This window comes from Nocardia sp. NPDC019395, from assembly GCF_040632335.1.
GTDB lineage: Bacteria > Actinomycetota > Actinomycetes > Mycobacteriales > Mycobacteriaceae > Nocardia.
Genome location: NZ_JBEYBT010000012.1, coordinates 1 through 114,723, shown reverse-complemented (window position 1 = coordinate 114,723; position 114,723 = coordinate 1). Strand labels below are relative to the sequence as shown.

The 114,723-nt window shown below is 66.6% G+C and carries 99 protein-coding genes and 8 tRNA genes; 50 read left to right on the top strand and 57 right to left on the bottom strand.

Annotated features, from left to right (window positions below):
- Positions 1 to 12 precede the first annotated feature (12 nt).
- The 5 genes from ABZ827_RS23415 to ABZ827_RS23395 all read right to left on the bottom strand — a co-directional run bounded on the left by ABZ827_RS23415 (position 13) and on the right by ABZ827_RS23395 (position 4,540).
- Positions 13 to 900 (bottom strand): endonuclease/exonuclease/phosphatase family protein, encoded by an 888-nt coding sequence (locus tag ABZ827_RS23415; RefSeq protein ID WP_357240279.1) that lies wholly within the window; start codon positions 898 to 900, stop codon positions 13 to 15.
- 510 nt (positions 901 to 1,410) lie between these two features.
- Entirely contained in the window at positions 1,411 to 1,980 is a 570-nt protein-coding gene (locus ABZ827_RS23410) for a DUF6036 family nucleotidyltransferase (protein ID WP_357240276.1), read from the bottom strand.
- Entirely contained in the window at positions 1,977 to 2,321 is a 345-nt protein-coding gene (locus ABZ827_RS23405) for a hypothetical protein (RefSeq protein WP_357240273.1), read from the bottom strand. Before ABZ827_RS23405 ends, ABZ827_RS23410 begins: the two co-directional genes overlap by 4 nt.
- Positions 2,322 to 2,573: 252 nt before the next feature.
- Positions 2,574 to 3,842 (bottom strand): amidohydrolase family protein, encoded by a 1,269-nt coding sequence (locus ABZ827_RS23400; protein ID WP_357240271.1) that lies wholly within the window; start codon positions 3,840 to 3,842, stop codon positions 2,574 to 2,576.
- A gap of 56 nt (positions 3,843 to 3,898) precedes the next feature.
- Positions 3,899 to 4,540, bottom strand: a complete 642-nt coding sequence (locus tag ABZ827_RS23395) for a GntR family transcriptional regulator (RefSeq protein ID WP_357240268.1) — start codon at positions 4,538 to 4,540, stop codon at positions 3,899 to 3,901.
- Positions 4,541 to 4,830: 290 nt separating this feature from the next.
- On the opposite strand from ABZ827_RS23395, the gene ABZ827_RS23390 reads away from it, so the two are divergent.
- The 6 genes from ABZ827_RS23390 to ABZ827_RS23365 all read left to right on the top strand — a co-directional run bounded on the left by ABZ827_RS23390 (position 4,831) and on the right by ABZ827_RS23365 (position 11,568).
- On the top strand, positions 4,831 to 5,574 hold the full coding sequence (locus ABZ827_RS23390; RefSeq protein ID WP_357240265.1) for a sulfite exporter TauE/SafE family protein: 744 nt from the start codon (positions 4,831 to 4,833) through the stop codon (positions 5,572 to 5,574).
- Positions 5,575 to 5,595: 21 nt separating this feature from the next.
- On the top strand, positions 5,596 to 6,792 hold the full coding sequence (locus tag ABZ827_RS23385) for an amidohydrolase (protein ID WP_357240262.1): 1,197 nt from the start codon (positions 5,596 to 5,598) through the stop codon (positions 6,790 to 6,792).
- Between the two features lie 68 nt (positions 6,793 to 6,860).
- On the top strand, positions 6,861 to 7,667 hold the full coding sequence (locus tag ABZ827_RS23380; RefSeq protein WP_357240259.1) for an ABC transporter ATP-binding protein: 807 nt from the start codon (positions 6,861 to 6,863) through the stop codon (positions 7,665 to 7,667).
- Entirely contained in the window at positions 7,664 to 8,527 is an 864-nt protein-coding gene (locus tag ABZ827_RS23375; RefSeq protein ID WP_357240256.1) for an ABC transporter permease subunit, read from the top strand. Before ABZ827_RS23380 ends, ABZ827_RS23375 begins: the two co-directional genes overlap by 4 nt.
- Positions 8,528 to 8,605: 78 nt before the next feature.
- Positions 8,606 to 9,742 carry an ABC transporter substrate-binding protein gene (locus ABZ827_RS23370; protein ID WP_357240253.1) on the top strand — a complete coding sequence of 379 codons (1,137 nt, stop codon included), beginning with the start codon at positions 8,606 to 8,608 and terminating at the stop codon, positions 9,740 to 9,742.
- A gap of 281 nt (positions 9,743 to 10,023) precedes the next feature.
- Positions 10,024 to 11,568 carry an acyl-CoA synthetase gene (locus tag ABZ827_RS23365; protein WP_357240391.1) on the top strand — a complete coding sequence of 515 codons (1,545 nt, stop codon included), beginning with the start codon at positions 10,024 to 10,026 and terminating at the stop codon, positions 11,566 to 11,568.
- Here the strand turns inward: ABZ827_RS23365 and ABZ827_RS23360 are convergent.
- A complete protein-coding gene (locus ABZ827_RS23360) occupies positions 11,547 to 12,206 on the bottom strand; it encodes an MFS transporter (RefSeq protein ID WP_357240250.1) in 660 nt (219 codons plus the stop codon). The genes ABZ827_RS23365 and ABZ827_RS23360 overlap by 22 nt on opposite strands.
- 321 nt (positions 12,207 to 12,527) lie before the next feature.
- Here ABZ827_RS23360 and ABZ827_RS23355 point away from each other — a divergent pair, with 321 nt between their 5' ends.
- Positions 12,528 to 13,961: an ATP-binding protein gene (locus ABZ827_RS23355; protein ID WP_357240247.1), complete on the top strand. Its 1,434-nt coding sequence runs from the start codon at positions 12,528 to 12,530 to the stop codon at positions 13,959 to 13,961.
- A gap of 233 nt (positions 13,962 to 14,194) precedes the next feature.
- Here ABZ827_RS23355 and ABZ827_RS23350 read toward each other — a convergent pair whose 3' ends face one another.
- From ABZ827_RS23350 to ABZ827_RS23330, 5 genes are read right to left on the bottom strand one after another with little or no spacing between them, the layout of a single operon-like run.
- Positions 14,195 to 14,851 (bottom strand): alpha/beta hydrolase, encoded by a 657-nt coding sequence (locus ABZ827_RS23350; RefSeq protein ID WP_357240245.1) that lies wholly within the window; start codon positions 14,849 to 14,851, stop codon positions 14,195 to 14,197.
- Positions 14,848 to 15,549, bottom strand: a complete 702-nt coding sequence (locus ABZ827_RS23345) for an isochorismatase family cysteine hydrolase (RefSeq protein WP_357240243.1) — start codon at positions 15,547 to 15,549, stop codon at positions 14,848 to 14,850. The genes ABZ827_RS23350 and ABZ827_RS23345 overlap by 4 nt, the downstream gene beginning before the upstream one ends.
- Entirely contained in the window at positions 15,546 to 16,859 is a 1,314-nt protein-coding gene (locus ABZ827_RS23340) for a cytosine permease (protein WP_357240240.1), read from the bottom strand. Before ABZ827_RS23340 ends, ABZ827_RS23345 begins: the two co-directional genes overlap by 4 nt.
- Entirely contained in the window at positions 16,856 to 17,911 is a 1,056-nt protein-coding gene (locus ABZ827_RS23335) for a ring-opening amidohydrolase (RefSeq protein ID WP_357240238.1), read from the bottom strand. Before ABZ827_RS23335 ends, ABZ827_RS23340 begins: the two co-directional genes overlap by 4 nt.
- The gene (locus tag ABZ827_RS23330) at positions 17,908 to 19,221 is read right to left on the bottom strand and encodes a nucleobase:cation symporter-2 family protein (protein WP_357240235.1); all 1,314 of its coding nucleotides are present in this window, start codon (positions 19,219 to 19,221) and stop codon (positions 17,908 to 17,910) included. The genes ABZ827_RS23335 and ABZ827_RS23330 overlap by 4 nt, the downstream gene beginning before the upstream one ends.
- 408 nt (positions 19,222 to 19,629) lie before the next feature.
- Here ABZ827_RS23330 and ABZ827_RS23325 point away from each other — a divergent pair, with 408 nt between their 5' ends.
- Together ABZ827_RS23325 and ABZ827_RS23320 are read left to right on the top strand one after the other, a co-directional pair.
- Entirely contained in the window at positions 19,630 to 19,956 is a 327-nt protein-coding gene (locus ABZ827_RS23325; RefSeq protein ID WP_357240232.1) for a helix-turn-helix domain-containing protein, read from the top strand.
- Positions 19,949 to 21,271 carry a type II toxin-antitoxin system HipA family toxin gene (locus ABZ827_RS23320; protein WP_357240229.1) on the top strand — a complete coding sequence of 441 codons (1,323 nt, stop codon included), beginning with the start codon at positions 19,949 to 19,951 and terminating at the stop codon, positions 21,269 to 21,271. The genes ABZ827_RS23325 and ABZ827_RS23320 overlap by 8 nt, the downstream gene beginning before the upstream one ends.
- A 30-nt stretch (positions 21,272 to 21,301) precedes the next feature.
- Here the strand turns inward: ABZ827_RS23320 and ABZ827_RS23315 are convergent, their stop codons facing one another.
- Positions 21,302 to 21,967 (bottom strand): GntR family transcriptional regulator, encoded by a 666-nt coding sequence (locus ABZ827_RS23315; RefSeq protein ID WP_357240226.1) that lies wholly within the window; start codon positions 21,965 to 21,967, stop codon positions 21,302 to 21,304.
- Between the two features lie 571 nt (positions 21,968 to 22,538).
- Here ABZ827_RS23315 and ABZ827_RS23310 point away from each other — a divergent pair.
- Positions 22,539 to 23,747, top strand: a complete 1,209-nt coding sequence (locus ABZ827_RS23310; RefSeq protein ID WP_357240223.1) for an alpha/beta fold hydrolase — start codon at positions 22,539 to 22,541, stop codon at positions 23,745 to 23,747.
- A gap of 254 nt (positions 23,748 to 24,001) precedes the next feature.
- Here the strand turns inward: ABZ827_RS23310 and ABZ827_RS23305 are convergent, their stop codons facing one another.
- Complete coding sequence (locus ABZ827_RS23305; protein ID WP_357240220.1) at positions 24,002 to 25,147, bottom strand: LLM class flavin-dependent oxidoreductase; 1,146 nt, start codon at positions 25,145 to 25,147, stop codon at positions 24,002 to 24,004.
- Positions 25,148 to 25,377: 230 nt separating this feature from the next.
- Here ABZ827_RS23305 and ABZ827_RS23300 point away from each other — a divergent pair, with 230 nt between their 5' ends.
- Positions 25,378 to 26,595: an acyl-CoA dehydrogenase family protein gene (locus ABZ827_RS23300; protein WP_357240217.1), complete on the top strand. Its 1,218-nt coding sequence runs from the start codon at positions 25,378 to 25,380 to the stop codon at positions 26,593 to 26,595.
- The gene (locus ABZ827_RS23295) at positions 26,592 to 28,022 is read left to right on the top strand and encodes an LLM class flavin-dependent oxidoreductase (RefSeq protein ID WP_357240214.1); all 1,431 of its coding nucleotides are present in this window, start codon (positions 26,592 to 26,594) and stop codon (positions 28,020 to 28,022) included. Before ABZ827_RS23300 ends, ABZ827_RS23295 begins: the two co-directional genes overlap by 4 nt.
- Positions 28,023 to 28,029: 7 nt before the next feature.
- Here ABZ827_RS23295 and ABZ827_RS23290 read toward each other — a convergent pair whose 3' ends face one another.
- Positions 28,030 to 28,521 (bottom strand): GAF domain-containing protein, encoded by a 492-nt coding sequence (locus tag ABZ827_RS23290; RefSeq protein WP_357240211.1) that lies wholly within the window; start codon positions 28,519 to 28,521, stop codon positions 28,030 to 28,032.
- A 149-nt stretch (positions 28,522 to 28,670) separates the two neighbouring features.
- On the opposite strand from ABZ827_RS23290, the gene ABZ827_RS23285 reads away from it, so the two are divergent.
- From ABZ827_RS23285 to ABZ827_RS23275, 3 genes are all read left to right on the top strand, one after another.
- Positions 28,671 to 30,044 carry a styrene monooxygenase/indole monooxygenase family protein gene (locus ABZ827_RS23285; protein WP_357240208.1) on the top strand — a complete coding sequence of 458 codons (1,374 nt, stop codon included), beginning with the start codon at positions 28,671 to 28,673 and terminating at the stop codon, positions 30,042 to 30,044.
- 284 nt (positions 30,045 to 30,328) lie between these two features.
- Positions 30,329 to 31,447, top strand: coding sequence for a dimethylsulfone monooxygenase SfnG (gene sfnG / locus ABZ827_RS23280; RefSeq protein ID WP_357240205.1), 1,119 nt, complete (start codon positions 30,329 to 30,331; stop codon positions 31,445 to 31,447).
- Positions 31,444 to 32,658, top strand: a complete 1,215-nt coding sequence (locus ABZ827_RS23275) for an SfnB family sulfur acquisition oxidoreductase (RefSeq protein WP_357240202.1) — start codon at positions 31,444 to 31,446, stop codon at positions 32,656 to 32,658. The genes sfnG and ABZ827_RS23275 overlap by 4 nt, the downstream gene beginning before the upstream one ends.
- 102 nt (positions 32,659 to 32,760) lie before the next feature.
- On the opposite strand, the gene ABZ827_RS23270 is transcribed toward ABZ827_RS23275, so the two are convergent.
- The gene (locus ABZ827_RS23270) at positions 32,761 to 33,456 is read right to left on the bottom strand and encodes a lysophospholipid acyltransferase family protein (protein ID WP_357240199.1); all 696 of its coding nucleotides are present in this window, start codon (positions 33,454 to 33,456) and stop codon (positions 32,761 to 32,763) included.
- Positions 33,457 to 33,493: 37 nt separating this feature from the next.
- Between ABZ827_RS23270 and ABZ827_RS23265 the strand changes: the two genes are divergently transcribed.
- Complete coding sequence (locus ABZ827_RS23265) at positions 33,494 to 34,072, top strand: TetR/AcrR family transcriptional regulator (RefSeq protein ID WP_357240196.1); 579 nt, start codon at positions 33,494 to 33,496, stop codon at positions 34,070 to 34,072.
- Between the two features lie 26 nt (positions 34,073 to 34,098).
- Here ABZ827_RS23265 and ABZ827_RS23260 read toward each other — a convergent pair.
- The 7 genes from ABZ827_RS23260 to ABZ827_RS23230 all read right to left on the bottom strand — a co-directional run bounded on the left by ABZ827_RS23260 (position 34,099) and on the right by ABZ827_RS23230 (position 36,602).
- A tRNA-Leu gene (locus tag ABZ827_RS23260) sits at positions 34,099 to 34,172 on the bottom strand.
- A 1-nt stretch (position 34,173) separates the two neighbouring features.
- Positions 34,174 to 34,247, bottom strand: a tRNA-Leu gene (locus tag ABZ827_RS23255).
- A gap of 88 nt (positions 34,248 to 34,335) precedes the next feature.
- Positions 34,336 to 34,409 (bottom strand) — tRNA-Met (locus tag ABZ827_RS23250).
- Positions 34,410 to 34,464: 55 nt separating this feature from the next.
- Positions 34,465 to 34,534: transfer RNA gene (locus ABZ827_RS23245), tRNA-Trp, on the bottom strand.
- Between the two features lie 117 nt (positions 34,535 to 34,651).
- Positions 34,652 to 35,194, bottom strand: coding sequence for a hypothetical protein (locus tag ABZ827_RS23240; RefSeq protein WP_357240193.1), 543 nt, complete (start codon positions 35,192 to 35,194; stop codon positions 34,652 to 34,654).
- A 323-nt stretch (positions 35,195 to 35,517) separates the two neighbouring features.
- A complete protein-coding gene (locus ABZ827_RS23235) occupies positions 35,518 to 35,724 on the bottom strand; it encodes a DUF397 domain-containing protein (RefSeq protein WP_357240190.1) in 207 nt (68 codons plus the stop codon).
- Entirely contained in the window at positions 35,721 to 36,602 is an 882-nt protein-coding gene (locus ABZ827_RS23230; protein WP_357240187.1) for a helix-turn-helix transcriptional regulator, read from the bottom strand. The genes ABZ827_RS23235 and ABZ827_RS23230 overlap by 4 nt, the downstream gene beginning before the upstream one ends.
- A 429-nt stretch (positions 36,603 to 37,031) precedes the next feature.
- Here ABZ827_RS23230 and ABZ827_RS23225 point away from each other — a divergent pair, with 429 nt between their 5' ends.
- Positions 37,032 to 37,268, top strand: a complete 237-nt coding sequence (locus ABZ827_RS23225) for a hypothetical protein (RefSeq protein WP_357240184.1) — start codon at positions 37,032 to 37,034, stop codon at positions 37,266 to 37,268.
- Positions 37,265 to 37,600 carry a hypothetical protein gene (locus ABZ827_RS23220; protein WP_357240181.1) on the top strand — a complete coding sequence of 112 codons (336 nt, stop codon included), beginning with the start codon at positions 37,265 to 37,267 and terminating at the stop codon, positions 37,598 to 37,600. The genes ABZ827_RS23225 and ABZ827_RS23220 overlap by 4 nt, the downstream gene beginning before the upstream one ends.
- Positions 37,601 to 37,610: 10 nt before the next feature.
- On the opposite strand, the gene ABZ827_RS23215 is transcribed toward ABZ827_RS23220, so the two are convergent.
- Genes ABZ827_RS23215 through pcaH form a run of 6 tightly spaced genes read right to left on the bottom strand, consistent with a single transcriptional unit; the run spans position 37,611 to position 43,635 of the window.
- The gene (locus tag ABZ827_RS23215; RefSeq protein WP_357240178.1) at positions 37,611 to 38,819 is read right to left on the bottom strand and encodes an acetyl-CoA C-acetyltransferase; all 1,209 of its coding nucleotides are present in this window, start codon (positions 38,817 to 38,819) and stop codon (positions 37,611 to 37,613) included.
- A 26-nt stretch (positions 38,820 to 38,845) separates the two neighbouring features.
- Complete coding sequence (locus tag ABZ827_RS23210) at positions 38,846 to 39,625, bottom strand: IclR family transcriptional regulator (RefSeq protein ID WP_357240175.1); 780 nt, start codon at positions 39,623 to 39,625, stop codon at positions 38,846 to 38,848.
- On the bottom strand, positions 39,622 to 40,872 hold the full coding sequence (gene pcaD, locus ABZ827_RS23205; RefSeq protein ID WP_357240173.1) for a 3-oxoadipate enol-lactonase: 1,251 nt from the start codon (positions 40,870 to 40,872) through the stop codon (positions 39,622 to 39,624). Before pcaD ends, ABZ827_RS23210 begins: the two co-directional genes overlap by 4 nt.
- Positions 40,873 to 40,920: 48 nt before the next feature.
- Positions 40,921 to 42,285 (bottom strand): 3-carboxy-cis,cis-muconate cycloisomerase, encoded by a 1,365-nt coding sequence (gene pcaB / locus ABZ827_RS23200; protein WP_357240170.1) that lies wholly within the window; start codon positions 42,283 to 42,285, stop codon positions 40,921 to 40,923.
- 8 nt (positions 42,286 to 42,293) lie between these two features.
- A complete protein-coding gene (gene pcaG / locus ABZ827_RS23195) occupies positions 42,294 to 42,920 on the bottom strand; it encodes a protocatechuate 3,4-dioxygenase subunit alpha (protein ID WP_357240167.1) in 627 nt (208 codons plus the stop codon).
- Positions 42,913 to 43,635 (bottom strand): protocatechuate 3,4-dioxygenase subunit beta, encoded by a 723-nt coding sequence (gene pcaH / locus ABZ827_RS23190; RefSeq protein WP_357240164.1) that lies wholly within the window; start codon positions 43,633 to 43,635, stop codon positions 42,913 to 42,915. The genes pcaG and pcaH overlap by 8 nt, the downstream gene beginning before the upstream one ends.
- A 150-nt stretch (positions 43,636 to 43,785) precedes the next feature.
- Between pcaH and ABZ827_RS23185 the strand changes: the two genes are divergently transcribed.
- A complete protein-coding gene (locus tag ABZ827_RS23185; protein WP_357240388.1) occupies positions 43,786 to 44,532 on the top strand; it encodes a CoA transferase subunit A in 747 nt (248 codons plus the stop codon).
- Positions 44,529 to 45,185: a CoA transferase subunit B gene (locus ABZ827_RS23180; protein ID WP_357240161.1), complete on the top strand. Its 657-nt coding sequence runs from the start codon at positions 44,529 to 44,531 to the stop codon at positions 45,183 to 45,185. Before ABZ827_RS23185 ends, ABZ827_RS23180 begins: the two co-directional genes overlap by 4 nt.
- A gap of 30 nt (positions 45,186 to 45,215) precedes the next feature.
- On the opposite strand, the gene ABZ827_RS23175 is transcribed toward ABZ827_RS23180, so the two are convergent.
- Positions 45,216 to 46,124 (bottom strand): LysR family transcriptional regulator, encoded by a 909-nt coding sequence (locus ABZ827_RS23175; protein ID WP_357240158.1) that lies wholly within the window; start codon positions 46,122 to 46,124, stop codon positions 45,216 to 45,218.
- A 124-nt stretch (positions 46,125 to 46,248) separates the two neighbouring features.
- On the opposite strand from ABZ827_RS23175, the gene ABZ827_RS23170 reads away from it, so the two are divergent.
- Together ABZ827_RS23170 and ABZ827_RS23165 are read left to right on the top strand one after the other, a co-directional pair.
- Positions 46,249 to 47,481 (top strand): aromatic acid/H+ symport family MFS transporter, encoded by a 1,233-nt coding sequence (locus ABZ827_RS23170; protein WP_357240155.1) that lies wholly within the window; start codon positions 46,249 to 46,251, stop codon positions 47,479 to 47,481.
- Complete coding sequence (locus ABZ827_RS23165; protein WP_357240152.1) at positions 47,478 to 48,659, top strand: 4-hydroxybenzoate 3-monooxygenase; 1,182 nt, start codon at positions 47,478 to 47,480, stop codon at positions 48,657 to 48,659. Before ABZ827_RS23170 ends, ABZ827_RS23165 begins: the two co-directional genes overlap by 4 nt.
- 149 nt (positions 48,660 to 48,808) lie before the next feature.
- Here ABZ827_RS23165 and ABZ827_RS23160 read toward each other — a convergent pair whose 3' ends face one another.
- A complete protein-coding gene (locus ABZ827_RS23160; protein WP_357240149.1) occupies positions 48,809 to 49,399 on the bottom strand; it encodes a type 1 glutamine amidotransferase domain-containing protein in 591 nt (196 codons plus the stop codon).
- Positions 49,400 to 49,671: 272 nt separating this feature from the next.
- On the opposite strand from ABZ827_RS23160, the gene ABZ827_RS23155 reads away from it, so the two are divergent.
- Positions 49,672 to 50,151: a DNA starvation/stationary phase protection protein gene (locus tag ABZ827_RS23155; protein ID WP_357240146.1), complete on the top strand. Its 480-nt coding sequence runs from the start codon at positions 49,672 to 49,674 to the stop codon at positions 50,149 to 50,151.
- 81 nt (positions 50,152 to 50,232) lie between these two features.
- Positions 50,233 to 51,066 (top strand): virginiamycin B lyase, encoded by an 834-nt coding sequence (locus tag ABZ827_RS23150; RefSeq protein ID WP_357240143.1) that lies wholly within the window; start codon positions 50,233 to 50,235, stop codon positions 51,064 to 51,066.
- A 69-nt stretch (positions 51,067 to 51,135) separates the two neighbouring features.
- Here the strand turns inward: ABZ827_RS23150 and abc-f are convergent, their stop codons facing one another.
- The 4 genes from abc-f to ABZ827_RS23130 all read right to left on the bottom strand — a co-directional run bounded on the left by abc-f (position 51,136) and on the right by ABZ827_RS23130 (position 54,555).
- Positions 51,136 to 52,776 carry a ribosomal protection-like ABC-F family protein gene (gene abc-f, locus ABZ827_RS23145; RefSeq protein WP_357240140.1) on the bottom strand — a complete coding sequence of 547 codons (1,641 nt, stop codon included), beginning with the start codon at positions 52,774 to 52,776 and terminating at the stop codon, positions 51,136 to 51,138.
- Positions 52,777 to 53,003: 227 nt separating this feature from the next.
- The gene (locus tag ABZ827_RS23140) at positions 53,004 to 53,426 is read right to left on the bottom strand and encodes a hypothetical protein (RefSeq protein WP_357240137.1); all 423 of its coding nucleotides are present in this window, start codon (positions 53,424 to 53,426) and stop codon (positions 53,004 to 53,006) included.
- A gap of 199 nt (positions 53,427 to 53,625) precedes the next feature.
- Positions 53,626 to 53,790, bottom strand: coding sequence for a hypothetical protein (locus ABZ827_RS23135; protein WP_357240134.1), 165 nt, complete (start codon positions 53,788 to 53,790; stop codon positions 53,626 to 53,628).
- A gap of 189 nt (positions 53,791 to 53,979) precedes the next feature.
- On the bottom strand, positions 53,980 to 54,555 hold the full coding sequence (locus ABZ827_RS23130) for a dihydrofolate reductase family protein (RefSeq protein WP_357240131.1): 576 nt from the start codon (positions 54,553 to 54,555) through the stop codon (positions 53,980 to 53,982).
- Between the two features lie 306 nt (positions 54,556 to 54,861).
- Here ABZ827_RS23130 and ABZ827_RS23125 point away from each other — a divergent pair, with 306 nt between their 5' ends.
- Both ABZ827_RS23125 and ABZ827_RS23120 read left to right on the top strand, forming a co-directional pair.
- A complete protein-coding gene (locus tag ABZ827_RS23125) occupies positions 54,862 to 55,029 on the top strand; it encodes a gallidermin/nisin family lantibiotic (RefSeq protein WP_357240128.1) in 168 nt (55 codons plus the stop codon).
- 111 nt (positions 55,030 to 55,140) lie between these two features.
- Entirely contained in the window at positions 55,141 to 56,274 is a 1,134-nt protein-coding gene (locus tag ABZ827_RS23120) for a histidine kinase (protein ID WP_357240125.1), read from the top strand.
- A gap of 7 nt (positions 56,275 to 56,281) precedes the next feature.
- Here the strand turns inward: ABZ827_RS23120 and ABZ827_RS23115 are convergent, their stop codons facing one another.
- The 9 genes from ABZ827_RS23115 to ABZ827_RS23075 all read right to left on the bottom strand — a co-directional run bounded on the left by ABZ827_RS23115 (position 56,282) and on the right by ABZ827_RS23075 (position 66,531).
- Positions 56,282 to 57,727 (bottom strand): hypothetical protein, encoded by a 1,446-nt coding sequence (locus tag ABZ827_RS23115; RefSeq protein ID WP_357240123.1) that lies wholly within the window; start codon positions 57,725 to 57,727, stop codon positions 56,282 to 56,284.
- Complete coding sequence (locus tag ABZ827_RS23110) at positions 57,724 to 58,422, bottom strand: ATP-binding cassette domain-containing protein (RefSeq protein ID WP_357240120.1); 699 nt, start codon at positions 58,420 to 58,422, stop codon at positions 57,724 to 57,726. Before ABZ827_RS23110 ends, ABZ827_RS23115 begins: the two co-directional genes overlap by 4 nt.
- Positions 58,423 to 58,527: 105 nt before the next feature.
- Entirely contained in the window at positions 58,528 to 59,211 is a 684-nt protein-coding gene (locus ABZ827_RS23105; RefSeq protein WP_357240117.1) for a response regulator transcription factor, read from the bottom strand.
- A gap of 73 nt (positions 59,212 to 59,284) precedes the next feature.
- A complete protein-coding gene (locus ABZ827_RS23100; protein WP_357240115.1) occupies positions 59,285 to 60,106 on the bottom strand; it encodes an ABC transporter permease in 822 nt (273 codons plus the stop codon).
- A 13-nt stretch (positions 60,107 to 60,119) separates the two neighbouring features.
- Entirely contained in the window at positions 60,120 to 61,013 is an 894-nt protein-coding gene (locus tag ABZ827_RS23095; RefSeq protein WP_357240113.1) for an ABC transporter ATP-binding protein, read from the bottom strand.
- Positions 61,010 to 62,347, bottom strand: a complete 1,338-nt coding sequence (locus ABZ827_RS23090; protein WP_357240110.1) for a lanthionine synthetase LanC family protein — start codon at positions 62,345 to 62,347, stop codon at positions 61,010 to 61,012. The genes ABZ827_RS23095 and ABZ827_RS23090 overlap by 4 nt, the downstream gene beginning before the upstream one ends.
- Positions 62,316 to 65,279 carry a lantibiotic dehydratase gene (locus ABZ827_RS23085; RefSeq protein ID WP_357240107.1) on the bottom strand — a complete coding sequence of 988 codons (2,964 nt, stop codon included), beginning with the start codon at positions 65,277 to 65,279 and terminating at the stop codon, positions 62,316 to 62,318. The genes ABZ827_RS23090 and ABZ827_RS23085 overlap by 32 nt, the downstream gene beginning before the upstream one ends.
- On the bottom strand, positions 65,260 to 66,219 hold the full coding sequence (locus tag ABZ827_RS23080; RefSeq protein WP_357240104.1) for an LLM class flavin-dependent oxidoreductase: 960 nt from the start codon (positions 66,217 to 66,219) through the stop codon (positions 65,260 to 65,262). The genes ABZ827_RS23085 and ABZ827_RS23080 overlap by 20 nt, the downstream gene beginning before the upstream one ends.
- A 21-nt stretch (positions 66,220 to 66,240) precedes the next feature.
- Entirely contained in the window at positions 66,241 to 66,531 is a 291-nt protein-coding gene (locus ABZ827_RS23075; RefSeq protein WP_357240101.1) for a hypothetical protein, read from the bottom strand.
- A 795-nt stretch (positions 66,532 to 67,326) separates the two neighbouring features.
- On the opposite strand from ABZ827_RS23075, the gene ABZ827_RS23070 reads away from it, so the two are divergent.
- Positions 67,327 to 67,569, top strand: a complete 243-nt coding sequence (locus tag ABZ827_RS23070) for a DUF6480 family protein (RefSeq protein ID WP_357240099.1) — start codon at positions 67,327 to 67,329, stop codon at positions 67,567 to 67,569.
- A 303-nt stretch (positions 67,570 to 67,872) separates the two neighbouring features.
- Entirely contained in the window at positions 67,873 to 69,405 is a 1,533-nt protein-coding gene (locus ABZ827_RS23065; protein WP_357240096.1) for an FAD-dependent oxidoreductase, read from the top strand.
- Positions 69,406 to 69,650: 245 nt separating this feature from the next.
- Here ABZ827_RS23065 and ABZ827_RS23060 read toward each other — a convergent pair.
- Positions 69,651 to 69,732, bottom strand: a tRNA-Leu gene (locus ABZ827_RS23060).
- 431 nt (positions 69,733 to 70,163) lie between these two features.
- On the opposite strand from ABZ827_RS23060, the gene ABZ827_RS23055 reads away from it, so the two are divergent.
- Together ABZ827_RS23055 and ABZ827_RS23050 are read left to right on the top strand one after the other, a co-directional pair.
- A complete protein-coding gene (locus ABZ827_RS23055) occupies positions 70,164 to 79,466 on the top strand; it encodes a fatty acid synthase subunit beta domain-containing protein (RefSeq protein WP_357240385.1) in 9,303 nt (3,100 codons plus the stop codon).
- Between the two features lie 11 nt (positions 79,467 to 79,477).
- Positions 79,478 to 79,915 (top strand): holo-ACP synthase, encoded by a 438-nt coding sequence (locus ABZ827_RS23050; RefSeq protein ID WP_357240093.1) that lies wholly within the window; start codon positions 79,478 to 79,480, stop codon positions 79,913 to 79,915.
- Positions 79,916 to 80,041: 126 nt separating this feature from the next.
- Here ABZ827_RS23050 and ABZ827_RS23045 read toward each other — a convergent pair whose 3' ends face one another.
- The 3 genes from ABZ827_RS23045 to ABZ827_RS23035 all read right to left on the bottom strand — a co-directional run bounded on the left by ABZ827_RS23045 (position 80,042) and on the right by ABZ827_RS23035 (position 82,639).
- Positions 80,042 to 80,662 (bottom strand): TetR/AcrR family transcriptional regulator, encoded by a 621-nt coding sequence (locus tag ABZ827_RS23045; protein ID WP_051164436.1) that lies wholly within the window; start codon positions 80,660 to 80,662, stop codon positions 80,042 to 80,044.
- Positions 80,663 to 80,883: 221 nt separating this feature from the next.
- Positions 80,884 to 81,615, bottom strand: a complete 732-nt coding sequence (locus tag ABZ827_RS23040; RefSeq protein ID WP_357240381.1) for an ABC transporter permease — start codon at positions 81,613 to 81,615, stop codon at positions 80,884 to 80,886.
- Between the two features lie 73 nt (positions 81,616 to 81,688).
- Positions 81,689 to 82,639: an ATP-binding cassette domain-containing protein gene (locus ABZ827_RS23035; protein ID WP_357240090.1), complete on the bottom strand. Its 951-nt coding sequence runs from the start codon at positions 82,637 to 82,639 to the stop codon at positions 81,689 to 81,691.
- 199 nt (positions 82,640 to 82,838) lie between these two features.
- On the opposite strand from ABZ827_RS23035, the gene ABZ827_RS23030 reads away from it, so the two are divergent.
- Positions 82,839 to 83,657, top strand: coding sequence for a TetR/AcrR family transcriptional regulator (locus tag ABZ827_RS23030; RefSeq protein ID WP_357240087.1), 819 nt, complete (start codon positions 82,839 to 82,841; stop codon positions 83,655 to 83,657).
- 99 nt (positions 83,658 to 83,756) lie between these two features.
- Here the strand turns inward: ABZ827_RS23030 and bcp are convergent, their stop codons facing one another.
- Complete coding sequence (gene bcp, locus ABZ827_RS23025) at positions 83,757 to 84,230, bottom strand: thioredoxin-dependent thiol peroxidase (RefSeq protein WP_357240084.1); 474 nt, start codon at positions 84,228 to 84,230, stop codon at positions 83,757 to 83,759.
- Between the two features lie 247 nt (positions 84,231 to 84,477).
- Between bcp and ABZ827_RS23020 the strand changes: the two genes are divergently transcribed.
- Entirely contained in the window at positions 84,478 to 84,699 is a 222-nt protein-coding gene (locus ABZ827_RS23020) for a DUF3618 domain-containing protein (protein WP_357240081.1), read from the top strand.
- 141 nt (positions 84,700 to 84,840) lie between these two features.
- Here the strand turns inward: ABZ827_RS23020 and ABZ827_RS23015 are convergent, their stop codons facing one another.
- On the bottom strand, positions 84,841 to 85,149 hold the full coding sequence (locus ABZ827_RS23015) for an excalibur calcium-binding domain-containing protein (protein ID WP_357240079.1): 309 nt from the start codon (positions 85,147 to 85,149) through the stop codon (positions 84,841 to 84,843).
- A 319-nt stretch (positions 85,150 to 85,468) separates the two neighbouring features.
- On the opposite strand from ABZ827_RS23015, the gene ABZ827_RS23010 reads away from it, so the two are divergent.
- The gene (locus tag ABZ827_RS23010; protein WP_357240076.1) at positions 85,469 to 87,592 is read left to right on the top strand and encodes an acyltransferase family protein; all 2,124 of its coding nucleotides are present in this window, start codon (positions 85,469 to 85,471) and stop codon (positions 87,590 to 87,592) included.
- Positions 87,593 to 87,626: 34 nt separating this feature from the next.
- On the opposite strand, the gene ABZ827_RS23005 is transcribed toward ABZ827_RS23010, so the two are convergent.
- Both ABZ827_RS23005 and ABZ827_RS23000 read right to left on the bottom strand, forming a co-directional pair.
- Positions 87,627 to 87,938, bottom strand: a complete 312-nt coding sequence (locus ABZ827_RS23005; protein WP_357240073.1) for a hypothetical protein — start codon at positions 87,936 to 87,938, stop codon at positions 87,627 to 87,629.
- Between the two features lie 723 nt (positions 87,939 to 88,661).
- On the bottom strand, positions 88,662 to 89,297 hold the full coding sequence (locus ABZ827_RS23000; protein WP_357240070.1) for a transglycosylase SLT domain-containing protein: 636 nt from the start codon (positions 89,295 to 89,297) through the stop codon (positions 88,662 to 88,664).
- A gap of 702 nt (positions 89,298 to 89,999) precedes the next feature.
- Here ABZ827_RS23000 and ABZ827_RS22995 point away from each other — a divergent pair.
- The 4 genes from ABZ827_RS22995 (at position 90,000) to ABZ827_RS22980 (ending at position 94,818) form a co-directional block, all read left to right on the top strand.
- Positions 90,000 to 92,039, top strand: a complete 2,040-nt coding sequence (locus ABZ827_RS22995; RefSeq protein WP_357240068.1) for an NADPH-dependent 2,4-dienoyl-CoA reductase — start codon at positions 90,000 to 90,002, stop codon at positions 92,037 to 92,039.
- 108 nt (positions 92,040 to 92,147) lie between these two features.
- Positions 92,148 to 92,981: an ABC-2 family transporter protein gene (locus tag ABZ827_RS22990; RefSeq protein WP_357240065.1), complete on the top strand. Its 834-nt coding sequence runs from the start codon at positions 92,148 to 92,150 to the stop codon at positions 92,979 to 92,981.
- A complete protein-coding gene (locus ABZ827_RS22985) occupies positions 92,974 to 93,822 on the top strand; it encodes an ABC-2 family transporter protein (RefSeq protein WP_357240063.1) in 849 nt (282 codons plus the stop codon). The genes ABZ827_RS22990 and ABZ827_RS22985 overlap by 8 nt, the downstream gene beginning before the upstream one ends.
- Before the next feature lie 15 nt (positions 93,823 to 93,837).
- Positions 93,838 to 94,818, top strand: coding sequence for an ATP-binding cassette domain-containing protein (locus ABZ827_RS22980; RefSeq protein WP_357240060.1), 981 nt, complete (start codon positions 93,838 to 93,840; stop codon positions 94,816 to 94,818).
- Between the two features lie 59 nt (positions 94,819 to 94,877).
- On the opposite strand, the gene ABZ827_RS22975 is transcribed toward ABZ827_RS22980, so the two are convergent.
- Entirely contained in the window at positions 94,878 to 96,035 is a 1,158-nt protein-coding gene (locus tag ABZ827_RS22975) for an Ig-like domain-containing protein (protein WP_357240057.1), read from the bottom strand.
- Between the two features lie 357 nt (positions 96,036 to 96,392).
- Here ABZ827_RS22975 and ABZ827_RS22970 point away from each other — a divergent pair.
- A tRNA-Lys gene (locus ABZ827_RS22970) sits at positions 96,393 to 96,468 on the top strand.
- Between the two features lie 381 nt (positions 96,469 to 96,849).
- Positions 96,850 to 98,187, top strand: a complete 1,338-nt coding sequence (locus ABZ827_RS22965) for an MFS transporter (protein ID WP_357240055.1) — start codon at positions 96,850 to 96,852, stop codon at positions 98,185 to 98,187.
- A gap of 6 nt (positions 98,188 to 98,193) precedes the next feature.
- Here the strand turns inward: ABZ827_RS22965 and ABZ827_RS22960 are convergent, their stop codons facing one another.
- A complete protein-coding gene (locus ABZ827_RS22960; protein ID WP_357240052.1) occupies positions 98,194 to 98,802 on the bottom strand; it encodes a TetR family transcriptional regulator in 609 nt (202 codons plus the stop codon).
- A 177-nt stretch (positions 98,803 to 98,979) separates the two neighbouring features.
- Between ABZ827_RS22960 and ABZ827_RS22955 the strand changes: the two genes are divergently transcribed.
- The 6 genes from ABZ827_RS22955 (at position 98,980) to ABZ827_RS22930 (ending at position 104,132) form a co-directional block, all read left to right on the top strand.
- A complete protein-coding gene (locus tag ABZ827_RS22955) occupies positions 98,980 to 100,035 on the top strand; it encodes an FAD-binding oxidoreductase (protein ID WP_357240049.1) in 1,056 nt (351 codons plus the stop codon).
- A gap of 77 nt (positions 100,036 to 100,112) precedes the next feature.
- Positions 100,113 to 101,297 (top strand): acyl-CoA desaturase, encoded by a 1,185-nt coding sequence (locus tag ABZ827_RS22950; protein ID WP_357240046.1) that lies wholly within the window; start codon positions 100,113 to 100,115, stop codon positions 101,295 to 101,297.
- Entirely contained in the window at positions 101,297 to 101,641 is a 345-nt protein-coding gene (locus ABZ827_RS22945) for a hypothetical protein (RefSeq protein ID WP_357240378.1), read from the top strand. Before ABZ827_RS22950 ends, ABZ827_RS22945 begins: the two co-directional genes overlap by 1 nt.
- Before the next feature lie 69 nt (positions 101,642 to 101,710).
- Entirely contained in the window at positions 101,711 to 102,031 is a 321-nt protein-coding gene (locus ABZ827_RS22940) for a hypothetical protein (protein WP_357240044.1), read from the top strand.
- A gap of 190 nt (positions 102,032 to 102,221) precedes the next feature.
- A complete protein-coding gene (locus ABZ827_RS22935) occupies positions 102,222 to 103,268 on the top strand; it encodes a mechanosensitive ion channel domain-containing protein (protein WP_357240041.1) in 1,047 nt (348 codons plus the stop codon).
- 162 nt (positions 103,269 to 103,430) lie between these two features.
- Positions 103,431 to 104,132: a DUF4389 domain-containing protein gene (locus tag ABZ827_RS22930; protein WP_357240038.1), complete on the top strand. Its 702-nt coding sequence runs from the start codon at positions 103,431 to 103,433 to the stop codon at positions 104,130 to 104,132.
- Between the two features lie 55 nt (positions 104,133 to 104,187).
- Here the strand turns inward: ABZ827_RS22930 and ABZ827_RS22925 are convergent.
- The 4 genes from ABZ827_RS22925 to ABZ827_RS22910 all read right to left on the bottom strand — a co-directional run bounded on the left by ABZ827_RS22925 (position 104,188) and on the right by ABZ827_RS22910 (position 106,193).
- Positions 104,188 to 104,260, bottom strand: a tRNA-His gene (locus tag ABZ827_RS22925).
- 55 nt (positions 104,261 to 104,315) lie between these two features.
- Complete coding sequence (gene orn, locus ABZ827_RS22920; protein ID WP_357240036.1) at positions 104,316 to 104,990, bottom strand: oligoribonuclease; 675 nt, start codon at positions 104,988 to 104,990, stop codon at positions 104,316 to 104,318.
- A gap of 85 nt (positions 104,991 to 105,075) precedes the next feature.
- Positions 105,076 to 105,879 carry a mycolate reductase gene (cmrA, locus tag ABZ827_RS22915; protein ID WP_357240033.1) on the bottom strand — a complete coding sequence of 268 codons (804 nt, stop codon included), beginning with the start codon at positions 105,877 to 105,879 and terminating at the stop codon, positions 105,076 to 105,078.
- A 240-nt stretch (positions 105,880 to 106,119) separates the two neighbouring features.
- Positions 106,120 to 106,193, bottom strand: a tRNA-Arg gene (locus tag ABZ827_RS22910).
- Positions 106,194 to 106,328: 135 nt separating this feature from the next.
- Between ABZ827_RS22910 and ABZ827_RS22905 the strand changes: the two genes are divergently transcribed.
- From ABZ827_RS22905 to ABZ827_RS22885, 5 genes are all read left to right on the top strand, one after another.
- The gene (locus ABZ827_RS22905; protein WP_357240030.1) at positions 106,329 to 108,362 is read left to right on the top strand and encodes a cytochrome c oxidase assembly protein; all 2,034 of its coding nucleotides are present in this window, start codon (positions 106,329 to 106,331) and stop codon (positions 108,360 to 108,362) included.
- A gap of 4 nt (positions 108,363 to 108,366) precedes the next feature.
- A complete protein-coding gene (locus ABZ827_RS22900; protein WP_357240027.1) occupies positions 108,367 to 109,335 on the top strand; it encodes a threonine/serine dehydratase in 969 nt (322 codons plus the stop codon).
- 224 nt (positions 109,336 to 109,559) lie between these two features.
- Positions 109,560 to 110,060 (top strand): single-stranded DNA-binding protein, encoded by a 501-nt coding sequence (gene ssb, locus ABZ827_RS22895; RefSeq protein ID WP_357240024.1) that lies wholly within the window; start codon positions 109,560 to 109,562, stop codon positions 110,058 to 110,060.
- Between the two features lie 35 nt (positions 110,061 to 110,095).
- Positions 110,096 to 111,772 carry an energy-dependent translational throttle protein EttA gene (gene ettA / locus ABZ827_RS22890; protein ID WP_357240021.1) on the top strand — a complete coding sequence of 559 codons (1,677 nt, stop codon included), beginning with the start codon at positions 110,096 to 110,098 and terminating at the stop codon, positions 111,770 to 111,772.
- Between the two features lie 93 nt (positions 111,773 to 111,865).
- The coding region (locus ABZ827_RS22885) for an NAD-glutamate dehydrogenase domain-containing protein (RefSeq protein WP_357240018.1) at positions 111,866 to 114,723 on the top strand (2,858 nt) is incomplete at its 3' end.

Sequence of the window (114,723 nt, the reverse complement as noted above, 5' to 3'; positions counted from 1 at the left end):
CTGCCTGGTCTGTCAGCCCCAGACCCCAGGAGTGCGGGCAGGAACGGTCAGTTCGGCGACTACGCCGTAGTGGTCGCTCGCTTGAACCCCACCTTGCGGCTGGACACCGATCAGGTCGACGGACCGCACCTCCAGTGTGGGTCCGAAACTCCTGCCTCGCACCATCACGTAGTCGATGCGTCGGCCAGCGGCGGAGAACATGTCACCGGAGGCGACCAGCGGGTTCTCGGGGGTGAAGGTATGTCCGGGATCGGCGGGTCGCAGCATTGCCCACGCGTCGTGATAACTGACGCTCACGCCTACGAGTGACTGGCGGCCGGTCCAGAACCGTATGCTCGACGAGTCCGGGGTGGCGTCGAAGTCGCCGACCACGACAACGTGCTCATCGCGGTCGTCGAGGACTTCTTCTATGAACCGGGCCGACTCGACCGCCTGCAACTCACGTTCATGTTCGTAGTCGAACTGGAAGACCGGTTTGTGGTGGACGACGTGCAGTGCTCCCAATGGTTGCGGAGCGCGGACCTCGGCGACGACAACTGCCGACCACGGGAACACCGCCGCGCGATCGGTGACTCCCAGGCTGTGCTCGTGAACTTTGCCGAGCGGCCAGCGGCTGGCCAGCGCCAATCCGACGCCATCCGGTGTTGTCCGAGAGTGCCATGCGACGTGCCACCCCGGGCCGAGTAGATCGGCAATGCCCTGCTCTCGATCTTCACCGGCGTCGACCTCTTGCAGAGCGATAATGTCGGGGTCAGTGGCCCGTAGTTGTTCTGCCACGACCTTTTTCCGGTGCGGCCAATCAGCGAGCAGCGGCGACAGGATATTGAAGGTTGCCACACGCACCGAACCCAGAGATACCTCGGGGCTGGTGTTCGTATTCGGATTGATCACGATGGACATAGTCCCAAGTGGATACGGTCCAGGGGTGACCCGGAATTCACCGGAAAGTCGGGTCATATGCGGCACCAGGGCTGAACTGGGGTATCTGCGGCGACTTGTGGTCCCCGGACTCGGATGGCTGGCGGTGGATCGGCCGTCGCGCGCCGTGGACGGGCAACATCGCGCCGGACGATTCGGGGCATGGTCCGCTTCCGGACCGGGAACTGGGGATGCTGGTGGACAGCCCGGATGATGCTGTGCTGCCGTTGCGGCGGGTGAGCGTTGAGGACTATCCACCGGATTCTTGAAGGCAGTAGATCCGGCTACGGATCGAGCGGGACCTGTAGCCCGGCGACCAGCCCAATCTCACGTGACTTACGCCGGGATTGCCGGGAGTAACTCGGTTCGGGTCGTCCGCGCGACGACGCGGCCCGATTTGATCATGGCGGCACTGAGCGCAGAGATCCAGCAGATCGGTCAGATCGCGGCGCGGGCATCAGGCCCAACGGGATAGGTAACCTCGTGCCCGGTCTATACGAGACTCAGGTCTACGGCCTGGCCCTCCGCGGCGGCAGCTTCGTTGGACGGCCACTCGATGGGCTCACCGGCCAGTCGTTTCAAGATGTCGGACGCTGCCACTACGCCTGCGTCGAGCAGGGCGGCGATGAAGGTGTGGTCCTTTTCCCTGCCGGCGATGATCTTCGCGATACAGAGGTCGACTGGATCGAGGCAGTATCCGATGTGGCCGTATTCGGCCAAAGGAGTAAAGCGGACCAGGCGGCCCTCCCATCCGCGAGGAAGGGCGACCGTGTCCCGGTGAATAGCTTCGACGTAGAAGCCGAAGGAGTCGTGGAAGGTGGAGTTTTCGCCGAGATCAGCATTGATCTGCAGGAGTTTCATATTCAACTCCGGCTCAGGGAGGTTCCGTTGGACCGCGTTGCCAGGGGTGATGTCGACCTCTATCGACAGCGTCGCTTCTTGCGGAAGTTCCGACTCTGGATGTGAGCCCAGGAGTGATTGGGATCCGAAAACCACAACGTAGGGTTCATTGAGCAGAGAGCACGCCGCGCGGATCGCGTGTGCGAGTTCTTCTTGATTCACGCCGGCTGAAGAGTGTTCGAGACCCCATGAAGCTCATGCAGAATCTCGAGCCGTTCCTCATCGCTGAGCAGGGCATTCAACGGGGAGAGCGTGAGCATCTGCACCGAGTACTCGTCCTCCGACCCGTGCAGCAGGCGAATCGATTCGACATCTCGGAGGACGATCCAGCGTTCCCACTGATCGAGGTATCGGTGCATCCCGGAGCCGTGAACCCCTCTCCGGAGCACCTCCAGCCGCCGCAGCACACGCGGATCTTCGATGCGCACCTCATCGCGGTCCAAGAGGTCGAGCACGCGATTGAACATCAACTCGGAACGCCGGTCTTTCATCGTCCAGATCATCGGTACCCTCCTCTCTGACCTGCGATGGGATAAACACCGTCTACCTGCATTGTGGCACAAACATCAGGACTGGCATCGAGCTGTGGTCAACCCAACCGTCAGGTGGCGTTATCAGCGCCTGGGGTGCTGCATCGACCGTGGGCTGTTTTGACGGATTTTCCCAGGTCACAGCTGCCGCAAAGGGACAGGTGCTCACGCGCCGGTCTTTCTGCCCAGCGCCGGTCTTCCCGCGACGACATGACCACACCGTATTTACGCCGGGATCGCCGGGAGTAACTCCTCGATTCGGGTCGTCCGCGCTACGACGCGGCCCGATTTGATCACATAGCAGCGGTCCGGCCGGTCCAGGAGCGCGTCGGCAACCCGATGCGTGGACAGCACCACAAGGTCGGCTGCTGCGCCTTCGCGCAGCCCGTAGCAGTCCGCGATGCCGATCACGGCGGCGGCTTCGTAGGTGGCCATACCGAGTACGCGGGTGAGGTCCTCCGGGCCCGACAGGTGCGAGGTCTGGGCCAGGAATAGTCCGATATCCAGCAGATCGGCGTTGCCGTACGGGGTGAAGGCGTTGCGAATATTGTTGGACGAGAAGGCGGTTCGCACACCGGCCGCCCATAGTTCGCGGACCGGGGCGATACCGCGGCGGATATTCACACTGTCGCCGCGACCGCCCAGGAACATATCCGTCGCCGGGAGTGGGACCACGGCCACACCCGCCTCGGCCAGGCGGCGCAGCACCCGCTGCCGGTCCGCGGGCGGGCGTGCGGCGAGTGAGGTCGCGTGGCCGATGGTGACCCGGCCGCCCATCCCGGTGCGTTCGGTGACCTCGGCGATGTAGTCGGCGAGGGCGAACCTGGGGTCGCTGGTGTCGTCGGCGAAATCGGCGTGCAGGTCCACCGGGACGCCGAACTCGGCGGCGAGTTCGAATACCAGGTCGATGTGGCGGCGGCATTGGGCCACCGAGTCCTCGTTGTAGGTGCAGCCGCCGACCACGTCCGCGCCGGCGCGCAGGCCTTCCCGGAGCAGGGCGAGTGTGCCCGGGGCGCGGAGGATGCCCTCCTGCGGGAACGCGACGATCTGCAAGTCGATCCGGCCGCGGAATTCCTCGCGCAGCTCGAGCAGAGTGGTCACCCCCAGGAGACCCACGATCGGGTCGACATCGGGGTGGGCGCGAATCGTGGTGGTGCCGTGGGTGATCGCCTGTTCCAGGACGCGGCGGGCGCGGTCGCGGATGGAGGCGGCGGTGAAATCGCGTTTCAGATCCGCGGTGACGGCGATCGCCTGGGCGAGGGTTCCGTCGCCGCTGTGCTCCCGGTCCAGCAGGGCCTTGTCGAGATGTACATGCGATTCCACCAGGCCGGGAATCACCACCCGGGCCGCGCAGTCGATCTCCTGCTCGGCGGCACATGCCAATTCCGGGCCGATCTCGGTGATGACACCGGAGGCGATGGCGATATCCACGAGTGGGGCCGAATCATCGATATGCGCGTTGCGCAGCACCAGGTCGGTTGCGGAATACGTCACCGTTTTTGTATACGACCCGTCTGTTTCCGGCGGGGCCGTGGAATGCTTCGGGAAGGTTACGAACTCGCCGGCGCGGACCGGGTGTGCCGGAGCCGGTAGGCGGTGGTCGCATGGCCGATATGTTCGGTGACCAGGCGCTGGGCGAGCTGCGCGTCGCCCGCTTCCAGTGCGTCGCAGATCCGTTCGTGTTCGAGCCAGGAGTCGGGGGCACGCCGCGGTAGCTCCACCGCGTACACCCAGGCGATCTTCCAGCCGAGCTGGGTGATCAGCTGAGTCAGCAGGGTGCTGCCCGAGGCTTCGGCCAGTACTTCGTGGAAGCGGCTGTTGAGCCTGGTCAGGTCGTCGAGACGGCCGGTGCGCACGGCGTCCTGGCCGAGGGCGGTGAGTTCCTTGAGGCGGCCGAGTTGTTCCGGGGTGCGCCGCAGCGCCGCCCGGCCGGCGCACATCGGCTCCAGTAGGGCGCGGATCTCGAGCAGGTCGGCGGCCTCGTCCTCGGTCAATTCGGCGACGAAGGTCCCGGCGTAGGGGCGCGAATGGGCGAAACCCTCGGCTTCCAGGGTGCGCAGTGCCTCCCGGACGGGCACCCGGGAAACCCCGTAACTCTCGGCGATCGTGTCCTCGGTGAGTCGCTGACCAGGTGCGAAGACGCCGTGGATGATGTCCTCGCGAATGGCGCGGCACACCTGCTGCTTGGTCATCCGCGGGTTGCTGCTGGCCACATCGTCCTCGGCTCGGTCGGGGGCGCGGTCGCATACGATCCGCAGCCCGGTGCTAACCACTGGATACCAGGTATGGGCGCGGAGTGCCGGTGCGGGGCTGTCGGCTTGCTTGGTCAGAGGGTCCGGCCGGCCTGGGCCGTGCATTCGATGAGCACGGGGGATCCCGGTGTTCCGGGCTGATTGTTCTCGCCTGCCCGAGGGGCTCGGTCGGCAGACTCGCGCCTTTTCGTATACGATCCGGACTCACTTCGGATCGGAGGGATATCGCCATGGATCCCATGCACGTGGTTCTACTGCTGGTGGCCGGGTTCGGTGCCGGCGTCTGTAATGCCATCGCCGGCGGCGGCAGCCTGCTGTCGTTTCCCGCGCTCCTGGCCACCGGCCTGCCACCCGTCACCGCCACGGTGACGAACGCGGTCGCGGTTTGGCCCGGCTACCTGGGTGGGGCCGCCGCGCTGCGGTCCCGTATCGCCGCCCATCGGAGTCTGCTCCCGCGCCTGATAGTTACGGGAACGGCCGGTGCCCTCGGCGGTGTGATCGCCCTGCTGGCCGCGCCGCCCGAGGTGTTCAGTGCCCTGGTGCCGTATCTGGTGCTGGCGGCGACTGCTCTGTTCGCCGCCCAGCCGCTGATCTCCCGGCGGCTCGCGGAGAAGGGCGGCGACTCCCAGTTGACCCTCTTCGCAGGAGTTTTCCTGGGCGGTGTCTACGGCGCCTACTTCAACGGCGGGATGGGGATCGTGCTGCTCACTGCCCTCGCGCTCGGCATGGAAGCCTCGATCAACATGCTGAACGGGCTCAAAAGTGTTCTCACCCTGACTGTTTCGACCACCGCCATGATCGCGGTGGCGCTGTTCGGCCCGGTCGAGTGGTGGTCGGTGGCCGTCCTGGCACCGGCGTGCCTGGTCGGCGGGACCGTCGGCGCCAAGATCGCCGACCGCCTGCGCCCCGGTGCGTTCCGTGCCGTGGTGATCGTTTTCGGTGCCGGTGCGGGCATCGCCATGTTGTTCACGTGAACAGTTGAAAGAAGGAACCGAATGTCCGATCTCCTGCTTCGCAACGGCCGCCCCTGGACCCCCGGGGAACCGGTGAAAACGGCCGATATCCTCATACGGGACGGCCGGATCGAGAGTATCGGCGCCGGCCTGTCCGCTCCCGGTGTCGAGACCGCCGACCTCGACGGCGCCCTCGTCCTGCCCGGGTTCGTCGACACCCACTGCCACCTGGACAAAACCCTGTGGAGCGGACCCTGGGTGCCCAATACCGGCGGTCGCTCGCTGGCGGGCCGGATCGCCAACGGGGAGGGCCGGCGGGCCGAACTCGGTATCCCCAACGCCGATTACGCGGGGAATCTGCTCGCGACCATGGTCGCCGGCGGCACCGCGTATGTGCGCAGCCATATCGATATCGACCCATCGGTGGGTCTGGCCGGGGTCGAGGCGGTCCGGGCCGCCGCCGCGCGCCACCGGGACCGGGTCGATGTCGAACTCGTCGCCTTCCCGCAGGGCGGCCTGATCAGCCGCCCGGGCGTCGCCGATCTGCTGGCCGCCGCGCTCGCCGACGGTGTCGAGGTGGTGGGCGGTATCGACCCCGCCGGTTTCGACGGTGACCCGACCGGCCAGCTCGATGTGATCTTCGGCCTGGCCGAACGTTTCGGTGCCAAGGTCGATATCCACCTGCACGATCCGGGCGATCTCGGCGCCTGGGAATTCGATCTGATCATCGAACGCACCAGGGCCACCGGCCTCGCCGGCCGGGTGACGATCAGCCACGCATACGCCATGGGCGGGCTGCCGCCCGATGAGCAGCGGCGGATCGCCGAACGACTGACCGAGGCGGGTGTGGCCATGGTGACCTGCGCGGTCGGTGACGCACCGGTCGTCCCGGTGCGGGTGATGCACGCGGCCGGGGCGACTCTCGCGCTGGGTAACGACGGTATCCGCGATCTGTGGACCCCGTACGGCGACGGTGACATGCTGCGCCGGATCAGTACCGTCGCGTTCCGCGACAGGCTGCTGGCGGACGAGGAAATCGAACTCGCCCTGGCGGCGGGGACGTTCGGCGGTGCGAAGGTGCTGGGTCTGCCGGATTACGGTCTGCGGCCGGGTGCCCGGGCCGATCTGCTCACGGTGCGGGCGCCCACTCCGGCGGCCGCGGTGGTCGGTGTCCCGGTACGCGAGCTGGTCGTCAAAGGTGGCGTGGTGGTCGCGCGCGGCGGACAACTCACCGAGTGATCGTATACGAAACAGGGGTGTAATCCGGTAGACCGCATACCGCAATCAGGGCCGGATAGAACTGGTACATGAGCACAAAGGCTATTTCGGTGCCGACCTCTTCGAGGGAGGCAACGTATACGACCGGACCTGAACCGTCCCTCGCCTTCCGGAATGTGTCGATGGTCTTCGAGAACGGGACCGCCGCCCTGAGCGATATCGATATAGCCGTCGCCCCGGGCGAATTCGTCTCACTGGTCGGGCCGTCGGGGTGCGGTAAGTCCACGCTGCTGCGCCTGGCGGCCGGCTTCGAACAGGCCAGTTCCGGCGGTGTCGAGGTCGGTACCGATCACCTCGGCTACGTGTTCCAGGAAGCCACCCTGTTGTCGTGGCGAACCGTTCTGAGCAATGTGGAACTTCCCGCGGAACTGGCCGGGATGGCCCGCGGTGAGCGGCGCGCGGCGGCGCTGGACGCGATCGAACGGGTGGGGCTGGCCGGCTTCGAGAAACACAAACCCGCCCAACTGTCCGGCGGTATGCGTATGCGGGCCTCCATCGCCCGGGCGCTCACCCTGCGGCCGGAGGTCTTCCTGTTCGACGAACCGTTCGGGGCACTCGACGAGATCACCCGGCAGCGCCTCAACGAAGAAGTCAGCGGTCTGTTCCGCCGCGACGCGTTCGCCGGTGTCTTCGTCACCCATTCGGTGCAGGAGGCGGTGTTCATGTCGACCCGGGTCGTCGTGCTCACCGGACGACCCGGGCGGGTCGCCGCCGATATCCCGGTGCCGCTGGACTTCCCGCGCGAACCGGGCCTGCGCTATACGGCGGAGTTCGCCGAGATCGCGGGCTCGGTATCGGCCGCGCTGCATGCCGCCGAACAGGCGGTGGCGGCATGACAACGGTCGCGGCCGATACCGCCGCCACGGTCACCACACGGACAGAACCGAAAACGGCGGCCCGTACCCGTCGTTTCCGGGCCACCCCCGTGCGGATCGTCGCCCCGGTGGTGGTGTTCGTCCTCGTCATGGGCGGCTGGTATTTCGCGAGCCACTATCTGATCGCCGAGGAGTCGCGGTTCCTGCTGCCGGGTCCCGACGAAGTGATCACCGAGGGCCTGCTCGATTCCGCGGTACGCGCCGAGATCCTGTCCGCACTGGGTTCCACGGTGCTGGTGGCGTTGAGCGGGCTGCTCATCGCCATGGCGCTGGGCGTGGGTTTCGCGGTGGTGATGAGCCAGGCGCGGTGGGCCGAATACTCGCTCTACCCGTACGCGGTGATCCTGCAGACCATTCCCATTCTGGCCGTGGTCCCGCTGTTCGGCTTCTGGTTCGGCTACGAATTCGGCAGCCGGGTGATCGTCTGCGTGATGGTGTCGCTGTTCCCGGTGGTCACCAACACGCTGTTCGGTCTGAAATCCGTCGCCCCCGCCGAACACGATCTGTTCACCCTGCACGGCGCGACGCGACTGCAACGGCTGCTGAAACTACAACTGCCCACAGCACTTCCGGCGATGATCTCCGGGTTCAAGATCTCCGGCGGGATGGCGATCATCGGTTCCATCGTCGCGGATTTCTTCTTCCGCCAGGGCGAGCCCGGTATCGGCCGGATGATCGACGTCTACCGGCAGCGGCTGGCGACCGAGGAACTGCTCACCGCGCTACTGCTGTCCTCACTGGCCGGTCTGATCCTTTTCTGGGTCTTCGACTTCCTGGCTGTCCGCGTCGAACAGGCTCACGGTCGCCGGCGCGGCCACTGATCCACGGGCGATCCTCCGGCCCAGTCCGGTGAAGGGTCGCTGTTCTCCCCGCCCCGTCCATCGCCCCCAGGAAGATCCATGAAGAAAAACCTCTCCGTCCTGACCGCCGTCGCCGGCGCCGCATTGCTCACCGCGTGCGGTGGCGCGACCTCGGTACCCGAACCCACCGGTGAAGGGCCGCTGGCCGGTATCTGCCCGTCCACCGTCGTCATCCAAACCGACTGGTACGCCACACCGGAACGAGCGGCCGCCTTCCAGCTGGTCGGGCCCGACGGCACGGTCGACGTCAACAAGGGCTCCTACACCGGCCCGCTCGGGGATACCGGTGTCAACGTCGAGGTCCGCCTCGGCGGCCCCTTCCTCGGTGGCCAGCCGGTGCCCGCGCAGATGTATCAGGACACCGCGATCACACTGGGTTTCGTCCCGACCGACGACGCGGTCCGGGCGCAGGAGGAATTCCCGGTCACCGGTGTTTTCGCCTCGCTCGATGTGAACCCGCAGATCATCATGTGGGATCCGGCGACCTACCGGGTCGGATCCTGGAAGGATGTGCCCGGCACCAAGGCGCCCGTGGTGTACAGCGAGGGCAAGATCTTCATGGACTATCTCGTCGCGAACGGCTACGTGAGCAAAGAACAGGCCGACGCCTCGTTCGACGGCACGCCGAGCCGATTCGTCGCCGAACGCGGCAAGGTGATGCAGCAGGGGTACATATCCAACGAGCCCTACCGCTGGGAACACGATGTGGAGGGCTGGCGCAAACCGACCGGCTCGCTGCTGGTCCACGAAGCCGGATACGAGATCTACCCGCACGCCTGGTCGGTGCGCGCCGGTGAACTCGACGCGCTGCGTCCCTGCCTGACGAAACTGGTCCCGATGCTGCAGCAGGCGCAGGTCGATTACATCGCCGACCCCGAACCGGTCAACGCCGCCCTGCTGCGGATCGCCGAAACCATCCCCGACGGCCCGCCGATGACCGCCGCCGGTAACACCGATTCGGTGAAGGTCCAAGTGGCCGAGAAGATCGTGGGCAACGGCCCGGACAGCACCCTGGGCAACTTCGACGATGCCCGGGTGGACCGGGTGATCGACGCGGTGACACCCATTCTCCGCACCCGCGGTGACCGGATCGCCGACGGGCTCACCGCCTCGGACCTGGTGACCAACGAATTCATCGACCCGAGTATCGGGCTTCCGGCAGTTCCGAAACCGTGAGCCGTGACGCCGCGGATCGCCGCCCACGGTAGAGCGGTCCGATGCTCTCCGTCCCCCAGTAGCCGGCCGTGGCCACCGGGGGACGCCTGATGGCGCGAGCATCGACGCGATACCGGTGCGGCGTGTTACCTCGCGGCTCCTGCTACCGACCTCGCCGAATCGCCGACTGGAAACGGTCCCGTGGAGTACAACCTCAACTGAGGCGAAAACGCCGGAGTGAGGACATGCGCATGAGGAACGACCACATTTCAGCGGAGGCCGGGGGATTGCCACCGGCGGAGATGACCCCCGGATGGCACGCGGCTCGCACCCCGGACCGACCCGCGATCATCATGGCGACCGACGGCGAGATCGTCACCTACGGAGAACTGGAGCAGCGATCGATCCGGGTCGCCCGGGCCCTGCGCGCTCGCGGACCGAAGGTCGGCGACCATATCGCGATCTTGATGGAGAACAATCGCGAGTATCTCGAAATCGCGTGGGCGGCACAACGTTCTGGGCTCTACTACACGGCGGTCAACTGGCATCTGACCGCCGGTGAAGTCCAGTACATCCTGGACGATTGCGGCGCCACCGCGCTGATCGCGGGGGAGTCCATGGCGGAGGTCGTCGCGGACCTGGACCTGTCGCGGATCCCGGTGCGGATCGCGGGGACGGGCGAGCTACCGGGTTTCGAACGGTACGGCGATGTGCTGTCGGCGGAGTCGGCGGAGCCGCTCGGCGCCGACGAATGCGAAGGCCGCGAGATGCTCTACTCCTCGGGGACGACGGGCCGCCCGAAGGGAATCCGCAAACCGCTATCGGCGACTCCGCTGGGCGATCCGGCCGCGGCGCCGGTGCAGATCGCGAGGGGTCTGCTGGTGAGCGGAGCGACACAGGACGCGGTGTATCTCTCGCCGGCGCCCCTGTACCACGGTGCCCCGCTGGTGTTCTCGATGTCATGGCACCGGCTCGGCGCCACCGTCGTGGTGATGGAACGTTTCGATGCCCGGCAGTGCCTGGAGCTGATCGAACGGCACCGCATAACCCACACCCAGATGGTGCCGACCATGTTCGTGCGCATGCTGCGGCTGCCTCCGGCCGAACGAGACCGCTATGACACCTCCAGCCTGGTGGATGTCGTCCATTCCGCCGCACCGTGCCCGGTCGCGATCAAACAGCAGATGCTCGACTGGTGGGGTCCGATCATCTCCGAGTACTACTCGGGCACCGAGGACGTCGGCAATACCTACATCACCGCCCGCGAATGGCTGGACCACCCCGGATCGGTGGGCCGCCCCGCCCAGGAATGCCATATCGTCGGCGCGGACGGCGGGGAACTCCCGGTGGGGGAGGTGGGTGTCGTCTATTTCGACGGCGGCCGCCCGTTCGAATACCACCACGACCCCGCCAAAACGGCCGCGGCCGCCCACCCGAAAGGCTGGCGCACCCTCGGTGACATGGGCTATCTGGACGCCGACGGCTACCTCTACCTGACCGACCGGCAAGCTCACATGATCATTTCCGGCGGCGTGAACATCTACCCGCAGGAAGCCGAGAACACCCTGGCCGCCCACCCCGCGGTCGCCGATGTCGCGGTGATCGGTGTCCCCGACGAGGAGATGGGGGAGGCAGTGAAGGCCGTGATCCAACCGGTCGATCCGGCCACTGCGGGCGAGGGTCTGGCGGCCGAACTCATGGCTTTCTGCCGCACCGAGCTGGCCGCCTACAAATGCCCCCGCTCGGTCGATTTCACCGACGAACTGCCCCGCGATCCGAGCGGCAAACTCTACAAGCGACGCCTGCGCGAGTCGTACTGGAAAGATCACGACAACCTGATCATCTGACCGGTGGTCGCCCGATGCCGCGCGCGGCCCGTACCGCGTGCGGCTACCGACTCTGTCAGCGCGCCGCGGCTCGCTGGGATATCGGATCCGCGTCGGCGGCCGTCGGTTCCGTTATGTTGCGGGGGATGGCGAGGTAGTAGTGCCAGGCCGAGCAGACTCAGCAGTGCCCCGGCCAGGCCGGTCCAACGCAGTCCGTCCGCGGCCACGATCGCGCCACCGAGCACTGATCCCATGGCCGCACCCAGGTTGAGGGCCCCCACGTTGACCGATACGGCCAGCGTCGGCGTGGCCCCTGCGTGTTTGAGGATCAGGCTTTGTAACGGCGCGATCGTCGCCGTCGCCAGCGATCCCAGCGCCAGCACCGCGAACACCGCCGAGGGCTGCCACACGAGCAGGAACGGGAACAGCGCCAGCACACCGGCCAGCGCGCCGAACACTCCGCACACCGTCGCGCTGAACGACCGGTCCGTCAGCCGGCCCGCGGTGATGTTTCCGGCGAAGCTGCCCGCCCCGTAGGCCGGCAACAGCACCGACACTGCTGGAGCCGCGAACCCGGTGACCTCTGTCAACAGCGGCGCTATATAGGTGAAAATAGTTGCCACACCGGCGAATCCGACCGCCGTCGTGGCGATAGACACGAGTACCGGGCGCCGCCTCACCACACGCAGCTCGGCCTCGTTCCGACCAGCTCGGACCTGGTCGCCGATCTCTGCCGGGAACGCGATCGCATCACCAGCGCCATCGCCGAACTGCAATCTTCACGCGCCATGCTCGACGCCGTGATTACTGCCGCCCCCGATGACGTCGCCGCCCGGGCTCGGGCCGGCGTCGCTGCCCTGCCGACTGTGTGATGCTCAGGCGCGTGCTGCCGAGTCCGTGCTTCTCGGTCGGGTGAACCGCCATAAACGTAGATGCAATCTATGTAAGATACGTTCTACGTTTATACTCGGGAGGTGTAGATGGACTTCAAAGGCCGCGCCGATGATCTGCGCTTGCTGAACGGTCAGCTGAGTTCGGTTACCGCCGGTATCGGTGGGACCCGCGGCCGTGCCGTCATCGTGACGGGTCGGCGGCGGGTCGGAAAATCACGCCTCGTCCAGGAGTTCTGTGACCGTTCCGGACTACCGTATGTGCTTTTCCAGGCCACGCGGGGTCGTAACCCGGCGGCGGAGCGTGCTGAGTTCGTCTCGGCCGTTACCTGCTCACCCTTCTCTGGGGCCGAGCTGGTTTCCGGTTTTTCCGCCACCGATTGGAATCAGGCGCTGCGCACGGCCTCGATCGCGGCAGGAGACGACTCGCCGAGTGTTGTTGTGATCGATGAGGTCCCCTGGCTGGTCGAGCAGGACTCCGAGTTCGAAGGGGCGTTGCAGACGATCTGGGATCGGCATCTGTCCGCGAAACCGGTCCTGTTGGTGCTGGTGGGAAGTGACCTCTCGGTCATGGAGGCCCTGCAAACACACGGCAGGCCCTTCTTCGGTAGAGCCACGAAGATGACCGTGCGGCCACTTCACCTGGCAGACGTGCAGGAGATGACCGCATTACCCGCCGCCGAGGCGGTGGATGCGCAACTCGTAACCGGAGGATTCCCCGAGATCGTTCAATCCTGGGAACAGGGAATCAGTCGTGCGGAATTCTTCCGGAAATCGTTCTCCAACCCGTTGGCCCCGCTGCTCGTAGCCGGTGAACTCTCATTGCTCGGCGAATTTCCCGAATCCTCCCGTTCTCGAGCCGTGCTCGAGGCCATCGGCAGCGGGGAACGCACCTACAGTGCTATTGCGGCGCAGGCCAGCAGCTCTGGAGCTCTGCCTTCCGGAACCCTGGCTCCGATTTTGAACACGCTGCAGAACAAGCGAATTGTCGCCGCGGATCTGCCACTCTCGACCAACTCGGATACCAAAAACAAGCGATACCGGATCGAAGACTCGTACCTACGGTTCTGGCTCGCCTGCCTCGAGCGCGCTATCCCGCTCATAGAACGCGGGCGCGGCGATCTCGCGGTGAAGCGTGTCGAGCGATCATGGACGGCTTGGCGAGGTCGAGCTGTCGAACCGCTGATCCGTGAATCTCTGCTACGACTGTTGCCCGATGAACAATGGGCTGAAGTCGAGGCGGTCGGTGGTTGGTGGAACCGGCAGAACAACCCGGAGATCGATCTGGTCGGTGCAGACCGCGCGGGAGTTGCGAACGCTATCAGGTTCGTCGGCTCGATCAAGTGGCTGGAAGAGCGGCCGTTCGATCGACACGACTACGACGCGCTGGCCCGCAGTGTGCTCGCTGTTCCCGGTACCGAGATGAGCACCCCGCTGGTCGCGGTCTCCCGCTCCGGCGCCGCCGCTGATCTGCCCATGGCGGCGTGTTGGGGTCCTGAAGATCTGGTCCGTGCTTGGCGGTAGGAAAGCTGCGATTCCAGGAACGCCGAACCCGCCTTTTCGTGCGATCGCCCACCGGCTGCAGACAGTGAGCGACGCGGATCGGGTCGCCGTGATCGGCGGCGGCCGGATCATCCAACTCGGCACCCGCGACGACCTCATCGCGCACGAGGGCTCATACGCGGATCTGTAGCACAGATGGCAGGGTGAGCAGTAGGTGATTCACTATGGAATCTGTAACTTTCGAACGAACGAATCTAGTAGTAGATGGTGGTCGTGACTGCGTTGACCGGATCCGCCTGGAGGGTCTGAACCGGAGCTGTGAGTTGCTCGGGGTCCTCGAGGTGGACCGCGTGACCGACACCGGGTAGCACTCGTCGTTTTGTGCCGAGAGCGGCGGCGAGGGACTCTACGGATCGATGCCGCGCCGGCGACGACCTTTCGCCCACAGTCAGGGTGATCCGGTCAGCCGAGGGGCCGACCGGTTGTGGTTCGAATGCGCGGAACATCGCCAGCTCACGGGCGACCGTATCCCGGGAGGCGGTGGTGAGATCCGGTCCCCAGCCGGCGCCGTAGAGGGCGCAGCCGAAACCGGGCACACCGTCGCGCTCGAACGCCCGGGCGACGTCATCGAGCAAGCCGGGGGCGAGCGATCCGGCCGCGGGCTCGTGTAGCAGGGCGCCCGTGAAATGCACACCCCGCGAGGCCATTTCCAGTCCCAGGGTGGCGCCCCCGCTGACCCCGATGACGAACGCCTGCTCGCACAGCGGTGCGAGGGCGGCGATTTCGGTGTCCATATCCCCGGATTGGGGCCGGTCGGGGCAGGCGACCTCCACAGACGGGCCGAGTGCGGCGACCGTGGCCGCCCACACCCGGCTGTCCGTGGCCACGCCGTGGATCAGGACGACCCTCATGCGGTGACGGTCTGCTTTCCCAGCGCGGCCAGCAGCTGGTCGGAGGTCGCGACAGCGCCGAAGATCCCGCCCTGCATGGTGACCATGCTCAGGGCGGCTTCGTGATGTTTCTGCTCGGTGGCGCCGGTGCAGTCTGAGAGCACCAGGCATTCGTAACCGCGATCGTTGGCCTCGCGCATCGTGGTGTGCACGCAGACATCGGTGGTGATACCGGTGAGGATGATGTGGGTGATTCCGGCACTGCGCAGCAGCAGGTCGAGGTCGGTGGCGTAGAAGGCGCCCTTACCGGGCTTGTCGACGACCGGTTCGCCGGGGATCGGAGCGACCTCGGGCACGATTTCCCAGCCGGGTTCGCCCCGTACCAGAATGCGCCCGCACGGGCCGACACTGCCGATCTCCGCACCCACCTGGGCCGATCGCCAGCGCTTGTTCGCGGGCAGATCGGACAGGTCGGGGCGGTGGCCTTCCCGGGTATGGATAACGGTGAGACCGAGTTCGCGGGCCGCTGCGAGGACCCGCGCGGTGGGTTCCAGTCCGGCGCGGGTGAGGTTCAGGTCGTAACCCATCTGGTCGACGTAGCCGCCCGGTCCGCAGAAATCGGTCTGCCAGTCGATCAGCAGCAGTGCGGTGTGTGCCGGGTCGATGGGGCCGTCGAAGGGCCAGGTGTAGGGGGTGGCGTCCACGGTGGCGGGGTTCATGCGGGGATCTCCTTGTCGCGTCGCGCGGTGAGGGTCGCGCAGAGGGTGAGGATGAGCGCGGCGGCCACGAAGCCGATGACGGCGTCGGACAGCCAGGGGGCGAAATGGTGGGTGAGCATGGCGGCGGCAGCGCCACCGGCCCAGGCGGCGAACGCCGGCCAGTGCCAGCGGGCGCGGCGTTCACCGGGGCCGAAACCGTAACGGGGAAGGACCAACTGGTCGAGAATGACCACCGCGCCGATCGGCGGCACGATCACGCCCAGCAGGTTCAGCCACTGCTCGAAATATGACCAGATACCCGCTACCGCGAGCAGCACGCCGATCGTGCCGAGGATCAGAGTCAGGCGTCGCATCCGGCCGCCGGAGAGCTGACTCCAGCCGACCGCGCCGTTGTAGAGGCAGTGCGCGCATACCGATCCCAGATTGATGAATACGAACGCCACCGCCAGCGGCACCAGCAGGCCGCCGTGGTCGACCAGCAGACCGAGGAAGTTACCGCCATCCGTAGCGGGATCGGCACTGCCACCCAGAGCCACGACCAGTCCGCCGATCACCAGCGCGATCGAATTGCCCACCGGGAATGCCGACGCCGCGGCGAGGAACGCCTCGCGGCCGTTACGGGACCAGCGGGTGAAATCAGCGGTCATGGTGCCGGAGTCGACGAACGAGGCGATCACCAGGGTGACCGCGGCGCCGAAGCTCATCGCCGCCGCGCCCGCACTGCTCTGATACGAGGTGGGGGAGCCACCTCCGTCTGCGACGGCCAGCCCGATCGCGACGAGCCCGAGCACGATATAGACCGGGGCGGCGACCATACCGATCGCCGACAGCGCCCGGATCCCCAGCAGCGTGACGCCGATGAACGCGATGCCCGCGACCAGCGCGGTGAACTGTTCGTGCCAGCCGAGGGTGTCGTGCAGGATCGCCCCGGCCATACCGGTCTGGAAGGCGAACCAGCCGATGACGATGGTCGCCAGGAACGCCGAGGGCAGGAAGGCGCCGACCTTGCCGAACGTTTCGGTGGCGGTGAGCGCGAAGTTCTTGCCCGTGCGCCCGGCGATCACACTGAGCGCGCCGACGTAGAGCATCATGCAGATATTGCCCACGGCGATGGCGAGCAGGCCGAGCCAGAAGCCCAGCGAGTACACGATCAGCCCGCCGAAGATGGCGCAGGTCAGCACCATCGGGAAGCCGAACCACACCGCCGATATCGAGCCGAGGCCGCGCCTGCGGTCCGCGGGCACCGGGGTGGTCTCGTATTCCTCTATCTCCCAGGTGTTCTCGGGTTCGGTGACGGTAGTGGTGCTCATGCGCCGGTCCGTTCGGGGTCGGGGAGTTCGTAGATCACGGTGATGCTGCCGCCGCCCGGCGGACCCTGGTGCTCGGCGCCGCCCGAGACGTAGACCGCGCCGTCACCCTTGAGCGCGGCGAGCAGGCCGCCGACGGCGCCGCGGGCATGGCGGGTGGCGTTGATATCGGAATCGGTGAGCATGGTGTGCCGGAATCCGCGGATCGCGCCCTGCGGGTCTGCCTCGGCTTTGGCGAAGATCTGGCGGACTGTCCCGCCGGCGTCCGCGACCTGGGACAAGAGCTGTTGCACGGCGGCCAGGTCGATCGCATCGGCCATATGACCGTGCACCGCACGCAACGGGTTGGCCGCGGTGGGGCTTTCGGCGACCACCAGGATGTGGCAGTCGTCCAATTCGGCTCCGGAGCTGGCGGATGCGCGCGCCGACCAGACGTCGGCGTCGCCGGCGAGGGCGCGCAACGCCGTCTCCCGGTCGCATTCACCGAGCGCGACCGCGATCCCGAGCGAGCTGGCCGCGCGCGAATGCCCCATCGACGCGTAGGTGTCGGTGGCGACCGGCACCGCACCGGCAGCGTGCAGGGCGGCGATGGTGTCGGAGGTCAGCAGCGGGCATTTCACCAGCACCAGATGCACATCCGCGGGCGTGACGCCGAGTTCGGCGAGCAGTTTCCCGACCGTCTCGGCGACCGTGTCCACCTGGGCTTCCCGGCCGATCTCCACCGGTTCGAGAACCCGGCTGCGCCGTGCCGCCGCGACCAGGCCGCGGTCGAATCCGGCGTGCCGGCGGTCGTCGCGGACGAAGAGGTTCACATGCGGGCTCAGCACTCCCTCGGTACCGCCGGAGAACACGGTTACCGCGGACGCCGGGATACGCGGTTCCCAGATCGCGGCAGCCAGTGTGCGGCTGAAATCGTTGACGCAGCCGTTGCCCTCGGTTTTTCCGATCACCGATACGAGATCGTCTGCACTGTGGCCGTTTTCGGCGAGGATGTCGAAGGGGCGGGTATCGCCGGGGTCGGTGGTGGGCACGGTCAGCAGGGCGATACCGGTCATCCGGCGATCTCCTTCGGGGCGCGGGTCGGGGTGAGATGGTTGAACAGGAGGTTGAGGACGAACGCCACGATGACCGTGCTGGTGATCGCGCCGCCGGCGATGATCCGGACCGAGGACGGCAGCCCCTCGTATACCTCCGGCGCGACCACCGGGATCATCCCGATCCCCATGGCCAGCGACACCACCAGCAGGTTGTCGTTACGGGAGTAGTCCACCCGCGCGAGGGTCGAGATCCCGACCCCGGCGACCGTGGCGAACATGACCAGACTCACCGAGCCGATCACCGGGCCCGGCAGATTGGCGACCACTTCGCCCATCTTCGGCACCAGCCCCAGCGCCACCAGTAGCCCACCGGCCACCGCGACAGCGCCCCGGCTCGCGACCCCGGTCATCCGCACCAGGCTGACGTTCTGGGCGAAGATCGTGTCCGGGAAGGAGGTCAGGAATCCGCCCAGCACCGCCGAGGCGCCGTCGGCGCTCAGCCCGCGAGCCAGCTGTTTCGAGTCCAGCGGCTGACCGAGGTTATCGGCGGTGGCCATCAGATACGCGGTGGATTCGGTGAAGATCACCAGCATCACCAGGCACATCGAGATGATCCCGGCGATGGGGAAGGTCGGCGTGCCGAACAGGAACGGGTCGGGCAGGCCGAACCAGCCGGCGTCACCCACCGCACTGAAATCGGTGAGCGAGAACGCGGCGGCGGCGAGGGTGCCCAGAACCAGGGCGATGAGCACCGCCGACTGCGCGATCAGACCGCGCCCATAGCGCATCAGCACGATGATCGTCACGACCATCCCGGCGGCCAGCGCCAGCGGCGCACCCCCGGCCGGTTCATCGCCGAAGGTCATCGAAACCGCCTTCCCGATCAGCGACAGCCCGATCATGGTGACCGCCGCGCCCCGCACCATCGGCGGGAAGAACCGCACCAGCTTGGAGAACGGCACCGCGACCAGCACCCCGAAGATCCCGGCCGCGATCATCGCGCCGTACACCGCGGAGAGCCCGTACTCCTGGCCGATCAGGATCATCGGCGTCACGGCGGTGAAGGACGCCCCCGCGACCACCGGCATCCGCGCACCCAGCAGCTTCCCGATACCGAGGGCCTGCACGAGGGTGATGACGCCGGCGACGAGCAGGTCGGCGTTCACCAGGGTCGCGATGGTGGAGGTGTCCAGCCCCATGGCGGCGCCGAAGACGAGCGGCACCGCGACACAACCGGTGTACATGACGAGCACATGCTGGATACCGAAAAGCGCTGTGCGCCAGAGGGGCAGCGGCGGCGACTGGGTCGGTGCGGTGTCGGTGGACATAGGACCTGGCCTCGGGCAGAAGAAATAAGCAACACCAGAAGTTGTATACAAACAACGTTTCCTGGATGTTGCTCAACGTTCCATCGCCGTGAACTAAAGGAAGATAAGCGCCCCCCGCTCTTCTTTGTATACAAACATCTTCGGAACTCGTCGGATCGGAACTGGGAGAAGCCGGTCGGAACGGAAGCGTGGCGGGTGCTGTCGGTTCAGGCATATGTTCTGGTTCCATAACATGATTCTCGTGTTATGGAACCATGGCATCGAGCTCGCCTGTGCCGACCTTGTTTATCGAGAAAATACCCTGTGATCGCGGGGTATATGCGCAACGGTGAGCCGCAATATATATCGATGATTGGGCCACATGTTATGGTTCCATGACGCAAGATTATGTTGCGGTACCATGGCTTCATGTCTCAGGCCCGAATGCATCGCCGGATTGTGCAGCTGGGTGCGGCCCTGCGCAAAGCGCGGATCGAGGCCGGACTGACTCAACATCAACTGGGTGAACTGGCCGGGGTCTCCCGGCAGCTCGTCAGTCGAGTCGAGGCAGGCAGTTCGCGGAGCGAGATAGCTGGTGTCCTGCAGATCGCCGACGCTTTGGGTATGCGACTGGTGGCCGTCCCCGGAAAGCAACGTGTCGCTCCTTCAGAGGACCGGCAGGCGGTTCAGGAGTTGATCAACCGGATCCGCCACGGCCAGGCGCCCGAAACACGCGACGTCGACGATCATGAGTGACCTCCTCGTTCTGCTGAGCGGCAGAGTTGCCGGCGCGGTCACTCACGCCGCCGGACGCCCCCGCTTCACGTATCTCGACGATTACACCGAAGATCCCGATGTCACTCCGTTGTCATTGTCCATGCCGGTGGCCGCCGCGCGAACGTACGACCACCGGGTCACGGACCCCTGGCTGATGAACCTGCTGCCTGATGACGCCAACGTTCGCGAAAGTCTGGCCCGCGCCTTCGGGGTGCGGCTCGGCAGCTCAACCGAGTTGCTGGAACAGATCGGTCGTGATTGCGCCGGCGCTGTCCAGCTCACCACGCCCGAGGAACTCGAGGAGGTGCTGACCCGGCCCGGTGGAGTGGAGCCGGTCACCGACGGCCAGATCGGAGAACGGCTGCGAGCCTTGCGACGGACGCCGCAGCAGTGGATTCGCTCCGACGAACGCTGGAGCCTGGCGGGCGCCCAGTCGAAGTTCGCGATCGCGCGCACCAGCGACGGCGGATGGGGCTATACACACGGCAACGCCGCCAGTACTCATATCGTGAAGCCGGGAATAACGCGCTTCGCTGACCAGGCATTCAACGAACACCTGTGCCTGCGGGCGTTGGCCGCCCTGGGGATCAGCTCCGCGGTAACGGAATTCACCGAATTCGACGGTGTCCCCGCGCTGGTGGTCGAGCGGTACGACCGATTACCGGGTGCCGCCGGGACGGTCATCCGGCTGCATCAGGAAGATATGTGCCAAGCGCTGGCGGTGCGGCCCGAGCGGAAGTACGCATCCGAAGGTGGTCCCTCGGCCGCGGAGATCGCGCGGTTACTGACCCGCGAGGCCACAACTCAGGACGTCGATCGTTTCGCCGACGTCGTCGTCGCGCAGTACCTGCTCGGTGCGCCCGATGCCCACGCCAAGAATTACTCGGTGATCCTGAGCGGTCTCGATGTCGTCCTCGCCCCGAGCTATGACGTGGCAAGCTCCCTGCCGTACGAAGCGGAACCCAGGTCGGCGCTCACCCGGGTCGCGATGCCGATCGGCGGCCGCGCCCGGTTCGGTGAAGTCACTCTCCACCATGTCGCGAAGTTCGCCCGCGGCATCGGGACTGATCCTGATCGACTGATCGCCCGAACACGCGAACTCGCCGCCGCGCTACCCGACGCCCTGTCGGCGGCTGGTGGTGTGCACACCGCTGAGCCTGGCTCGTTTCGTGCGCGCCTGGTCGATTCGGTCGCGGCGCACTGCGCCACGATCGACAGCACAGAAGTGCGGAGGCCGGTTCCGCGTACTCCGAGGGCCGCGCAGAAACAACCGGCCACAGATACCGATCGGTGAATCCCGGCGGGCCTATAGGCCGACAGGTATTCAATCCGCCGCGCTGTCGGCGTCCATATCGTCGAGCAGATCCTCGTCCCGGGCGATGTGCTCGTCCATCAAGTAGCCTGCCTGCATCGGGGCCCCGTTGAGAATGGCCTGGGCTATCGCGGCGTGATCGCTCCACGACACCCTGGTTCTGGTATCCAGCCGCTGCCCGAATATCCACGACACGCGCTCGAGGATCTGCTCCAGCATCCCGCGCAACTGCTGATTACCTGATGCCTCGGCCACGAGTGTGTGGAAACGCAGCGTCAAGGACGGCAGTTCATCGTGGTCGTGCGTGGGATCGGCCGACCGGCCCAGCTCCACCACCCGCTCCAGCTCCTCGGCAGCGGCGCCGCCCCGGTTGCGCGCGGCCAGCTGCGCGGCCAGCACCTCCAGTCCGCGCCGGATCTGCACCAGCTCCCGGGCCGCGGATCCGGACGGCGCCGACACGGTCGCTCCCCGGTACCGCACCAGCGTGACGAAACCCTCGCTCTGCAACTGCGAAAGGGCCTCCCGGACCGGGATCCGCGAAACACCGAAACGCTCGGCGAGATCGACTTCGCGCAGCCGGTCCCCGGGCGACAGCCGCCCGGCGAGAATATCCTCACGGAGCGCATCGGCGACCGCCGCGCGGGGTGCGGTCCTGCCGTTGTGCTGCGAAGTGGTCACGTTGCGAGCGTAATCGGTGCTGCCTGTGGTCCATACTTCGTTCGGACAGTCGAATAGCTCGTTTCTGCGGCCTATTGAGCCAGGCCAAAAACTGACGAAGATTGGTGTGTGAAAGTGAATGAAAACCGACACTTCCGGTAGCAAACTGCCTGTTCAGGAAGTGTGCTCCCCGCGCATGCGGGGATGAGCCATACTTCGGTCGGCGCGGCGGCCGCGGAACGCCAGTGCTCCCCGCGCATGCGGGGATGAGCCGGCGAGGGCGTCGCGCACGTACCGGCCCCCACATACAACTGAGCCTGAGCAAGCCGAGGCTGTGCGGCGGACTGCTCTGGCCTCCGTCGTACTCGCCCGGACCGCGTGCGCTGGGCGCATGATCAGGGACCCGGCCGCACGCGTAAACCGCTGTGGATGGTCCCGAGAGGGGGGAAACCTTGTGGTGATTGTTACGGACTATTCCTTCGATCGCCGAAATTCCGGGTGATCGGCTCTAGCGTCATCGGCTGTCATCAGGTGCGGAAATGGGTTCGCCGCTGCGGGAACCGGGCCCCACCTGTGCGCAGAAAGGTAACTGATGAAGCGAACAGCCATCCGCGGTTCACTGCGTACCACCGTTGTGGCCGGTGCCGCGATTCTCGCGCTGGGGTTGCCCGGTGTGGGTGTCAATGCCCAACCGGCCCCGGCGCCGACCGAGCAGCAGCTGGCGGACGAGATCGCCGGTGGATTGAAGGATCCGGCGGCGAAGCCGATCGTCGATACCGGTAGCGCGGGTTCGGGATCCGCGTGCAACTCGGGCAGCGGTGCCGGCTCGGGTAACGGCTCCGGGGACTGCTACGGGGGTTCCGGGTCCAGTTCCGGGCTCTCGGGCGGGTATTCCTCGGATACGGTGGGTTACGGCCCGCCGGCCACCGCGTTCCTGGCGGCCTTCGGTCACAGTCTGCTGAATCCTGATGTGGCACCGCCGGGTTCGAACGATTGGAACTGCAAACCGACGGCCGAACATCCCGAACCGGTTGTGCTGATTCATGGCACCTGGGAGAACGCCTACGACAACTTCGCGTTCGTCTCCCAGCCGATCCGCGACGCCGGACATTGCGTTTTCACCTTCAACTACGGCCGGTCGAACGCGATCCAGGGTGGTGGGGTCGGCTCGGCGCTGCCCGGCGCCAACGGCACCGGCTATATCGAGGATTCGGCGAAGCAGATCGCGGGCTTCGTGGATCGCGTTCTGGCGGCGACGGGTGCGCAGAAGGTCAATATCGTCGGTCACTCCCAGGGCGGCGCGGTATCGCGGCAGTATCTGAAGTTCGAGGGTGGCGCGCCGAAGGTGAATCATTTGATGACCTTCGGTGCCACGAATCACGGGACCACGTTGCTCGGCATCGCCGCACTGGGCCGGGCGATCAACAACTTCGGTATCGATGTGCTGGGCTTGGTGGAGATCTTCCTGGGCCACTCCGGTATCCAGCAGACGGTCGGATCGAATTTCGTCAACAATCTGAACGCCGGTGGCGATACGGTGCCGGGAGTGAATTACACGGTGGTCGGCAGTCGATACGACGAGATCACCACCCCGTACGATTCGACCTTCCTCACCGCCGGACCGGGTGCGACCGTCCGTAACCTCACGATCCAGGACGGATGTGAACAGGATCTGTCCGACCACCTGACGATGATGTACTCGCCGCGGGTGCTGTCGATCATCCTGAACACTCTGGATCCCGCGCAGCCGTTGCAGTGCACGTTCAACCCCTGGGTGATCGGTGGGGGCGGCTCGCTCTGATCCGTGCCTGCGGCGGGATGCCGTGGGCAGCCAGTCGACGGCCCGAGGTGGTAGTTCCGGCGCGATTCGCAGGCCACCTCGGGTCGTTCGTGGGTCCGGACACTTCGTTCGGCTACTCGCCGCCGCCGCTCGCCGCGGTGGTTTCGAAGAGGGTTCGGTTTGTAGGTGGTGACCGGTGCCGGGGTCCCGCGGTCCCACCTGTTGAACGCAGCCCGATTTCGGCGCTACGTCCAGCGGGTTCCTGGAAGCCGGGCTCAGCTGGTGGAAGCGGTGGCGAACGGCGTGCCCACGGGGGCGGCCGCGCGGTCGACCGATCGGCGCCACAGGCCGCGCTTCTCCAGGATCGGCAGGACCCCTTCGCCGAACCAGTACGCCTCCTCGACGTGCGGGTAGCCGGAGAGGATGAAATGGGTGATGCCGAGGCGGGAGTACTCGATGAGCCGTTCGGCGACTTCCTCGTGCGAACCGACCAGCGCGGTGCCCGCGCCGCCGCGGACCAGGCCGACGCCCGCCCACAGGTTGGGTGCGATCTCCAGCTGGTCGGTGCGGCCGCCGTGCAGTTCGCGCATACGCCGCTGGCCCTCGGATTCGCTGGCGGCCAGATTGGCTTGTACGCGTTCGACATCCGCCGGGTCTATGCCCTGGAGCAGGCGGTCGGCCTCGGCCCAGGCCGCTTCGGAGGTGTCGCGGGTGATCACGTGCAGGCGGATGCCGAAGTCGAGGGTCCGGTTCTGTTCGGCGGCCAGGCCGCGGATCCAGTCCAGTTTCTTACCGACCGCGATGAGCGGTTCGCCCCAGGTGAGATAGGTATCGGTGTACTTCGCGGCCACCGGTCCCGCCGCGGCCGAGGAACCGCCGAAGAAGATCGGTGGCACCGGGTCCGGGTGGTTGTTCAACAGGGCCTTCTCCACCTGCAGGTGTTTGCCCTCGAAGGTGAAGGGTTCGCGGGAGTCCCAGAGGTTCTTCACGATGTGCAGGAATTCGCCGGTGCGTTCGTAGCGCTGTTCTTTGTCCAGGAAATCGCCGAACGCGCGCTGTTCGTGGGGTTCGCCGCCGGTCACCACATTCAGTAACAACCGGCCGCGGGAATGCCGCTGGAAGGTGCCGGACATCTGGGCGGCGAGGGTGGGGCTCACCAGTCCGGGCCGGAACGCGACCAGGAACTTCAGGGTTTCGGTGGTTTCCACCAGCATGGCGGTGGCGAGCCAGGCGTCCTCGCACCAAGCGCCGGTCGGGGTGAGAACCGCCTCGAATCCGTTCTCCTCGGCCGCGCCCGCGATCTGGTTCAGGTAGCGCAGCGAGGCCGGCCGGTCACCGGACATGGCCGTGCCGTGACCCCCGGCGACCAGGCCGCGCGAATCCCCGTAGGTGGGCAGGAACCAGTGGAACGACAGGCTCATTCGGAAATCCTTCGAGGTCGGGGCGGTCGATTCGATGGCTGATCTCCTGCCTGCGGCGAGCCACCGAGCACCCGGCCACTGCGCCCGGACGAAGATCGGGCCGACCGTAGATCCTGACCGGCCGGCGCCCCTCTGTCACCGGTTCCGATCGGGCAGATTTTTACCCGGGTGTTTCGATCTGGGTGCGCCAAACGGGTGAGCGTGCCCGTGCTGTCGGTGATCGTGGGCCGATGACCTCCACCGCAGCGAAACCCGTTTCCGATGCCGAGCTCGACGCGGTATTCGCGCCGATCTACGCCGATATCGCCGCGGGCGCGGTCGACCGCGAGATCGACCGCCGGCTCGCCCACGAAGAAGTCCGCCGGCTGCGCGAGGCACGGTTCGGTGCCCTGCGGGTGCCGGTCGAATTCGGCGGGTTCGGCGTGAGCGTGCGGCAGCTGTTCCGGCAGTTGATCGAACTCGCGGCCGCCGATTCCAATATTCCGCAGGCTCTGCGGGTGCATTTCGTATTCGTCGAGGATCAGCTGTTGGCCGAGCCGGGGCCACCCCGGGAGCATTGGTTGCGGGCGGCGGCTCGGGGGACGCTGGTGGGGAACGCGATCACCGAACCAGGTGTCGGCGCGGTGGACCGGTATCAGACGCGCCTCACTCCGAGTGGTGATGGCTGGCTGCTCAACGGCACCAAGTACTACAGCACCGGATCGCTGTACGCCGACCATATTCTGGTTGCCGCGGACCGCGACGGTGAGCGGGTCGGGGTACTCGTCGACGCGGATGCGGAGGGGGTGCGCCAGCACGACGACTGGGACGGTTTCGGTCAGCGTCTCACGGCCAGCGGTACCACCGCGTTCACCGATGTCGCGGTACCGTCCGACCGGATTCTGGGGCCGGGCTACGGTGTCGCCGGACCCACGTATTCGACGGCCTACCTGCAGCTGGTGCAGCTCGCGGTGCTGGCGGGGATCGCGCAGCGGGCCGAGCGGGACACCCGCGAGTGGGTCGCCGGGCGGCGCCGCGGGTATACCCATTCCGCCGCGGATCTTCCCCGCCACGACCCGCTGGTCCAGCAGGTGATCGGCCGGTTGTCGGCCGCGGCCTTCAGTGCTCGCGCGAGTGTCCTCGCGGTCGCCGACGTACTCGACGCCGTGCTGATCGCCGGGGCGAACGAGGAGAGCGCTCTGGTCGAGGTGGAACTGGCCGCGGCGCAGGCGCAGCTCGGGGTGATCGATACGGTGCTCGCGGCGACCACCCAACTGTTCGAGGTAGGTGGCGCTTCCATCGTGGCGGAAGGGGTGCGGCTGGACCGGCACTGGCGCAACGCCCGCACCATCTCGGTGCACAACCCCGCCATCCAGAAGGCCCGTGCCATCGGCGACCACCTGATCAACGGCGCCCAGCTTCCGTTCGCGTGGAGCGCGGGCGTGCGCCCGGAAGGAGCGGCACGATGACCCGCCGGATCCGTTTCAACGCTTTCGATATGAACTGTGTCGCGCATCAGTCGCCGGGACTGTGGCGCCACCCCGACGACCGGTCGCACCGGTACAAGGAGCTGAGCTACTGGACCGAACTGGCGACCTTGCTCGAGCGGGGCCGGTTCGACGGACTTTTTATCGCCGATGTGCTCGGCACCTATGACGTCTACGGCGGTGACGATCGGGCGGCGCTGCGGCAGGGCGCGCAGATCCCGGTGGCCGATCCGCTGCTGCTGGTCTCGGCGATGGCCGCGGTGACCGGCAATCTCGGCTTCGGGATCACCACCGGTTCCGGGTTCGAGCACCCGTATCCGTTCGCACGCCGGCTGTCCACGCTGGACCACCTGACCGGCGGGCGGGTCGGCTGGAATGTGGTCACCGGGTATCTGCCTTCGGCCGCCCGCAATTTCGGCGCGGACGACCAGTTGGACCATGACGAACGGTACGACCAGGCCGACGAATACCTGGAGGTCCTCTACAAGCTGTGGGAAGGGTCGTGGGAGGACGACGCGGTGGTCCGCGATCCCGAGCGCAATATCTACGTGGACCCGGCGAAAGTGCACCATATCGGCCACGAGGGGAAGCATTTCACCGTTCCCGGCGTGCATCTGTCCGAACCGTCGCCGCAGCGGACCCCGGTGATCTACCAGGCGGGGGCGTCGCCGCGCGGTGTGCGTTTCGCGGCGGAGAACGCGGAGGCCATTTTCGTGGCCGCCCCCTCCAAACGGGTACTGACGCAGACCGTGGCGAATATCCGGGAGGCACTCGAAGCCGCTGGGCGCGACCGTTACGCCGCACGGATCTATGCCCTCGCGACCATCGTCACCGATGCCACCGACGAGGCCGCGCGGCATAAGCACGAGGAGTACCTGTCCTACGCCAGCGTGGAGGGCGGGCTGGTGTTCATGTCGGGCTGGATGGGGATCGACCTGTCCGGTTACGACCTCGACGCTCCGATCGGCGCGGTCGAGAGCAACGCTATCCGTTCGGCGGTGGCCGCGTTCCAGGAATTCGACGACGACGGCCGCGAGTGGACGGTCCGCGATATCGGCCGGTGGGCGGGTATCGGCGGGATAGGCCCGGTCTTCGTCGGGTCCGGCGAGTCGGTGGCGGACCGGCTACAGGAATGGGTCGCGGATACGGATGTGGACGGGTTCAATCTCGCCTACGCGATCACACCGGGGACGTTCGAAGATGTTGTCCGGTATGTGATCCCGGTGCTCACCGAACGTGGTGCCTACCCGGCCGAATACGTTCCGGGGACGCTGCGCAACGCGCTGTTCGAGCGGGGCGACCGGTTACCGCCCGAACATCGGGGTGCGCGTTACCGGCTCGGTGCGCCCGGGTCGACGGTGTTGCCGGACGAGGTGTCGCGGCGGGCGTCCGGGGAACTGGTCCCGTAGCCGGGAGTCAGGAGGTGGTCAGCGAGTTCACGAAGACTTCCGCGACGGCCTCGAGGCCGCGGCGGTCGGTGTCGTCGAACCGGGCGGGGCTGGGGCTGTCGAGGTCGAGGACGCCGACCAGAGTATCGGCGCGGACCAGCGGCACCACGATCTCCGAACGGGTATCGGCGTCGCAGGCGATATGGCCCGGGAAGGTGTGGACATCGCGAACCAGCTGGGTGCGGCGGGTGTGTGCGGCGGTGCCGCAGACACCCGCGCCGAGCGCGATCCGCACGCACGCCGGTTTGCCCTGGAAGGGGCCGACCACGAGTTCGTGTCCGTCGTGGAAGTAGAAACCGGCCCAGTTCACCTCCGGTAGCGAGTGGTAGAGCAGGGCGCTGAGGTTCGCGGCGTTGGCGATCCGGTCGGGTTCGCCGGAGACCAGCGCCGCGGCCTGGTCGGTGAGTTGCCGGTACTGGTCGGTGCGGTCGCCGGTCAGTGGGACGAGATCGAACGTCATGACCGGATGGTAATCGGGGCCATCCGGCGGCCCGCGCTGCCCGCTCTCGGTAGGTCTGTCGAAAATCGAAACATCTCAATACTTTTCGCCATCAACTCGCGGTGAGCGTAACCCTGCAGCCGGGACGCGGTGGTCGGGACCATGGCGCCATGACAACCCAGAACACATCCACCCGCACAGCGGCCGTGATCGGCGCGGGACAGGCCGGCGTCACCGCGGCGCTCGGACTGCTCGACGCCGGATTCGTGGTCACCCTCTACAGCGACCGCGACCAGCGCGGTTTACGCGACTCCGTACCCGCCACCGGCACGGCGCTGATCTTCGGCGAAGCCCAGGCCGCCGAAGAGGCGCTCGGTCTGCCCACCTACCTCGACCGCGCGCCCCTGCACAGCGGGCTCACCGTCCGCATCGCCGGCGGTGGCGACGAGCTCATCGAATTCGACGGTGCCTTCGACGGCTACCACGGTCTGGCCGTCGATACCCGGCTCAAGGCCGACGAACGGCTCACCACCTTCCTGGAACGCGGCGGCCGCTTCGTCGTCGACGCGGTGACCCCGGAACGGCTCGACCCGATCGCCGCCGATAACGACCTCACCCTCGTCGCCACCGGGCGCGGCGGACTGTCGCAGCTGTTCCCGATCGACGAGACCCGCACCGTCTACGACGCCCCGCAGCGCAGCCTGCTGACCGTCACGGTGACCGGTCTCGGCCACGACGAATCGGTTTTCGCCCACCGCAGCCCGGCCGGTGGCGGCCGCAGCGGCTTCTCCATCGTCGCCGAACAGGGTGAAGCCTGGTGGGGTCCGTACCTGCACAAGGATGTGGGTCCGAGCTGGGCGTTCCTCGGCTGGGCGCGTCCGGGCAGCGACTGGGAGAAACGTTTCGCCGCGGCGGATTCGGCGGAATCGGCGCACCGTATCGTGACCGAGCTGTACCGGGACTACCTCGACTGGGACCTGCCCGAAGTGCTCGCCACCAAGGTGATCGCCGAGGATCCGCATTCGTGGTTGAAGGGTGCGGTCCGGCCGCTGTTCCGGGCCGGGGTCGGTCACACCTCGGGCGGGCATCCGGTCGCGGCGCTGGGGGATACCGCCGTCGCCTACGACCCCATCGCCGGGCAGGGCGCACAGTCCGGGCTGATCCAGGCGCAGCGACTGGTCGCCGCGGCCGCAGGTCACCAAGGTGCGTTCGACGCCGCGTGGATCACCGAGCAGTACGAGGCATTTCTGGCGGCCCGCGCGGAGGACGCGGCGAAGGTCACCCGGCTGTTCCTCAGTGATCCCGAATTCGCCGAGATCGGCGGGCAATTCTTCAGTGCGGCGGCAGTGGATCCGGGGTTCGCCTCCGCGGTTGTGGGCACACTGCACCGCCCGCAAGCCGTGCACTCGGTGAACTCGGTGGCGGACGCGCACGATCTCATCACGCAGGTCACCGGTGAGGATGCGGCCGCCGTGCTGGGCCGCTTCCAGCCCGTCGGACGTTTCAGCAGGTCGCAGTACGGGGCTGCCACCACCAGCGCCTGACCGCCCGCGGAAAACGTGCCACGTGCCGATGCCCGGCCGGATACCGCCGGGCATCGGTGTGCGCGGGTCGCGGCGGGGTGCCGGCCGGAATGCGATCGTCCGGATTCAAACCCTCGTCCACCCCGGACCGCGCTGGTGAACTGGGGGCCGCGCCGGGTGCACGCTCCACCGCATTCGGCGTCCAGACAACACGTCCACGGCCGGCAGCGGGAGCAGCGATATCGCGAGACCTCCGCCTTCGCTGCGGCCTCCGCGGACCGCATGTACCAGTCCGAAGGAGCTCGATGAGTACCGAGAAGACCACCGACCAGATCCGGTTCGCCTACTGGGTACCCAACGTCAGTGGCGGTCTGGTGACCAGCGATATCGAACAGCGCACCAGCTGGGATTTCGAGTACAACAAGAAACTCGCGCAGACCGCCGAACGCAACGGTTTCGACTACGCGCTCTCCCAGGTGCGCTACACCGCCTCCTACGGCGCCGAATTCCAGCACGAATCGACCTCGTTCAGTCTGGCCCTGCTGGGCGCCACCGAACGGCTGACGGTGATCGCGGCGGTACATCCCGGGCTGTGGCATCCCGCGGTACTGGCGAAATTCGGTGCCACCGCCGACCATCTGTCGGGGGGACGGTTCGCCATCAATGTGGTGTCGGGCTGGTTCGCCGGCGAATTCACCGCCCTCGGTGAGCCGTGGCTGGAACACGACGAGCGCTACCGGCGCAGCGCGGAATTCCTCGAGGTGATCCGCAAGATCTGGACCGAGGACGAGGTGAACTACGGCGGCGATTTCTACCGCATCCGCGATTTCACCCTCAAACCGAAACCCCTGAACACGCCCGAACGGCCGAACCCGGAACTGTTCCAGGGCGGCAACTCCTCCGCCGCCCGCCGCAACGGCGGCCGCTACGCCGACTGGTACTTCTCCAACGGTAAGGATTTCGACGGGGTCACCGAACAGCTCGACGATCTGCGCGCCGTCGCCCGTGCCCACAACCGCGAAACACGGTTCGGGCTGAACAGTTTCATCATCGCCCGCGATACCGAGAAGGAAGCCCGCGACACCCTGCGCGAGATCATCGACAAAGCGAACAAGCCCGCGGTCGAGGGTTTCCGGGACGCGGTCCAGCAGGCGGGCGCGTCCACACGGGACGGTAAAGGGATGTGGGCGGATTCGAGTTTCGAGGATCTGGTCCAGTACAACGACGGATTCCGCAGTCAGCTCATCGGCACCCCGGAACAGATCGCCGAGCGCATCGTCGCCTACCGCGACCTCGGCGTCGACCTCATCCTCGGCGGCTTCCTGCACTTCCAGGAAGAAATCGAATACTTCGGTGCGAAGGTTCTGCCGCTGGTCCGGGAACTGGAGGCCGCCCGGCGCCCCGCCGAAGCGGCGAGCCGATGACCGCCGTCGGGGCCGCTCGGATCACTTCCGCGGAGCAGGCCCGCGAGGTCGCCGGGCAGCTCGCGGCCGAATTCGCGCTCGACGCGGCCCGGCGCGACGCGGAACGGGAGCTGCCGGTCGGCGAGATCGGGCAGCTCGCCGCGAGCGGGCTGCTCGCGGTCACCGTCCCCGCCGAACTGGGCGGTGCGGACCTGCCACCCAGCGAGGTCGCGGAAATAGTGCGGCTACTCGCCACCGCGGACCCCAATATCGCGCAGATCCCGCACAGCCACTTCGTCTACGTGAACCTGCTGAAGCTGGCCGGCAGCGAGAGCCAGCGGCACCGCTATCTGACCGCGGTACTGGACGGCGGACAGATCGCCAACGCGCAATCCGAGCGCGGCGGCGCGACTATCTCCGATATCGCCACCACCGTCTCCCCGATCGAAGGTGGCCAGCGATTCCGGATCGACGGCGTGAAGTACTACTGCACCGGATCGCTGTTCGCGGACACCCTGGCCGTGCTCACCAGGCTCGACGACCCCACCGGCCGAACCGGGCTGCCACCCGGCCAGTACGTGGCCTTCCTACCGGCGAACGCGCCGGGTGTCCGGATCGTCGACGACTGGAACGGATTCGGGCAGCGGACGACCGGCAGTGGAACGGTGGCGTTCGAGGGGGTGGCGGTGGAACGTGCGCAGCTCGTGCCCCGCAGTGCCGCCGTCGACGCGCCGACCGCCTACGGCGCCTCCGCCCAGCTACTCCACGCCGCGATCGATACCGGGATCGCGCGCGGCGCGCTCACCGCGGCCACCGCTTTCGTCCGTGACAAGAGCCGGCCCTGGTTCGAGGCCCAGGTGACCCGGGCGATCGATGATCCCCTCGTGATCCAGCGCTTCGGCGAACTCGCGGTCACACTCGCGGCCGCCGAATCAACCCTGGTCACGGCCGGGGCCGCGGTAGATGGTGCGCTCGGCGCGCCGGAGCGCGTGGCCGATGCTTCGATCGCGGTCGCCACCGCGAAGGTTCTCGCCGACCGCGCCGCCACGGAGATCTCCAGTGCGCTGTTCGAAGTGAGTGGAACACGCAGTGCGGCAGACACACTCAACTTGAGTCATTTCTGGCGCAACGCCCGTACCCACACGCTGCACGACCCGGTCCGCTGGAAGTACCAGAACATCGGCCGCACGCTGTTGCACGGAACTCCACCGCCCCTGCACGGTGTCATCTGACCCACAGCCGGGCTCGTTAGGAGCTCGGCCCGTAGGTATCGGTGCGACCTCCCGGACACGTCTACGCCGCGAAATTCGCCGAAGTGGCCGGGGAACCAGGTCTCACGCGGCGAGCTCGTCCGGGCTGCCGGACCAACTCTTGGCGTACCGGTCGACATACTGCTGGCCGGACCGGGCGGCGATCTGCCGCATGAGCGAATCGGTCGCGGCCCGCGCGTCGTGCGCCCCGGACCGGGTGAACGGTTCGAGGTCGAGCGGCGCGAGGATTCGCACCACGACCCGGCGCCGCCACCACGGTGTGGCCGGGTCGGGGCGAGTCCCGGTGATGGCGACCGGGATCAACGGGACCCCGGTCGCCATCGCGACCCGAACCGCGCCGGTCCGGCCGCGGTAGAGGCGGCCATCCGGTGACCGTGTGCCTTCCGGGTGGATTCCCCACACCCGGCCGGCGTCGATGATGCCGGTAGCGGCGTCGAGGGCCGCGGACGCGCGCTGCCCGCCCCGGCGATCGACCCGGATCTGGCCGACCGCCCGGAAGAATATCCGCTGGAACCGGCCCCTGAATCCGGGCCGGTCGAAGTAGTCGGACTTCGCGAGGAAGAACACCTGCCTGCGTAACGCCCAGGTCAGATAGAAGGAATCGAGAACGGCGAGATGGTTCGCCGCGACGATGAACGCGCCCCTCCGGGGGAGATGTTCGCGGCCGTGGACTTTCGGGCGGCCGAGCAGCCGGAGCCCGGGACCGATGAGGACGTGGCGGCACAGGCGGTAGCAGAGAGTGCTCCACAACGAGGGCATAGACACTGTCTACCCGATGGTGCCGCACAATGTCCACGTGACTGTTTCCGGAACACGCGAGGCGCTGGTGGCGGCCGGTATAGAACTGCTGGAGGAAACCGGTTCGACCGATATCGGTCTGCGGGAGATCGCCCGCCGGGCCGGCGTCTCGCACGGTGCGCCCCGGCGCTGGTTCCCCACTCACAAGACACTGCTGGCCACGATCGCCGACGACGGATTGCGCGATCTCGCCCGCGCCCTGGGCGAAGCGGACGGCACAGATATCACCGCCGTCGCCTCGGCCTACGTCGAATTCGCCCGGGCGCGGCCCGCGATGTTCACGCTGATCTTCCGTCATGATCTGCTCGAGGGATCCGGGATGGGTTTGCGCACGGTGTCCAAACCGCTCTTCGACGGTCTGGTCGCGAGCATCGGTACGGCCCACCGCGACCGCGACCGCGACCGCGATCCGATCACCACCGCCACGGCCCTCTGGGCCGGGATCCACGGAATCGCGGTCCTCTCGACCACGGGCGCGCTGCAGCTCGCCGCCCCGGGCACCGACGTGAACGAATTGATCCGGCGGGTCGTGCGCGACGCGCTGGGGCAGAGTACGCGCGGTCGGTCGACCGGATAGCGCCGCCATTGTTCGATTCGCGTCGGTACTCCCGGAGGGATTCGAACCCCCAACCAACGGTGCCTGAAACCGCCGCCTCTGCCAATTGGGCTACAGGAGTATGCCCTTCGCGCGATTCGAACGCGCAACCACCGGATTTTGAATCCGGTCCCTCTGCCGATCGGGGTAGAAGGGCTTCCGTCCGGCCGGATGGAATCGAACCACCGATACCCGAAGGCAGGAGGATTACAGCCTCCCCGCACGCCATGTGCTCAACCGGATAGTTGCGGTGGTGGGATTCGAACCCACGGCCTGCGGATTATGAGCCCGCCGCGCTGCCTAACTGCGCTACACCGCTATGTCCCCGGGAGCGACCCGGGATTCCGTCGCCGGGACCGGTCCCGGCGATATCGCATATCCGGCAGGAGTCGAACCCGCGGGCGACGGTTTTGGAGACCGGGCCGCTACCACTAGCTCGGATATTCGCGGAGATCTTGTCTCCGTGATGCTTATATCGTCTCAGGCCGGTCAATCGGTTTTCCGAGATCAATTTCGTGGGAGAACCCGCTTGAAGAATGAGATCCCGGATATTGCACCGGCTTACGGAGCTGTCGTCGCGGAATCCGAATGCGCGCCGGTGACGATCACGGGGACGATATCGAGCAGTTCGGGCCGGAACTCGCCGCGGATCGGGCTGATATTGCCGACCGTCGCCACCAGATAGACCCCGGGCGCGATATCGGTGAACGATCCGGTGACCTGCCCGGTCGAGGAAGCGAACTGGATCCGCGGTCCGGCGGTGACGGCGCCGTCGGTGATCAGGCGCTGCAGCAGTTCGAAGGTATCGGATTCGCGACCGCTGAGAGTATCGACCGCGGCGGGAGCCAGGATGGGCGCGGCGACGGCCGTGTTCACCAGGACGGTGGTGCATTCACCCCGGACGACCGGGAAGGTGTCCCGGCGGTTGGGGACATTGTCCACCCGGTAGTCGACGGTGGTGCCCGAAACCGTCGCGGAGAGGGCGATCGGCGTCCGGATGTCCTGGGCGGTGGCCGCCGCCGGGTAGATCGCAGCGATCAGGGCCAGCACGAAAGCCGCGACGGCCGCGCCGATGCCCATACGGAGGAAGCTGGACCGCACCATGGATCTCTCCACTTCGTCAGGTGGCCCCACGCTAGCAGAAACAAGCTGGTCAGCGTTGTATTCAAGCCGGTTAGTCTTCCATTCGCAGACAATCTGGTCTTCTGAGTGCAGGACCTCTCCTCTCGGTTGCGTCAGGCGTATCACGCTGCGAATGGACGACGCGCGAGGAGAGCGGGTCGGCAGGGCCGGAGTGAGCAAGCCGGGCGAGACCCCGAGCCGCCGTCGTGGACCTGTTCAGTCGGCGTCGATGGGTAGAGGTCTCGTCACGAGCTGGTGGAAAACGAGACCGCTGCACCGCGCGATGCCGGACCGTGGGTTGTGCCTCAGGCAGGACGAGGCGTGCCGCTCTGGAGGGCGGCGGTGAAGGCATCCCATTCGGACGGTGTGAAGACCAGGGCGGGGCCGGTCGGGTTCTTCGAGTCACGGATACCGACCATGCCGCCGTCGAGGAAGGCGGCTTCCACGCACTCCTTGCCGCCTCCGCTGCGGCTCGATTTGAACCACCGGGCCGTGGACAGGTCGATGTTCATGCTGAGTACTCCCTGGCTGATATCTGCCTTATCAGGCTCTTGCTGGCTGCAACGTCGAGCGACGATTGCCGGATGACGTCGTAGGCGTGACGATACCGGCTCACATCCTTGACTCGCTCCAGATACATATCGCCTGCGTAGGACTCGATGTAGACGACCGTGGGCGAGACCTCTCGTCCCCGGGCATCCCGGCCGAATTCCAGGATTATGAACGGTCCGGTCGGGATACCGGCGGGAAACCCGGCCGTGAAGGGAAGTACGGACACCGTCACGTTGGCGGGCATATTCGCCAAATGGTTCAGCTGCGCTCGCATCACTTTCGAACCTCCGACAACAGTGCGCAGGACCGATTCATGCACTACGAGGTCCACGTGTGCGGGTTTGGTCCGGCGAGTGATCAGTGCCTGACGTCTTGTCCTGAGTTGGATGCGCCTGTCCCGCGCCTCTTCGGTCTCGTCCGGTAGGTAGCCGCGTTCGATCACGCGAGCGTAGTCGGGGATCTGGAACAGGCCGGGCACTACGCTCGGCTGGTAGATGGTCAACTGTTTGGCCGAGGACTCGAGTCCGACGTACACATTGAAGCCTTGGAACATGACATCGTCGAACTCCTGCCACCAGTTCTTGACCGTCGCCTGTTTGGCCAGGCCGACCAGGGCCGCGACCACTCCGGGATCGTCGATGCCGTAGATGCGGCAGAGGGCTTCGACATCGGGTACGCGGATGCCGGTCAATCCGCGCTCGGCGCGGGAGAGCGTACTGACCGAGAGCTGTAAGAGCGGCGCGACGTCTTCGAGGTTCATATTCACCGCTTCGCGGGCTTCCCGGAGGTATCGCCCGAGTTGGCGGCGCGGGAGGGTGGTCGAGTTGTCTTCTGGCACGGGGTTTCCTCGCTTTGCATTCGATGTGATGGTCGTTTGCACACGGCAAGAGCTTCGGTATGTCTGTGAAAGCCGCTCTGGCCCTTTGGAAAAGCTTTCTCCGCAAATGCAGAGTGCGGTTGTGGCAGCTGTTGTCCGGTGATGTGCTGGGTTTACCCGACAGCCGGGAACCTCGGATCAACAAGCCGCCCACAAGATCCCCATCCCAGGTGCGACTGATTCGAGAGATTACCGCGAGTCACCAGAAGATCACGCGGAAACGGTGAGATGCCACCTCGGCTGCCGGGCCTATCACCAACAGTCCTCGACTCGGGACCCGCTACGACAGCGCCCGGCGCAGTGCATCCCGGCAACCCATTCCACCGAAAGCCGAGTATTCCGATGACAGAGACCCGCGCCCTGCCTGTCCGAGCCCCCGGAAACCGGGCCATGGCAGCGACATTGCAGCTCCTGCACGCCGGGAGGACCTGGATCACCGATGACCCGAGGTTTCTGCGGCGCATCGCCGACGGACTACGCACGCTCGACCACCCCACAGCGTACTGCGCAAACCAGGATCTGATCAGGGGATACGCCCACGCGCACCAGGTGCTGGCCGCCCACGCCGGCCACCGCTGCCCGCGCTACCGAGCGGCGCTCGATTACACGGCGAAGGCGCGACCGTGACCACAACCCCGCGTGGTACGCGGCGCGCGATTGTGTTGCGCCAGAGCGAGTTCGACGGTCTGGAACTCGAACGGCTCATCGTGGCGCATGTCCTGGAGGTCGTGTACACGGTGGTCACGGACGCCGGGCCGAAGCTCGGGACGCTGATCGCGATACAGCATGTACTGGAACACGATGCCGACGTGATCGTGATCCCGCACCTTACCCGCGAAAAGGTATGGCGCGAGCGACCGTGGCAGGCGATCACCGAGCTCGCGGAACTGCTGACCGGCAGCGGTATGGTTCCGCGCGGTGCGTACGGTATCCGGCACTCCCGGCACGTCGGCGAATGAACCGATCAGGTCACAGGCGTTCGAAGACAGCCGCCAAGCCCTGGCCGCCGCCGATGCACATGGTTTCCAGGCCGTAGCGGCCTTCGCGACGGTCCAGTTCGCGGAGAAGGGTGGCGAGGATGCGGGCGCCGGTGGCGCCGACCGGGTGGCCGAGAGAGATACCGGAACCGTTGGGGTTGAGGCGGTCGTCGTCGGGTTCGAGTTTCCAGTTGCGCAGGACGGCGAGGGTTTGGGCGGCGAAGGCTTCGTTGAGTTCGATGACCGACATATCGTCGAGGGTCAGGCCCAGACGGCCCAGGGCTTTTTCGGTCGCGGGGACCGGGCCGATACCCATGGTGCGCGGGGGGACCCCGGCGACGGCCCAGGAGGCGAGGCGGGCGAGTGGGCGCAGGCCGAGGGCCGCGGCTTTCTCGGGGGTTGTGACGATGCAGAGGGCGGCACCGTCGTTCTGGCCGCTGGCGTTACCGGCGGTGACGGTGGCTTCGGGGTCGGCTTTGCCGCGGATCGGGCGCAGTTTCGCGAGCGTTTCCACGGTGGTGTCGGCGCGGGGGTGTTCATCGGTGCCGACGGTGATCGGGTCCGATTTGCGCTGTGGGACAGTGACTCCGACGATTTCTGCGGCGAATCGGCCGGACTGCTGGGCGGCGACCGCGCGCTGATGGGACTGCACCGCGAGGGCGTCCTGGTCGGCGCGGCTGATCGAGTATTCGGCGCGCAGGTTCTCGGCGGTTTCGATCATGCCGCCGGGGACCGGGAAATTCTTACCGCCGGCGCTGACGCGGGCACGGGCTAGACGGTCATTGAGCGCGATGCCCTCACCTTTGACGCCCCAGCGCATACCGGTCGCGTAGAACTCGGCCTGGCTCATGGATTCCACGCCCCCGGCGAGGATCAGATCGCTGCCGCCGGTGGACACCTGCATGCACGCTTGGAGTACGGCCTGCAATCCGGAGCCGCAGCGGCGGTCCACCTGCAGGCCGGGAACGTCCACACCGAGACCGGCGTCCAGGGCCGCGACCCGGCCGATCGCGGGAGCCTCACCGTTGGGGGAGGCCTGGCCGAGGATGACGTCGTCGATCTGGTCGGCGGACAGGCCGGTGCGGACGACGAGTTCGGTGATCAGGGTCGCGGCCAGCGTTTCCGGGGCGATGTCCTTGAACACTCCGCCGAAACGGCCCACCGGCGTGCGCAGGGGTTCGCAGATGACAGCGTCGATCATGGAGATTCCTTCGTAATACAGGGTTTTCAGGCGTGGGTCTGGACGCGGGCCAGATCGGTGCTGATGGCGGCGGCCGTGGACAGCAGCGGCGGGAGCAGATCGGTGCGGACACTGTCGGCCGTGTAGCGGGCGGCGTGCGTGGAGATGTTCACGGCGGCGCAGACCGTGCCGGTGTGGTCGTGGATGGGCGCGGCCATCGAGCGCAGGCCCTGTTCGAGTTCCTGATCGACCAGGCAGTAGCCGGCTTCCCGCGTCCGGTGGACCTCCTCGCGGAGCTTATCGGCGCTGAGGACGGTGCGGTCGGTGAGCGGAGTGAAGGTGACCTTCGCCAGGTACTCCTCGAACGCGTTCTCCGGCAGACCGGCCAGCAGCACCCGGCCCATCGATGTGCTGAAGGCGGGGAAGCGGGTGCCGATGGTGATCGAGACGGTCATGATCCGGCTGACCGGTACGCGGGCGACGTAGACGATATCCTCGCCGTCGAGGATGGAGACCGAGGTCGATTCGTGGACCTGGTTCGCGAGTGATTCCAGGTGCGGGCCCGCGACCTCGGGCAGGCTCAGGCTGGACAGGTAGCTGTAGCCGAGTTCCAGCACACGGGGGGTGAGCCAGAACTGGGAGCCGTCGGTGCGGACGTAGCCGAGTTCCACCAGGGTCAGCAGGAACCGGCGGGCGGTCGCGCGGGTGAGGTCGGTGGCCTTGGCGACCTCGCTGAGAGTGCGGCGCGGGTTATCGGCGTCGAAGGAGCGGATGACGGCCAGGCCGCGGCCCAGTGATTGCACATAGTCGGGGGAGGGTTCGGTCATGGTCGGTGTGGTTCCTCTGCGTTCGAGGACTCGGCCGATTCGGGCGCTGCGTCTCCGGTGGGTGCACCGTCGGCGAGCAGGCCCTCGGCGATCGCCGCCTTGCCGAGTCCGAAGGCGAGGTTACTGTTCGGCACACCCGCGTAGACCGCGGTGTGCAGGAAGACCTCGGCGAGTTCATCGGGTGCGACACCGGCGCGCAACGCGGCGCGGATATGCATATCCAGTTCATGGTGGTTGCCGACGGCGGTGAGGACGGCGAGGGTGAGCAGGCGCCGGGTGTGCTGGTCCAGGCCGGGGCGGCTCCAGATATCACCCCACGCGGTGCGGGTGATGAAATCCTGGAACGGTGCGGTGAACGCGGTGGTGCCCGCCACGGCGCGGTCGACATGCGCTTCACCCAGGACCGCCCGGCGCACGCGCATACCCTGATCGAAGGCAGCGGAGCGTTCGCGGTGGCCGGCGATATGTGCGGTGATAAGCGAGGTTATCGGTCCGGCCTGTTCGATATTGGCCAGGTGTGCGGCCGGATCCATCACGTGCAGAACCGAATTCGCGATACCGTCGGCGAGGTTCCGCATATCGCCGGGTGTCGTGGCGGGGTCCTGGGCGCCGGCGATCACCAGGGTGGGCGCGGTGATCCGGGCGAGGTCGGGGCGGCCGTCGAAATGCGCGAGAGCGACGCAGCAGGCGGCGTAGCCGTCGTCCGAGGTGGCGGCCACCATGGCGCGGCTGCGGGTGACGAGGCCGGAATCGCGGTCGGCGAGGCCGGGAGTGAACCAGCGGCCAACCACGGCGTCGGCGATGGACGAGGTGCCCTCGGCGCGGACCGCGGTGGCCCGGTCGAGCCAGCTCTGCGGGGTGCCGAATTTCGCGGCGGTGCACAGCAGTGTCAGGGTCCGGACCCGGGCCGGGGTATGGGCCGCGATCCACTGGGCGACGGCGCCGCCCAGTGAGAGGCCGACCAGGTGTACCCGGTCGCGACCGAGGCGGTCCAGCAGTGCGAGCACATCGCCGGCGAGGTCGGCGACCGTGCAGTCGCCGGCACCGGCGGGGGACCGGCCGTGGCCGCGCAGATCTACCGCGACGACCTCGTATTCGGTGGTCAGCGCGGCGACCTGCGGATCCCACATCGACAGGTCCGAGCCGAGGGACCCGAGCAGTACGACGGTGGGCGCGGTATCCGGTCCGGTGGACCGATACGAGAGTTCGACGGCCGATACCGTCGAATCCGCCGCAGTGGCACCCATATCATTTGCTCCGTTCGATCGTCGATGGTTCTGTCCGCGAGGACTCGGTCACGGTTGTTCGGGTGTGCCGCCGGCCGGTGGCCGGCCGGGCGCGTGTTCCGGGGCATCGCCGCGTTCGTCTAGCACCCGGGTCACCAGGTCGGCAGCGTGGCCCAGATAGCCTGCGGGGTCGAGTAATTCGCGCACTCGTTCCGCACCCAGGTACTGGACGATCGTGGGGTCGGTGTCCAGTGCCGGCGGATGTGCGGTGGCGGCGGCGGTGACGATATCGCGGGCGTGCTCGGTATGTTCGGACAGTGCCGCGGTCACGCGTTCGGCGAGCAGCAGCCCCCCGGTGACCGCGAGATTGCGGGCCATCGCCAGAGGGTGGACCTGCAAACCGGTCAGACTCTGGGCCAGCCGGTGCGCGGCCCCGCCCGTCATCCGCAGCAGATCGGTGACCGTCTCCCATTCGGCATGCCAGGCACCGGCCGCGCGCTGCAGTTCGTGATCCATCGCGCCCAGCGAATCCGCCACCAGCCCGGGTACCCGGCGGGCGGCCGCGCGGGCGGTGATCGCGGCGATCGGATTGCGTTTATGCGGCATCGCCGAGGAACCGCCCGGGGAGTCCTCGGTGACCTCGCCGATCTCGGTAGCCGACAGCGCCACGATATCGGCGGCGATCTTGCCGACCGCTCCGGCCGCGATGCCGAGTGAGGTGGTGAGTTCGGCGATCGGGGTGCGGTCGGTATGCCACGGTATGTCCTGCGGTGCCAGGCCGAGTTCCGCGGCCAGCGCATCGGCGACCGCCGGTCCGTGCGGATACAGCGCGGCGAGTGTGCCGGCGGCCCCGCCGAATTGGACGGGGAGGTCGGTGAGTGCCGCGGTGACGGCTCCGGCGGCCCGGTCCAGGGCCTTGCACCAGCCGGCGGCCAGCGCGCCGAATGTGGTGGGCAATGCCTGCTGGCCGAGGGTACGGGCGGCCATCGGCGTACCGCGATGAGTTTGCGCGAGATCCGCCGCGGCGTCGGCGGCGGTGCGTAGATCGTCGACGATCAGGATCCCGGCGCGCCGGGCGAGCAGTATCAGCGCGTTGTCGAGGATGTCCTGGCTCGTGGCGCCCTTGTGGACGGCGGCCGCGGGGACACCCGTCGATGCGCAGGCCTTTCGCAGCCTGCCGACCAGCGGGATCACCGGGTTACCGCCCGCGACCGCCGCCGCACCGAGTTCCGCGGGGTCGAGTGTGGCGGCGACTTCCGGTCCGGCGGCGTCGATGGCCTCCGCGTGCCCCTCATCGAGCACGCCGGCCACCGCTTGGGCGCGGGCGAGGGCGCATTCCACCTCGACCAGGGCGCCGATCCAGGCGCGGTCGGACAGGGCGGCGCCGAGTTCGGCGGCCCCGAACAGCGGGTCGAACAGCTCTCCTCGCGGCACGCGTACTCCTACAGGTAGAAGAACGGCGTCTCGGCGCCGTCCGGGTCGGCGTCCTGCAGCACGATATCCAGGTGGTAGCCCGTGGCGGTGGCCTTCGCGATCAGCTTGTGCCGCTGGGCTTCCGGCAGCGCGGCCAGCACCGGATCGGTGTCGTTGGCGGCCTGCTCGTCGGGGAAGTAGAGCCGGGTGATGGACCGGTTGAGCATGCCCCGCGCGAAAACCGACACATTCAGATGCGGAGCCTCGGTCGAATTGTCACCGGCCGTGACGGCTCCGGGTTTGACGGTGGTGAAGCCGGCGGTTCCGGTGGCGTCGAGGGGGCAGCGACCGAAGCCGCGGAATGCCGGGTCGTTCTGCGGGCGCGGATCGTCCGGATGCTCGAAAACGCCGTCGCGGTTGGCCTGCCAGATCTCGATCAGGCCGTCGGGGACGGGGTTACGTCCCCCGTCTATAACCGTCACTGTGACGGTTATCGATCCGTCGGTACCCCGGGCGACCACATCGGGTCCGTCGGGCCAGGGGAGTCCGATATGGAGGTAGGGCCCGACGGTCTGCGACGGGGTCGGCCCGAAATCCACCGTGGTGAAGTCCCCGGGGATCACGGGATAGCGGGGCGCGAATTCGGTCTCACTCATCGTCGTGGTCCTCCTCTTCGAAGGGGGTCGCGTCGCGACCGCGCAGCACGATATCGAAACGGAAACCCAGCGCCCAGTTGTCGGTGGTGGCGCCGTAGTCGAACACGCTGATCATGCGCTGGCGGGCGCCGTCGGGTACCGAGTTGTAGATCGGGTCCTGGAAGAACATCGGGTCGTCCGGAAAGTACATCTGGGTGACCAGACGCTGGGTGAAGGCGCGCCCGAACAGGGAGAAATGGATATGCGCGGGCCGCCATGCGTTGTGGTGGTTACCCCATGGATAGGCGCCCGGTTTGATCGTCGTGAAGGAATAGTGGCCGTCGCTGTCGGTGAGGACCCGGCCGACACCGTCGAAGTGGGGGTCCAGCGGTGCGGGCCACTGGTCGCCCTGGTGCCGGTAGCGTCCGGCGGCATTGGCCTGCCAGATCTCGATCAGTGTGCCGGGTACCGGTTTGCGGTCGCTGTCGAGGACTTGTCCGTGGACGACTATTCGCTGTCCTTGTGCTTCGCCGTCCCGGGCCAGGGTCAGATCGGCGTCCGCCGCGGTGATCCGGCCCTCGCCGAGAACCGGGCCGGTGAGTTCGCCGAGCCGCTGCGGTAGCAGGACCAGCGGTTGTTTGGGGTGGCGGAGGGTGGTGCTGCGGTAGTCGGCGAAGTCGAGCGGAGCTTCCTCGTTCTTGTCGATACCGCGGTACCGCGGTGGCAGTTGGAGCATGCGCGCGACCTCGCGTTCGGGATGTGGACATTGTTTCGGTATGCGAACAGCATAGAACTCGGTCGTGACCGGATCAATCACCGCTCGCAACGTTCACTATACGCACATGAGTTCACAATACGTACAAATGCGGTTACTGTGGTGTGCGTGATGGACAAAGTCATTGCCTCAGCCGCCGACGCGGTCGCCGATATTCCCGACGGTTCGTCACTCGCCGTCGGTGGATTCGGGCTGGTCGGCATTCCCGAAGCGCTGATCAACGCGCTGCACGAACAGGGCGCCGCGGAACTGGAGGTCGTCAGCAACAACTGCGGCACAAACGGTTTCGGCCTCGGCGTGCTACTCGCGGCCCACCGGATCCGCCGCACCATCAGCTCCTACGTCGGCGCCAACGAGGAATTCGCACGCCAGTACCTGTCGGGGGAGCTCGAGGTCGAGCTGACTCCGCAGGGCACCCTCGCCGAGCGGATGCGCGCCGGTGGTGCGGGTATCCCGGCGTTCTTCACCCCCGCCGGGGTGGGCACCCAGGTCGCCGAGGGTGGTCTGCCGCTGCGGTACGACGGTGCCGGTGGGGTCGCGGTGGCGAGCCCGCCGAAGGAGACCCGGGAGTTCGACGGCGTCACCTACGTGCTCGAACGCGGGATCGTCACCGATTACGCCCTGGTCCACGCCTGGAAGGGCGATCGGTACGGCAATCTCGTCTATCGCGCCAGCGCCCGCAATTTCAACCCACCCGCGGCCGCGGCGGGCCGTATCACCATCGCCCAGGTCGAGCATCTGGTGGAACCCGGCGAGCTCGATCCCGACCAGGTGCACACCCCCGGTATCCAGGTGCAGCGAGTGGTGCCGGTCGGCAAGGTCGAAGTAGGAATCGAGAACAGGACGGTGCGCGCATGACGCTGACCCGCGAACAGATGGCGGCCCGTGTCGCCGCCGAACTCGAGGACGGACAGTACGTCAACCTCGGTATCGGGATGCCGACGCTGGTACCCAACTATCTGCCCGACGACATCACCGTCGTGCTGCATTCGGAGAACGGCGTGCTCGGCGTCGGGCCGTACCCGACCGAGGAGGAACTCGACCCCGAACTGATCAACGCGGGCAAGGAAACCATCACGGTGCTGCCCGGCGCCTCGTTCTTCGACTCCGCGCAATCGTTCGGCATGATCCGCGGCGGGCAGGTCGATGTGGCCGTGCTCGGTGCCATGCAGGTCAGCGCCCGCGGCGACCTGGCCAACTGGATGATTCCGGGCAAGATGGTCAAGGGTATGGGCGGGGCGATGGATCTGGTGCACGGTGCGCGCCGGGTGATCGTGATGATGGAGCATGTATCCCGGTCGGGACAGCCGAAGATCGTCGAACAGTGTTCGCTGCCGCTGACCGGTCTGGGCTGCGTGAACCGGATCATCAGCGATATCGCGGTGCTCGATATCACCGAGAACGGGCTGGTGCTTGTGGAGACCGCGCCCGGGGTGACTGTCGACGAGGTCCGGGCGGCCACCGGTGCGGATATCGAGGTCGCCGCGGAACTGTCGGAGCGGGTCGGCTGAGACGGGCCGTCGATGATGTGGTCACCGATCTCACCAGGCCGGCATCCGGGTCATCGCTGTCCGGATCACCTCGAGAAACCACTGCTGCGGGCCACCACGATCCGGTGCGTGGCGCGTATATGCGGCGACCTCGACCGGTTCGATCGCCCACGGCAGCGCGAAGATCCGCACGGAATGCGTCCGGGCCAGCGCCCGGGCGACCCGCTCGGGGACGATGGCGACCAGTTCACTGTCCTGCACCACGTACGGCAGGGTCGCGAACCGGGTGACCCGGACCGCGATCCGCTCCTCGAGCCGATGTTCGACCAGGGCCTCGCGCGGACCGGTATGCCCGGTCGCGCCGTCGACAACCACATGCCGCTCCCGTTCGAGATCGGTCTGCGACGGGGCCGAGGCGCGCAGCCGGGGATGGTCGGCGGCGACCATTCCGGCGTAGCCCTCGGTGAACAGGACGGTCCGCCGCAGCCGCGGCGAATCCAGGACCGGGCTGGCCACAATGGCGTCCATCTCACCGCGGGTCAGCTGATCGGTGGCCGTCTCCAGGTCGAACGCCCGGACGCGCAGCCGGGCCCGCGGAGCCTGCGCCGCCAGTTCCGCGAGGACGAGCGGCAGTACCGTCACTTCTCCCAGGTCGGAGAGTCCGAGAGTGAACTGGGTCGGGCGATCGGGGTCGAATTCCGTAGTGGTGCCGAGTGTTTCGGTTACGTCCGCGAGCGCGCGGCGCAGCGGGGGGTAAAGCCGTTCGGCTTCCGAGGTCGCGGTCAGGCCGCCGGGGCCGCGGACGAACAGTTCGTCGTCGAGGCGGCGGCGGAGTTTGCCGAGACCGTAGCTGACCGTCGGCTGGGTGACGCCGAGGAGATCGGCGGCCGCCGTCACGCTGCGGGTCTCGTAGAGCAGGACGAAGGTGCGCACCAGGTTGAGGTCGAAATCCGGGGCCATAGATCTCCTCTATGCAATGTCAGAAAATCATCTATTGGATTTCTGATGAATCCCAGCCTAGCGTGAGTGCCATCACAGACCGGGTCGGCGCTACGACTCGTTGATCAGAAATGAATCCCCCACCATGAACAAATTCCTGTCGTGGCCGGCCGCGCTCTGCTGGCTCACCGTGCTGCTCGACGGGTACGACCTCGTCGTGCTCGGCGCGGTCATCCCGACCCTCATCGACGAGAACCACGTCGGTTTCACCGCCGCGAGCGCCACCTTCGCCGCGACCATCTCCCTGGTCGGTGTGGCCATCGGCGCCGCCGGGTCCGGTCCGCTGGCCGACCGCTACGGCCGCCGCTCGGTCCTGCTGGGCTCGATCCTGCTGTTCTCGATCTTCACGATCGCGGTGCCGTGGGCCGGGTCGGTCGGGATGTTCGGTGCCTTCCGGCTGCTCGCCGGGCTCGGGCTCGGCGCCTGTATGCCCACCGCGCTGACCTTCATGGCCGAACATATGCCTCCGTCGCGCCGGGCGTTCGCCAGCACCTTCACCATGACCGGCTACCACTTCGGCGCGGTATCGGCGTCGGTGCTCGCGCTCTGGCTGATCCCCAGCTGGGAGATCCTGTTCTACGCCGGTGGTGTGGCCGGGTTGCTGCTGCTACCGCTCATGTGGTTCAAGCTGCCGGAATCGGACGCCTACCTGGCGGTCCAGGGGAAGGTGGAACGGGTCAACCCGACTGTTGTGCTGCAGCCGAAATACCTGCGCATAACCCTCGGCGTCTGGGTCGGATCCTTCATGGGGCTGCTGCTGGTCTACGGCCTGAACACTTGGCTGCCCAAGCTGATGCGCGACGCCGGATACAACATGTCGACCTCGCTGACGCTGCTGCTGGTACTGAATATCGGCGCGATCATCGGTCTCGTGATCGCGGGGGCGCTCGCCGACCGCCGGGGTATCAAACCGACGATTCTGGTCTGGTTCGGCGGTGCCGCGGTGCTGCTCGCGCTGCTGAGTATCAAGGTCCCGAATACGTTGCTGCTCAACGCCCTGGTGCTGATCACCGGAATCTTCGTATTCTCCGCCCAGGTGCTCGTCTACGCCTACATAACCCAGGCCTATCCGGCCGAGATCCGGGCCACCGCGCTCGGACTGGCCGCCGCCGTCGGCCGGCTCGGCGCCATCTTCGGCCCGAGTATCACCGGAGCGCTCATCGTCGCCGGATCCGCCCATCCGTGGGGTTTCTACTTCTTCGCGCTGGTCGCGGGGATCGGACTGCTCGCGCTCGCCACCTTGCCCCGGCTGGCCCGGCAGTCGAACCCAACCGATGAAACCTCCGGCCCCGACGATCTGAAGGAGTACGCCGTATGACCTCCACCCGCACTCAGGTAGCCATTGTCGGCGCGGGACCGGCGGGTCTGCTGCTCTCCCATCTGCTGCACCGGTCCGGAATCGACTCGGTGGTGGTCGATATCCGCGGCCGGCACGAGATCGCCACCACGATCCGCGCGGGCATCCTCGAAGCGGGTTCGGTGCGCACCCTGGTGGATACGGGAGTCTCCGATCGCGTGATCACCGAGGGTGATCGGCACGACGGCGTGGTGTTGCGGTTCGGCGGGGAGAACCATCGCATCGACTTCCAGGAACTGGTCGGCGAATCGGTATGGCTGTACCCGCAGAACGATGTTTTCGCCGATCTCGCCGCCCGCCGGGAAGCCGATCAGGGCGACGTGCGGTACGGCGTTTCCGATACCGCGGTCGATATCTCGGGAGAACGTCCCGTGGTGTCGTTCACCGGTGCGGACGGGCGCCCGGCCCGGGTCGAGGCGGATCTGGTGGTCGGGGCGGACGGCTCCCGTTCGGTCTGCCGTAAGACATTCCCGGAGGGCACCCGGAAGGAATGGTTCCGCGAATACCCGTTCGCCTGGTTCGGTTTCCTCACCGAGGCGCCGCGCTCGCACGAGGAGCTGATCTACGCCCACTCCGACCACGGATTCGCGCTGGTCAGCCAGCGCACCCCCACCGTGCAGCGGATGTATTTCCAGTGCTCGCCCGATGAGCGGCCCGAGGAATGGGACGACGACCGGGTCTGGGCGGAGATGCGCCGCCGGGTCAACGGGAACGGTTTCGAGATCGAGGAGGGGCCGATCCACGCGAAGATGGTGCTGCCGTTCCGGTCCTTCGTCACCGCTCCGATGCGCCACGGCCGGTTACTGCTCGCCGGCGATGCCGCGCACACCGTCCCGCCGACCGGAGCGAAAGGGCTGAACCTTGCCTTGGCCGATGTCGAAGTGCTGCACGAATCCATCACCGAATTTCTTGCCGGAGGCGGTGATCGGGTGCTCGACAGCTACACCGAGCGGGCACTCGACCGGGTGTGGAAAGCTCAGCACTTCTCGTACTGGATGACCACGATGCTGCATTCCGTCGACGGCGCCTCCGCGTTCGATATCGCGCGGCAGCGCGGAGAACTGGCGTCGGTCACCGGATCCCGGCACGGTTCGGCCTATCTGGCCGAGGCCTATACCGGTTGGCAGCAGACCGGCTGAGCGGAGCGATTGTCCGCGAGGCGATTTCGCGTGCCGCAGCGGTCGCCGGCCGCCCCGCCCTGACGCGCACGGTCCGGGCGACAACGAGTACGTGATGCCGGCCAGGGCCGGTCGGTATCGGCTCGGGCTCGATCCACTGCGCTGGAGAATCACCGGATGGCGGTCGCGCCCTCCGGATGCACCGGATGTTTGCCCTCGGCGAACTCCTCGAGAATCTTCGCGCAGAACGCGGGCAGGTCACCGGGGTTGCGGCTGGACACCAGACCGTGGTCGTTGACCACCTCTTCGTCGACCACGATGCCACCGGCATTCCGGATATCGGTCCGGACGCTGGGATAGGAGGTCAGGGTGCGGCCCCGGACCACATCGGCTTCTACCAGCGTCCACGGTCCGTGACAGATCACACCGACCGGTTTACCGGCGGCGAAGAAATCGCGGACGAACCGCACGGCGTCCGGGTCCTGGCGGAGTTGATCAGGATTCGTGGTGCCGCCGGGCAGCAGCAGGGCATCGAATTCGTCGGGACTGCATTCGCCGACGACCCGGTCGACAGTGAAAGTGTCGCCCTTCTCCACGTCATGGTTCATGGCCTGGATCTCGCCTGATCGCAGCGACAGCAAGGCGGTACTCGCCCCGGCGTCCTCGACCGCGGAACGCGGTTCGACAAGCTCGACCTGTTCCACCCCGTCCGTGGCGAGAACAGCGACCCGCTGTCCGGTCAGATTGTGCTGCTGGCCCATACCCTGCTCCTTTCCGGGTCGTGCGCGGTAGCGGTCTGCCCGCGACCTACCCGGGGAACGACCCGTGAAACATCGGGTAGCCGCACTACCCGGATCGTCTCCGTGGCGTTCATCGCGTGGCCGGATAGTCGAACCGGCCGGTGCGATTGTCCCGCTCCGGTTCCCCGTGTGAGCGAGCTGACAGCGGGGGCCGGTGATTGAGTGCCACGAGACCGGGTAGTCGGCCCGTGTCCCGCGCACAAGTGCGTAACGACAAAGAAAGGCATTCGAGGATGAACGTCCCGATCAAGAGCACACTCGACCCGGAACAGCAGCGCATCACCGGTGACGCTCTCCGGGCGAGTGTCGTCGACCTGATCGATCTGTCCCTGATCGCCAAGCAGGCACATTGGAATGTGCTCGGCACCCACTTCCGTTCCGTCCATCTGGCACTCGACGAACTGGTGACCGCGGCCCGCGACTTCACCGACTCGGCCGCCGAACGTGCCACCGCCATCGGGGTCAGTCCGGACGGGCGTGCCGCCACAGTGGCCAAGGAGGCGGCCGGGCTGGAATTCCCCGACGGCTGGCAGCAGGACACCGATGTCATCAATGCGATAGTTACGAATCTCAACACGGTGATCCGCCGGTTCCGCGAGCGCATCGAGCTCACCGAGAAGGCCGACCCGGTGACCCAGGATCTCTTCATCGAGATCGCGGCCCGGCTCGAACAACTGCACTGGATGTGGCAGGCTCAGCTGTCTACCGCCTGATCCGCCCGCTCAGCGGGCCATGACCGGGCGGCTCGTCATGGACGGGTCGTATCGCACCGAGAAGCCGGTGCGGGAAGAGGAGTGAGCGTGTTTCGGGTCGCCGGGTCGCCGTACGGAGTGAGCCCGGGACCCGACGGGGCTCTGTGGTTCACACTGTCCGGCGCGGGCGCGGTCGGCCGGTTTCTCGACGGTGAGGTTCGCACCTATCCACTCGGCCGGCCCGACGGGCAGCCGACGGTGATCGTGCCCGGACCCGATGAAGCCGTATGGTTCACCGAATTCCGCGGCAACCGAATAGGCCGGATCACTGGGGAAGGTGATCCGGCCTGGTTTCCCGCCGAATCGCCCTACGGTCTCACCGCCGGCCCCGACGGTGCCCTGTGGTTCACCGAACTGCAGGCCGGCCGGATCGGGCGACTCACCCTGGACGGCGATATCACCCGTTTCCCGGTGACCGGTATGCCGTCGATGATCGGCACCGGCTCGGACGGCGCCCTCTGGTACACGCTCAACCAGGGCAACGCGATCGGACGAACCGACCTCGGCGGGACGACATCCGTATACCCGCTCCCCACGTCGGCGGCCGGCCCGGTCGGCATCACGCCCGGCCCGGACGGCGCCCTCTGGTTCGTCGAGATCGGCGCCGGCCAGGTCGGCCGGATCAGCACCACCGGCGATATCACGGAGTTCCCGCTACCGGATCGCGAGGCACGCCCTCACGCCATCATCACCGGCCCCGACGGTGCCCTCTGGTTCACCGAATGGGCGGTATCGCGACTCGGCCGCATCACAGTCGAGGGTGTGATCACCGAAACGGATCTGCCGGGAAGCGAACCGCACGGGTTGACCGTCGGTCCGGACGGCGCCCTGTGGGTCGCCATGGAATCCGGCAGCATCGAGCGTATTCCGCTGTGAGGGATCGGTGAGTGGGGTCGCCCGATGCCTGCTGTTCACCGGACGACCTCACTCGGACGAGGCGGAGCCTCAGCTGCTTGTCGCGGGTGCGGCGACCTCGAGGAGCCGGCCTTCGGACAACCGCAGCCAGCGCTGGACACCTATTTCGGTGAGGAAGCGTTCGTCGTGGCTGACCACTACGAATGCTCCCTCGTAGGCGTTGAGCGCGTTCTCCAGTTGTCCCACGCTGACCAGATCTAGGTTGTTGGTCGGTTCGTCCAGCAGTAGGAGTTGTGGTGCCGGCTCGGCGAACAGAATGCAGGCCAGTGTGGCCCGCAACCGTTCGCCGCCGGAGAGATCGCCGACTCGCAGGTGTACCCGGGCGCCCCGGAACAGGAACCGGGCCAGTAGGTTCATCCGCTGGGCGGTCGGTAGGTCCGGGGCGAACGTGGCCAGGTTCTCGGCTACGGTGCGGTCCGTGTCGAGCAGATCCAAACGCTGGGACAGATAGGCCACGCGCCCGTCCGCGCGGGTGATCTCGCCGGACGCAGCGGCGAGATCACCGTGGAGGATGCGCAACAAGGTGGACTTGCCGGCGCCGTTCGGACCCGTCAGCGCGATGCGTTCGGGTCCGCGAATCGCCAGATCCGCACCCTCGCCGGCGAATATCTGCCGATCACCGATCCCGTAGCGGATGTGTTCGCCGAGAAATACCGTACGTCCGGCCGGGACATTGGTACCGGGCAATTGCAGCGCGATTTTCTGGTCCTCGCGTAGCGTCCGTTCGGCCTGGTCGAGCCGGTTCCGGGCGGCATCGACGCGGGCGGTGTGCGTGCCGTCCGCGCGGCCCGCGGATTCCTGCGCGTTGCGTTTCATGGTGCCCGCGAAGATCTTCGGCAGTCCGGCGTTGCCGAGATTACGGGCGGCGTTGCTCGATCGGCGGGCGGCGCGTTCCCGGGCCTGCTGCAACTCCCGTTTCTCCCGTTTCACCTCCTGTTCCGCATTGCGGATGTTCTTCTCCGCGACCTCCCGCGCGGCCCGCACCGCTTGTTCGTAATCGGTGAAATTGCCGCCGTGATAGTTGATCTCGCCGGCATGGAGTTCGGCGATACGGTCCATTCGATCCAGGAGTGCGCGGTCGTGGCTCACCAGCAGCAGGCAGCCGTTCCAGTCGCCGAGCAGATCGTAGAGCCGGTGGCGTGCGTCCAGATCGAGGTTGTTGGTGGGTTCGTCGAGCAGTAGCACATCGGGCCGGCGCAGCAGTTGGGCCGCGAGACCCAGCGATACCACCTGACCACCGCTGAGCGTGTGCAGCCGGCGGGTGAACTCGAGATCGCCCAGCTCCAGCCGGTCCAGCTGGGCGCGGGTGCGTTCCTCGATATCCCACTCCGAACCGATCGTGGTGAAGTGCTCCTCGGCGGTATCACCCGATTCGACCGCTTCCAGCGCCGCCAGCACGGGGGCGATGCCCAGGAGCTCGGCGACGGTCATATCGCCGGTCAGGGGGAGCGTCTGGGGGAGATAGCCGAGCACGCCGTCGACGGTGACGCTGCCGTCCACGGGTCGCAGATCACCCGCGATCAAGCGCAGCAGAGTGCTCTTACCGGCGCCGTTCGGGGCGACGAGCCCGGTGCGCCCGCCGGGCACGGTGAACGACAGATCGGCGAAGACAGGGGTGTCGTCCGGCCAGGAGAACGACAGGTTCGAACAGACGATATAAGCATCGGGCATGTGGGGAGACCTCAGGTTTCGTGCGGGCGCTTCGCAACGCGCCGCGAGAGGGAGTGATGAACGGCGACATGGCCACGGCAGCGGCGCCCGAATGCGCTCAACTGGTGGCCGTCAGAGCCGGGTGACCCCGGTGATGTCGAGTTCACCAACCATGGTCGGTCTCCTGTATTTCGATGACCCGATCGACGATAGCAGCCGGGCTACCGGCCGATGGGGATCGGTGGGGTTCAGCGGCGACTGTTGTTCATATGGTTGTCGACGTCACCCGGGGTGGGTGGCTCGCCGCACTGGATACCGCAGCGCTGCTCCAGAGGGACCTGGGATCCGTCGGGATAGGCACAGCTGCCGCTGTCGCAGTTGTAGTTGATGGTGTTCGGATCCATCGGCAGCGGCTCGGAGTAGTAGGACCACGCGAAGGTGTCACTCCCCGATACGGGGGAGCAGTAGACGGTTGTGCCGTCCGCGAGGTGGCCGGTCTGGCCGGGAGCGGCGCAGTAGCTGTGCAGCTCGACCTGAGGGTTCGGTCCGTTATCGGTGCGGACCAGAGGTCCGGGAAGGGCGGCCGCGGGAGCGGCGACGGCGAAGAAGAAGGCGGCGGCCCCGACGGTCGCGCCGAGAAGCCGGGGACCGATACGCGATGTTGGCCTCATGAACAGGTTCCGTTCTGTCGAGTGGTAGATCCCGACCGGTCGGACTGATTGATATTAGCTATCAAAACTGGGTGGTGGCAATGGGCATCGAGGCGGTCGTATATCCGGTGAAGAGGTATCAACGCGGATGAGCAGGTCGCGCGAAGACGCGGCCTGCTCATCCTGGTGCACGCTCCTCTTCGAGCTGCGGTGGGAAAACTCAGATGCATACCTCGGCACTGCCCAGTGGTACGCAGATCTCCACGGATCCCAGACCCGGAAGCTGAACGGGGCCGGTAGCGGCGGACGCGGCGGGAGCCGCGAACGCGCCCAGGAAAAGTGCGATGGCGGTTGCGGCGAAGACTTTGGTGATCCTGGCTGACATTTCGATCCTCCGGTCGGATGGAAACAAAATTGATTCATCGGCGCACGGATTCAGTTTTCGCCGCTGTGGGCCCGCATACCAGACAAGGAACCATCAAGTTCTTGATTCGAGGTCACGGACGGGCCGCTGTTCGAGTCGAAACCGGTCGCGTCCCGGTTACACCGAGTCCATCGTCGCGCTGGATTCCGCTCAGTGCACGACGTCGTAGATGAGCTTCGTTACGCCGTTGGAATAGACCGCGGACTCCCGCAGGCGCAGGGTCTGCTTATCCCGGTCCGCCCTGCTGAACAGGCTCTTACCCGCTCCGAGCAGCACCGGGAACACGAGAAGGTTGTACCGGTCGATCAGTTCGGCGTCCGACAGCCGCCGAGCCAGCTCGGCACTTCCGTGGATGAAGATCGCGCCACCATCGGTGTGTTTCAATTCGGCGATATCGTCGGTCGACCGCAGGATCCTGATCGGGCCCCAACCCTCGATCAGGTCACCTTCGGCCAAGCTCGTCGAAACGACGTACTTGGGGAGCTCCTTGTACGCGGCGTGATCCTCCGAATCGCGCCAGGCCGTGGCGAAGGCCTCGTAGCTGCGACGGCCGAACATCAGTGCGGTCGTATCGGCGAGTTCCTCCTCCTTGAGCGAGTAGGCCTCGGGCACGAATTCCGTATCCATCACCCAGCCGCCGCTGCGGTGTCCCTCGATCTGGCCGCCCGGCGAGTCCACCACTCCGTCGACCGATACGAACCCTGTGTAGACCACTTCACGTGTCAAAGAATCCTCCTGAGAGCGGACGGTGCGGACCGCCGGTGGCCGGTGCATCCGGGCGGCCGGGGCGTCGGTTCGACGCGTCTTCTCCGACTGCCGCTGGTCAGCCTACGGGCCGGCGGTGCCGCCGCCTCGAACGAAACCCGGCACCGATTGTCATCGGCGATATCCGCCGTACCGCCGTCGGCAGCGGTCGTGCACGCGGCCGCCACCGGCTGAGAACCCGGTGTGATCGCAGTGTGAGTTCTCGCTGAGAGGCTCGATATCGGAAGCGAAACACGCTTCACGCGAAGAACATCCGAGGAGTTACCGATGTCCGAGTTCGACCTCGACCTGCAGGTCCGTTCGCTGACCAACCCCGCGTCGGCGCCGCTGACACGGGTCACCAGCAAATCGCTGTGCACCCCGGGCTGTGAGACCGGCCCGCTGCAGGGCTGCCACGTCCATACCGCGACCTGCGGATGCCACATCAGCAAATGATGTGAACCCCCTCGGGTTCCGAGCGGGAGTGGAGCGAGGGGCAGTCCGCGTGCGGGCTGCCCCTCCCCGCTGTTGTCGTGCTGTTCGAAACCACCACGATAGGGTTTTGTGATGCCCCGCATCATGTTCCGCCGTGTGCCGGCGGTCGATGTGCTCCTCGGTATCGCCGGACTGTTCTGCGCGGGAATTTCGTGGATGCTCGTGTTTACCGTGCCGGGGGAGCAGCGCCTGGCATACGTGAGCGTCGCACTGCTGTCGACAGGTGTGGCGCTGCTGGTATTCGTCCGGCGCATCTGGGTGGTTCCCGCGTTCCTCGGCACCTACCTGCTGTTCGCCGGTATAGCCGTCACCGCGGCCATGTCATCCTTCTACCTCAGTGTTCAGCCGATCCTGTTGTTCGCGCCGGTATCGCTCATGGCGGTGACCGAATTCGCGCGTTCGTGGTGGTGGGGGCCGATCGGCTTTCTGCTCGGTGTCGCGGGCAGTCTCGGTAGTCCCGCTATCAGGGCGGATAACTTCCAATGGTCGGTGGGCACCCATATCGTCGTGCTGACCGTCGCGTATCTGTTCGCCGGGCACGGTCGCACGATTCGCTCGGCGCACGAGCGTGAACTCGAAGCCGCCCGGATGACGGAGCGCAATCGGATAGCCGCCGAGCTGCACGACGTCCTCGGGCATACGCTCACTGTTGTTCGCGCGCAGGCCACCGCGGGTTTGCATATCGCCGAGCGGCGGCACGAATCGACCGCCGGGACTCTGCGCACGGTGGCCGAGGTTTCGAAGGCCGCGCTCGGCGATGTCCGGCATCTCGTCGGACTGCTCCGCGACGGGCACAGCGATACGGCGTCGGCCGATACCATCACCGACCTGCGCGATACGCTGGTCCGCGCGCGGAACGCGGGCGTTGTCGTCATCGACGATCTCCCGCCGGACGAGACACTGTCCGCGTGGCAGCAACGCTGGCCGACCGCCGCCCGGCTCGCCGTCCTCCGCGTTGTCCGCGAAGCGGTCACCAATGTCATCAAACACGGCGGTGGCGAAGCGACGGTGACGGTGACGGTTCGCGAGGATTCGGGGTCGTGCATCGTGGTGGTGGACAACGACGGCCACGTCCCGCGCAGCCTGCAGAGGGGGAACGGTCTGACCGGGTTGCAGGAGCGGATGTCCTCGGTCGGCGGCACATTCGACGTCGCGGTGACCTCTTCGGGTGTGTGCCTTCGGGCGGAACTCCCTGTTCCCGAATAGCACCCGATCACACTCTGGTCATCCTGCGGGCGAAGATCCGGTACATCAGCGCTGCGGCCGCGCAGGCCAGCGGGATAGTGAATATCATCCGGCTCGCCTCCAGATAGGCCGCCCACGACCACGGAACGGCCAAACCGACGAGATCGGCGAGCCCGGTGCCACCGACCAGAGTTCCGAACAGGACGCCGACGAACCCGGCCAGCAATCCCGCGATGCGGCCACCGACGGCGGTGATGAGCGCACTGAGCATCACCAGCATCGCGCCGACCACGGCGGAAACCATGACCTGCCGCAGCGCACCGGAAACCGATTCCTTCGCCAGCACAGCTGTCACACCGACGATCACACAGACCAGGGCCTCGGTTGCCAGCAGGAACAGCGCAACGCGGGTGGCCAGTGTCCGTGGATCACGCGGACGGACAGCGACCGCGCGGAATCCCTCCTGTATTCGCGGTATCCAGATAGCCGGCAACACGGCACATCCCATCGGCAGAACTATCAGTGCGAAGAACAAATAGGCCACGCTCGGGCTGTACCACCACTGCAGCAGTACTGTCGCGCCGACCGCGCCGACCGCCATAACGCCCACCCACCAGCTGCGCAGGATCGCGAAAACGGCCGCGGTCGGACTGCCGTAGCGGCGGCCGGGCGTGCCGTAACGAACTCTCGACCGCGCCGGTGGTGCCGAAGGAGCCCAGTTCCGGAGTCGCTGCACGGTGCCGCTGATCGCCGGCGCCGCCAGTAAGAAGGCAACAGCGGACACAGCGCCCAGGACGGCCGCCGCCGGGCCGTGATCGATCTGCGCACCGTCGAGCCCGACCCCGTTCGCATGCGTTCCGATCAGCGGTAACGCCGGGCGGACGATCCAGGCCGGCGGCGCGAGGTACCACAGCGACGACTCGGCGGACACCGTACCGAGCACACTGAACAGCAAGCCGACGGCGACACATCCGCCGATGCCCGCCAGCTCGCCGACCAGGGTGAGAAGTGCGCAGTAGCCGAGATAGGAGATCCACAGCACCGCCAGTAATCCGATGCTGTCTCCCACGATCTGCAGCGGCGCGGCCGTCGTCGAAACCAGACCCAGCGCACCGCTCACCGTCAGGGTCGCACTGTGTGCCAGTAGACACCAGACGGCGATGATCACGAATCGCGCGTTGCGCAGCATCGACCGTGTGACGGCACGGTATTCGACACCCCCGGAACGGGAACGCTTGTCGACCATGGCGAGCGCCCCTGCCAGCACGGCCGTGAACAGCGGGCCGATCATGACCACCCACATGTTGAGATGCGCCAGCGAGTCGGCCCACGTCGGCTCGGCCGTCGCGAACTGCAAACCCGCCACCAGCAGCGAGTAGCCGGCGGCGCCGAAGGGCACGACGACCAGCGGCGAGCGCATCCAGATCTGGGTCTGTGCGCGCAGCACCGCGGGAAACCGCGGGATCGCGCTCATACCGTCACCGCCGCGCAGCGATCGAAGTACGCGCGCTCGATATTGCCATCGGGCGCGAAATCGGCGAGGGTCCCTTGAAAAACCGTGCGTCCGGCGACGATACAGCCGATATGGTGTGCCGTCGCGGCGACCTCGGTGAGCACATGACTGCTGAACAGCACGGTGCGCCCCTCGGCCGCGATCGTACGCATCAGGTCGCGCATATATCGGATGCCCTCGGGGTCCAATCCGTTCTGCGGCTCGTCGAGCACCACCAGTTCGGGGTCACCCAGCAGTGCGATGGCCGTGGCGAGCCTCGTCTTCATACCCGTCGAATACCGTCCGGCGCGACGATCGGCGACCTGGGTCAAGCCGGCGAGATGGAGAGCGCGATCGATATCGTGCTCTCCGGCGCCGATGAGGTTCGCGTGTACCCGAAGATTCTTGCGCGCGCTGAGATGACCGTAGAAGCTCGGACCGTTCACCGAGGCACCGACTCGCGCGAGACTTTCGCGCTGCCAATCCGTACCGAAGAGCCGCACCACTCCGCTATCGGGGCGAAGCAGCCCCAGCAGGATCGACAGCGAGGTGGACTTTCCGGCGCCGTTGGATCCCAGTAATCCGTATACGGTTCCCGGGTAGACCGACAGCGTGACATCGGTCAGCGCCTGTGTGCGCCCGAAGCGCTTACTGAGCCGTTGTGCATCGATGATCATGCCGTCGAGTATCGGAGGAATACAGTGCGCCGAGCTTCCTTCGGCGGGACGAATATCGCCCGCCTGCTCCTCCCACGGGAGGAGGGTTCCGGCGCCGGCAGGGGGTCAGCGCACCAGGCCCACGGCGTGCGCCAACACCACCAATGCGACCCGGTCGCGGCAGCTCAATTTCCCGAGCAGGCTGCGGACATGCGTTTTCACCGTCGTCTCCGCGATCCCCAGCTGCCCGGCGATCTCACCGTTCGTGCGTCCGGTCGCGATCAACCCGAGGACGTCGAGTTCGCGCGGACTGAGCTGGGCCAGCGAGCGATGCGCCTCCGAAGACCTGGATTCCGCCGCGGGGGGCGCTTCGCGCGGGGCCCGGCCTCGTCGATAGGCATCGAAGAGATGGGTGGTCGCGGTGGGTGCGATCACCGCCTTACCGGCGTGCACGGCGCGGATGGCGGCGAGCAATTCGGCCGGTTCACAGTCCTTGAGCAGGAAACCGGACGCGCCCGCCGCCACCGCTTCCACAACATAGGAATCGACATTGAACGTCGTCAGCACGATGACCCGGGGCCGGCTCCCGGACCGTGTGATCTCCCGTGTCGCGGCGACGCCGTCCATGCCCGGCATCCGGATATCGAGCAGGAGGATATCGACGGGTTGTGAGCGACACAGCTGAACAGCGTCGCGCCCGCTGCGTCCACCCGGCATTACCCGAATATCGGATTCGTCGGCCAGTAGCGTCTCGAATGCCGAAGCGACAAGCGGCTGGTCGTCCACGACGGCGACATTGATCGGGCTCAATCTCTCACCCCAGTGCAATCGCCCGCGGAGCCGGCGCCGTCCGTGCGAACCACGAGCGAGCAGTTTACGCGATTCAGTACTGCCCGAGCGAACCTCGCCGACGGCTGGTCAGCAGACCCCAGCGGAGCAGCGCGGCACCCAGCGGAACACTCAGGGCGGCCCAGCCGACGAGAGGTAGTGACGCCGAGAGGGTGCCTGTCACGCTCGCTGAGTTCAACAGCGAGGATCGCACCAGATCCAATGCCGTTGTGGTCGGTAGGAAGTGCGATACCGTTTGCAGCCACTGCGGCAGCACGGTGATCGGGTAGAGGACTCCGGACAGCAGCGTCATCGCGGTCAGCACCGTCCAGGTGATCGGATCCCCCTTCTTGGTGACCAGCACGACCCCGCAACCCGCCATACCGAATCCACCGAGCGCGAGCAGCGTGAGCACCAGGCTGATGATCACCGCACCGACGTTGATATTCAGGTCGAAACCGAGCAAGAACGAGAACAGCCCCATCATCAGGATCGATCCCACGACCGTCCCGATGAATCCGGTGACCGCCGAGAAGATCATCACCCGGAGGATTCCCGCCGGGGAATCCGCCACCGCCTCCAGCGTGCCCGCCATCTGTTCCTCCTGCACAGTACTGCTGAAGCTGTGCAGCGAAATGGCGACGAATCCGGTGAAAATCGTGCCGGACAGCAGATACGAGACGACGTCTCCGCCGTACTGTTCGATACCCGGAAAGGTATTGCCCTCCCGGAGAAAGACTCCCATCAGCGCGAATTGAGCCATCCCCACCACGCCGGAAACGGTGCTCAGGACCAGGGCAGTGCGATAACTGCGCCGCTCCCAATACAACTGGAGCAGGTACACACCGTACTGCCGGAGCCATATCCATTTGTTCATCGTGTTCTCCGCTCTACCGCAGCCAGGGTGTGTCGAATGCCTGCTCGACGGCGACGCCCGCGGCCTCGAACATTTCGACGGCCGACGACAGCGGCAGGTCGACCGGGATATCGATCTCGATTCGCTTCCCGTCCACGGTGGTGGGGAACCGCGAGGACACCGGAGTCAAATCGCAGTTCAGCTTTCGTGACCCGATAACGGTCAGTGTCCTGGTGGGTTTTCGCTCGGGGTCCCCGTTGCCGTCGGCGGTTGTACCGAGCGTGACTCGCCCGGCCCCCAGCGTGGCCACCACGTTGACAGCGCTGTGCACGTCGGCCATTTCGTGCGTGGTGAACACCGTCGTCAGTCCGTCTGTGCGACGCCGCTGGACGAGGTCGACGACGACCGCCGTGCCCTCGTCGTCCAGATTCGCGAACGGCTCGTCCAGAATGATCACGGCGGGTTCGGTGATCATCGCGCGTGCCAGGCCGAGCCGTTTACGCTGTCCCAGCGACAGTTCCATGAACCTCGTATCCGCCTTGGATTCGAGGCCGACCTGTTCGAGCAGGGCAGCGCGTTCGGCGGTGGCGGTACGTCCGCACCGTGCTCGCAAGGACTGGAAATATCGGAGGTTCTGGTCGACGGACAGCCGGTAGTAGAAGGACCGCTCCGGGTACAGGCTGACACCGATGAGATCGGCGATCCGTCCGCGATTCTTCTGTGTACCCAACCCCGCGACCCGAACGTGGCCCGATGTCGGCAGGATGTTCCCGTATATCGCCCGCAACAACGTCGTCTTACCGGACCCGTTCTTGCCGAGTACCGCTACGCAGTCACCGGCCCGGATGTCCAGCGAAACGTCTCGCAGAACGGCGATTCCGCCGGGAAATACGATATCGACGTGCCGGATCTCGATGATCGGCTTCACCACGACCACCGACCGGTGAACATGCGCAGACAATGCAGCGTATCGGGCGGAGCGCCCAGCGACAGCAGGGCCACAGCGGCGCCGCCGGAACCATCCATGAAACCGGGGGAATCGAGCACAGTGGATTCGAGCTGCACATTGTCGAAGCCGAATACTCTGTCCGGGGTGCTCAGTGCGAGAAGCTGTTTCACGTTCGCGGGCACCGTGTGGTCGCCCAGCATTTCTCGTTCCAGTGCCAGTTTGCCGGCCATTCCATGGCACAGGCTCGGGTTGTCCAGGCTGAGGCTCGTCTGCGATCGGCCGGAAATATCCAGCAGGCCGGCGAGCATATCCGGGTGCCGGTCCGCGAGGAATCGGCTGTTGTGAAACGGCAGGGCGGCACCGAGATTGCCGTAGCACCAGGCGTATCTGGCACCGTCGCCGGTCGGCGCCGGCCCGCCGTCGTGATCACTGCGCAAGGGTAGAAAAGCGGGCACGTCGACCATATTGGCGTACGTCGACACCTGCACCAGCAGGTCGGCGAGCCGTTCGGCCGCCTCGGCGACCACAGGTCCGCCGATGCCGCGATCACACGCTTGGCCGAGAACATTCAGCACCCCCGCGATTCCGTGGGCGAAACCGCAATTGAGATAGCCGGCCCACAGCTCGGGACGGGTCGAGCGCTCCAGTTCACTGACCTTGTCCGGGGGCGTCCACAGCCCGCCGGGGGCCTCGGCCACAGCCAGTTCGGCCAGTGTCCGGACGGCCCGCTCCGCCGTATCACCCAGCGCCGTCCGGTGCGCATCGGTGGTCATGACATACGTGACCGCTCCGCTGATTCCGACGACCACGTCGTAGAAGTCGGTGGCGGCACCGGAGTACGGTTCGGTTACGCCGAGTGCGGTGGTCAATTGGGTTTCCAGGACCGATTCGACGTCACCGATCGCCCGTAGGTAGCGTGTCCCGCCCCGGGAGAGGGCGCGCAGGCCGAATGCGAGCGCACCGGTGCCGGAGAACAGTCCCGCGCCGGGTACGGGACCGTCCTGGAAGCTCGCCGCGGCGCGGCGGATATGTTCCATGGCGACGGTGTCCCAACCACCGTCGGCGTCGAGTTGATCCGCGGCGGAGAACACCAGGGCCATTCCGAGATCGCCGTGACCCACGCTCATCGGCTCCCAGGAGATCTCGAGTCCGCCGCCGAACTCGCATTCGAACGACATATGTCTCGCTCGGTCGATATCGTCCCGGAACCGATCCAGCAGTTCCCATCCGTAATCGACCCATTCGGAATCCATCGTGCCGGGCCGATCTTCCTCTACTCGATCACCCGGCAACACGTCCACGCCCTTCGGCATCGAATTCCCCCTTGATCATCCACATGACCGCGAACTCTTCCGCCCGGGTCAGCCCGATGCGGTTGCACAGCATATGGCTCGCGCTCTGAAGTATGTCCGGCGTGCGGGTCGCCGCACGGTGATTCCGTGCCCAGAATTCGCGTGCTTCCGGCACAGTCCCGGCGTACGCCGCATTGTCCGCGATCACACTTCCCCGCAATTTCTTCTTTATTTCGTGTGCGGTATCTCCGAGCTCACCCCGGTACCCGGTGACGGCCAAGTCGACCGTTGCGTGGATCAGTTCATCAGCGCAGGCCAGGCCGGTCAGCCAGCGATTGACGATCCCCGCTGCCTGCTCGATCCCGGGACGGAGCTGATCGTGCTGCGTCACGGGCTTCCGCTGCTCGGTCGATATCACCGGCAACAACGGAATGATCGCGCTTGTCTCCAGGCAGAAGAACGACTCGTATATCGCGTGGCTGCGGGCTCCGCCGTAGCGTTCGATTTCCCGGTGGTACATCGGAAGGGCGTATTCGCCGATCAATCCGGAAAGCCGCGCCTCGGCCAGCCATTCGAATGCGCCACCGAGATCTGTCACGGGCCGATGGATCCGTATCCGCAATTGACCGGTGCCGCCGTCTCGGTATCTCACGAAATACCATCGGCCGCGAAGCTCGGGAAGCGCTCGATCGAACTCGGTCAGTACCCGGTCGTATTGTGTCGGATCGATCCGAATCGTCAGATAGGTCCAGTCGCCGCCCGGTACGAGCAGTCGTTGCGGATCGGCCGCCGGGTCGAATCTCGGGTGCTCGGTAGCCGAGGGCCTGCTCTCCGGTCGCATCGGGCTCGCCACTGTGACGACGACCTCGGCCGCATGCCATCGGTCGTGCTCGTCGCGCACGACGCCCAGATCGGTGGGGGCCGGCCCGGCGTGTAACCAGTTCTGCCCCTTGGTGATCTGGTCGGCCAGCAGGTCCAGATGCCGGGGGTGCTCGGTGTCCAGATGCAGCCTGTTGTCGAACTCACCGATCAGGATGTACCGGTCGACGCCCGCTTCGCGCAGCCACGCCCGGACCGCCGGTACGGTCCGCTGCGCGGTATCCGGGTACCGCCACCGTCGTTCGGCGATGACGACGCCGTCGTACCGGACCTCCGGAAAGAAATGCATCCCGGTATCGAGCTCACCCCAGGACCAGTAGGGGCGGACGAAACCGTCGTTCGAGATGTCCTGCAGCAACCGGACGACTCGGGCGCTCGTCTCCACAGTGACCATGTTGAGTTGCTGGCAGCGCAGCGGTGTGCCGTCGGAGAGGAACAAACGCACCCGGTCGCCGGCGAGTCCGAGGTGGATATCCGTGAGCCGCAGTGTGCGTTCGGGATCCTCGCCGGGGTCGGAGTTGACCACCAACGTCCTCGGCAAGACCTGCCCCGTCGCTGCCACTTCGTTCACGCCGTCCCGGCCACACACATAGTCGATATCGACGACAATTCCGTCACCGCCGGAAGCCGCTGTGGACCACCAGCGCAGATCCCAGTCCGCGCATCGTCGCAGGTGCAGGTCGGCCGAGGCGATGGCCGGGGTGAATCGGCCGACAGCGGTCCCACCGGGGAAGTTCGCGCCGATAACTGTTGCCGCCGGTCCCGAGGGTCCGCGATGCAATCGGAGGAAGATGTCGTATCCGCTGGCGAGACCGTCCGGCTCCGGGAGGTCGTCGAGATCCGCGTCGGTGATATGCACCGTGTCGGTGCCGAGCCGTCGCGCCCGTTCCAGCAGCCGCCCGCGTAGATCGCGCTGCTTCGCACGAGCGGCGGACCTGCTGTTGTGCGCTGTTGCCGGTTGTGCGTAACTGCGCGGAAACCCGATACCGAGTTCCTCGTCGACCACATGGAGCAGCGGTACCAGAGTATGGCCGTAACGTTCCCGGAACTCATCGCAGAAATCGTCCAGAGTCGGATCCTGGCCGGTAGACAGGGTGGTGCGGGTCAGCAGGCGGACGACGGCTCCGGCGGCGGATCGCACCGAGTCCGGGATGCTGCCCGACGCGGTGAGCTCGATATCGACATGCAGGTCCCGCTGGAGTTCGCCACCGGGACCACAATCGGTGAGCAGGGTCTGTAATTCGTCGAAGGCGGTATCGGCCCGCGCGACCTGGTACCGGTGCAGGGCCCGCCGGATCTCCGCCAGGCCCGGCGCGGTGTCCGGTACCCGGTCGAGTGGATCGACGTCGAAGAAGGACGGATCGGCGGTGCTGAGCAGCACCTCCGCGTCGACCAGTTGGGTGACGAGCCCATCGACGGCCGCTGCCGGCGCATCCGGGTAGGCGCGTGCCAGCTGCTCCTCGATCCGGTGCCGAGGCTGCGGCCGTATCGCGAATTCTATTGCCACCGTGGCCGGTCCGGTCGCCCGCACGGACGCGGTATCGTCGGTCGAGTCGCTGCCACGCATCACCGCGATCACATATCTATCGCCTCGACTGACCACCGCGGGGTTGGTGAACAGGTGAGCCTCCCGGCCTGCCCGCACATCCTGGGCCAGCCGCCGAGCCAGTGTTCGAGAGGCGAGCACATGGCGCCGGTGCTCGATCGCGAGCACCGGCTCGTCTGTACCGAACGGCAGCATGGTCATCCCGGCGAATGTTCCGAACGGTGTGCAGCGCGTGCTCAACCGCAATGCGTATTTCAGCAGTCCTTTGTGTATCCGCCTGCGCTTCTTGAGCGGCGTGGCCGACTGGTCGTCACCGAGTACGCGGGCCGTCTGCGTGGCCAGTACGGGGCTCGCCAGTAGAACAGCCTCGCGCAGCGTTTCATCCGACCAGAGTTCCGCGATCGCCGACCGGTCACCCCACTCCGCCGCGGCATCGGGATATCTGTCCACCGACCCGGTCGCGCACCGGAGCGCCGCGAGTTCGCCGATCCGATTTTTCAGGGTCTGCTCATCGTCCGGTATCGGCATAGATCTCCCCCAGAATTTCTCTCACGTCGTCCAATGCTTGTTCTGTGCCGTGGCACGCGGCGACTGCCGCGACATTCAGCGCGACCTCGTCTATGCCGCACTTCGCGTAGATCCGCAGTTGTTGCGCGACGGCTTTCGCCGAGCCGTACACGAAGACACCGGATTCCACGGCCGACGCCACCGTCCGCCGCGAGTCTCCGGGATGGACCGCTACACCGCATCGCCGAGCGGTCGCGGCATAGTGCTCGAGTTCGAGGTGTCCACCGACGCCCACCCTGGCGAGAACCCACGGGTCGCGCCCCGGCCGTTCGACGGCGATATGGACGGCGGCGACCCGGTGTGGCCGGCTCCTGCCGGCCGCGGCCGCCGCCGACTCCATCGCGGGGCTCAGCTGATCGCGGATGTATTCGGCGGTGCACATCCACGTGACGGCGACATCGGCGACCTGTCCGGCGGTTCGAGCCATCGCCGGTCGCAGAACCCCGGCCCCGAGACGGATCTCGGGGGCCGGGACGGGAAAGAGCGGAGACGATCCTTCTTCCCCCGCTCGTGTCGCTTCGGGGTCACTCGACCGAAGGGCCGATCGCATATCCTCCAGGTATCGGCGTGTCACCGATACGGCGGCGCCGTAGGGCGCTCCTGCCAATCTCCGCTGTGCGCTCATGCTTCCCGGACCGACGCAATACATCACCGGAGCGCCGCTGATCACCGCCAGCGATCGCGCTTCGAGCGCTGCCCGGACCGGGTGCTGGAGAGGCGTGATCATCACACAGGTGCCGAGCGCGGTCGACAGGCCACGGCCCGCCAGATACGCGAAGGTCGTGGCGGTATCCACGCCGTAGGACTGGCCTTGCCACAACCGCGTCAGTCCGGGCGACTCCGCGACCAAGCGGGCGGCTGATTCCGCCTGCTCCGGCCGCGCCGGCACCACTGGAACCACCAAGGACACCTGCATGGTCCGCTACCGGCCCGACCGTAGCTCGGGCCGATCCAGCTTCTTCGCCGCATAGCCGACCAGTGCCTCGTCCTCGGTCGCCAGGACGGCTCGTGCCAGTCGCGTATCGATGAGTTCGCGTGTTTCGACCGCGAGGGGTGATCGGCTGTTCGCGAGACACGGTCCGCCGTACAGCCAGAGCGCGGTCCGGACATCGCCTCTGCGCAGCGCCCTGAGCAGTTCCACCGCATCCACGATCACTTCCGTGGTCGTGCGATAACTCGCCCGCGTCGGAACGAATTCCGTATCTATTCCCATTTTCCGCGCACGATAGGCCAGAGTGGGTATGGCCGACTTCGACGAGCAATCCGAGAATAGATCCCGTATCAGCGCGGATTTCCTGCGTTCGCCTCCTGCCAAGGCGATGGCGAGGACGAATTCCAATGTTCTGGTCGATACGACATCACTACCGTCGACGGATTGAGTTCCCAGAACTTTCACATTACATCGATTCCGTGCTCTCGGCTGTCCGATGCGAAAGTCCGGCCCCGGCTTGCCCTCCCGGACCGGTAGTGATGCGTATCGACCGGTCATCGTGCGGAATTTCCTCGATTACAGTTCATGCAGGTTGGCACGTTCGGGCACGAGGCATTGGAGCACATGAAAAAATTGCTCGCGCCGGCCACCGGTTTCGGGTCGGCATTCGGACGCACCCGAAAATCCAGATCGAACTCGGTCATATCACTCTTCCGTTCTGCTCACCGACGGGAAATTACCGAATCAGAGCACTGCGCACGGTGTTCACATGGCGATCACACTATTTACTGCCGGCCCTCCCGTCGAAATCCCGCCGCCGACATTAAGCTGTCGCCGCGATACCGGCAATGCCGGGTTCGCGGTGTTGATAGAAATGACGCAGGTCATATGCGTTGCCGTCGGTGTCCGGTCCGGACACCCGCGGACGGTCGACGGTCTTGTCCGCCGGTTTCGATCGAGTTTTTCTGGGAACCGCGTCGTGGAGCCGATGGGGAGTGAGGAGGTGGCCGTGCCCGACGTCGAGGACAACACCGGTAGCGCCGGCGGCCCGCAACAGGAGAAGGGGAGTGGAACGCGATGGCTGACAATGGTCCGATAGAGCCCGGACCGGGCCGGGATCCCGACCTGGAACCCGGTGGTGGCGTGACACCCGGTGCCACGCCACCGGAAACCCCGCAGACCAGCGGCCTGTCCGCACCTGAACCGCGAACCAGCAGTCGCTTTCCGCCCACCGGGATCTCGGCGATCGTCCTGACCGTCCTGCTTGTCGTCGTGGTCGCCATCGTGGCGGTGGGGTTGTTGATCGCCGTCATCGGATAGGCGATGGCGAGTTGCGGGCTGTGACCGGCCGTGGCGGGACTTGTGCCGGCATACGGAGGTCCGCCGGACCGGGCTGCGCGCCCAGTCGACGGGTCGCCGGAACGAACACGGGATCAGCGTTTAACGAATAGATTCCCGGGCACCTCGCGCCGCAGTGGCTTGCGGGACAGATGAGAGGTATGCGATGAAGGCCGTGACATGGCATAGCTACAGGCCGCGCTGGGGCTCCGGTCCGTCGACAGGCGGGTTGAGGCCGGAACACGCGAGCGGGTTCGATCGTCCGGTCGGGGGTGTGCGGGCGCCATGAATTCAGCGACCGGAGTGGCCGAATCCTATTGGATGGATTCGACCGGGCGGACATCGTATCCGTGCCTGGACGACGATATCGAGACCGATGTGGCCGTGATCGGCGGCGGAGTGGCGGGGCTCTGCAGTGCGTGGGAGATCGCCCGCACCGGCCGGTCGGTGACCGTGCTCGAGGCGGACCGGATCGTCAGCGGCACCACCGGCTACACCACCGCGAAGGTCAGTGCGCAGCACACGCTGGTCTACGACACGCTCGAGTCGTCGTTCGATGCGGAGACGGCCCGGCTTTACGCCCGCTCCCAGCAGGATGCCGTGGAGCATCTGGTGCACACCGCCGCGGAACTGGGCATCGACTGCGAACTGGAGCGGGCTCCGGCATACACATACGTAACTGTGGGTGAGGAGGCCGGCCGGATTCGCGCCGAGGTCGACGCCGCGGCGAAGGCGGGGCTCCCGGCCTCCCTGGTCACCGAGACCGGCCTGCCGTTCCCGGTGGCGGCCGCGATCCGGGTGGCGGATCAGGTGCAGTTCCATCCGCGGCGTTACCTGCTCGGATTGGCCGAGGACCTGATCCGGCGCGGCGGCCGGATCTTGGAACGCACCCGGGTGCTCGGCCTGGACGAGGGTGCCCCCTGCCGGTTGTCCACCGAACACGGCCACACCGTCCGCGCTCGCGACGTGGTGATCGCCACGCACTATCCGGTTTTCGACCGGGCACTGCTGTTCACCCGGCTGCAACCGCGTCGCGAACTGGCCGTCGCGGGCCCGCTGAGTCCCGATGCCGACCCCGCCGGTATGTACATCACCCCGGAGCAGAACACCCGTTCTGTGCGTACCGCCCCTTATGGCGACGGGCGCAGACTGCTCATCGTCACCGGCGAACATATGCGGCCCGGCACTGTTTCGACGGTGGACCGGTTCGACCGGCTCGCTGCCTGGGCGCGGGATCACTTCCCGGTGGACTCGATCGACTACCACTGGGGCGCGCAGGACAATACGACCTCCGACGATCTGCCGTTTATCGGCCGTTTTCATCCGGGCGCCCGGCATGTCTATGTATCGACCGGATTCGGCGGCTGGGGTATGTCCCACGGAATCATGGGCGGCCGTCTCCTGGCCGCCGAACTGGCCGGCGATCCGCTGCCCTGGGCGCGGATCTACGATCCGCGCCGGCTACATCCGGGCGTCGAGGCCGGCAGTCTGCTGAAATCCGGACTGGAGGTCGGTCGCCACCTCATCGGTGACCGCCTCGCGCCGGGCTCCTTCGTCGATTCCGCCGAGGATCTCGCGCCGGGCAGTGGCGCCGTGATGCGCAAATCGGGCCGGCGCAGTGCGGTCTATCGGGACAGAGCGGGTCGCCTGCATGCCGTGTCGGCTGTCTGCACCCATCTCGGTTGCCTGGTCGCGTTCAATGATGCCGAAACCAGCTGGGACTGCCCGTGTCACGGGTCGCGCTTCGATATCGACGGCGCTGTGCTGGAGGGCCCGGCCACGACACCGCTTCGCTCGATCGAGACGGACGAGGAGTGATCGGGGGCGAGTCAGCCCGGTGCCGGGGCGGAGGAGGCCGCCCCGACCGTACTGGGCTCGACGGTGAACTCGAGCCCGTAGTTGTTCAGCGTTGCGGGTAGCGGTTCGCCGGGGGAGAGGCCCGGATGCGAGCGCAGCCGCAATAGACGACATCGCCGTCGGCTGTGCGATGGACCGCGTGACGGGTACGGAACTGTGAACCAGTTGGGCCAGTGGGAGGACCCAGCAAATTTGCTGGGTATTTGTGCGCGAGGGGGGACTTGAACCCCCACGTCCGTGGACACCAGAACCTAAATCTGGCGCGTCTGCCAATTTCGCCACTCGCGCTGGATGGTACGACCGTCCAAACTCTACCGGGCCGTGGCGTGATCGCGAAGACGTGGTCCGGGGTTTCGTACTGACCGGTAACCCCACCTGGGATTATAACGATTCGGCAACTTTCAATATGAGGGAGACTCATGTTTCGACCCGGTAAGGACGCGTCCTCACCAGCGGGTTCAAACATGAGGGAGGGTCATGTTTCGGACGATTCTGGTACGTGAGTGCATGAATACCGGCGGGTAGTCGGCGCGTCGGGCGGCAAACGTGAGGATTTCCTCATGATTCTGTGCCATTCTCGCCGGTATCAGGCCGACGAGTGTGGGATGTCCCGCGCGCGGGCCGGGAGCCGGGGAAGTCTCCGCAGACATATCGCCACGAGAGAAAGTCGAAGCGTCTTGACGATTAACGAGAGCACCGCGTCCGGTCCCGGATACCAGGTGGACGCGAGCGCCGGCCGGACTGTCTCCGAGACGAATCGAACAACGCTGCTGGACCGGCTGCGTGCCGGGACCCCGTACGCGCTGGCATTCGGCGGGCAGGGGGCCAGCTGGCTCGGGGAACTGTCCGAGATCGCCCGTGACGCGGCGCTGGAACCGGAGTTGACCGCGCTGGTCAACGAGGCGGCCGCGCTGCTGGAACCGGTGGCCGATCAGCTGCTGACAGTGCGTCCCGTGGGTTTCGATCCGGTGGGCTGGATGTTGGAGGACGACCTCGCCGAAGACGACGCGGAGATATCGGACGCGCCGTCGGAGCGCGTGCTGCGTTCGGCGGCGGTGTCCATGCCGGGTGTGCTGCTGAGCCAGCTCGCCGCGTTGCGGGCACTGCGGCTGCAGGGGCTGGATCCCGCCGAGTTCGCACCGGTCGCGGTTGTCGGGCATTCGCAGGGGCTACTGGCCGCGACCGCGGTTGCGGCCGAAGGGCAGCGCGACGCCGAGACGCTGGCCATCGGGCAGCTCGTCGGCGCGGCAGCCGGGCTGGTCGCGCGCCGGCGCGGGCTGATGCCGGTGGGTGAGCGCTCGTCGATGGTCGCGGTGTCCAATATCGACCCAGACCAGTTGCGTGCGGTCCTCGCCGAAGTCTTCGAAGGTGTCGATCCGCTGGCGGCGGCCGTGCTGTCGATCCGGAACGGCAGGCGTCGGGTGGTGCTCTCCGGCACCCCGGACGCGCTGCTGCGGGTACAGCAGCGGTGCGAGCAGTTGCACGACGAGCAGGACCGCGAGCGGGCCGCCAAACAGCGCGGTGGCGCGGTGTTCGCGCCGGTGTTCGAGGATCTGGACGTGGATGTGGCCTTCCACCACCCGGCACTGGGCGACACCGTGGACCTGGTCGCGGGATGGGCCGGGCAATGCGGGCTCGATACCGAACTCGCCGGCCGGCTGGCGCGTGACATCCTGGTCGAACCCGTGGACTGGGTGGCGACCGTCGACGAGACGGTGACCGCCGGTGCGGAATGGATTCTCGACCTCGGCCCCGGTGACCTGCTGTCCCGGGTGACCGGTGGCTCCCTCAAGGGCCGCGGGGTCGGCATTGTCGCTGCGGCCACCCGGACCGGTCAGCGCAATCTGCTCACCCCGGGCGCGGCGCCGGAGGTGGCGCGGCCGTGGTCGGCGTTCGCGCCGCGGCCGGTGCGGTTGCCGAACGGGCGGATCGTGGTCGAGACCGCGTTCACCCGGCTGACCGGACGTTCGCCCGTCCTGCTGGCGGGAATGACCCCGACCACGGTCGACGCGAAGATCGTCGCGGCGGCCGCCAACGCGGGCCACTGGGCGGAACTGGCCGGTGGCGGCCAGGTGACCGAGCAGATCTTCGCTGACCGGGTGGACGAGCTGAAGGAACTGCTGCATCCGGGGCGGCAGGTGCAGTTCAATTCGCTGTTCCTCGACCCCTACCTGTGGAAACTGCAGCTGGGCGGGAAGCGGCTGGTTCAGAAGGCACGCGCGGCGGGCGCTCCGTTCGACGGTGTGATCGTCACCGCCGGTATCCCGGAGCTCGAGGAAGCCGTCGCGCTGATCGAAGAACTGACCGAGGTGGGGATCAGCCACGTCGCGTTCAAACCGGGCACCGTCGCGCAGATCCGCTCGGTGCTGCGGATCGCGGGCGAGGTGCCGGACTACCCGGTGATCATGCATATCGAGGGCGGTAAGGCCGGCGGGCACCACTCCTGGGAGGACCTGGACGATCTGCTGCTCGAGACCTATGCCGAACTGCGCACCCACGGGAACGTCGTGGTCTGCGTCGGCGGCGGGATCGGGACCCCGGAACGCGCCACCGAGTATCTGACCGGTGCCTGGTCGGCGGTGCACGGATACCCGGCCATGCCGCTGGACGGTGTGCTCGTCGGGACCGCGGCGATGGCGGCACTGGAGGCGACCACCGCGCCCGAGGTGAAGCAGCTGCTGGTGGACACCCCGGGAACCCCGGACTGGGTGGGCGCCGGAACCGCCAGTGGCGGTATGGCTTCGGGTCGCAGCCAGCTCGGTGCCGATATCCACGAGATCGATAACGCGGCATCGCGGACCGGCCGGCTGCTGGACGAGGTCGCCGGTGACGCGGACGCGGTGGCACAGCGCCGCGACGAGATCATCACCGCGCTGAACGCCACCGCCAAACCGTATTTCGGTGATGTGGTGTCCATGACCTACCTCGCCTGGCTCGAGCGCTATGTGGAGCTCGCGGTCGGACAGGCGGGACGTCCTGATTTCGATTGCGGTACCGATCTCGGTGAGGCCATCGCCGATTCGACTCGCTCGGTGTGGCTGGACATCAGCTGGCGGGACCGCTTCGCCGAAATGCTGCACCGGGCCGAGGCCCGGCTCGCGCCGGCCGATCGCGGCGAGATCGATTCGCTTTTCCGGGACGAGGATCTGGAGCATCCCGCCGCGGCGCTCGCCATCCTGCGCGAGCAGTACCCGGCAGCCGAGCAGACCCTGCTGCACCCGGCCGACGTCCCGTTCTTCGTCACGCTGTGCAAGACACCAGGTAAACCTGTGAACTTCGTCCCGGTGGTGGACCAGGACGTACGGCGCTGGTGGCGTTCGGATTCCCTGTGGCAGGCCCACGATCCGCGGTACTCGGCCGATCAGGTGTGCGTGATCCCGGGCACCGTCTCGGTCGCCGGGATCACCCGGGTCGACGAACCGGTGGGTGAACTGCTGGACCGGTTCGAGCAGGACGCCGCCTACGCGCTGGTGCGCGACGGTGTCGTACCGGCGGCGGTCGACGCGCGCCGGGTGGCCGCGGTGACCAGCGGTCCGATCGATGTGGTGCTTTCCGCGCCGGACGTGCACTGGTCGGGCCGGGCGACGGTCAACCCGGTGCACCGGCTCGGTGATCTGCCCGAATGGACTGTGGACGAAAAGGGTGCGGTACATCCGCCCACCGGAGCCACCCTCGTCGAGACCGAGGGCCCCGAGGCCGAACACTCGTATGTGGAACTCGCCGTGCCGCTGTCCGGCGCGCACAGTGTGCGGATCCGGATCACGGTGCCGGTATCGGTGTACAACGGCGGCGCGCCGGTGGTGACCGAGGCCGATGCCGATGCCGCCATGTCGGCGCTGCTGGGCGTCGCGGCCGGGCAGGCGCTGCCCGAGGTGAAAGGCAATATCGCGCATGTCAATCTGGCCTGGACGCCGGATCTGATCGCCGATCATGCCGGGGTCACCGGGGCCGGATTGCCGGCGAACCTGAGCACCCTGGGTCGCACGGTGCCGGATGTGCTGGTGGGCGCGTGCTGGCCGGCGGTGTTCGCGGTGCTCGGCGCATCGCGGACAGATGTCGATACGAGCGTGATCGAAGGCATGCTGGACCTGGTGCATCTCGACCACCGGATCGAGCTGCTGCGGGAACTCCCCGATGTCACAAGCATTCTCGTGGTGCGGGCGGAATCCGAAACGGTGGTCGATACCGAGCTGGGCCGGGTCGTCGAGGTGAGTGTCACCGTCGGTGAGATGCGTGATCAGGGACTCGACGTCGTCCCGCTGGCCCGGCTCGCGGAGCGGTTCGCCATCCGCGGCCGCACCGGTGCGGCAGAACTGACCGACCCGCCGCGGGCGGCGGGCACCGTGAGCGCGGATGCCACCGAGACGCCGCGGCGCCGCCGCCGGGATGTCGCGATGGTCGCGCCGCGCAGTATGGCCGCGTTCGCCTCGGTCTCCGGTGACCACAACCCGATCCACACCAGCGACGCGGCCGCGAAACTGGCCGGGCTCGGCAGCCCGATCGTGCACGGTATGTGGCTGTCGGCGGCCGCACAGCATGCGGTATCCGCGGTCGACCCGCAGGCATCGGTTCCGGCGCGCACTCTGACCGCGTGGACCACACGATTCCTCGGCATGGTGCGCCCGGGTGCGGAGATCGACGTCCGGGTCGAGCGGGTCGCCGTCGACGCCGGGGACGAGATCGTCGAGGTGTCCTGCCGGGCCGGCGGGGATCTGGTGATGACGGCCACCGGCCGCACCGCCGCGCCGAAGACCGTCTACGCGTTCCCGGGCCAGGGCATTCAGAACAAGGGGATGGGGCTGGACGCCCGGACCCGGTCCAAGGCCGCGAAGGCGATCTGGGATCGTGCCGATAAGCACACGCGGGAGGCACTGGGCTTCTCGATCCTGGCTGTGGTGCGGGACAACCCGACCTATCTGAAGGCACGCGGGGTCGAGCACCGGCACCCGGACGGGGTGCTGCATCTCACCCAGTTCACCCAGGTCGCCATGGCGACCCTCGGAGTGGCACAGGTCGCGGAGCTGCGCGAAGCCGGTGCCTTCGTCGAGGGTTCGCTGCTGGCCGGGCATTCGGTGGGGGAGTACAACGCGCTCGCCGCGGTCGCCGGTGTGCTGCCGCTCGAGGCGGTGCTGGAGGTCGTGTTCCAGCGCGGTTCGGCCATGCACGAACTGGTCCCGCGGGACGCGCAGGGCCGCAGCGACTATCGGATGGCGGCCATCCGGCCTTCGCAGATCGGTCTGCCCGACGACGAGGTGATCGGCTTCGTCGCGGGCGTCGGTGAGCAGGCCGGGGAATTCCTCGAGGTGGTGAACCTGAACCTGCGCGGTGCCCAGTACGCGATCGCGGGCACGGTCGCCGGCCTGGAGGCGCTGGAAGCCGAGATCGACCGGCGCCGGGAGGAATTCGGTGGTAAGCGGGCCTTCATCCTGGTTCCCGGTATCGATGTGCCGTTCCATTCGACCGTGCTGCGCAAGGGTGTGCCGGAATTCCGCGGCAAGCTCGAACAGCTGCTGCCGGATGAATTGCGTCCCGAGGTGCTGGTCGGTCGCTATATCCCGAACCTGGTGCCCCGGCCGTTCTCGCTGGATCGTGAGTTCATCGCCGAAATCGCCGATCTGGTGCCCTCGGAGCCGCTGGCCGGCGTTCTCGCCGATTTCGATTCCTGGTCGCAGCGGCCGAGTGAACTGTGCCGGGTCGTCCTGATCGAGCTGCTGGCCTGGCAGTTCGCCAGCCCGGTGCGGTGGATCGAAACCCAGGATCTGCTGTTCGGTGAGCTCGGTGTGGAACGGTTCGTGGAGGTCGGGCTGGGGGCCACGCCGACCGTGGCGAACCTGGCGAGCCAGACCCTCAAACTGTCCGATTTCGCCACCGCCACCGTGGAAGTCCTCAATATCGAGCGTGAGGCGGCGGTCGTCTACTCGACCGATACCGATCCGGCTCCCGTCGAGGAACCGGTCGAAGAAGTCGCCGAGGCGCCTGCCGCGGCTGCTGCCCCGGCCGCCGCGCCCGCTGCCGCCCCGGCGGCGGCCACCGGCGGTCCGCGGCCGGACGATATCGCCTTCACCGCCGCGGACGCGACCAGGGTCCTGATCGCGCTGTGGACCAAACTCCGCATCGACCAGATCGGCCCGGTGGATACCATCGAGGGCCTGTGCGACGGTGTGTCCTCACGCCGCAACCAACTGCTGGTCGACCTCGGGTCGGAACTGTCGCTCGGTGCGATCGACGGCGCGGCCGACGCCGATATGGGCGCCCTCTCGGCGACAGTGGAACGCCTGGCCCGTACGTACAAGCCGTTCGGGTCGGTGCTCAGTGACGCCATCAACGACCACCTCCGCAAGGTGTTCGGACCGTCCGGGAAACGGCCGGCCGCGATCGCCGAACGGGTGAAGAAGGTCTGGGAACTCGGTGACGGCTGGGCCAGCCATATCACCGCCGAGGTCTCGCTCGGCACCCGCGAAGGCGCCAGCGTGCGCGGCGGCGATCTGGGTGGGCTGGTTTCCGGCGCACTCGGTGACGGCGCATCCGTGGACGCCGCCATCGACGCCGCCGTCCAGGCGGTCGCGGCACGGCGCGGCGTATCGGTCTCGCTGCCCAGCGCCGGTGGATCCGGTGGCGGCACCGTCGACGCCGCCGCTCTCGGCGAGTTCACCGAACAGATCACCGGCAAGGACGGTGTGCTGGCCTCGGCCGCGCGCCTGGTGCTGGAACAGCTCGGCCTGAGCGACCAGGTCAGCGCGCCGGAGGCCGCCGAGGACAACCTGGTCGATCTGGTCTCGGCAGAACTCGGGTCGGATTGGCCGCGGCTCGTCGCACCGGCCTTCGATGCCCGCAAAGCGGTGCTCATCGACGACCGGTGGGCCAGTGCGCGTGAGGATCTGGCCCGGTTGTGGCTGGGTGGTGACGCCGAATCGGCGCAGCTGCCGGTGGACGGTTTCCGCGGTGCGGGTGAAGCCGTTGCCGCGCAGGCCGACTGGTGGCGGCAGCGGGCCGTGCACGAGGCGCGTTCGGTCCTGGCCGGACACTACGAACGGATCGCCGAGGCCGCGCGGGACAGCGCGGACGCGGGCGAATGGACCGGTGAGATCGCCGTGGTGACCGGCGCCAGCAAGGGTTCCATCGCCGCGGCGGTGGCCGGGCGGCTGCTCTCCGGTGGTGCGACCGTGGTCGTCACAACCTCGCGACTGGACGACTCCCGGCTCGGTTTCTACCGCGACCTCTACCGCGCGAACGCCCGCCAGGGTGGCGCGCTGTGGGTGGTCCCGGCGAATATGGCCTCCTACACCGATATCGACGCGCTGATCGACTGGATCGGCACCGAACAGGTCGACAATGCCGGCGGCGCCAAGGTCAAAACCAAGGACGCGTTCACGCCGACCCTGTTGCTGCCCTTCGCGGCGCCGCGGGTGGCCGGTGACCTCTCCGATGCCGGCGCTCGCGCCGAAATGGAGATGCGGGTCCTGCTGTGGTCGGTCGAGCGGCTGATCGGCGGGCTGTCCAAACTGGGCGCCGATCACGATGTCGACGCGAAACTGCATGTGGTGCTGCCCGGTTCGCCGAACCGCGGCCTGTTCGGCGGTGACGGCGCGTACGGCGAGGCCAAGGCCGCGCTGGACGCTGTGGTCGCCAAATGGCGGGCCGAGAAGTCGTGGTCGGCTCGGGTCACCATGGTGCACGCGCTGATCGGCTGGGTCCGCGGTACCGGACTGATGGGGCATAACGATCCCATGGTGGACGCCGTGGAGGCGGCCGGTGTGAAGACCTGGTCCACCGGTGAGATCGCCGGTGAGCTGCTGAACTGGGCGACCGAGCAGGCACGTGAGGTCACCGCTTCGGGTCCGCAACAGGTCGACCTGACGGGCGGGCTGGCCGAGGCGGAACTCGATCTGCCCGAGTTGGCGAAACAGGCGCAGGAAGCGGCGGATGCCGAGGTGTCCGAGCCTGCCGACGAAACGGATGTGGAGCGGATCGCCGCGCTGCCGGCCCCGCCGACCATGTCCTCGGCGCTCCCTGTCCCCGAATGGGGCAAGGTGACCGCCGATCTCACCGATATGGTGGTGATCGTCGGTGCCGGTGAACTCGGGCCGTACGGTTCCGCGCGGACCCGGTTCGAGATGGAGGTCGCCGACGAACTGTCAGCCGCGGGCGTCCTGGAACTCGCTTGGACGACCGGCCTGGTGACCTGGGAGAACGATCCGAAACCGGGCTGGTACGACGCTGAATCCGGCGACTACGTTCCCGAATCCGAACTGGCCGAGCGCTATCACGACACCGTGGTGGAACGCTGCGGTATCCGGCGCTACGCGGACGATGCGGCCATGGTCGACAACAGCAGCCCGCTGATGACCTCGGTCTTCCTCGACCAGGACCTGTCGTTCACCGTCGGCGGCGAAGTCGAGGCCCGGGCCTTCCACGCGGCGGATCCGGAGCATACGGTCATCACCCCGGTCGCCGATTCCGGCGACTGGACGGTGACCCGTAAGGCCGGTACCGAGATCCGGGTACCGCGGCGCGCGAAACTGTCGCGGACCGTCGGCGGCCAGATCCCGACCGGCTGGGATCCCACGGTATGGGGAATCTCCGCCGATATGGCGTCCTCGATCGACCGGGTCGCGCTGTGGAATATCGCCTGCACCGTCGATGCTTTCGTCGGTTCCGGTTTCAGTCCCACCGAGCTGATGAGCTGGGTGCACCCGAGCCTGGTGGCCAACACGCAGGGCACGGGTATGGGCGGTATGTCGTCGATGCGCTCGCTCTACGTCGACAATCTGCTCGGCGAATCGCGGCCGAACGATATCCTGCAGGAAGCCCTGCCGAATGTGGCGCTGGCGCATGTGGTGCAGTCCTACGTCGGTAGCTACGGCGCCATGGTGCATCCGGTGGCCGCCTGCGCCACCGCGGCGGTCTCCGTGGAGGAAGGCGTCGACAAGATCAAGCTCGGCAAGGCCGAGGTTGTCGTGGCCGGTGGTTTCGACGATCTGGGTATCGAGGGCATCGTCGGGTTCGGCGATATGTCCGCGACCGCGGATTCGGCGGCCATGAGCGCCAAGGGCATCAGCGACCGCTACTTCTCCCGGGCCAACGACCGCCGCCGCGGCGGATTCGTCGAATCGCAGGGCGGTGGCACCGTACTGCTGGCCCGCGGTGATATCGCGCTCGAACTCGGTCTCCCGGTGCTCGGTGTGGTGGCCTACGCGCAGTCCTATGCCGACGGCGTGCACACCTCGATCCCGGCGCCCGGTCTCGGCGCGCTGGGCGCGGGCCGGGGCGGCCGGGAATCCCGGTTCGCCGCGGAACTGCGCAAACTCGGGGTCGGCGGGGATGACATCGCGGTGATCTCCAAACACGACACCTCCACCGCGGCCAACGATCCGAACGAGTCCGAACTGCACGAGCGCCTGGCCGCGGCCATCGGCCGGTCCACCGGCGCACCGCTGTTCGTCGTCTCGCAGAAGAGCCTCACGGGTCATGCCAAGGGTGGTGCCGCAGCCTTCCAGCTCATCGGCCTGTGCCAGGTGCTGGAAAACGGTGTGGTGCCGCCCAACCGCAGTCTCGACTGCGTGGACGACAAGATGCGCGAGTACCCGCATCTGGTCTGGGTGCGCGAGGCACTGCGCTTCGGCGACCGGTTGCCGCTGAAGGCGGGCCTGGTGACCTCGCTCGGCTTCGGGCATGTCTCCGGCCTGCTCGCGGTGGTGCACCCCGAGGCGTTCGTCCAGGCGATCGAACCGGGCAGGCGCGACGAATACCAGCGCCGGGCGCAGGAACGGCAGTTGGCCGGCCGGCAGCGCATCGTCGAGGCGATGTGCGGTGGCGCCGCGCTCTACGAGCGGCCGGGCGACCGGCGGCTCGGCGGCGACGGTACGCCTGCCGCGCAGGTCCGCGGTCTGGAAGCCGAGATGCTGCTGTCCGAGGACGCCCGGCTGGGTGTCGACGGGGTGTACCAGGTCGGCGGAGCCGGTTGTGAGACCGGCCAGTTCATCGGTGGCGGTTCGGATGCCGCCGCGGCCGGTACGCCGTAGGCTGCGCCACTGTGACCATCCTGGGAATCGGCTTGGACCTGGTGACCATCTCCGAGTTCGCCGAACAACTGCAACGCGCCGGAACGACCATGCTCCGGGAGAGTTTCACCGCCGGCGAGCGGCGTTACTGCCAGAGCAAGGCCACCGATCCGGCCCGCAGCTACGCGGCGCGATGGGCGGCGAAGGAGGCCGTGCTCAAAGCCTGGGCCTCCTCCCGTTTCGCCCGCCGCCCGCAGATCGGGGACAACCCGTATCCGCTGATCGAGGTCGTCAACGACGCCTGGGGCCGGCCGAGCATCAAACTGCACGGGCTGGCCGCGGAGTTCCTGCCGCGGGTGCGGGTACATCTGTCGCTCACCCACGACGGGGACACCGCGGCCGCCATGGTGGTGCTGGAGGATCCCGGTGAACTCGCCGATCTGATCGAAGGCCGGTCACCGGAGAACTGAGGCTCGACCCGAACAGCCCGGAGTGAGAACACTCCGGGCTGTTCGGCGTGCGGGTTCACCTCGAATGTGGCCGGGTCCGCGGCCGATGATGGTCCGTGGGCGGCGGTGCCGCATTCCGTCGGTGGGTCAGCGTTGGCTGGCGGTGCGGGATTCCTTCTCCGCGACCAGGAGATAGGCGACCATGAGTCGTTTGAGTTCGGCGACCGCGTCGGCGTGGCTCTGCTCGTCCTGCACCGAGAAATTCATCATCGAATACACCACGTGCACCAGTACCTCGGCCATCATGGTCCGCCGGGCGCGGGGAGTGCGCGGGGTGAGCGGGCGCAGCATCTGCGAGACGACCTCGGCGAACTCCTTCTCGTGGATGGCGCCGGTGGCCCGGGTGGACGGGGTGGACTGCATCGCCAGCCACACCTCGCGGCGGGACGGGTCGGTCATCCACAGGCTCGCGAGATGGTCGACGAACTGATTCATATGGCGCAGCCAGTCCAGCGAAGGGATCTCGCCGTGGAAATCGGCCAGCTCCCGGGATACCGCCACCAGATCCTGCCGGTTCAATTCGCAGACGATCACGTATTTATTGGCGAAGAACTGGTACAGGGTGCCGATGGGAACTTCCGCCCGGGCCGCGACCTCTTCACAGGTGAACGATTCGAACCCCACTTCGACGAGAAGTTCCCGGGACGCCTGCAGGAGTGCGTCGAACTTCCGCTTGCTGCGCTCCTGGGTCGGACGCCGCCGGGGCATCAACTCCTGCGGATCGTCCTGCAGTTCCAGTTCCAGCGCAGGGTCCGGACGCCGTTTCGCTCTGGCCTCCGTACGTACGTTCACATGTCCCAGGCTAGCGGTAGTAAGAAGGTGGTGGTGGGAGAGTACGGGATTGTGACGGCGAGTCTGTCATGTCTCACCACCGCGACCCCGCCGATCCGGGGTGGACAACACCTGTCGCGGATCGGCGGGGGGTCGGGTCAGTCCCGGGTCCGGCGGCGGAACAGCACCTGCGCGGTGGCATAGGACACCACAGCTATGGCACCCCACCACAGGACCGCGAGCAGCGCACTCTCACCGATCGGGGTGCCGACGAGCAGGCCGCGCAAGGTTTCGATCACCGGTGTCACCGGCTGGTGTTCGGCGAAGCCGCGCAGCCAGCTCGGCATGGTCTCCGGGGGAACGAACGCGCTGCTGATGTACGGGATGAACATCGCGAAGACGGTGAAACCGTTGGCGGCCTCCGGACTACTGGCGATCAGACCGAAGCACGCGGACAGCCAGGACAGCGCCACGACCACCAGCGCCAGCACCGCGGCGGCGGCGAGCCAGCGCAGCGGATCGGCCGTGGGGCGGAAACCGATCGCCAGCGCGACGGCGATCACGATCGCGGTGGCCGCCATATTGCGCAGCAGGCTTTCGGTGATGTGTCCGGTCAGGAAGGAGGATCGGCTGATGGCCATCGTGCGGAAACGGTCGACGATACCTTCGGTGATATCGACCGAAACACTGACTGCGGTGGTCGCGGCGCCGAAACTGGCACACAGCAGGATGATCCCGGGGACCACGTAGTCGACGAAGGTGCCCCCGCCGACATTCATCGCACCGCCGAACACATAGACGAACATCAGCAGGATCATGATCGGCAACGCGAGGGTGCTGATCAGCGCGTCGGGACTGCGCACTGTGTGGCGGATATTGCGAGCCGTCATGGTCGCCGCGTCCTGGACGGAAAAGGTGAGGGTTGTCACGCGAATGGCTTTCTGTGAGTCGGGGATGCGGTGATCAGGACGCCGCGGGAACGGGCTCGGCCGGGTGGCTGGTGAGCGCGAAGAACACATCGTCGAGGTCCGGTGTGTGCACACTCAGCTGCTCGACCGTGATATTCGATCCGGCGAACTCGTCCAGCAGATGTTTGAGGTGGGTGACGTGGCCGTCGGATGGAATCTGCAGGGTGAGGTCGTCCGGATCGGTCGCCGGTGATCCGGTCGCGCGGGCGGCGGCGGCCAGATCCGCACGGTCGGCGAAGCGGAACAGGATATGGCCGCCGGGGGTGAGTTGTTTGAGTTCGGCCGGGGTTCCGTCGGCGACGATCCGGCCGTCGTGCAGCACCGCGATCCGGTCGGCGAGCTGGTCGGCTTCCTCCAGGTACTGGGTGGTGAGGAATACGGTCACTCCGTCACCGACGAGTTCGCGGATCACCTGCCACAGTTCGCGGCGGCTGCGCGGATCCAGGCCGGTGGTCGGTTCGTCGAGGAAGACCACTTCCGGGCGGCTCATCAGGCTCATGGCCAGGTCGAGGCGGCGTCGCATTCCGCCCGAATAGGTGCTCGCGGGGCGGTTCGCGGCGGCGACGATATCGAAACGTTCCAGTAGCTCGGTGGTGCGCCGGCGCATTTCGGATCTGCCCAGGTGCAGCAACCGGCCGACCATGTGCAGGTTCTCGGTCCCGGTGAGGACCTTGTCCAGCGCCGCGTATTGACCGGTGACGCCGATGGCCGCGCGAACCCGGTCGGGATCGCGGACCACGTCGTGGCCGGCTACGTGGATCGTCCCGGTGTCGGGGGCGGTCAGGGTGGCGAGGATCCGCACCATGGTGGTCTTTCCGGCGCCGTTGGGCCCGAGCAGGGAGAACACCGATCCGCGGGCGATATCGAGATCGATGCCGGCGAGGACGTGCTGATCGCCGAAGGATTTGCCGAGCCCGGTCAGGGAGATGGCGGTTGTGCTGGTCACAGCGGTACTCCGTTCCAGAAACAGTGTTCCACATAAACTGTATATGGCATATATTCTGATTAAAGCGTACACAGTTCAGGGCGAGGCGCAAGAGCGGCGATCGAGGTGCGGTAGGAAGAGAGACACCAGGGTCGGCGGCGCCGTGCCGGACGCGGACACCCCGCGCCGCCGGACCGGAACAGAAGGGAAGTCGATATCGATGGCGAGTGCAGCCGGCGGTGGACCGGACCCGGATCCGTGGCCGACAGCCGGCGCAGCAGCCGGGTCGCAGGCGCCCGTGGCCACGGGGCAGCCCGCCGGCGAGACCAGGCCGCTGCCGAAGGCAGTCGAGTTGATGTGGGGCCTTGCGCCGGCCGGCGCTCGGGGCCCCCGCCGCGGGCTGAGCCTGGAACAGATCGTCGACGCTGCCATCGAACTGGCCGATGAAGAGGGTTTCGCCGCCCTGTCGATGACCAAGGTCGCCGACCGGCTCGGGTTCACCGCGATGTCGCTCTACCGGTATGTGGACAGCAAAGCGACGCTGCTGGAAGTCGCGCTGGACCGGATCGTCGGTACCCCGCCGGAGATCGCTCCGGGGAGGCCCTGGCGTGCGGCGCTCGAGCAGTGGGCGCGGGCCGAATACCGGGTCATCCGCCGCCACCCGGGCTGGCTCAGCGTGCGGCTCAGCGCGCCACCGCTGGGACCCAACAACATGGCCTGGCTGGAGACAGGTCTGGCTGCCCTGGCGCAGACCCGGGTACCCGAGCCCATGAAACTACAGCTGGTGATGAACCTGTCGCTGTACGTGATCGGGCGGGCACGTTCGGCCGCGGAGATCGAACCCGAAAACGCGGAGTCCGAAGGAGACTGGTGGGTCATCCAACGCCTGCTGGACCCCGAACGGTTCCCCGCACTCACCGCCGCCATGCGGGCGCAGGCCTTCGAACAGGACGAGCAGCAGTGGGCGGATCTGTTCTTCGACAACGGGCTGGCGCTGCTCCTCGACGGCTACGAACAGCTGATCGCCTCGCACGAGTAACCACCCCGGCCCGGTGCCGGCACTGCCCGATCGGACCGGTAGTACCCGGGCCGAACGGCTCAAAGGGGCCAGATTCCGGCCCGGCCGGGTGGTCGCCGATCAGACGGAGAGATCGCGGCGCAGTTTGGCGACGTGGCCGGTGGCACGCACGTTGTACTGCGCCACTTCGATTTTCCCGTCGGCGTCGACGAGGAAGGTGGATCGGATGACCCCGGTCACCTTCTTGCCGTACATCGTCTTCTCGCCGAACGCGCCCCATTCGGCGAGGACCTTGCGTTCGGGATCGGACAGCAGCGGGAAGTTCAGCTTCTCGGCCTCCCGGAACTTCGCGAGCTTGGCGGGTTTGTCGGGCGAGATCCCGATCACCTCCAGCCCGGCGGAATTCAGCTCACCGAGATTGTCCCGGAAGTCGCACGCCTGCTTGGTGCAGCCGGGAGTGCTCGCCGCGGGGTAGAAGTAGACCACCACTTTGCGGCCGCGGAAGTCGGCCAGCGATACGTCGTTGCCGTCCGCGTCGGCGAGGGTGAAATCGGGTGCCTGATCGCCCGGGGAGAGTCGATGGTTATCGGTCACCCTCGCACCGTATCCGAATCGCCCGGCTTCCGGATGCCGACTCGGATCGTGCGGGTAGCCGAGGTCGTGGGGAGTCCGGGTCCGGCGCCCGGCCGCGACCGGCCGTGATCGGGCCGAGCACGTGGCGGCGGTGGTGACCGCGGATACACTCGAGCGCGAACCCTGGAGCGACCGGTGACACACCGCGGCCCAGGGGTGATCATCGGCCGCCGGAGGACGCGGCAGACCAGGTACAGGAGGCGTGAAGGTGGCAAAGGATACCGAGCGGATCGAGCAGGAGATCGAGGCCGCGCGGGAGCGGCTGGCCAGCACCCTGGACGAGATCGCGGTGCGGGCCGATCCGCAGCGGCTCGCCGAGGGCACCAAACAGGTGGCGCTGGCCAAGGTGAACGAGCCGAAGGTGAAATACACGCTGATCGGTGTGGGTGTGCTGGCGGTCGGCGCGCTTGTGTTCAAGATCCTGCGCTGAACCGCCGGAGCGGGATGAGCGAATCGGGCCCGGGCGGAAGCAGAGCATAACCACGCAGGGCCTCGTTCACCCCCTGTCGACAACAAGAACGCCCGGTGACAGAACATCTGTCACCGGGCGTTCGTGCGCAGTGGTAGCGGATCAGACGGTGGGGCAAGCGAACCCGTCGCCGTCCGGATCCAGGTGCGGGCCGAACCCGGGCTCGCCACGGAAAATCGGCGCCCGGCCCGCGGCGCGTGCCTCGTCACAATTCTTGAAGGCGCCACCGGCGGAACCGGTCTGCGCCAGCTGCGCCGAACCGGTGGCGCCCAGTACCGCATCGGCGGCCGAGGAACCGGTGCCGGCCAGGGAAGGCAGCGGGATCTGGATCGGGGCGGCGCTCGCGACGGGAGCGGCCAGAAGTGTCAGCCCCGCTGCGGCGGCACTGACATAGAGCTGGCGTACGTTCATGGATTCCTCTATGTCTGCTGGGGAGTAAATCTTGCGTCCGACAAGAGAACGCGCGGCTACCACTGTTGTGAGGGACGCCTCGGTTGTCAACTTGTATGGCGTGGGTAAGACAAGGGAAATCGTGGTCGCGGTTGGGTACTCCCCGGATGCTGTGCCGGATCACCCCACAGTGGCGAAGCCCTCTTCCAGGAGAAGGCGGAATTCGCCGGACACCACACGTTGTGATAGGGATGCATGCTATGTCCGAGGCTTGTTCTCCGCTGCCGCTACTCGACCCCTATCGGGCCGGGCAGGGAAGTCGATAGGTCGGAGAGAGCAGTTGTTGCGAATCAAGGACAGTGACGTCGCCGCGCAACCTCCCGCAGCGGAACCCGGCGCCACAGCCCGCTCGGCCGACTACCGCCTCGACCTCGACGGTCTCCGCGGTATCGCGATCGCTCTGGTCGTCGCCTTCCATGTCTGGTACGGCAAGGTCTCCGGCGGGGTCGATATCTTCCTGGTGCTCTCGGGCTTCTTCTTCACCGGGATGCTGCTACGGCAGGCGGAACGTACCGGCCGGATCGTCCCGCGCCAGGTCGCGGTGCGCACGGCGCGGCGGTTGCTGCCCGCGCTGATGGTGGTGCTGGCCGTGGTGGCCGTCGCCACAGTCATCACGAAGCCGTATTCGACCTGGGGCAATATGTCGGGGCAGACGATGGCCTCTGCCCTCTACTACCAGAACTGGTATCTGGCGCGCGCCGCGGAGAGTTATCTGGCCGCCGATCCCTCGGTGAGTCCACTGCAGCATTTGTGGTCGATGGCCGTGCAGGGACAGTTCTATGTGGCCATCGTCGTGCTGGTGGGGCTGGTCGCCTGGATGTGCCGCCGCTTCGGCCGTCCGGGCGCCGCGCGACCCGCGATCCTGGCGCTGTCGGTGGCCCTGGGAGCCGGCTCCTTCACCTACGCCACCATCTGGATGAACGTGTCCCAGGAGTGGACCTACTACGACAGCGCCGCACGGGCCTGGGAGCTGCTGACCGGTGCGCTGCTGGCCGCGGCGCTGCCGTGGCTGCGGCTCGGCGCGGGCCGGGCCGGGCGGACGCTGGCGGCCCTGCTCGCGGTCGCGGGCCTCGGCGCGGTATTGGTGTGCGGTCTGCTGTTCGACGGGGCACGCCAGTTCCCGGGACCGGCCGCGCTGTTCCCGGTGGGTGCCGCGGTGGCCCTGATCATGGCCGGTATCCGCACCGAGAGCGGACAGCAGCCGCTGGTGAACCGGCTGCTCGCCACGCGGCCGATGGTCGAACTCGGTGCTGTCGCCTACTCGCTGTACCTGTGGCACTGGCCACTGCTCATCTACTACCTGGTGGAGACCGGGAAACCGCATGCCGGGCTCGGCGGCGGACTGCTGGTTCTCGGAGCCTCACTCGTTCTCGCCGTGGTGACCAACAAGTTCATCGAAGAACCGCTGCGGGTGCGGTCGGGCGCGGCAGCGGTTGTCACCCCGGTCTGGCGTCGCCGGATCCCTGGTGTGGCCGTGAGTATGGTCGGCGTATTCGTGCTGGGTGCGTGTGTTTCCTGGCAGGTGGTGATGGCGCGAACTCCTACCGAGCCGGTCGAGGCGCTGCCGGTGAACGAATACCCGGGTGCCGAGGCGCTGTTCGCCGGTGCGGAGGTCCCGGTGGCGAAACTCCGGCCCTCGATTCTGGAGGCGTCCAACGATCTACCGGCCCCCACCCGGGACGGATGCATTTCCGACTGGTTCAACAAGGAGATGGTCACCTGCACCTATGGTGACCCGAACGGATCGCGAACCATCGCGATGGTCGGCAACTCCCATACCGAGCACTGGATGCCGGCCATGGACGCGCTGGCCCGGGTCCACGGCATCAAGGTGGTCGTGTACCTGAAAATGGGTTGTTCGCTGAATATCCGTGACGACGCGCAATACCGGGGACTCGATATCTCCGATTGCCGCGACTGGTCCCGGGCGGTCATCGATACGCTCGCCGCCGACCCGCCGGAATTCGTCTTCACCACCGCCACGGCGCCGGTCTGGCCCATCGGCGGCGATGTGGTCCCCGCCGAATATCTCGATGTCTGGGCGGCGCTGGCCGAACGTCACCTGAACGTTCTCGCTATCCGTGACACGCCCTGGCTACGCAGCCCGAATGGTATCCGCTACAGCGCCGTCGACTGTCTCGCTGCCGGTGGGGACAGTGCGACCTGCGGTATGGCCCGCACAGCGGCGCTGGCGCCGGTCAACCCGGCTCTGGCCCACGCGGCGGCGTTCCCGAATATGAAGCTGCTGGACCTCACGGATTCGGTATGTGGTCCGGATATCTGCCGGGTGGTCGAAGGAAATGTCCTGGTGTACCACGACGAACACCATCTCAGTGCCAGCTACGCCCGCACACTGGCTCCGGAACTGGAGCGGCAGATAGGAACAGCCACGGGCTGGTGGTGAAGAGTACGGGTGTTCCGGCGCGCCGGAACACCCCTCACCACGGAGTGATGGGTGGTTTGACCCACAGGAGTTTCTCGTCGCGGTAGGGGCGCTGGGCTGCGGGATGCGTGGGATGACGGTCGGCCCAAGCGGCCTTGTCATGGAGAAGCTGAGCTACCGACCGCCAGGTTTCGGCGGTACTGGGCGGGTTGACTCCCGCGGCCCGGGCGAGCTTGCGGCGGGACGGGTCGGGGAGATCGAGCAACTCGGGGCCGGAAATATCGCGGTCCCACAGATATCCGGCCAGGTGCCGGGCCTTGGCAGCCCGACCGGCCTCCGCGGCCGGGGAATGTGCGTAATCGGCCATACACAAGTCTAAATCGAGGCTCGAAACGGCCGATCGCGGAAGGGGTAGGTGCCGCGGGAGGGTTGGAGTTGCCGCCGGGAGAGGGGTCGTACGCGGTGCCGTGCTCTGGGCGCGGCACCGCGCACCCACGCCGTTGTGGGGCCCCCTGGTCACGCTCGGGGACGGGGTACGCGCCGTTGCGTACACGGTGTCCGGGGCGGTGACCAAGCTGGGTTGGGCGCGGTGGCTCGGTGCGCTTGTACGGAGCGGTGACTTCGGTTGGCTCGTCCGCCAGTGGCGACAGGCGGGGCCGTTCGTGGAGGTGGGAAGCAGGACAGCCCGTGAAGGTTCTGTGTTTTTTGCGCCGCCTGCGGCGTCGCGGGTTCGGGGCCCCCTTGGTCTCGTTCTTCACTCCCGGCGCTCAGTCGCTGCGCTCCTTCGCTCTGGTCGCTCCAGAACGAGACGGGCCCCGAACCACCAACGCTGACTGTCCGCATGCGGGAAACGGGGATGGGAGTTGCATGCCGACCGGCTGGCGGTAGGGGGATCAAACGCGCCTCGCGGCGGCGGTGGGGCAGGTGTGGTGCGGGATAGAGAAATGCGCGGTGCCACGCTTCTGCGTGACACCGCGCACCCACTCCGTTGTGGGGTCTCCTGACTACGCTCGTGGGCCGTGGTACGCGCCGTTGCGTTCCATCGTTCCGGTAGCCGGGTTGTGGTCTGGGCGCGTCGGTGCGCCAGAAATCAGTACGCGCTGTCGACGTTGTCCATGGAGCCGTACCGGTGGGCGGCGTAGTTGCAGGCCGCGGCGATGTTCGAGACCGGGTTCCAGACGTCGAACGGGGTGCCGGGCACGTGGTACGCGGCGAAGGTGGGGTCGATCACCTGCAGGAGGCCCTTGGAGGGGATGCCCATGACGGCGTTCGAGTCCCAGAGGTTGATGGCGCCGGGATCGCCGGAGGACTCACGCAGGATGTTGCGCTGGATTCCCTCGTAGGTGCCCGGGATGCCGTTCTGGTGCAGGATGTCGAGCGCCTCGCGGATCCAGCCGTCCAGGTTGTTGGGGTACACGGGGGCCGGTGCGGGCGCCGGGGCGGGGGCCGCCTCGGGGGCAGGGGCCGGAGCCGGTGCGGGGGCCGGGGCGGCAGCGGCGGGGGCCGGTGCCGGGGCGGCGAGGTTTTCGGCGGCCGGTGCCGCGTTGGTGACGGCCTCGGCAGGTTTCTGCTCGGCGACCATGGCGACCTTGGTGGGGGTGCTGTCGTCGGCCATGGAGACCGCGGAGGAAGCGGTTACGGCGACGATGCCGGCGGTGGCGAGGGCGAAGCCCATGGCTTCGCGCTTGGTGCGGCGGCGCAGGCTGGAGAAACGGTGGTTGTACATGAGCGGATTCGGTTCCTTGTTCGGTCTCGGGATCCGGCCCGGTTCGGGCAGCACGGATCTACGGTGGCGACCGGTGGGTCGCGACCGGAAAACATGACTGTGCTGTTGTCGGGTTTTGTTGTGTGACACCGAACGCAGGCCGGTTCGGGTCCGGAAGGCGCATCCACGGTGCCGGGTGGTTTCCCGGGCCGCCGCGCCGGCGGAGTACATTGGATTCGGGCTCGGTTGTCGCCATACCTTCTGCGGTATTCACTGGCCGCGCTGTTCCGGTTGTTTCCAACCCGGCGTCCACAATTTCGCGATCCAGCCGAACCTCAGGTCGTTTCCGACCGGATCTCAGAATGGTCACGAGAGGTTAATGGAAGGTGAACGGAGCCTGAGAAAATCATGAGCGCGATCTTGAAATCCGAAATGAACCTGTTGCAGCATCGCCTCGACCTGGGGAAATATCTTTAAACCTCATGTGGCGTAGGACACAAAACTTTTGCCGGTAATGCCTGGATTTAGCTTGTTCGTGACGGTTCCGTGATGGTCAGCGGGCTATTTTGCGGCCGCCGCGGCGGTCCTCGTTGCCGGCCGTGACCGACCGTTGTCCGAAGCTGTGACCGGGGTGGAAATCGCCGTGCGCCGAATGGTGTGATGAGGTCCTGCAGGCCGGGGTCCGGGTCGGGGCCCGGATCGATATCGGAAAGAGAGCCCGCGATGGACTCGACGACGAGTTATCCGCAGTTGTTCACACCGCTCCAGGTGGGCAGCACCACGCTGCGGAACAGGGTGGTCATGGGATCGATGCATACCGGCCTGGAGGACCGGGCCTGGGATGTGAACCGGCTGGCCGCCTACTTCGCCGAACGGGCGCGCGGTGGGGTCGGCCTGATCATCACCGGCGGCTACGCCCCCAATCGCACCGGTTGGCTGTTGCCGTTCGGTGCGAAGCTGACCACCCGCACCGAGGCGTACCGGCATCGCACGATCACCCGCGCGGTGCACGATGCCGGGGCGAAGATCGCGCTGCAGATCCTGCACGCCGGACGCTACGCCTATGTACCGGGCAGCGTTTCCGCCTCGTCGATCAAGGCACCCATCAACCCCTTCCGTCCGCGCGCGCTGTCCGACCGTGGCGTCCGGAATGTGATCGACGATTATGTGCGGTGTGCCGAACTGGCCCGTTTCGCCGGCTACGACGGTGTCGAAATCATGGGCGGGGAAGGCTATTTCATCAATCAATTCCTCGCGCCCCGTACCAATCGCCGCAGTGATCGCTGGGGTGGGTCGGCCGAGAACCGCAGGCGGCTGGCCGTGGAGATCGTGCGCCGGACCCGCGCCGCCGTCGGCCCCGATTTTCTGATCGTTTTCCGTTTGTCGATGGCCGAACTGGTCGAAAAAGGGCAGACGTTCGCCGAAATCCTCGATCTGGCCCGTGAACTCGAAGCCGCGGGGGTGAGTATCCTCAACACCGATATCGGGTGGCACGAGGCGCGGGTGCCGACCATTGTCACCTCGGTACCACGGGCCGCTTTCGTGGAATTCACCGCCAAGATCACCAAAGCCGTGGATGTTCCGGTATGCGCATCGAACCGGATCAATATGCCGGAAACAGGCGAAGAGATCCTGACTCGTGGCGATGCCCAGTTGATCTCCATGGCCCGTCCGCTGCTGGCGGATCCGGAATGGGCGAACAAAGCCTCGCAGGGGCGGCGCGACGAGATCAACACCTGTATCGCGTGTAATCAGGCCTGCCTCGACCACGCCTTCCAGCGCCGGACGGTGTCGTGCCTGTTGAACCCGCGGGCCGGTCACGAGACCGAACTGGTGCTGCTGCCCACGCGGCGAACCAAGAACGTCGCAGTTGTCGGTGCCGGCCCCGCCGGACTGTCGGCAGCGGTGAATCTGGCCGAGCGCGGGCATCGGGTCGATTTGTTCGAAGCCCTGGACCGGATCGGCGGGCAGTTCGATATCGCGCGGCGCATTCCCGGTAAGGAAGAATTCGACGAATCCATTCGCTATTTCAGCCGCAGGCTCGAGCTCACCGGTGTCCGGGTGCGGCTGAATACCCGGGTCACCGCGGCCGAATTGATCGCCGGCGAATACGACGAGATCGTGCTGGCGACGGGGGTTCGCCCGCGCGTCCCCGATATCCCGGGAATCGACCATCCGATGGTGCTGTCCTATGCGGAGCTGGTGCGCGCGGAGAAACCGGTCGGCTCCCGGGTCGCGGTGATCGGGGCGGGCGGTATCGGATTCGACGTGAGTGAATATCTCACCGTGGAGGGGCATCCCACGCTGAAACCGGACGAATGGAAACAGGAATGGGGTGTAGACGCCGACGACGAGCTGTTGCGCGGTCAGCTGCGCGCGCCCCAGGTGTCTCCGGCCGCGCGCGAGGTCGTGCTGCTGCAGCGGAAGGACACGCCGTTCGGCAAGGGACTCGGTAAGACGACGGGCTGGGTGCACCGGGCCGCGCTGAAAGCCAAGGGGGTCCGGCAGATCGGTGGGGTGAACTACGAGCGGATCGACGACGAGGGACTGCATATCACCTTCGGCCCGAAACACGAACGGCCCCAGGTCGTCCGGGTCGATAATGTGATCGTCTGCGCCGGACAGGACTCGGTGCGCGATCTGGAATCCGAACTCGCCGCCGCCGGAATCACGGCGCATCTGATCGGCGGGGCGGAACTGGCCGCCGAACTGGACGCGAAACGCGCTATCGACCAAGGTACGAGGCTGGCTGCCAGATTGTGACGCCGGTTCCGGGAGCCGTCGGCCCCCCGCTCGCCGGAGGCGTAATTACCTTTCCCCGAAGGATATTGCGCGGTAAGGTCACCGCTTTGTGTTCGCACAAGGCAGGGGGTGACGGTGCTCGGGGCGGCGGCCGATCTCCGGCGAACAACAAGGGTCTACCGGCGGTTGGTGGTGGCCGGGTTCCGGCGGCAGTGGCACTACAAACTGGCGATGTTCGCGGGACTGTTCACCAACTGTGTGTTCGGTTTCGTCCGGGCCGCGGTGATGCTCGCGGCGATCGATGCCACGGGCGGGTTCGCCGGATACGACGCCGGCAGTATCGGCGCCTACGTCTGGATCTCCCAGGGGCTTCTCGGCGCCCTGCAGTTCATGGCGGCGGAACTGGAGCTCGCCGAACGGATCCGCACCGGTGATATCGCTATCGACTTCCTGCGGCCGGTCGATGTTCAGCTGAGCTATCTCGCCACCGATATCGGACGTGGCGTCTGCGGTCTGATCCCGCGCCTCTTACCGAGTCTGCTGATCGGTTCGCTCACCTTCGGGCTCGTCCTACCCGGTACCCCGGAGTCCGTTCTGCTCGGTGCGTGCAGCGTCCTGCTGGCCATCGCGCTCTCCTTCCTGGCTCTGTTCGCATTGACGACCGCGGGTTTCTGGGTGGTGGAGACGCGGGGAATCCGCGCGCTCTATCAGACCTCGGGGCCCTTTCTCGCCGGGCTCTTCGTCCCGGTGCACCTTTTCCCGGAGTGGCTGGGCGCGATCGCCGCGGCGACCCCCTTCCCGTCGATGCTGCAGGCGCCGGTGGATGTGCTGTCCGGTCGGGTGGCCGGCTGGGATGCGGTGCAGGTGGTCGGTGTACAGGTCTTCTGGCTGCTGGTCGTGGGAGCGGCCGGGCGAATGCTGCTTCTTCTGGGGCGGCGGAGATTGGAGGTGCAGGGTGGCTGAGACCCTGGTTCGTGCCCCGGTGACCGCTCCCCGGCCCGCCGGTTCCCGGTTCGGCCCCTACATGGTGGTCCTGCGATCGCGGATCCGGGCGCAACGTTCCTACCGGCTGTCCTTCGCCAGTGATCTGCTGGGCGCCACCATGGTCGGGCTGGTCGAATTCGCCGAAGTGTGGGTGGTCTTCCATCAGGCGAAAGTGCTGGGCGGTCTCGATATGGATGCCGCGCTCCTGCTGTTCGGACTGAGCAATCTGGCCTTCGCGTCGGCCCAGCTGGTGTGTGGTCACCTGGACAAACTGCCGAACCTGATCCGGCTCGGGATGCTCGATATCTACCATCTGCGCCCGCAGCCGTTGCTGTTGCAGCTGATCACCAGCGATTTCTCACTGCGGCGGCTGGCCCGGGCGACGGTCGCCGCGGTGGTACTGACGGTGGGTCTGCTGCGCAACGATATCGACTGGTCGGTCACCGCGGTATCGCTGATCCTGCTGACCCTCGTCAGCGGCGCCATTCTGTTCGCGGGGCTGTTCGTCGCGGCCGCGGGATGCCAGTTCTTCCTCATCGACGGCGCGGAGCTGACCAACAGCTTCACCTACGGGGGGTCGTTCGCGGCCGCCCAGCCGGCGTCGGTCTTTCCCACCCCGCTTCGGCTGCTCTTCTGCGTCGCGATCCCGGTCGCGTTCACGGCGTATATCCCGACGCTGGCTCTGCTGGACCTACCGGGTCCGGCGGGCCTGCCGTCCTGGCTCGTCTGGTTTTCACCGGTGGCGGCGCTGTGGGTATGGGCGCTCGCGCTGGGGATGTGGCGTTTCGGTACTCGGCACTATCAGAGCGGCGGTGGATGAGATGGGAGACCGGTAATGGGCGAAACCGATTCGATCATCGAAGTCGAGGAGCTGACCCGCCGGTTCGTCCGGATCCGGCGGGACGGGAAACGGATGCGGCCGCGGCGGGAGGTGGTCACCGCCGTCGATGCCATGAGTTTCCGGGTCGAGCGGGGTTCGGCGGTCGGCTATATCGGAGCCAACGGTGCCGGGAAGTCGACCACGATCAAAATGCTCACCGGCATCCTGGTCCCTACCGCGGGCACCGTGCGTACCTGCGGGCTGGACCCCATCCGGCGGCGCCGGGAACTGGCGAGCCGGATCGGCGTGGTGTTCGGGCAGCGGTCCCAGCTCTGGTGGGATCTGCCGTTACGGGAGTCGTTCACCATCCTGGCGGCCATCCACCGCCTGGACCCGGTGGCCGGTAGGTCGCGGACCGCGGAACTGGTCGAGCAGCTGGAAATGGCCGATACGCTCGACACCCCCGTACGGCAACTCTCCCTGGGGCAGCGGATGCGCGCGGAAGTCGCGGCGGCGCTACTGCACGCCCCGGAATTGATCATTCTCGACGAGCCGACCATCGGATTGGACGTCCTGTCCAAACAGCGGCTCCGTGAATTCCTGCGCGCCGAACGGCTGGAGCGCGGCACCACGCTCTTGCTGACCACGCACGATATGGGCGATATCGAACGGCTCTGCGACCGGGTACTGGTGGTGGATCACGGCCGGCCCGCCTACGACGGATCGCTGCTGGGACTGGGTGCGACGGTGGGCGCGCAGCGGGTGCTTGTCGTCGACCTCACGGCCCCGGCCCCGGAATTGCGGGGACTACCCGGGGTGGAGCTGCTCTCCTACGAAGCCGAGGGCATGCGGCAGCGGCTGGCCTTCGACGCCGACGCGACCACGGCCGCCCAGCTACTGGCCGAGGTATCGGCGCGGGCGGAGGTGCTCGACCTGTCCATCGAGGAACCCGATATCGAGGACATCGTGCGGCGACTGTACGAAACGGCCCGGTGAAAACGCCGCGGCGCCGGGTCCCGTAGGACCCGGCGCCGCGGCGTTCGCTGTGGTTACCGTCAGGCGTCGGCGTTGCCGGTCTTCCATTCCGGCCACGGGATATTCCAGTCACCCAGGCCGTCCACCCCGGACAGGGTGTCGCCGACCGTGTTCTTCACGATCGTGATATCGCCGCGTTTGGCGGTGTTGAAGACCCACTGGGCATCTTCCGGACTGAGATTCAGACAGCCGTGGCTGGTGTTCGTATTGCCCTGCGCGCCCACCGACCACGGGGCCGAATGGAAGAAGATCCCGCTGTAGGACATCCGGGTGGCCCAGTCGACGTCGGTGCGATAGCCGGTGGGGGAGTTCACCGCGACCCCGTAGGTGGAGGAGTCCATCACGATGTGCTCGTGCCGGTCGGCCAGGATGTAGATGCCGTTGTTGGTGGGGGTGTCGTCCTTGCCCATCGAGGTCGGCATCGTGCGGATGACCTGGCCGTTCTTCTCGACCGTCACCATCTTCGTATTGTCGTCGGCGGTGAAGACCACCGCGTCACCGACGGTGAAATTCGAGTGGATATCGTCCTGGCCGTACAACCCCTTGCCGAGGTCCTTGCCGTAGACGTTCACGTCGATATCCACCCGGGTGCCCGGTGCCCAGAAGTGCTCGGGCCGCCACCGGACCTCACGGTTGTTCACCCAGTAGAAGGCGCCTTCCACCGGCGGGTTCGTCTTGATGGTGATGGCGTCCTGCGCGGCTTTGCGATCGGGAATGTTCTCGTCGAACTGGATCGCCACCGGCTGGCCGATACCGACCACCTCGCCCTCGCCGGGAATCAGGTACGGCTTGGTGACATTGCCGGGTGCGGTGGTGGTGAAGCTCATACCCGCCGTGGCGGCGCCGCCCAGTCCGACGGAGCGGGCCTGCAGGCGGTAGGTCTTGCTGTAGCCGAGCGACTCGGTGGTGGACCAGCTGCGGCCGTCCTCCGAGAGCTGTCCGGCGACCGGCTGATTGTCCGGATTGAGCAGGGCCACGTCGGTGAACAGACCATCACTGATCTCGAACTTCATCGGAGTCGCCGGGGAAACACCGATATCGCCGTCCTTGACAGGGGCGATCAGTTTCGGCTTGATGAGTTCGGTGATGGGGTTGCGATCGATGGCTACCGTGCCGTCCGATGCTTCCGAGGACGAACATCCGGTCAACACCAGTGCTACCAGCGTGACGAGGACCATCGGTCCGAAAATCCAACCGACCGGCCTGCGCCGATCACCTATCCGCATAACAACCCCGTTTCAAGTCTCGGCGCACCCGCTTCGCGCCGATGGCTTCGGATCCGACCGATCAACAACTCACCTCGACCCACCGCAGCGGCGGGATCGGTCGAGACCACGTCCAACTATTCTGCCAGCCGTGCCGAAGTGATCCCAACCGTCGAGCGTCACTTCCGGCTCCGGTGGCCCACCTACACATAGGGTTCGGCAGGCCGTCCGTTACGGCGTCGTCCGGGTCACACCGGCGCGACTCGCTATCGATTTCACTTATGCGGCCCGGGCCTGTTACTGTCTGTCCCGCACCGCACGACGGTGCACGCGCCATTAGCTCAATTGGCAGAGCAGCTGACTCTTAATCAGCGGGTTCGGGGTTCGAGTCCCTGATGGCGCACCACAAAAACGAGTTCGTACCCGGGGGTTTCCGCTTCTTCGGAGCTATGGCCGGAACTTGATGTCCCACAACAACTCCCATCGAGTCTGTCGCCCGGTACCTGCGATCCGCAGGTACTCCTACTCTGCGATCCCGCGATTGCCGCGCTGCGGCGTAACCGACGGGACCCTCGGTGTAATCAATGGGATAAGCCAACATCGCCACCGCCTCACCGCGTCCGCTTCCGACAAACCTGTCAACTGATCCAACGCCTGTGTGGAACCCACCACAAGCAAACCGCGCGGGATGTAATTGATTTGCGTCACCTTCGATCCCGGAAGGTGGCCGACCTGTTCGCCGTCCGAGTCCGGGCCAGGAGCTGTTGTATCCATTACTGTGCGCGGTATGAGCGCGGTGGATGTCCCGGTGGGGCGGGGGCGGGTGGTCGCCTGGGGGCTGTGGGACTGGGGGTCGGCGGCCTTCAACGCGGTGATCTCGACCTTCGTTTTCGCTGTCTATCTCACCGACAGTGTCGGCGACGACCTGCCCGGCGGTATCTCTGCCAGCGCATGGCTCGGCTGGGCGCTCGGTATCGCCGGTCTGCTGGTCGCACTGACCGCGCCGGTTCTCGGGCAGCGTTTCGACGCGACCGCGAATCGCAAACGTTCGCTGGCGATCTTGACGGCCGTGACGATCGCCCTGATAGCCGCGATGTTCTTCGTTCGTGATGAATATCACTATCTCTGGCTCGGTCTGGCTCTCCTGGCGCTCGGGCACGTTTTCTTCGAGCTGGCGAGCGTGCCCTACAACGCCATGCTCCGCCAGGTGTCGACCCCGCGGACCGTGGGCCGGGTCTCCGGTTTCGGCTGGGCAATGGGGTACTTCGGCGGCATTTTCCTGCTGTTGATCTGCTACTTCGGGCTCATCGCCGGAGATGGGGACGAACGCGGACTGTTCGGTGTCTCCACCGAAGGCGGGCTCAACATCCGGCTGGTGGTGCTGGTGGCCGCGGTCTGGTTCGCGGTATTCGCGCTGCCGGTGTTCTTCGCGGTGCCGGAGGTACGGCGTACCGGCGCCGACCCAGGGGCCGCGAGCGCCGGGTTCCTCGGCTCGTACCGAGTGCTCTGGCGCGATCTGCGGGACCTCTGGATCGCGGACCGCCGGGTGATCTGGTTCCTGCTGGCCAGCGCGATTTTCCGGGACGGACTGGCCGGTGTTTTCGCTTTCGGCGCGGTGCTGGCGGTGCAGGTGTACGAGATCAGCGATTCCGATGTGCTGCTGTTCGGTATCGCGGCGAACGTCGTGGCCGCGCTGGGCGCGATCGTGGCCGGCCGGTTCGACGATACGGTCGGGCCGAAACGGGTGATCGTGGTGTCCCTGGCCTCCGCGGTGGTGTGCGGGACCGTGCTGCTACTGGTATCCGGGCCCGCCATGTTCTGGATCTTCGGGCTGGCGTTGACCTTGTTCGTCGGACCGGCGCAGGCCTCGGCGCGATCGTTCCTCACCCGGCTGACACCGCCCGGCCGGGAAGGTCAGCTGTTCGGGCTCTACACCACCACGGGCCGGGCGGCCTCGTTCCTGTCGCCGAGCCTGTTCGGTCTGTTCGTATGGGCTTTCGATGCGGACCGCGCCGGTATCGCCGGGTTGATACTGGTACTCGCCGCCGGGCTGGTCGCCGTCCTGCTGGTGTCCGCGCCGGACGAATCGGGGGACCGGGCGTCCGCACCGGCCGCGGTCGGATGAGGGAGGTCAGGGCTTCCAGACGCCCATACCCAGGGCGATGAGGCGGATCTGCGCGATCGTGCGCTCGATAACCGGCTGCTGTTCGCGCGGCGGCGCCTGTACATAGTCGGCGATACCGTCGGTCACCGTGGCGACCAGCAGGTCGGCCGCCACTTCCAGATCGTCGGGGGACCAGGAATCCAGCGCCGGCACCCGGGACAGGTCGGCCACGAGTTCACGCACGATCAGCTGTAGTTCGAGGGCGATCGCGGACCGCAGGGCCGCGCTTCCGCCACGCTGCTCCCGGATCAGGAACCCGTACAGCTCGCGTTTGGCGGCGACCTCGCCGAAGACGAACCGCACCGTTTCCGACAGGCGCGCGTCCGGTGTCCGGCGCAACTGGCGCAGGGCCAGTCGCAGCGCCTGGACACCTTCGTCCACAAGGGTTGCCCCGAGGTCTTCGAGTGAGGCGAAGTGCCGGTAGAAAGCCGTGGGCACGATCCCGGCCGAACGGGCGATCTCGCGCAGGCTCAGTGCTCCGAAGCCGCGCTCCGCGGCCAGGGCGAGGGTGCCGTCGAGCAGCGCCTGCCGGGTGCGCTCCTTGCGCTCGACGCGGCTCGCTCCCTGATCGGTCATTTCAGTGAGCATACAGCCGTTCACCATTCCCTCTTCTCAATCTTGTCGTCCGCGTCACACCGGTTCCTGGTTGACAGTTCCATTGGGGTATCCGGCACACTAGTTGAGTGTACATTCGTACACCGAAACCGATGGAGGTTTCGTGATGCGACCGACAGACAGGGACGGAGAACTCCGATGGCCCTCCTCGACCTGGTACAGACACTGACCACCCCGCACCCGGTGGACCGGTACCTGGAACTGGTGCGCCCGATGCTCACCGTCCGCGATATGCGGGCCCGGATCGTCGGCGTCGACCGCTCGGTACCGGGCACCCTCTCGCTGAGCCTGCGGCCGACCCGGCAATGGGACGGGCTGCTGGCCGGCCAGTTCGTGCAACTCGGTGTGGTGATCGACGGTGTGCGGCACGTGCGGTGCTATTCGCCGGTGAACTCCCAGCACGATCCGCATCGCCGCCTCGATCTCACGATCCGGGTGCATCCGCACGGCCTGGTATCGCGCTACCTGCACGATCATGCCGAGCCCGGCATGATCCTGGACCTCGAACCGGCCTCCGGGATCTTCCACCTTCCGCGGCGGCGACCGGAGCGGATGCTGCTGATCAGCGGCGGCAGCGGGATCACCCCCGTGCTGTCCATGCTGCGCACTCTCGCCGACGAGGGATACACCGGTCCGGTGGTGTTCCTGCACTACGCGCGCTCGCCGGAGCTGGTACCGCATCGGGACGAACTCACCGAGATCGCCGCCGCTCACCCGAATATCTCCGTGGAGATGCGGTACCCGGAACGTGACGGGCGCGGCTTCGACTACGACGAGCTCACCCGGGTGGCGCCGTGGTTCGCCGACGCGGACACCTTCCTGTGCGGACCACCGCCGCTGATGGACTCGGTGCGCGAGATATTCGCCGCCGAGGGTCTCAGTGAACGCCTGCACACCGAGGAGTTCGTCGCGCCGGCCGTCCCGGTGGAGACCGCGGACGTGCACGGGACCACCACCTTCTCGGCCAGCGGGGTCGCCGCCGAAAACGCCGGAGCCTCGCTGCTGGAGCAGGCCGAATCGGCCGGTCTCACTCCCGAGTTCGGCTGCCGGATGGGGATCTGCTTCTCCTGCACCTCGGTCCGGCGCAGCGGCTGCACCCGCAACCTGCGCACCGGCGAACTGGAAACCGATCCCGACCAGCCGATCCAACTCTGCGTCCAGGCCGCCGTCGGCGACGTGGACATCGAAATCTGAGATTTCACATGGACATCGAGATCTGAGATTCCACGTGACGACAGAAATCTGACATCTGGAAACGAAGGGGAGAACAGATGACCATCCTCACCGAAACCAAGGACGGACCGCTGGTCCTCTCGCCCGATCAGGTCGAGGAGATCGGCCGTACCCTCGATGAACTGCGCGACCGCCTCGTCGCCGATCTGGGCGAGCGCGACCGCGAGTACATCTACAACATCATCAAGGCGCAGCGCGGTTTCGAGATCGCCGGGCGCGGGCTGATGTACCTGGGCTTTCTGCCGCCCTTCTGGCTGGCCGGAGTCGCGGCGCTGAGTGTGTCGAAGATCCTGGACAATATGGAGATCGGCCATAACGTGATGCACGGCCAGTTCGACTGGATGCGCGAGCCGAACCTCAATTCGCGGGTTTTCGAATGGGATACCGTCTGCCCGGCGGACCAGTGGAAGCATTCGCACAACTACATGCACCACACGTACACCAACATCCACGGGCGTGACCGGGATATCGGCTACGGCGTGCTGCGCATCGACGAGGGCCAGGATTGGCACCCGTACTACCTGGGCAACCCGGTGTACGCGTTCCTGCTGATGGTCTTCTTCGAATGGGGTGTGATGCTGCACGACCTCGAAGCCGACAACATCGTCAAGGGCAAGCGCACCTGGGCGGAACTCAAACCGCTGATCAAGGGTCAGCTCCGCAAATCGGGCCGGCAGGTCCTCAAGGACTATGTGGCGTTCCCGCTGCTGTCCGGCCCGCTGTTCCTGTCCACCCTGGCCGGTAATGCGACGGCCAACCTGGTGCGCAACCTGTGGGCGTATTCGATCATCTTCTGCGGGCATTTCCCGTCGGGCGTGCAGAGCTTCACCGAAGAGGAAACCGCCGACGAGACCCGCGGCGAATGGTACGTCCGGCAGATGCTCGGCTCGGCCAATATCACCGGCAGTCCGCTGTTCCACATCATGTCCGGAAACCTCTCGCATCAGATCGAGCACCATCTCTTCCCGGACCTGCCGGCCAACCGGTATCCCGAGATCGCTCCCGAGGTCCGGGCGCTGTGCGAGAAGTTCGGACTGCCCTACAACACCGGACCGCTCGGAAAACAGATCGGCTCGGTCTGGGGCAAGATCTTCCAACTCGCCCTCCCGCCGCAGCTCAGGGAATCCCGGTTCGCCCGGTTCCTGCCCGCTGTACTGCGGAAACGCGAGGAACCCAGTGTTATCGTGATGCGTCAGCAGAGTCCTACCGGAGCGGGCGTGTGATGATCGGCAAATTCGAGGCCAACAAGGACCTGATCCAGGAACTCACCTCGTCGGGCGCGCGCCGGGTCGGCAATATCGCGGGCATCATCACCGGCACCGTCGCCGAGGTGACCCGGGAGATCGGTGAATGGGTCACCGACGCGATCGAGATGAACGAGGCCGCCGCCGCGGCCCGCCGCGACGCCGCCGCAACCACCGGGCGCGAAGATACCGACGACGAGGTGGACGGTCAGGGTGCCGCGGCGCCGAGCTCAACGGCGGCGCCGCTGGTCGCCGACGTTGTGGACGCCGATGTGGTGGAGCCGGAAACCACGGATACCGACCTGCACGGCAAGCGGCTCTGATCAGGTTGTGCGATCGCCCGGTGGGATAGTTCACACCGGGCGGCTACCCTTGGGCTAACCTCTGCAGTCGTGCCCGCCTATGTCTCCTCTCCGGAGTTGACCTTCGGATTCCTGTTCGCGCTGGAGGACCCCGAGCGGGTGGCGGAAGTGGTGCGCCAACTCATGGAGCGCAAAACCGTATCGGTTTTCCGGCTGGCGCGGCTGTCCGACGATGCCGGACCGCCGCAACGCTACGTGGTGAACTGGGCGGCGATACCGCAGATCACGATCACCACCACCGCGCCCGATGCCGGCGTGCTGCGAGCCGAACGTGTGATGCTGGTCAATGCGTTCCTCGGTGACGGCGGTGAGGTCCGGTTGTATTCGGCACAGGGGCAGACCCCTGAGTGATACCGGGCGGGGGCTGATTCAGGTGCGCCGACCGGCCGGACGTGCGCCGGGGGCGGCCGGTGACACGCAGGTGCGGGGCCCGGAGGCATAGGCCGGAGGGTTCCCGTGACAAGTAGTAGTTCGTCGTTATCGAACTGTAGCCTTGTTCCCGGGGTTCCGAACCTATCGATGGGTGCAAGGAGTGGGTGCTGTGGAGAACGTACTACGGCTGCTGATCGTTCTGGGGGGAACGCTGGCCGTGACGATCGCGATCGGATGGGCAATCGACCGCGGGCTGCGGTATTGGTCGGCCCGGCATCCGAAGACCGAGATACCGGGGCTGCTGCGCCGGATCCAGCTGCCGCTGCAACTTTTCCTCGGCTTCGCCGCCCTTCGGATGACCTACCCGCTGGCCGGGCTGAATCTGCGGCAGGATTCGGTCGTCCTCAGCGTCCTGGCCACGGTGGTGACCATGTCGGCGGTATGGCTGGTGGTCCGGATCGCCGACGCCGTGGCCGACGGCATGCTGAGCACCTACTCCCGCCGGGCCCGTGACCCCCGCCGGGTACGCCAGCTCAACACCCAGTTCACCCTGATCCGCCGGATCACCAGCTCGGTGCTGGCCGTGGCCACCGCGGCGATCGCCATGCTGGTGATGTTCCCCGAATTGCGGGTGCTGGGCACATCGCTGCTGGCCTCGGCCGGGATCATCGGCATCATAGCCGGTGTGGCGGCGCAGTCCACGCTCAGCAATCTGATGGCCGGTCTGCAGATCGCCTTCGGCGATTCGGTGAAAATCGGCGATACGGTCGTGGTCGAAGGCGAGATGGGCACCATCGAGGAGATCACGCTGTCCTTCCTGACGGTGCGGATCTGGGACGATCGCCGGCTGACCATGCCGGTGTCGTACTTCAACAGCAAACCGTACGAGAACTGGTCCCGGGGCGGTCCGCAGATGACCGGCACGGTGTTCCTGCACCTCGACCACAGCACGCCGGTGGCCGAGCTGCGCACGCACCTCTACGAATATCTGAGCGACCACCCGGACTGGGATGGGCGCAGCTGGAACCTGCTGGTCACCGATAGCACTCCCACCGGAATCGAGGTGCGTGCCTCGATGACCGGGCGTGATTCCGACGCTGTGTGGTCGCTGCGCTGCGCGGTGCGCGAGGAACTGATCGGCTGGCTCAACGAGGAGCATCCCGGTTCGCTTCCCCGGCTGGGGGCGCTCGACGGGCTCGACACGCCGGTTCGGTAAGTGCCCCGCGCGGGGTGTACGCACCGGCCCCGAAGTGACTTGATCTCGATGGCGTGTCTTTATGCCGCGTTCATCGCGGAAGGGTGTGCTGTAGCTCACAATTGGGAGATGGCCGCGCTGATACCGGCCGGCCGGGCCAGCACTCTCTAAGGAGCCCCGCTCATGTCTGCTCCCGCCGGTTATCCGGTCCGTGTTCGCGGTGATCTGGATCCCGCGCTGTCGCGCTGGATGTGGATCGTCAAATGGATTCTCGCCATACCGCACTACATCGTTCTGTTCTTCCTGCATATCGGCTATGCCGTGGTGACGGTGATCGCATTCTTCGCGATCCTGTTCACCGGCAGGTATCCGCGTGCCCTGTTCGACTACAGCGTCGGCGTCATCCGGTGGTCTTGGCGTGTCAGTTTCTACGCCTGGACGCCGGCCGGGACGGATAAGTATCCGCCGTTCGCTCTGGCATCGGACGAGAGCTATCCGGCCGATCTGGATATCGACTATCCGCCGACCCTCCATCGTGGTCTGGTGCTCGTGAAATGGTGGCTGCTGGCCATCCCGCACTACCTGATCATCGGTGGTATGACCGGGGCCGCCTGGGTCGTGTACTCCGACGATATGGACGGTATGGCCAGTGCGGCGGGTCTTCCGCTGATCGGTGTGCTGACGTTGGTCGCGCTTATCGGCCTGCTGTTCGTCGCGCGGTACTCCCAAGGCCTGTTCGATTTCGTGATGGGCATCAACCGGTGGATGCTGCGGGTGCAGGCCTACGGATCTCTCCTCCGCGACGAATACCCGCCGTTCCGGCTGGATCAGGGCGCCCGCGACGAGGTGCCTCCGGCGGTCGATACGACGAAACCCGCTGTCTGACCGATCCTCCCGGCAATGAAAAAGCCCGAGGGCCGATGGGCCCTCGGGCTTTCAGGGTGAGTGACGGGACTCGAACCCGCGACAGCCAGGATCACAACCTGGTGCTCTACCAACTGAACTACACTCACCATCGCCGGTTTTGCACCGGCGGCCTAGATACTAGCGCGTGTACCCCGTCGTTAGCTAATCGGTTTCCGGCGTGGTGGTGACCTGGGCCGATACCGTATCGGCGGAGGAGGCCGCGATCTCGTCCGCGGCACGCGCGCTGACCTCGGTGGCGATCGCGGTGATCTCCGCGGTCGACGGGCCGGGCGCCGGCACGAAGACGGTGCGCCGGTAGTACTCGAGCTCCCGGAGGGATTCCCGGATATCGGCCAGCGCGCGATGGGCCAGGCCCTTCTCCGGCTGGCCGAAGTAGATGCGCGGATACCAGCGCCGGCACAGTTCCTTGATCGAGCTCACATCGATCATCCGATAGTGCAGATGCTTGTCCAGCCGCGGCATATCCCGGGCGATGAATCCGCGATCGGTGGCGATGGAATTACCCGCCAGCGGCACCACACCCGCGGTGGGCGCGTACTGCTCGATGTAGTCGAGCACCTGCTGCTCGGCCTCGGCGAGGGTGACGCTGGACTGCCGGACCTCCTCGGTGAGACCGGAACGAGCATGCATCTCGGCGACCACCTGCGGCATCGCGGCGAGTGCCGCTTCGTCGGCGTGGATCACGATATCCACACCGTCGCCGAGGATGTTCAGTTCGCTGTCGGTCACGAGGGCGGCGACCTCGATGAGCTTATCGTTGACCAGATCGAGCCCGGTCATCTCGCAATCCATCCACACCACTAATTTGTCGGACACTCGTCCCACCCTAATCAGCCCAGCTGTGGGTGCGGTGCAATCGTGGCGGTCACGATCTGTGAACGACTTCGAGCCGGTCCGGTTGTCAGCCGCCGAGCTTCTTGTAGAAGGCGCCCGCGAAAGGTGCCGTAATCGCCCGCGGGCCGTAGTTGCCCGCGACGCTCATCCCCTTGCCGATCACGCCCGGCACTACCCGCCTTTTGTTGCGAGCCAGCCCATCGATCGAAATTCGTGCGGTGTACTCGGAGGAAACCCATAGGAAATCCGGGACCATCCGGTCGACGAGCGAGGCCTCGGCGGGGTCCGGTGTCTCGGTGCGGACAGGACCGGGAGCCAGGAGTGTGACATGCACCCCGGTATCCGCCAGCTCCCCGCGCAGGGATTCGGCGAAGGTGTTCGCGAAGGCCTTGCTGGCCGCGTAGGTGGTGTTGTGCGGGATGGGCATATTGCCGGCCGCCGAACCGCTGACCAGAATGCCGCCGGCGCGCCGGGCCAGCATGGCGGGCAGCACAGCCAGGGTGAGATCCTGCACCGCGACAGCATTGAGTTCGAGCTGGGCGCGTTCGTAATCGGGGTCCAGGCCGCTGATCGGGCCGAAGGTCGCGATACCGGCGTTATTGCACAGGATCGAGATATCGCGGCCACTCAGCTCTTCGGTCAGGATCGCGCGCTGCGGCCGATCGGCCAGATCCACCGCGCGGACCTCCGCGGTGATTCCGTGGGTACGGGTGAGCCGGCCCGCCAGTTCGTCGAGCAGTTCGCCGCGGCGGGCGACCAGGATGAGCGAATACCCACGGCCCGCTAGTTCGGCGGCCAGTGCGGCTCCGATTCCGGACGAGGCGCCGGTCACGACGGCGCGGCTGTCGGCGGTAGGTGATGGCAAACCCATCAGGTCACCCTATGCGAACCCGCCGCTCTCGCCGCGGCCGTGCGCTGTCCGCGGCCCGGTTCTCCCGGGGCGGAGCCGACCGGCCGGGCACCGATGACCAGCGTCGGGGGCGTGGCGCCGAAAGATATCGCCTCGAGCCCGGGAAAACCTGAAACTCCTGTAGATCACGGGTGTTTGGGCCCCGGTGAGATGGGTACACCCACACCGACTGGCCCGAACAGCTCAGTCGGGTGGGTGGAGCGCCCCCGGCAGGAATCGAACCTGCGACCTAGGGATTAGAAGGCCCTTGCTCTATCCAACTGAGCTACGGAGGCAGTGGTTCCACCATGGCGGACAACGGTCGCGCTGTCCAGCTGAAAAGTGTAGCGATCAATCTGATCGTTTGATTTGGGCTGCCCGGAAACGGCCCGGCCGGGCCCGTCGGGGCCTGCCGAACTACTCTCGAAGCTATGTCGTCAGTCCAGGCCCCTGCCGCCGAACCCGCCAGCGAGGTCGGTCGGCCGGGCGCTCCGGCTGCCGCAACGGCCGCACTGACGGTGATCGCCGGGGCGCTCGCGGGGTTGGTCGCCATAGTCGTGGTCAGCGCGTCGGCGGCCGAGGCACTGAGTCTGCTGGGCATCCCCGATCCGGGCCCGCTCACCACCTACGGCCTGCCCGCCGTGAGGGCCCTGGCCGATCTGTTCGCGGCGCTGACTGTGGGAGCCCTGCTGTTCGCGGCCTTCCTGGTTCCGCCGCAGCGCGGCGGCCTCCTCGATACCGGCGGATACCGCGCGGTGCGGCGGGCCTCCGGACTGGCACTGGTCTGGGCGATCTGCGCGGCATTGCTGGTACCGCTGACAGTTTCCGACAGCACCGGCCGGCCGGTTTCGCAGATCCTCGCACCGCAGGACCTGTGGGGGGTGATCGACGAGATCGAGCTGGCGGGGACATGGCGGCTCACCGCTGTCGGGGCGTTACTGCTGGCCATCGCCTGTCGCCTCGTGTTGCGCTGGGGATGGACTCCCGTACTGTTCGCCGGTTCGATCGCGGTGCTGATGCCACTGGCGCTGACCGGCCACTCCTCCTCGGGTGGGGCGCACGATGTGGCCACCAACAGCTTGATCCTGCACTTGATCGCCGCGGCGGTCTGGGTCGGCGGTCTCGTCGCCTTGCTCGTCCACGCGCTGCGCGACGGTACGGACACGGGCCTGGCGGCCCGGCGGTTCTCGCCGGTGGCGGCGGTCTCGTTCGTTGTGCTGGCGGTGAGCGGGGTCGCGAACTCGTGGGTCCGGGTGCCGTGGGACGAACTGTTCACCAGCACCTACGGTCGCCTGGTGCTCGCCAAGGTCGCCGCGCTGGTGGTCCTGGGCGTGTTCGGCTGGTTCCAGCGCCGGGCGGCGCTGCCCGCGCTTGCTGCCGATCCGGGCGATCGCCGGGCACTGATCCGGTTCGCGGGGGTGGAGATGCTCGTCTTCGCCGCGACGATGGGCCTGGCGGCGGGATTGGGGCGGACGCCACCGCCGCCGCCCACCAGCGTGCCCACTCCCATGGAGGTGGAACTCGGGTATCAGCTGGACGGCCCGCCCACTGTTGCCCGGATACTGTTCGACTGGCGGTTCGACCTGATCTTCGGCACGCTCGCCATCGTGCTGGCGGTGCTGTACCTGCTCGGGGTCCGCCGGCTGCGGGCCCGCGGTGACCGGTGGCCGGTGGGCCGGACCGTCGCCTGGTTGCTGGGCTGCGCCGTCCTGCTGTTCACGACCTCGTCGGGTGTCGGCCGCTACGGCCCGGCGATGTTCAGTGTGCATATGGGCGCGCATATGGCGCTGTCCATGCTGACCCCGATTCTGCTCGCGCTCGGCGGTGTGGTGACGCTGGCGTTGCGGGCGCTCCCGCCGGCCGGCCGGGCCGGGGCGCCGGGTCCGCGGGAATGGATTCTCGCGGCCGTACACAACCCGGTATCGCGCTTTCTCACCCATCCCATCGTGGCGTCCGTGGTGTTCGTGGCGGGGTTCTACGCCCTGTACCTGGGCGGGATTTTCGACTCGTTCGTGGATTCCCACGCCGCCCATCTGCTGATGAACCTGCATTTCCTGGTGAGCGGCTACCTCTTCTACTGGGTCGTGATCGGAATCGATCCGAAGCCGCGCCGGGTGGAGCCGCTCACCAAACTCGGGATGGTGTTCGGCTCACTGCCGTTCCACGCGTTCTTCGGTGTGATTCTGATGGGGATGAGCACCGTGCTGGGCGGCTGGTTCTATCGCGGCCTGGGCCTGGACTGGCACAACGATCTGCTGGGCGATCAGCGCACCGGTGGCAGTCTGGCGTGGGCGACCGGCGAGGTGCCGCTGGTGGTGGTGATGCTGGCGTTGCTGATCCAGTGGTCCCGTAGTGACGAACGGCTGGCCCGCCGCACCGACCGCGCCGCGGAACTCGACGACAACGCGGAACTGGCCGCGCACAACGCCATGTTCGCCGAATTGGCCAAGCGAGATCGGCAGTAGGTAGATGACCGAACAGAAAACCCCGCTGACACCCGTGCAACCGTTGCGCCGCGTCTATCGATCCGATGTGCGTGCGGCTCGCCGCCGCCTGGGCCGGCATATTCGCAAGACGCCGGTGTTCCACACCGTGGTCCCCGGGCCGTCCGGGCCGGTGCCGGTCACCCTGAAGCTGGAATATCTGCAGCACGGCGGCACGTTCAAGGTGCGCGGTAGTTACAACGCGCTCCTGTCCGAGCGGGTGTGTCCCGAGCACGTCGTCATCGCCTCCGGCGGGAACGCGGGGATCGCGGCGGCTCTCGCGTCGGCGGGGATGGGGAAATCCTGCACGATCGTGGTGCCGGAATCGGCGCCGCACACCAAGGTCGCGGCGATGTGGTCGCACGGGGCCGAGGTGCGCTGGCACGGGACCACCTATGCCGAGGCCTACGAACACGCGCGGGAGATCACCGCGGAACGCGGCGCGCTACAGCTGCACGCCTACGACCTGCCCGCCGTGGTGACCGGCGCGGGCGTGATCGGCCTCGAACTCGAGGAGCAGGTACGCGGCCGGCCGCCGATTCTGGTCGCGGTCGGCGGCGGGGGCCTGATCGGCGGCATCGCGGCGGCTGCCGGCCGGCGCCGGGAAGTCGTCGGGGTGGAGCCCGAAGGTATTCCGACGATGCATTCGGCGCTCGCCGCGGGAAAACCGGTGGACGTCGATATCGCCAGCATCACCGCGGATGCCCTGGGGGCGTCGCGGCTGGGCGAGATCTCCTTCGATGTGGCCCGCCGCTACGGCGTGCGGTCGGTTCTGGTGACCGACGACGCCATCACCGAAGCGCGTGATCATCTGTGGCGTGAATTCCGGATAGTGGTCGAGCTGTCGGGTGCGGTGGCCTTGGCCGCGATTCTCAGCGGAGCCTATGTTCCCCCCGAGGGCGAGCGGCCGGTGATCGTGCTGTGCGGGGCGAATACCGAACTCCCGGTGCTCTGACCGGATCGGCCGGCCGGATGGCGTGCTGCCGCGCCGGGGACCGGGTGCCGGAAACCGGCCTCGCGGGCGGGATGTTTGTCCACAGCCTCGCCCGGTGGGGGAAGTTGTCCACAGATCCGATTTCCGCCTGCCACCGCAGTGCGGCGCGGGTCACCATGAATATGTTCCCGGGAATCGGGAGCGCGGGTGCCCCGGCTGTACCGGGCGTGAGAAGGGGTGGGCTCATGTACGAAACTCTGGCGACTGTGGTGGGTACCGTGGTGACCGATCCGGTCAAGCGCGATCTCCCGAGCGGAGAGCAGATGCTCAGCTTCCGGTTGGCGAGTACCGCGCGCCGGCTCGACCGGGACTCGGGTGAATGGGTGGACAATGGGGTGTTGTTCCTGACAGTGAGCTGCTGGCGTCGGCTGGTGGCCGGTGTCGACGCCTCCATCCGCCGCGGTGATCCGGTCATCGTGCAGGGGCAACTCCGGTCCAACGAATACCGCTCGCGCGACGGCGTCGACCGCCGGGATCTGGAGATGCGGGCCCACACCGTAGGCCCCGACCTCACCCGCTGCACCGCCCAGGTGATGCGTCGGCGGACCGGATATGCGACCGTTAGCGGGAATGACGCCGCCGATCCGGGCGCTGGATCTGCCGGGGGCGGGGTAGCGGGGGAAAAGGACGATCCGATGACGGAGACGTCGGCGCCCGGCGACCGGCCGGTGAACGCCGACGTGTGAAACTGCACCGATGTTCGACGGATAGGGTGATCGCTATGGCTGAGTTCATCTACCAAATGAAGAAGGTTCGTAAGGCGCACGGCGACAAGGTCGTGCTCGACGATGTCACCTTGAACTTCCTTCCCGGCGCCAAGATCGGCGTTGTCGGCCCCAACGGCGCCGGTAAATCCAGCGTGCTGAAGATCATGGCCGGATTGGACCAGCCGAACAACGGCGAGGCCTTTCTCGCACCGGGTGCCAGTGTCGGAATCCTGCAGCAGGAGCCGCCGCTGAACGAGGAGAAGTCGGTTCGCGGGAACGTGGAGGAGGGCCTCGGCGAGATCAAGGTCAAACTCGACCGGTTCAACGAGATCGCCGAACTCATGGCCACCGATTACTCCGACGAGCTCATGGACGAAATGGGCAAACTGCAGGAGGATCTCGACCACGCCGACGCCTGGGATCTGGACTCTCAGCTGGAGCAGGCGATGGACGCCCTGCGCTGCCCGCCGCCGGAAGAGCCGGTCACCAATCTGTCCGGTGGTGAGCGTCGCCGTGTGGCGCTGTGCAAATTGCTGCTGAGCAAACCCGATCTGCTGTTGCTGGATGAGCCCACCAACCATCTCGACGCAGAGAGCGTGCTCTGGCTCGAGCAGTTCCTGGCCCAGTATCCGGGCGCTGTTCTGGCGGTCACCCACGACCGGTACTTCCTGGACAATGTGGCCGGCTGGATTCTCGAGCTGGACCGGGGCCGCGCCATCGGCTACGAAGGCAACTACTCCACGTATCTGGAGAAGAAGGCCGAACGCCTCGCGGTACAGGGCAAGAAGGACCAGAAGCTGCAGAAGCGATTGAAGGACGAACTCGCCTGGGTGCGCTCCGGTGCCAAGGCCCGCCAGGCCAAGAACAAGGCGCGCCTGGGCCGGTACGAGGAAATGGCGGCCGAGGCCGAGAAGATGAAGAAGCTGGATTTCGAGGAGATCCAGATCCCCGCCGGCCCGCGCCTGGGCAGTGTCGTGGTCGAGGTGGAGCATCTGGACAAGGGCTTCGGCGATCGCCAGCTGATCAAGGATCTGTCGTTCACGTTGCCACGCAACGGAATCGTCGGTGTTATCGGCCCCAACGGCGTGGGTAAGACCACCCTGTTCAAGACCATTGTCGGTCTCGAGGAACCGGACAGCGGCACGGTGAAGGTCGGCGATACGGTTCAGCTGAGCTATGTCGACCAGACCCGGGCCGGTATCGATCCGAACAAGACGGTGTGGCAGGTGGTTTCCGACGGGCTCGACTATATCGAGGTCGGCCAGCAGGAGATGCCGTCCCGGGCGTACGTGAGCGCGTTCGGGTTCAAGGGCCCGGATCAGCAGAAACCGGCCGGTGTGCTCTCCGGTGGTGAGCGCAACCGCCTCAACCTGGCACTCACCCTGAAACAGGGCGGGAATCTGATCCTGCTCGACGAGCCCACCAACGATCTGGATGTGGAGACGCTCGGATCACTGGAGAACGCACTCGAACAGTTCCCCGGCTGCGCCGTGGTCATTTCCCACGACAGGTGGTTCCTGGACCGCACCTGTACGCATATCCTCGCTTGGGAAGGTGACGCCGACAACGAGGCCAAGTGGTTCTGGTTCGAGGGCAACTTCGAAGCGTACGAGGCCAACAAGATCGAGCGTCTCGGACAGGAAGCCGCACGGCCGCATCGCGTGACACATCGCAAACTGACCCGCGGGTAACGCCGCAGATTTTTCCCCGCTACCCGGGCACGGGACTACCCTCGGGGCGGCATCGGTGTGTCTCCGAAAGAACCGCATTCAAGGGAGTGGGAAATGACGGTCTCGTCCGAATTGTCCAGCGAGGCATGGGTTGCCGAACTGCCGGACACCCTACGAGCCGGCCTCCGCGCCCTGGAGGAGGGATATTTCCGGCACGTAGGGACCGACGAGGCGGACTGCGAGATAACCTCTGTCGCGCTCACATTCCGAGCGCATCTGGAGCTGGCCCTGAACCGGCAACCGGGTCAGGGATCGGTCCGGGTGCACCATCCGGACGACGGATCCGGCCTGGGAGCGGCGATACAGATCGTGACCGACGATATGCCGATGCTCGTCGATTCGATCACCGCCCTGCTGTCCCGGATGGGCGGTACGGTTCGTGAGGTCATCCACCCGGTCGTCACGGTGGAGCGGAATGCCGACGGGCGGCTCGTCGCCGCCCGTCCCCACGTTGCCGATCGGGGCCGTAACGGAGCATCGGCCGACCGCGAATCGTGGATCCATCTACAACTGCATCCCGCGACCGGCGCAGAACTACTCGGCGAGATCGCCGCGGCCCTGCCGGGCGTGATCAGTGATGTGCGGCAGGTGAGCAGCGATACCGACGCGATCCACGCCCTGCTCCACGATCTCGCGGCCGGCCTCGACCGCGCCGGTGAAGCGGTGGGCACGGGGGAGACGGATATCGCGCCGTCCGACTGTGCCGGGCTGCTGCGTTGGATGGCCGCCGGTAATTTCACCGTGCTCGGTTACGCCAGGTACCGGAACGAACCCGGTGAATCGGTGCCGGTGCTCATGGCGGATTCGGCCCTGGGGGTGTTGCATCCGGGCGCCGGTACCGGATTCCAGGTGCCCATCGGAGCCGGCGCACCGCGGCTGCTGCGGATGACCCAGGGACTGGTCCCGGTGACCATGCAGCGGGCGGTCTATCCGTTCTTCATCGGCGTGGCCGATCTCGGAGCCACGGGCGAGGTCCGCGGTGAGCATTTGTTCATCGGCGTTTTCACGGTCACCGCGTTGCACGAGAATGTGCTCGATATACCCGTGGTGGGCGAGCGGGTGCGCTCGGCCATCAAGGGCAGCGGTTTCGACCTCGACTCGTTCTCGGGGCAGGCGATGCTCGAGGTTATGCAGGGCTTCCCGCGCACCGAACTTTTCGCCTGCGATGCCGCTACCCTGCGCCGTATCGCTGCCGCGGTACTCAATGTGGGTCTGCGCCGGCAGGTCCGGTTGTTCCTGCGCGTCGATCCCTACGGTCGCTTCGTGGTGGCGATGGTGTATTTGCCGCGGGATCGCTACACCACCGCGGTCCGGCTGGAGATGCAGGACATCCTGGTCCGCGAACTCGGCGGCTCGTCGATCGACTACTCGGCCCGGGTGAGCGAAAGCGAGCTCGCCAGCGTCTATTTCACGATCCGGCTGCCGGGCGCCGATAGTAGCGAACCGGTACGCGGCACATCGGCCGAGGAAATCTCCGAGGCCGAACGGCAGCGTATCCAGAGTCTGCTCACCGAAGCGAGTCGTACCTGGGACGACTACCTCAACGACGAGGTGAGTGCGTCCACGGTCCTCGATCCGAAGATAGTGCGCCGCTACTGCGAAGCATTCCCCGACGGCTACAAGCAGGATTTCACCGCGTCGCGGGCCCTGGCCGATATCGACCGCTTGGAGCGGCTGCGGACGGGCGGTATCGACCAGCACCTGTACCGGGTCACCGGAGCGCCCGCGGGCTCCTGGCGTTTCACTCTCTATATCGGCGGTACCGGAATTTCGCTGAGCCAGGTACTTCCGGTGATACAGAGCCTCGGTGTCGAGGTGATCGACGAGCGGCCGTACCGAATCAGGCGCGAGGCCGACGGTGCCGGCGCCTCGGCGGAGCGCTGGATCTACGATTTCGGGCTGCTGGCCAGCCCGGAATTACTGCGTGCCGCGCTCGACCAGGATCTCGATACCGAATTGCTCGAGGTGTCGCCGGACAGGCCCGCGCGGATCGAATCGGCGGCCGCCGGAGTGCGGGACCGCTTCACCGAAGCATTCGATGCGATCTGGTACGGCCGCGCGGAGGCCGACGGTCTTAACGAACTCGTCCTGCGGGCCGCGCTGACCTGGCGTGAGGTCGCCGTACTGCGCACCTACGCGAAATACCTGCAACAGGCAGGGTTCCCGTACAGCCAGGTGAACATCGCCCGGGTGCTGCACACCTATCCGGATACAGCGCGATTGTTCGCGCAGTTGTTCGCCGCCCGGTTCGACCCGGACAGCTGTTCCGCCGACCACGCCACCGAACTCGAACAGCGAGTACGTGAGCGGATCGACCAGGTGGTCAGCCTGGATGCGGACCGCATTCTGCGGGCCATGCTGGGATTGATACTGGCCACCCTGCGCACCAACTATTACGTCACCGACGCCGACGGCGCCGCCCGGGAGTTCATCTCGGTGAAGGTCGAGCCGCAGGAGATCGCCGAACTTCCGCAGCCGCGGCCGAAGTACGAGATCTTCGTGTATTCGCCGCGGGTGGAGGGTGTGCATCTGCGGTTCGGTGCGGTGGCGCGGGGTGGTTTGCGCTGGTCGGATCGGCTGGAGGATTTCCGGACCGAGATCTTGGGTTTGGTGAAGGCGCAGGCGGTGAAGAACGCGGTGATCGTGCCGGTGGGCGCGAAGGGTGGTTTCGTGGTGAAACGCCCGCCCGCGGCTACGGGCGATGCCGCTGTCGACCGGCAGGCTCGCATGGTGGAAGGTATCGAATGCTATCGAACTTTCATCTCCGGTTTGCTCGATATCACGGATAACGTCGACCTGGCCGGGGGGCAGGTGCTGCCGCCGGATCGGGTGGTGCGGCGTGACGGTGATGATACGTATTTGGTGGTGGCGGCGGATAAGGGGACGGCGACGTTTTCCGATATCGCTAATGA

Bases quoted from the DNA above. Each gene is read 5' to 3' on its own strand.
- ABZ827_RS23415 (WP_357240279.1), bottom strand. From the start codon at position 900: ATGTCCATCGTGATCAATCCGAATACGAACACCAGCCCCGAGGTATCT.
- ABZ827_RS23405 (WP_357240273.1), bottom strand. From the start codon at position 2,321: ATGATCTGGACGATGAAAGACCGGCGTTCCGAGTTGATGTTCAATCGC.
- ABZ827_RS23395 (WP_357240268.1), bottom strand. From the start codon at position 4,540: ATGACCAAGCAGCAGGTGTGCCGCGCCATTCGCGAGGACATCATCCAC.
- ABZ827_RS23390 (WP_357240265.1), top strand. From the start codon at position 4,831: ATGGATCCCATGCACGTGGTTCTACTGCTGGTGGCCGGGTTCGGTGCC.
- ABZ827_RS23385 (WP_357240262.1), top strand. From the start codon at position 5,596: ATGTCCGATCTCCTGCTTCGCAACGGCCGCCCCTGGACCCCCGGGGAA.
- ABZ827_RS23380 (WP_357240259.1), top strand. From the start codon at position 6,861: ATGAGCACAAAGGCTATTTCGGTGCCGACCTCTTCGAGGGAGGCAACG.
- ABZ827_RS23375 (WP_357240256.1), top strand. From the start codon at position 7,664: ATGACAACGGTCGCGGCCGATACCGCCGCCACGGTCACCACACGGACA.
- ABZ827_RS23370 (WP_357240253.1), top strand. From the start codon at position 8,606: ATGAAGAAAAACCTCTCCGTCCTGACCGCCGTCGCCGGCGCCGCATTG.
- ABZ827_RS23365 (WP_357240391.1), top strand. From the start codon at position 10,024: ATGACCCCCGGATGGCACGCGGCTCGCACCCCGGACCGACCCGCGATC.
- ABZ827_RS23355 (WP_357240247.1), top strand. From the start codon at position 12,528: ATGGACTTCAAAGGCCGCGCCGATGATCTGCGCTTGCTGAACGGTCAG.
- ABZ827_RS23350 (WP_357240245.1), bottom strand. From the start codon at position 14,851: ATGAGGGTCGTCCTGATCCACGGCGTGGCCACGGACAGCCGGGTGTGG.
- ABZ827_RS23345 (WP_357240243.1), bottom strand. From the start codon at position 15,549: ATGAACCCCGCCACCGTGGACGCCACCCCCTACACCTGGCCCTTCGAC.
- ABZ827_RS23340 (WP_357240240.1), bottom strand. From the start codon at position 16,859: ATGAGCACCACTACCGTCACCGAACCCGAGAACACCTGGGAGATAGAG.
- ABZ827_RS23335 (WP_357240238.1), bottom strand. From the start codon at position 17,911: ATGACCGGTATCGCCCTGCTGACCGTGCCCACCACCGACCCCGGCGAT.
- ABZ827_RS23330 (WP_357240235.1), bottom strand. From the start codon at position 19,221: ATGTCCACCGACACCGCACCGACCCAGTCGCCGCCGCTGCCCCTCTGG.
- ABZ827_RS23325 (WP_357240232.1), top strand. From the start codon at position 19,630: ATGTCTCAGGCCCGAATGCATCGCCGGATTGTGCAGCTGGGTGCGGCC.
- ABZ827_RS23320 (WP_357240229.1), top strand. From the start codon at position 19,949: ATGAGTGACCTCCTCGTTCTGCTGAGCGGCAGAGTTGCCGGCGCGGTC.
- ABZ827_RS23310 (WP_357240223.1), top strand. From the start codon at position 22,539: ATGAAGCGAACAGCCATCCGCGGTTCACTGCGTACCACCGTTGTGGCC.
- ABZ827_RS23305 (WP_357240220.1), bottom strand. From the start codon at position 25,147: ATGAGCCTGTCGTTCCACTGGTTCCTGCCCACCTACGGGGATTCGCGC.
- ABZ827_RS23300 (WP_357240217.1), top strand. From the start codon at position 25,378: ATGACCTCCACCGCAGCGAAACCCGTTTCCGATGCCGAGCTCGACGCG.
- ABZ827_RS23295 (WP_357240214.1), top strand. From the start codon at position 26,592: ATGACCCGCCGGATCCGTTTCAACGCTTTCGATATGAACTGTGTCGCG.
- ABZ827_RS23290 (WP_357240211.1), bottom strand. From the start codon at position 28,521: ATGACGTTCGATCTCGTCCCACTGACCGGCGACCGCACCGACCAGTAC.
- ABZ827_RS23285 (WP_357240208.1), top strand. From the start codon at position 28,671: ATGACAACCCAGAACACATCCACCCGCACAGCGGCCGTGATCGGCGCG.
- sfnG (WP_357240205.1), top strand. From the start codon at position 30,329: ATGAGTACCGAGAAGACCACCGACCAGATCCGGTTCGCCTACTGGGTA.
- ABZ827_RS23275 (WP_357240202.1), top strand. From the start codon at position 31,444: ATGACCGCCGTCGGGGCCGCTCGGATCACTTCCGCGGAGCAGGCCCGC.
- ABZ827_RS23270 (WP_357240199.1), bottom strand. From the start codon at position 33,456: ATGCCCTCGTTGTGGAGCACTCTCTGCTACCGCCTGTGCCGCCACGTC.
- ABZ827_RS23240 (WP_357240193.1), bottom strand. From the start codon at position 35,194: ATGGTGCGGTCCAGCTTCCTCCGTATGGGCATCGGCGCGGCCGTCGCG.
- ABZ827_RS23235 (WP_357240190.1), bottom strand. From the start codon at position 35,724: ATGAACATCGACCTGTCCACGGCCCGGTGGTTCAAATCGAGCCGCAGC.
- ABZ827_RS23225 (WP_357240184.1), top strand. From the start codon at position 37,032: ATGGCAGCGACATTGCAGCTCCTGCACGCCGGGAGGACCTGGATCACC.
- ABZ827_RS23215 (WP_357240178.1), bottom strand. From the start codon at position 38,819: ATGATCGACGCTGTCATCTGCGAACCCCTGCGCACGCCGGTGGGCCGT.
- ABZ827_RS23210 (WP_357240175.1), bottom strand. From the start codon at position 39,625: ATGACCGAACCCTCCCCCGACTATGTGCAATCACTGGGCCGCGGCCTG.
- pcaD (WP_357240173.1), bottom strand. From the start codon at position 40,872: ATGGGTGCCACTGCGGCGGATTCGACGGTATCGGCCGTCGAACTCTCG.
- pcaG (WP_357240167.1), bottom strand. From the start codon at position 42,920: ATGAGTGAGACCGAATTCGCGCCCCGCTATCCCGTGATCCCCGGGGAC.
- pcaH (WP_357240164.1), bottom strand. From the start codon at position 43,635: ATGCTCCAACTGCCACCGCGGTACCGCGGTATCGACAAGAACGAGGAA.
- ABZ827_RS23185 (WP_357240388.1), top strand. From the start codon at position 43,786: ATGGACAAAGTCATTGCCTCAGCCGCCGACGCGGTCGCCGATATTCCC.
- ABZ827_RS23180 (WP_357240161.1), top strand. From the start codon at position 44,529: ATGACGCTGACCCGCGAACAGATGGCGGCCCGTGTCGCCGCCGAACTC.
- ABZ827_RS23175 (WP_357240158.1), bottom strand. From the start codon at position 46,124: ATGGCCCCGGATTTCGACCTCAACCTGGTGCGCACCTTCGTCCTGCTC.
- ABZ827_RS23170 (WP_357240155.1), top strand. From the start codon at position 46,249: ATGAACAAATTCCTGTCGTGGCCGGCCGCGCTCTGCTGGCTCACCGTG.
- ABZ827_RS23165 (WP_357240152.1), top strand. From the start codon at position 47,478: ATGACCTCCACCCGCACTCAGGTAGCCATTGTCGGCGCGGGACCGGCG.
- ABZ827_RS23160 (WP_357240149.1), bottom strand. From the start codon at position 49,399: ATGGGCCAGCAGCACAATCTGACCGGACAGCGGGTCGCTGTTCTCGCC.
- ABZ827_RS23155 (WP_357240146.1), top strand. From the start codon at position 49,672: ATGAACGTCCCGATCAAGAGCACACTCGACCCGGAACAGCAGCGCATC.
- abc-f (WP_357240140.1), bottom strand. From the start codon at position 52,776: ATGCCCGATGCTTATATCGTCTGTTCGAACCTGTCGTTCTCCTGGCCG.
- ABZ827_RS23140 (WP_357240137.1), bottom strand. From the start codon at position 53,426: ATGAGGCCAACATCGCGTATCGGTCCCCGGCTTCTCGGCGCGACCGTC.
- ABZ827_RS23135 (WP_357240134.1), bottom strand. From the start codon at position 53,790: ATGTCAGCCAGGATCACCAAAGTCTTCGCCGCAACCGCCATCGCACTT.
- ABZ827_RS23125 (WP_357240128.1), top strand. From the start codon at position 54,862: ATGTCCGAGTTCGACCTCGACCTGCAGGTCCGTTCGCTGACCAACCCC.
- ABZ827_RS23120 (WP_357240125.1), top strand. From the start codon at position 55,141: ATGCCCCGCATCATGTTCCGCCGTGTGCCGGCGGTCGATGTGCTCCTC.
- ABZ827_RS23115 (WP_357240123.1), bottom strand. From the start codon at position 57,727: ATGAGCGCGATCCCGCGGTTTCCCGCGGTGCTGCGCGCACAGACCCAG.
- ABZ827_RS23110 (WP_357240120.1), bottom strand. From the start codon at position 58,422: ATGATCATCGATGCACAACGGCTCAGTAAGCGCTTCGGGCGCACACAG.
- ABZ827_RS23100 (WP_357240115.1), bottom strand. From the start codon at position 60,106: ATGAACAAATGGATATGGCTCCGGCAGTACGGTGTGTACCTGCTCCAG.
- ABZ827_RS23090 (WP_357240110.1), bottom strand. From the start codon at position 62,347: ATGCCGAAGGGCGTGGACGTGTTGCCGGGTGATCGAGTAGAGGAAGAT.
- ABZ827_RS23085 (WP_357240107.1), bottom strand. From the start codon at position 65,279: ATGCCGATACCGGACGATGAGCAGACCCTGAAAAATCGGATCGGCGAA.
- ABZ827_RS23075 (WP_357240101.1), bottom strand. From the start codon at position 66,531: ATGGGAATAGATACGGAATTCGTTCCGACGCGGGCGAGTTATCGCACG.
- ABZ827_RS23070 (WP_357240099.1), top strand. From the start codon at position 67,327: ATGGCTGACAATGGTCCGATAGAGCCCGGACCGGGCCGGGATCCCGAC.
- ABZ827_RS23065 (WP_357240096.1), top strand. From the start codon at position 67,873: ATGAATTCAGCGACCGGAGTGGCCGAATCCTATTGGATGGATTCGACC.
- ABZ827_RS23045 (WP_051164436.1), bottom strand. From the start codon at position 80,662: ATGCCCCGGCGGCGTCCGACCCAGGAGCGCAGCAAGCGGAAGTTCGAC.
- ABZ827_RS23040 (WP_357240381.1), bottom strand. From the start codon at position 81,615: ATGACGGCTCGCAATATCCGCCACACAGTGCGCAGTCCCGACGCGCTG.
- ABZ827_RS23030 (WP_357240087.1), top strand. From the start codon at position 82,839: ATGGCGAGTGCAGCCGGCGGTGGACCGGACCCGGATCCGTGGCCGACA.
- ABZ827_RS23015 (WP_357240079.1), bottom strand. From the start codon at position 85,149: ATGAACGTACGCCAGCTCTATGTCAGTGCCGCCGCAGCGGGGCTGACA.
- ABZ827_RS23005 (WP_357240073.1), bottom strand. From the start codon at position 87,938: ATGGCCGATTACGCACATTCCCCGGCCGCGGAGGCCGGTCGGGCTGCC.
- ABZ827_RS23000 (WP_357240070.1), bottom strand. From the start codon at position 89,297: ATGTACAACCACCGTTTCTCCAGCCTGCGCCGCCGCACCAAGCGCGAA.
- ABZ827_RS22995 (WP_357240068.1), top strand. From the start codon at position 90,000: ATGGACTCGACGACGAGTTATCCGCAGTTGTTCACACCGCTCCAGGTG.
- ABZ827_RS22980 (WP_357240060.1), top strand. From the start codon at position 93,838: ATGGGCGAAACCGATTCGATCATCGAAGTCGAGGAGCTGACCCGCCGG.
- ABZ827_RS22975 (WP_357240057.1), bottom strand. From the start codon at position 96,035: ATGGTCCTCGTCACGCTGGTAGCACTGGTGTTGACCGGATGTTCGTCC.
- ABZ827_RS22965 (WP_357240055.1), top strand. From the start codon at position 96,850: ATGAGCGCGGTGGATGTCCCGGTGGGGCGGGGGCGGGTGGTCGCCTGG.
- ABZ827_RS22960 (WP_357240052.1), bottom strand. From the start codon at position 98,802: ATGACCGATCAGGGAGCGAGCCGCGTCGAGCGCAAGGAGCGCACCCGG.
- ABZ827_RS22955 (WP_357240049.1), top strand. From the start codon at position 98,980: ATGGCCCTCCTCGACCTGGTACAGACACTGACCACCCCGCACCCGGTG.
- ABZ827_RS22950 (WP_357240046.1), top strand. From the start codon at position 100,113: ATGACCATCCTCACCGAAACCAAGGACGGACCGCTGGTCCTCTCGCCC.
- ABZ827_RS22945 (WP_357240378.1), top strand. From the start codon at position 101,297: ATGATCGGCAAATTCGAGGCCAACAAGGACCTGATCCAGGAACTCACC.
- ABZ827_RS22930 (WP_357240038.1), top strand. From the start codon at position 103,431: ATGTCTGCTCCCGCCGGTTATCCGGTCCGTGTTCGCGGTGATCTGGAT.
- cmrA (WP_357240033.1), bottom strand. From the start codon at position 105,879: ATGGGTTTGCCATCACCTACCGCCGACAGCCGCGCCGTCGTGACCGGC.
- ABZ827_RS22905 (WP_357240030.1), top strand. From the start codon at position 106,329: ATGTCGTCAGTCCAGGCCCCTGCCGCCGAACCCGCCAGCGAGGTCGGT.
- ABZ827_RS22900 (WP_357240027.1), top strand. From the start codon at position 108,367: ATGACCGAACAGAAAACCCCGCTGACACCCGTGCAACCGTTGCGCCGC.
- ssb (WP_357240024.1), top strand. From the start codon at position 109,560: ATGTACGAAACTCTGGCGACTGTGGTGGGTACCGTGGTGACCGATCCG.
- ettA (WP_357240021.1), top strand. From the start codon at position 110,096: ATGGCTGAGTTCATCTACCAAATGAAGAAGGTTCGTAAGGCGCACGGC.